This is a genomic window from Izhakiella australiensis, assembly GCF_002006995.1.
GTDB lineage: Bacteria > Pseudomonadota > Gammaproteobacteria > Enterobacterales > Enterobacteriaceae > Izhakiella > Izhakiella australiensis.
Map to the genome: position 1 here is coordinate 575,799 of NZ_MRUL01000001.1, position 114,858 is coordinate 690,656.

Below are 114,858 nucleotides of genomic sequence, written 5' to 3' on the forward strand. Positions count from 1 at the left end.
ATCGGCTTTAAGTGTTTTGTTGCAACCTGCGGCGATCGCGGCATCGACAATGATTTTCGCGAAGTCAATGACTGGCAGTTTTACGCCGGCGCCGAACAGCTGGCGGAGATGGGTCATACTTTACTGGTTCACTGCGAGAACGCGCTTATTTGCGATGGCCTGGGGGATAAAGCCCGCCAGCAAGGGCGGCTAACCGCCCATGATTACGTGGCGTCCCGGCCGGTATTTACCGAAGTTGAAGCCATCCGGCGGGTGATTTATCTGGCGAAAGTGGCGGGTTGCCGTTTGCATATCTGCCACGTCAGCAGCCCGGAAGGGGTTGATGAAGTGACTCGCGCCCGCCGTGAAGGCCAGGCGGTTACCTGCGAATCCTGCCCGCATTACTTCCTGATGGATACCGACCGCTTTGCTGAAATCGGGACTCTGGCGAAATGTTCGCCGCCGATCCGCGATGCGAAAAATCAGCAAGGCCTGTGGGATAAGCTGTTTAACGGTGAAATCGATTGTATCGTCTCTGACCACTCGCCCTGTCCACCGGAAATGAAAGAGGGTGACATCATGCAGGCGTGGGGAGGCATTGCCGGCCTGCAAAGCAGCATGGATATGATGTTCGACGCTGCGGTGCAAAAACGCGGTATGCCGCTGGCGCAGTTTGCCAGGCTGATGTCGACCAACGCGGCGGATATCTTCGGCTTAACCCATAAAGGGCGGATCGCGCCGGGGAAAGACGCCGACCTGGTGTTTATTCAGCCTGATAGCAGCTACGTGCTGCAGGCGGAGGATCTGGAGTATCGCCATAAAGTCAGCCCTTACGTTGGCTGGACCGTCGGCGCGCGCATTGCCAGAACCATTCTGCGTGGCGAAGTGATTTATGACCTTGAGCAAGGCTTTGCACCGGCGCCGACCGGCAGGTTTATTCTCAAGAATCAGCAGCAGTAATTCTCCCTTGCGCCCGTTAGCCAACGGGCGTTTTTTATTGTCTGAAGGTATAGCAAATTATGATTAAACAAGGCGCGACAATGAAAATCGTTATTGCCCCGGACTCCTTTAAAGAAAGCCTGAGCGCCGATAAGTGTGCCCGGACGATTAAAGCGGGATTCCTGTCGGTCTTTCCGCAGGCGGAATGCTTGTGCCTGCCGGTTGCCGACGGTGGGGAAGGCACCGTCGAGGCGCTGGTTGCCGCCACCGGTGGAACGCTAATTCATCAGCAGGTGATCGGGCCTTCAGGTAAGCCGGTAGCGGCATTTTACGGGCGCAGCGGCGATGGAAAGACTGCATTTATTGAAATGGCTGCCGCCAGCGGCTTGATGCTGGTGGCGGACGCTGAACGCAATCCGCTGCTTACCACCAGTTATGGCACGGGCGAGCTGATCGGCCATGCGCTTGATGCCGGTATCCGCCATATTATTTTGGGGATAGGCGGAAGCGCGACGGTTGACGGCGGCATGGGCATGGCGCAGGCCTTAGGCGCCCGCTTCGTCGATGATGAAGGTCGCAGCCTCGGCTTTGGCGGTGGCGGGTTGACGCGGCTGGCAAAAATCGATCTCTCCGGGCTGGATACGCGCCTTGCTGATTGCCTGATTGAGGTAGCCTGCGACGTCGATAACCCGCTGACCGGGCCGCGCGGCGCGGCGGCGGTTTTTGCGCCGCAGAAAGGTGCCGATGCAGAAATGGTCGGCGTGCTGGAGCAGGGGTTGCAAAACTACGCCCGGGTGGTGCATATGTGTACCGGACAGGATATTGACCAGCTGGCCGGCAGCGGCGCGGCAGGCGGCATGGGCGCAGCAGCGCGGATATTTCTCCATGCCACGCTGAAGCCGGGCATCGAAATTGTTATTACGGCATTGCGGCTGGAAGAGGCTTTGCAGGGAGCCGATCTGGTGATCACCGGCGAAGGCCGAATGGATGCGCAAACCAGCGGTGGCAAAGCGCCGTTAGGGGTTGCCCGCATGGCTAAAAAGCACCAGGTTGCGGTGATCGGCATTGCCGGCGTATTGGGGGATGGGGTTGAGGACCTGCATCAGCATGGCTTCGACGCGCTGTTCAGCATCCTGCCGGCGCTGGCTCCGCTACCTGAAGTGCTGGCCAGCGGCGAGCAAAATCTTTACCGCTGCGCGCGGAATATCGCCAGCACCATTAAGCTCAGCCAGGGTTCCGGCGTCTGAGGCAAATAAAAAAAAGCCACGGTTTTCACCGTGGCAAATCCAACATAGCTAAAGGATAACCCGGATTTCAGACGTTCCGGGTTTTCAAGGACACCGTTTAAAGTTCAACGTCGCGGTTGCAGTCTTTTGAATAGATATAGCTGAAGGCCTCGCCGCGACCGACTCCGTAACCTGCCTGCAGGGCATATGCGCCCATAAAAATATAATCGTCTTTTTTGACCGGTACCCAGTGATTATCCAGGTTATACATGCCCTGGCCGGAAAGAATGTAGGCGCCGTGTTCCTGCACGTGGGTTTCGACATACCCGTGGCTGGCGCCCGGTTCGAAGGTCAGGATGTGCATATTGAAATCAAACGCGGGATCTTTGGGCAGGAAGTCGACCAGGGTAACGTCGTCCATACCTTCATAATGAATGTGTTCAAGCTGCCTGGCATTGCCGCTGACGATATGCGGTGTCAGGTTTCCCGCCGGGCTATAGCGGCGTTTATAGAGAAAAACTTTGCTATCGGCGGGCTGGTTGTTCATAAACGTCATTGGCTCATCGGGCGTGGCATAAAGGTAGCCGCCCTGGGCGAGATGAAAGGATTTGCCCGCCGCCTGCGCCGTTACGTTACCTTCGATAACGTAGAGGAAGGTTTCAATACCGTCGCCGCCGAATCCCTGCAGGTTGCCGCCGTTCTGGCGTAGCGTGACCAGATAGTCGACGAAGGACGCACCGATTTTTGGCGTTGATAAGATGGTGACATCGCAGTTTTCAAAACCCGGAACGCTATTCCTGACCAGACCGTCAGGCGTTAAGATGGCGTAGTTGCCGTGGCGTACAATCGAACGGCTGGCCAGTAGATCATCGCGATAGCCAACGACGTTATTCAAATATCCCATTGCTCTTTCCTTATTCAGTCCAGGCGAGTTGATACAACATTAATGCGAGTGTTCTGACGCCCTGCGCCAGATCTTCGGGGTGGGTGCTTTCTGCCGGGTTGTGGCTGATGCCTTTGATGCTTGGTATAAAAATCATGCAGGTCGGCACGTGGGGAGCAAAAATCTGTGCATCGTGCCCGGCGCCGCTGGGCATGTGACGAAAGCTAAGCCCCTGCGTTTCACACAGAGAGGTAAGCTGTTTGACCAGCCGCTTATCCATTGGCGCCGGCGCTTCGTCCATCCACAGATCGATGGCGATGTCGATGTCTGACTCCTGACAGATGCGGCGCATATCGGCTTCCAGCACTTCGCTGAATGCATGCAGTTCAACGGCATCGGTATGGCGACAATCAATGGTGAAAACCGTTTTTCCGGGTACCACGTTGACGGTACCGGGGTGTGGCTCAACTTTGCCGAAGGTCAGCACCAGCGGATCGCCGTGAGCTTTCGCTTTCGCGATGGATTCGCAGCAAATACGGCTGAAGGCATAGAGAGTGTCACGGCGATAATTCATTGGCGTGGTGCCAGCGTGATTGGATTCCCCGTTCAGGGTAACGGTATACCGGCGCTGGCCAACGATAGCCTCAACAACGCCGATCGACTGCTGGTTGGTCTCCAGCACTTTACCCTGCTCAATATGCAGCTCAACGAAGGCTTTGATATCTTCACGCGCCGCCAGCGGCGCAGCTGGCAAGCTGAAACCGCAGGCGTTCATCGCCTCGACAAAACCAATGCCCTGAGCGTCACGAATGGTCGCTACGTCTGCCGGGTTGGCGATACCGACGATATTTTTACTTCCCCAGCAGGCATAGGGAAAGCGGCTGCCTTCTTCTTCGGCCATCGCGACCACTTCCAGCGAGCGCAGCGGCTGCCCGTAGGTCTGCTTTAACCAGCTGATGGCAAGCCAGGCCGCCAGCACGCCGAATTGACCATCGAGGTTGCCACCGTTGACGACGCTGTCGATATGCGAGCCGCTAAGAATAACCTGCTGCGGGAAGCGGCTGCCTTCCAGTCGGCCATAGAGATTACCTACCTGATCGAATCGGGTTTCCAGCCCACTCTGCTCCATGCGCAGTTTTAATGCCTGCTGTGCGGCCAGCCACTCGGTAGAATAAAGTAAACGCGTCAGACCGCCGGTGGGATCGGCGCCAAAAGAAGAAAGCCAGGGTAAGTTTTCTTCTATTGCGCGACGAAAATAATCAATCATCTGTAACTCCTGTTACTGAATTCATTAAGCTAAAGGGGTGGCTCACTTGCCGGTTTATCTGACCTTGCTGGCAACCAGGCAGTTATCACCATCGCCAGTAATGGTTGGCCGCTGTGCTGCGCCTGTACCGGTTATCAGCGTCAATCTGCCTGCAATCATCTCAGTACCCATTTCCCTTTGCCCGACGGTGCAGAAGCTGTAAGGGTTAAAATACTGTGAATATGCTGTGAAATTGTGATCTGTATCCGGAAAGAACCATAGTTAGAATTTATTGTACAATGCACGACTTTTTATTAAGCGTCGGGGGTTAAATAAAGTAAGATTGTTCCTGGTTAATTAACGCGCTGTCTTTATTGAATGGCGGTGAATATTTCAGTGTGATTCTTATCACGTCAAAGATATTAAAAATTTCTCTCTTTGTTGCCGGTTAATAATTAAAAAATGAGACGAGTAAAGTAATAACCTCGACAGCGCTCCCGGCAATGTCAGGCTGCCGGTTCATGCTGGCTGTACAGCGGATGGCGTTGGCTATAATTAAACTGAATGTGCATATTTCCCTCCGCCGCTCCGTTTACCGTAGCGTTGATATTCCATGTCGATTTGATGAGCGCCGGCGTCAGAACGCGCTCTGGCGATCCGCAAGCTTCTACTTTTCCGGTCTTGAGTATTACCAACTGCTGGCAAAAATTAGCGGCCAGGTTGAGGTCGTGCAGCGCGATTATCACCGTTACCGGCAGTTCGCTGATTAACTGCATCAGCTCTAACTGATACTGAATGTCCAGATGGTTTGTTGGTTCATCAAGCAGCAGAATTTCAGGTTTCTGTGCCAGCGCTCTGGCTATCTGGCAGCGCTGGCGTTCGCCGCCGGATAGCTGATGCCAGCTGCGGTCTGCCAGTGCCTGCAAATGGGTCTGCTCAATGGCCTCGTCAACGGCCATCTGGTCCTGCAGGCTCCAGAGGGAAAAGGAACCACGGTGCGGCGTGCGCCCCAGTCGGACGATATCCTCTACGCGCAGGTTGTCCTCGGTTTCCGCGTGCTGGCCGACAAATGCCAGCCGGCGAGCGCGGGCGCGCTGACCTATATTCATCAGCAGCGTATCGTTTAACATCACGCTCTGGCCGCCGCCGGGGAGCAAGCCTGCCAGGCACTTCAGCAGGGTGGATTTTCCCGAGCCGTTCGGACCGAGCAAACCGGTGGTTTGCCTGGCGTCGGATGCAAAGCAGATCTGGTGCAAAATTTGTCGTTTCTGAAGTGCCACGGACAGATTGTTAACCGAAATTTTCATCATTTTTTCCCGCGGGAACGATAAAGAATAAGGCAAAAAACGGGCGCGCCGACCAGTGCGGTGACCACGCCGATTGGTATCACCTGGTGCGTTATCAGCGTGCGCGACAGCAGATCGGCCAGCATCATGAAATGGGCGCCGATAATAAAACAGACCGGAATGGAAACCAGATGGCTGGGGCCGGAGAACATGCGCGTCACGTGGGGAATAACCAGCCCGACAAAGCCTACCGCGCCGATGATGCTGACGATAACCGCGGTTTGCAGCGCGGTCAGCAGCAGCAGGCCAATGCGCACAAACTGCACGCGGGTGCCAAGGGTTGCCGAAATGTCCTCGCCGAAGGTGAGGGTGTCCAGCGAGCGGGCGAAGCTAAGAGCGATCAGCAGGCCGCTTAGCGTAACCGCCAGTGCCAGCAGCGCGTCGGGCCAGCGCACGCCGCTCAGGCTGCCCAGCAGCCAGAACATGACGCTGCGCGACTGCTCGGCATTGGCTGAGATGCTGACAACGCAGGCGGTGAGGGCATTGAACAGCTGGGTACCGGCAATTCCGGCGAGGATGATGCGCGCGGCGCCGTCGCGCATTCCTCTGGCAAGTAGCATAATCAGTGCAAACGCGCCGCAGGCACCGATAAATGCGCCGGCACTGACGCTCAGAAGGCCACCGCCAATGCCCACTAACATCACCAGCACCGCACCGGTGGAGGCGCCGGCGGAGATACCCAGCAGGTAAGGTTCGGCCAGCGCATTGCGCAGCAGGGCCTGCAACACCAATCCGCACAGGGCAAGGCCGCCGCCGCTGCAGGCCGCCATCAGCGCGCGGCTCATGCGATATTGCCAGACGATGCCTTCCTCAACCGGCGGCAGGCGGTAATCTGCCAATCCAAGGCCGTTAGCCAGCGCCATCGCGGCGTGAGCAAAGGGCACCGGCATGTCGCCATTGGCGGCAGCAAGCACCATCATCAGCGGCAGGCCAAGCAGTCCGGGCAGGACGATCGGCCAGCCGTTTCCCGAGTGAGTCACTGCGCCCTTCATGATTTTTCTGCAAAGGCCGCTATCTGCTGGCTGATAAGCTCAATGGCATCGACGTTGCGTAATGACGGATTAAGCGACATGGCAGGCACTATCACAATATGGCCTTTTTTCACCGCCGGCATCTGGCTGGTTACCGGATCGCTGAGGAGAAAACGCTGTTTAGCCGCGACATCGTCCGCCGGGTACAGACGGCGATCCATAGCGGCAATAACGATGATGTCCGGCTGTGAGCGCACGATGTGCTCCCAACTGACCGCCGGCCATTCATCATGGGAGTTGATGATATTTTGCAGCCCCAGGGTTTGGCTTATCCAGCCCGGCGCGCCATCGCTTCCTGCGACCCAGGGATCGCCATTCAGCCGGCTGCTGGAAAACCAGAACATCACTTTAAGCGGCGCTGTATTTTGGTGTTTAACCCGCTTACGTGCGGTTGCAATGCGCCCGGCCAGCGCTTCATTCAGGGCTGCGCCGCGTGCTTCAACGTTAAATATGCGCGCCAGCTCGCTAATTTCCCGCTGAATATAATCGATTGAAAATGGCACCGTCCGGGCGCCATCCGCATTGGAGCTGTTGGCGACCGATTTGCCAATGCAGTCGGCGGGTGAAATCCAGGTTCTGATGCCAAGATCTTCAAACTGCTCTCTGGTGGCGACTTCGCCCTGCGGCCCCAGGTGCCAGCTATATTGCGCGAGAACCAGTTCGGGATTTTGCGCCGCCACCGCTTCAAAGCCCGGGGCGTTGTTGGCCAGCTTCTTCAGCCCTTTGCCGCGCGATTGCAGATCCGGCGGCAGACGGCCGAACCACACGGCGGTGCCAACGATGGTCTTTTCCAGACCTAGCGCCAGCAGCAGCTCGGTTTCGTGCTGGCCGAGGGTGACAACGCGGCGGGGCGGGTGATTGAAGGTTTCCTGATGGCCGCAGTTTTCGAGGGTCAGGGGGTAGTGCGGAGCGCCCTGGGCAGCGTTGATTAACATGGCAAAGCCAAACATTCCCGACAGCAAAGCCGGGCATAGCGATTTTTTGTTGACGGACATCTGGCGAATCTTTCCCTGTTGATATGTTATAACATAACAATATATCCACTAAACGGCGATACGCAAGTTGAGTAACGGGTCCGCGCCCGGCGTCAGTGGACTGTCGCTGTCTGACATTGAATTGCATCCTGCATTCAAGAATAAATCCGGCGGTGCTTTATCCGGTCGCACCGCGCATTATTTTCCGGCAATATTTTTATCCACCCACCTTATAGTCTTCGGGGCTGATAATCCAGCCTGTATTAATACAAGCAGGTAGCGATGGCGATTTCAGGTACGGTATCAATCAGATTAAAACCAAAGCCCGCGCTGGTACTGACTTCGCTGGTTGCCGGCAGCCACTGAAAGCTGACGGCGGGTGCCACCGAAATAATGATTCCGCGATGAGTAAATACCTTTGCCGTATGAGCATGGCCGCAGCCGATTAGCTTCACCGGATATTTGACGCATAGCGCCAGCAGCGCATCACCATTGGTCAGCCGGCACTCATCGACAATCGGCGTACCGACCGCCAGCGGATGGTGGTGCATAAACAACGCGATGTTGTCGTGTTGGCTGGCGGCCAGCTGAGCTTCGAGGCGGGCCAGATTCGTCGCGCTAATCAAGCCATAATCCTCCCCCTCAACGACGGTATCAACGGCGGTAATATACCAGTCGGCCTGCTGGTATTGCTGCGAAACAATCGGCCAGTCCGGGGGGATCTGGTCAAGCGCCGCCTGCAAGTTTTTCGGGATATCATGATTGCCGGCCAGCACCATACAGGGCAGGTTCAGCCCCTGCATACCACGCAGAAATTCACGGTAAATCGCCGTTTCGCCATCATGAGTAATATCACCTGAAACCACCACCAGATCGCAGCGGGTGCGTTGCTGCAGGCGCTTTATTTCGTCTAAGCAGCGATCGAAATGCTGCCACGTATCGTGACCCAGCAGCTTTTGTTGCCGGCCGCTGCTTAAATGGATATCCGTCAGGTGAATAATCCTCATTTCTTTTTGCTCCCTGTAAACAGCGGGTTGTAAGAAATATTCCAGTCGAAAACGTCGACAGACTCCAGCTTTTTCACCTTCTCTGCCAGTGCAATACCCACCGGCAACAGGATAACCGCCATGATCACCTTATATGACCAGGTGGTAATCAAAATCGTGATTAACTCATTAAAGCTATATTTTGATGACAGGCTGATAGGATAGGCCGAAAGCAGGAGCGCGGCCTGGGTCACCATTGAGGCGATAATGTAGCGAATGAAAAAGAACTTTCCAAGAAACACCTTCCCGATAGCCATATACTTCGGTTTGCACGGTGGATATCAGAAAGTAGAAAGAGAATAAAATACCGCTGCAGGTGATCTTCAGGTCATAAAAAGACAGGGTCTTATACACCAGCGTATCGCAGCTGATCATCAGCGTTACGGATAGCGCAAGGAATAGCGAATCGAATCGGTAGCGCTTATTTTCTGCAATATTGTTAATCATTTTATCACCTTCAGGTTTTGTCCTTTAGCTGTGCCGACTTGCTCTGATTTCTTTATCTGCTCAGAAATTTTTCGGCCGTCCTTTAAACCTGTCATATAGGCTATTTTCACCAGGCTCTGCGGGTCAATCTTTTTCACGATGTGATGGTCGGTAAGAAGCTCTTTTCCATCAATATGTCTTCTGGAGTAGCCGTTCTGGATGATAAAGCTGGCATCTCTTTTTTTTTCCGTGATAAGAAATTTTTGCTTCTCCTTTAGCTCCTTTTCTTCAAAACGCATGATATAGATGAGATCGTAAGGGTCGATATTGTAAATGAATTCCGTTTGCAGTATATCTTCGGTCGAGGCTTTTATGCAGGTATGCGAACCTACCTCTTTCAGTATGTATATGCCATCTTTCTTAATGGGTGGGAATTTTTGCAAACTATAGATGTAGCGGTGGTTAAACGCTTTTTTTATTAACTGAAATATCCTTTTCATAGCGGCCTTTTTGCTTATTTTAAGTCCCTGATAGTTTTAATCACAACGCCGGCTATTGCGTAGTTGTTACTTAGCGTCACGTTTCTTGCGCTATCAATGCCTAACAGCGTGAAGTAAATCTCTCTGTCGCCAAAAAAAATCTGTCTGAAAAAAAAGGGAGAGCGATTTAATTTAACTAGCACGATGTCGCTATCGCAATAGTTTGCGCTTCTGGAGACGATTGCCGTGGTGCTGCCATCAAACCACGGTGCTAGCAGGCCATTGCTGAAGGCAACGGCAAAAAGGCTCTCCTGCTGTTCATTTTCAATATTGAGCGTGAAGGTCTCTTTACATCTTATTGCGTCAGAAAGGTAGCCATCCAGCTCGTCGTAGCGCACCAGAGGAATCGCTGAGATGGTTTCCTCACATTCATCAGTTTTCGCAATATCGCCAGCGATAATATCGGTTACCTGAACGCCGAAAATATCAGCAATCGCAGAGAGTGTCGCAATGGTTGGATTACCCACGCCGCGCCGCAGGGTATTGATCGTTGCAATTCCCAGCCCGGTCAGTGCGCTTAGAGTTTGTGGGTCAAGTTTGTTTTTCTTTAACAGAAAATTGATGTTCTGTGCAATGCCAGCCAGTAGTGCATCCGCTTCTTGTGATTTTTTATTATTCACAGGTAGCATTTCATAATCTCGTTTGATATTATTTTGTCGAAAAATTTTGCTATATTTTTCATTGAGTTGAGTAGTCTATAACATAATTACAACATCAGGGGAATTTCATTGCATGTTTTGGTTGTGTTAACCAGATAATTATAAATAGGTTAACATTCGTGTAATGGCTAATAACTTTTAGCGCTTATTATGGTTTGAATATTGTCCTTCATCAGGAACCTTTATAACAATAAAACCCAGCTAATGATAAAAAATCTAACCGGCGTCCCGGCAGGGCGTCGGTTTTTTTATTGCTAACGCTTTCGAAAAATACACCCGGCGACTTGATGCACGAAGCGTAATGCAAGCTTTTCCATAACGTCAGCCTTTTCCGGAAAAATTTCATGGCATGATGACGCCAGTAAGCAACGGCAGCGTCCGCTTTATTTATTTTTCGCAACGGGATGGTAAGCATGTCGGCTAAAACGCTGTATGAAAAAATACTTGAGGCGCATACGGTGCGCGAACTGGACGATGACGGGCAGCTGCTGCTTTACATTGACCGCTCAATTCTCAATGAATATACCAGTCCGCAGGCTTTTAGCGGGCTGCGTGATAGCCAACGGCAGGTGCGTCACCCGCAAACCATTCTGCTAAACGTCGATCACGTCAATCCGACGCGCCCGCAGCGTGACGCTTTGATGACCGATAGCGGTGGCCAGTTGCAGGTCGACTATTTCCGTAAAAACGCCGCTGACTTCGGCATTGAACTGTTTGATGTGTTAGATCCGCGTCAGGGTATTGAACATGTGGTAGCACACGAGCAGGGATTGATCATGCCGGGGATGGTGATTGCCGCCGGAGACAGTCATACCACCACCTACGGTGCCTTTGGCGCATTGGGGTTTGGTATTGGCACTTCGGAAATAGAGCATCTGCTGGCGACGCAGACCCTGGTTTATCAGCGTCTGAAAACCCTGCGCGTTAACGTCAGCGGTGAACTGCCCTACGCCTGTAGCGCCAAAGATATCATTCTGGCGCTGCTTGAGCAGATTAGCGCCTCCGGTGCGACAGGCTATGCCATTGAGTTTACCGGCGAGACCATCGGCGCGCTGAGCATGGAAGGGCGGATGACGCTGTGCAATATGGCGGTGGAAGCGGGCGCACGTGGCGCGCTCATCGCCCCGGATGAAAAAGTGTATGACTATATTCGCGGCAAGCCGCAGATGCCGGACGGCGAACTGTGGCAGCTGGCCCTGCGCGACTGGGAAACGCTGCGCAGCGATCCGGACGCCCAGTTTGATAAGTCGCTGGAGATTGATTGCAGCGATCTGATGCCGAAGGTTAGCTGGGGTATCAGCCCCGATCAAACCTGCTCGATCGGTGGCTGCGTACCCGATCCGGCGGGCGAAGCCAACCTGATCAAACGCCAGGCAATAGAGAAAGCGCTGCGTTATATGGGACTCACACCCGGCACGCCGCTGCAACATATTCAGATTACCCATGCTTTTATTGGCTCCTGCACCAATGGCCGCATTGAAGATCTGCGCGCGGCGGCGGCGGTGGTTGCCGGGCGAAAAATCGCCAGCCACGTGCGCGGCATTATCGTACCTGGCTCCAGCCAGGTACGGCGGCAGGCTGAGCAGGAAGGACTGGCGCAAATCTTTGCCGACGCAGGCTTTGAATGGCGCCAGTCGGGCTGCTCAATGTGTCTGGCGATGAATGAGGACGTGCTGGCCCCCGGCGACCGTTGCGCCTCCGGTACTAATCGCAATTTTCCCGGCCGACAGGGCGCCGGCGCCAGAACCCATTTGATGAGCCCGGCGATGGTGGCGGCCGCTGCGGTTGCCGGACATTTGGTGGATGTGCGCAATTTTCTCAGCGTGGGGCAATAATATGGATGCGTTTAAGCAGGTCAGCGGCGTAATCGCGCCGATGCTGGAGGCGGATATCGATACCGATGTGATCATGCCCAAGCAGTTCCTCAAAGGTATCGATCGTCAGGGGCTGGATAAAGGGGTGTTTTTCGATCGCCGTTTCACCGCCGATGGCAAGCCGGATGCCGATTTTATTCTCAATCAGCCGGGCTGGCAGGGCGCGACCTTTTTGCTGGTCGGCGCGAACTTCGGCTGCGGGTCCAGCCGCGAACATGCGGTGTGGGGGTTAAAGCAGCTTGGCATTCGGGCGCTGTTTGGCACCAGCTTCGCGGGTATCTTTAACGATAACTGCCTGCGTAACGGCGTGTTGACGGTCTCGCTTGATGAGCAAACTTTTGCCGAATTAAGTCAGCTGGCAGGCGATCCTCAACGTAACGTGATCAGCGTCTCGCTGGAGAGCTGCGAAATTATTGCCGGCGAGCGGCGCTTGCCCTTTACCCTTAACGGGCTGAAACGGGAAATACTGTCCGGCGGCGAAGATGCGATTGGCTGGACGCTGCGTTATCTGCCAGCGATTGAGCACTTTGAAGCGCAGCATTTTTCCCGTCGGCCGTGGCTGAAACGGCCGCTGGCGGGCCGCTGAAATATCAAGGAGGCGTCTGTGGCAAATATTTCCGCGCTGGGAGACTCACCTTTTATTCCCGGCTTTGTCTTAAGCGATGTCAGGCTGGATAACGGTATCCGGCTGCGGGTTGCGACTGGCGGAGAAGGCCCGCCGCTGGTGCTGCTACACGGTCACCCGCAAAATCATATTACCTGGCGCAAAATCGCCCCGCAGCTGGCGCAATATTACCGGGTGATTCTGCCGGACCTGCGCGGGTACGGCGACAGCGACAAACCTGCTGGTGACGCCGGGCATCGCTGCTATTCCAAGCGCAGCATGGCGCAGGATGTGGCGCGCTTGCTGCAGGCGCTCGGCTATTCACGCTTCGCCTTCGTTGGTCACGATCGCGGCGCGCGCGTTGGCCACCGGCTGGCGCTGGATTATCCCGACAGGCTTTCTGCCTGCGTCTTTATTGATATCGCACCGACGGCCACCATGTATGCGCTGACGGATAAAACCTTTGCCACGCACTATTTCTGGTGGTTTTTTCTGATACAACCCGCGCCCTTGCCGGAAACCCTAATCGGGCATGATGCGGCGTTTTTTCTGCGTAAACATATCAGCGGGCAGTTGAAGACGCCGGGCGCCACGGAAGAGGCCGCGTTTAATGACTATCTGCGCTGCTATCGGCAGCCGCAGATGATCCACGCGGTCTGTGAAGACTACCGGGCGTCGGCGTCGGTTGATTTAGATGACGATGCCGCCGACGCCGATAAGCGTATTCAGTGTCCGCTGATGCTGCTGTGGGGGGAGAAGAGCACGGTCGGTCAGCTATATGACGTTCCGGAAACCTGGCGCGATAAGGCCCGTGATATTTGCGGTGAAGCGCTGCCCTGCGGCCATTCGCCGCAGGAAGAAATTCCCCAGCTGTTTGTGCAAAGGCTTCAGCACTTCTTACAAACAGTGCTATAAGTTTGCCTGTTATCCATCATCACGCTGACAGGCTATGAAATCCACAGACGCGAGCGGCCAGCCCTTTGAACGCTGGCCTTTGGTTGAAGACCTGTACGTATTTATTACCGTGGCGCGGCTGGCGGGGTTTAGCCGCGCCGCGCAGGAACTGGGGCTGTCGCCCTCCTATATCAGCAAACGCATTGCAGTGCTGGAAAAGCGGCTGGGCGTCAGTCTGTTTTCTCGCAATAGCCGGGCAATACGCCTGACGCCTGAAGGGGAGCACGCGCTGTCCGGCGCGATGCGGGTTGTTGATGAAATGGACGGCTTTGTCAGCCACCTCGAACGCCAGCAGGGCGCGCTGGCGGGCAATTTGACCATCAGCTGCTCGTTCGGCTTTGGTCATAAATATATGGCGCCGGCGCTATCTGAACTGATCCACCGCTATCCGGATATTAACCTAAAGCTGATGCTCAGCGATAAGCCGGTAAATCTGGTAGAAGAGGGGGTGGATATTGAGATTCACGTCGGCGATGACATTAACGAGCTGTATATCGCGCGCAAGCTGGCCGATAACCGACGCATTCTGTGCGCATCGCCGGACTATTTGCGCCGCGCCGGCGTGCCGCAGTCGCTTGACGATCTCAGCCATCATCAGTGCCTGATGATCCAGGAGCGCAACGCGGTATTTGGCCGCTGGCCGCTGACCGACGGGCAACAGCAGGTGGTCTGTCGCCTGAATAGCCGCCACCTTTCAAACAGCGGCAGCGTGGTGCTGGACTGGGCGCTGCGCGGCAACGGCATTGCGCTGCGCTCGGCCTGGGACGTGGCGAGCCATCTGGCCAGCGGCGAGCTGGTACAGCTGTTACCGCAGTGGTATCAGGAGGCCAATATCTGGGCGGTCTATACCCGCAGGCCTTCGGGATCGCCGCGTATCAAAGCCTGTATCGACCTGCTGGCAGACTATTTTTCCCGGCATATCAGCAGTTCCGCAGACGGATCCCCAGAGTAAACCGGCATCCCATTGCCTCGACCGAAGCCTTAATCCTCCGCGCCTGCGCTGTGGCGGATGATCGGATCGCCGCTTTTGCGGTATCTGGCAGGTGAACATCCCGCCCACTTGCTGAAGGCCTTACTGAAGGTCACTTCCGAACCGTAGCCAGTTTGCTGGGCGATGGTTGCGGTGCTGGAAGCGCTTTGCTGGAGTGATTGCGCTGCCTGCCGCATGCGCCAGTCGGTGACGTAGGCCATGGGGGACGTACCCATCAGCGTTTTAAAATGCGCCGCGAAGCGCGAACGGGACTGCCCGGCCTGCGCGGCCATATCGCTGAGCGACCAGCGCGCTGATGGCCGCTGATGTATCGCCTGCAAGACCCTGCCGATATTCGCGTCAGCCAGGCCGCGTAGCAGGCCCGGATGGCCGTTTTTAGCGCCGGTCTCCAGCCAGGCGCGCAGGGCGTAAATTAATATCACATCGCTTAAGCGACCGGCCACGGTCATCTGGCCTGGGCTGGTATTTTGCAGCTCAGCGTCAAGCAGGGCCACGGCGGCGCCCATTGTAGCCTGCGCGCCGCAGGACTGGTCTCCTTTAAATAGCATGACTTCCGGCAGTCCCTGTAGCAGCGGGTTATAGCGGCGTTCGCCAAAATAAAATATGCCGGATATCAGCACGGTTCTCTCAAGGGTGCCGTCGCCAATGTGCAAGGTTCGGGTTTGAAAGCGCATGCCTGGCCGCCAGGGGCTGGCGCCAAAAGAGGCCAGCACCGACTTAAACGGCAGCGCAGGAGCGTCGCGATCGTAAAGCAGGTTATGGGCATCACCGCCCGGAAAGATTGCCATGTCTCCCGGTCGCAGCCAGATGTGTTCTCCGCTGGCTTTCTTCTCAATCAGCGCCTGGCCCGCCATGACGATATGAAACGGTACGCCTGGCAAGGCATCTTTGGCGAATCCCCAACGGCCCGACAGCGTCATACGGCAAAAAACGGTGCTTTGCAGCTGCAGACAGGCTATGACTTCTTCAATTATGTCCATCGTCTTTGGGATGAATGGTAGGAAAAAATGGATTTCTGAGCATAGATAATCTCACTCCGACTGGCAAGATAAGGTTCCTTGCCATGATGGCGCGGAAACCATGCGGAGAGAGATTTATGACGTTTACCAACAGCACTATCCTGATAACCGGCGGTGGTACCGGCATTGGCCGCGGTCTGGCTGAAAAGCTAAGTGCCATGGGCAACCGGGTGATTATCGCTGGCAGAACGCTCGCCGCGCTCAGCGAGGTTAAAGCAGCGAATCCGTCAATTGAGGTGATGACGCTGGATCAAAGCGATGCCGCTGATATCACACGCTTTGCGGCTGAAATTATTCGCCGCTATCCCGAACTGAACGTGGTGATCAATAACGCCGGCATTCAGCGTTCAGAAAATCTGCAGCTGGGCGAGGTTGCGCTGGCTGAGGCGCAAATTACCAGCAACCTGTTGGGGCCAATCCGCCTTACCGCTGCGCTGCTGCCCTATTTACTGACACGCCCTGAGTCCACCTTAATTAACGTTACCTCAGCCCTGGGCTTTGTACCTTCGGCGATGATACCCACCTACAGCGCCACTAAGGCCGCACTGCATTCTTACACGCAGTCGCTGCGCTTTCAGCTGAGCGCTACTCGCGTTAAAGTGCTGGAGATCATCCCGCCCTGGGTGCAGACCGGATTACAAGGTGAAAAACGCGGCAACGACCCGCGCGCCATGCCGCTTGACGATTATATCGAACAGACTATAGCGCTGCTGTGGGCGCCGCCGGAAAATGGTGAAATCGTGGTAGAGGCGGCAAAAGCTTTACGCTTTGCCGAACAGCGCGGCAACTATCAGCAGCTATATACGGCTTCTAATCAGCAGCGCGCGCAGGAGTACGGCAACCCGCCAGCGGTTACCGGTTAATTAACGCCAGCCCCCGCTGGCTGGCAGCGCTAACCGGCCAGCCGATCTTTGATGGCATCAATATCAGGTTCAATGCCCAGCCCGGCGGCGTCTCCTAAGGCGACCACGCCCTGAACAGGGTGCGCCAGCGGCCCGCACAGCGCGTGGCGCAGCGGGTTAGGGTTTGCGTCCACTTCCAGCATGCCGTCGGGCATGTCGCTGGCCGCCAGCAGGTGCGCCGAAGCCAGCAGGCCGATGCCGCCGCCCAGATAGTGCGGGCAGTATTGGAGCTGGCGTCGTTTTATTTCTGGTAATAGCGCGAGGACGCCGCTGAGGCCGCCCCATTTGGCAATATCAGGCTGGATAACCCGCAGACCGAAGTTATCCATTGCCTGACAGAACGCATTATGTCCGGCGATATTTTCACCGGCCGCCAGCGGGATTGGGCTGCCTTCGGCCAGTTCGCGCCACGTCTGCGGCGTGCTGTCGGCGCGGAGCGGCTCTTCAATCCACAGTGGCGAGAATTCGGCAAGCCTGAGCACTGACGCCAGCGCATCCTGCGGCGACCAGCCCTGATTAGCATCAAGCATCAGCCGGCGATCGTGACCGATTATCTCCCGCAGCATACTTACTGAGTGGTAATCCTGCTCGCTGTCAAACCCGACCTTCATCTTAAAGGCGTTATAACCTTCCGCGATCTTTTGTCGTATAAGCTCTTCCGATCCCGTCGGATTAATGCCGCTGGCATAGCTGGTTACCGTATCCTGGCTGCCGCCAAGATAGCGCCACAGCGGCTGCCCGGCTTTACGGGCGCACATATCCCATACGGCAATATCAATGGCGGCAATCGCCTGCGCCATTGGCCCATGGTCGCCGGATTGCAAAGTAAGGACGGCGGTTTGCTGGCTGAGGCTGGCAAACAGTGCCTGGGGACTGGGGAAAATATGCTTACAGGCTAAGGGGGACAACACTTCTGTTATTAACGCCTGGCGATATTCGGCGGCGCAGGCGGGAAAGTTACACCAGGCTTCACCCCAGCCGCTGATGCCATCACGATCGGTAACCCTGACAAAAACCGCCGGGCGGGCGGGCATAACGCCAAAAGAGGTACGCACCGGCGTGGCAAGCGGAAAGCGTAAAATGAAAGTCTCAATGCTAGCCAGATGAATATTGTTCTGCTGTGTATGGCTGTAACTTTCTGATCTCATAATACTTTATGCTCCACGGTGTCAGTGCGTATTGAAAGACGTTAGCGAAAACTTCTTTTGTTGTAAAGTATGGTTTATAGTACTTTTAACTTACCCTGTAAACCGCTCTGGAGACTGTATGCAAACAATCCCTTACTGTTTCGGAAAGTACACCGCTAATGGATGGCAGGATGCTGCCGGCGAGACGTGGGAGACATTTAATCCTGCCTGTCCTGAAGAACAGACCGGGCGCTATACCTTCACCTCGCCGGCAGAGCTTGAGGCAGTTATTGCGGCGGCAAGCAGCGCGCAGCAGGCGTGGGGCGCGCTGCCGCAAATTGAACGGCTGGCTCATGTTAGCAACTTTGTGACGGCGATCGAGCAGCGCAAAGAAGAGATAGCCCGCGCCATCGTGCTTGAACAGGGCAAGCCGCTGAAAGAAGCGCTGGGCGAAGTCAGCAAATCCTGCGGCGAAGCGCGGATGATGATGGCGTTCGGCAGTCAGCCTCTGGGGATGATTATGCCCTCGGCGCGCGCCGGATGGACCAATTCAGTACGCTACCGGCCGCTCGGGGTTGTTGCCGCCATTACGCCCTGGAATTTCCCGGTATTAACACCGATGCGTAAGCTGGCGCCGGCGCTAATTTTTGGCAATGCTATTATTCTCAAACCGTCTGAGTTTACGCCAGCAGCGGCCTGTCTGATTGCCAGCTGTGCCGACGATACCCTGCCCGCAGGCGTTTTTCAGCTGATAACCGGCGACGCGGTGATTGGCGCCCAGTTGGTCAGCCACCCTCAGGTGGATGGCATTACCTTTACCGGATCGGTAGCGGTAGGCAAGAAAATCTATCAGCAGGCGGCGACGCATCTGGCGAAAGTTTCGCTGGAACTGGGCGGGAAAAATGCCGCCATCATCCATGATTACGCCGATCTTCAGGCCGTCATTGCCGCAGTTACCGGTGCGGCCTTAGCTTGCAGCGGCCAGCGTTGTACCAGTATCAGCCGGGTGCTGGTGCAGCGTAAACATCTCGCCGCGGTTGAAGCGGAGTTGGTCAAACAGTTATCGCAGCTGGTGGTGGGTAACGGTATGACGGCGGACGTCAGCGTTGGTCCGCTGATCCATCGCCCGCACCTGCAAAAAGTGGATGAGATGGTCAGGCGAGCCATTAGCGAAGGCGCCCGGCTGGCCTGCGGCGGCGAGAGTACAAAGCCTGGCGGTGCTGAGCAGGGCTTTTTCTATCTGCCAACGCTACTGTGCGATGTGAACAGCAGCATGGAAATTGCCCGGGAAGAGGTATTTGGCCCGGTTATTACGCTGCAAGCTTATGATGACTTTGACCAGGCGCTGGCGATTAATAATTCCGTTGAATACGGTCTGACCAGCGCATTGTTTACCCAGGATAACGGCCTGGTGGAACGCTTTATCCAGGGTTGCCAGAGTGGAATGATCCATATTAATCACGGTACGGTGCCGGATAATCACATGCCTTTTGGCGGCATTAAAGCCTCCGGCGTGGGGGAATATTCAGTCGGGCCGACCGCCTTTCGCTTCTATACCACCGAGCATGCGGTTTATAACCGCTACGCCTGAAAAAAAGCCGGTAAGCGATTGGCGCTTACCGGCCTGACGGGTTCTCCACTTGACGGGCTTCAGAAGCCTGAATCATCAGACTTTCAATTCCATTTCCAGGCTGATTGCATCACCGCGATACACGACTTCGGCGTAATAAATAATCTCATCGCTGTGGTTGGTAAACAGCCGCCTGACGTTCGCAATCGGTGAACTAATCGGAATGCGTAGCAGGTGGCTGGTTTCGGCGTCGCTGCCCGCCAGCGTCATGACCTGACGTACCGCTTTAATCTGATCGCGCAGGTTATCCAGCAAAATCGGGATCACCGTTTGCTGACGAAACTGGTCGGGATAAAGGCTGAAGATGCGCTCATCGAGGTAGATGGAGATAACGCAGTAGGGAATATTGGCCTGTCTGTGTAACCTTTTCATATAGATATAGTTTTTACACAGCTTGCCCTCTTTTTTATTCATTGCGGGCCGGCGGGCATACTCTTCCATAAGTAGCAGCTCGGGGGTGGTGCTGCGGTACATATCGCCCAGCTCATCGAGGGTTGCCACCATTTTTACCGGAATACGCAGCTGTGACAGGCCATTAACCAGGGTACCTTTACCGCGACGCGGCGCTAAGATGCCTTCGCTGGTTAACAGCTGAACGGCCTGGCGAACGGTGACTCTGGCGACGTTAAATTCCAGCGCCAGCTCTTCAAGCGTGGGAATACTGGAGCCGGCGGGCCATACGTCCAGCATAATGCGTTGCCGTATCGCATCTGCAATCTGCAAGTAAAGGGGGACAGGGCTGGAACGGCTTCCTTGGGCGCACATCGGCAGCGGTTACCTTATCGACAAATGGAGCGTCCATTTTACCTGAGTGGAGATATTTCTCCACTCAGGCGACGCCGGTGATTGCCGGCAGGTTGGTTGCGGGCAAGTTTATCAGCTGACGCTGGTTTTTGCCCCGCGCAGATCTTCCTGCGGCAGTCGGTCCGGATCCCAGCGGATGAACAGCGCGATAACAATACCCACCAGCGGCACCACGGCCACCCACATCAGCGTAGAAGCCATGCCGGAGGTGGCGACCAGCAGCGGGAACAGGAAGAAACCGACAATGCTGCCGCCGCGCGCCATGCCCTGGCCCCAGCCGGAGCCCAGCCCGCGCAGCTCGGTAGGGTAGGAAAGTGTAGCGAGCGTCATGCCCTGGCCGGGGCCGATTGAATGACCAAAAATCATCAGCGCCAGCAGTACGGCCATCAGCAGCGGCGTATGGCTCATGCTGAACAGCAGCAGGCTCAGGATGACGATGGCATAGCCAAAAATGGCCATTCTACGTACGCCAAACTTACCGGACAGCCAGGCACCGAGCGAGGCGCCGGCAATACCAAACAGGTTGAAGAATATCGCGCCGAGAATGGCGTTATCCATGGTATTGCCAAAAATAGATTGCGATATCGAGGGCAGATTAAAACCGACGGAGAAATATTCAATGGCTTGGGTAATACATATTGCTGATATCAGCAGGGTACGCAGCCGGTAGCGCGGTGAAAACAGGATGGCAAGCTTGCCGCTACTTTTTGCTTTTACCTGCTCATGGCCGGGAATCACCTCAACTTCGATGTTATAGGTTTTCGCCACAATCTGCGCGGCCTTCGACAGCGGCAGGTTATTCGCCGCCCAGCGCGGACTCTCATCGGCATAAAAATAGCGTAAAAGCAGAATGATAAATGCCGGTATAGCGCCAAAGCCAATTGCAAAACGCCATAAATGTTCGCCGAAAATACCGCTATCGAGCGGTAAAATGGCGAGGCCGCTGCACGAGGCGGCGACGTACCACATAACCTGCCAGCCGCCGACGCTGGCGTTTTCAGAACGCTTATTAACAATTTCCGCCACGTAGCTGAGCGCTACGGGGAAATCCAGGCCTACGCCGATACCCATCAGTAAGCGGAATATCAACAGCATTTCAAAATTTACCGAGAGAGCGGCGCCGATGGCGGAAATCACCAGAAGCGCCACGTTAATAATTAAGATTTTAAAGCGTCCCAGCCGGTCGATATAGCGGCCGCCGATCACGCCGCCGAGGCAGGCGCCTAATGCCATAATGGCGGTAATCAGGCCGACCTGAGCCGGTGACAGATGAAACGCCTGGCGTAGCTGTACGATGCCCACCCCAAGGCTGGCAAAGTCGTAGGCATCAACGAAAATTCCACCCAGCGCAACGAAGGTCAACAGCAACGTCCGTTTACCGGATGGATGCGCATCGACAAAGTTTTCAATATCCTTTGCGGTTCTTATTACCAGCTTTTCCATCCTTACCTCCTGATTAATAGCGAATAAGTTAACTGCGTCATTGCACCAGGCGCGCGGAAAGATAAAGAAAGCCGCGGCTTTACTTAAAACTGTGCGAATTATCACGTGGCGAACAACCGGACCGCGTAAGAGCCAAACAACCGTATTAAAGTAACAAAGTATGGCTTATAGTACTAATCAGGTTATTACTTAGGCAAGTCGTAATAACCGGCGGGTACGAGGCATACATCACGGATTTCGCAAGATGTTCTGTGAATCCAGAAATTAATGCGGCCGCCGCCGCTTACAGTATTAAGTCGTTAATGGGGGATGGGTGATGCAGCAGTTTGGCGTTTATGACTACATTATTGTCGGCGCGGGATCCGCCGGGTGCGTACTGGCTAATCGTCTCAGCGCAGACCCCAACTGTCGGGTTTTGCTGCTGGAGGCGGGCGGACGGGATAATCATTTTTGGCTGAAGCTGCCGGTTGGCTATTTTCGCAGTATCTATGACAAGCGCTTCTCGTGGCAGTTTGATCTGGAGCCGGAAGCGAACACCGCTATGCGCCCTATCGTCTGGCCGCGCGGCAGGGTGCTGGGCGGCTCCAGCGCGATAAACGGCTTACTTTATATTCGCGGCCAGCGGGCGGATTACGATGACTGGCAGGCCAAAGGCGCCGATGGATGGGCGTTTAACGACGTGCTGCCGTGGTTTAAACGCTCGGAGCGCTATGCCGGTGGTGAAACCGCCTGGCACGGCGCGTCCGGGGAATTAAGCGTGAGTAATCTGCGCAATAATCACGCCTATTGTGAAGCATGGTTGCAGGCTGGCAGCGAGGCGGGCTTCGCGCGCACCGATGATTTTAACGGTGAAAATGATGCGGGCCTCGGGCCTTATCAGCTGACGCTGCGCGGTCACTGGCGATGCAGTGCTGCAACCGCATTTCTGCACCCCGTTATGCAGCGGCCGAACCTAACGGTGGTGACCGGCGCCCAGGTGACGCAAATCCTTTTTGACAACGACAGTGCGAGCGGCGTGGCCTGGCTACAAAACGGGCGCGCATTCAGCGCCCGGGCGCAGCAGGAGACCATTCTCAGCGCCGGCGCGATTCAGTCGCCGCAGCTACTACAGCTTTCAGGCATTGGCGATGAGACGCAGCTGCGGGCGCTGGGGATCAAAACCCAGGTGCATGCCCCGGAGGTGGGATGTAACCTGCGCGATCATTATCAGGTGCGGGTGATCGTCAAACTTCGGCGGCCGATGTCGCTTAATGATGACGTGCGTAATCCGCTGAAGCTGGCGCAGATGGGGGCAGAGTGGCTGTTTGCCCAGCGCGGTCCCTTAACTGTCGGCGCCGGTCAGGTGGGCGGTCTGGTGGCGACGCAGCATGCGGAAAACGGCCGTCCCGACGTGTTATTCAACGTGATGCCGCTGTCGGTCGATAAGCCTGGCGATGCGCTTCATCGTTTTTCCGGCTTTTCCGCTTCGGCCACCCAGTGTCGCCCGCTGTCGAGCGGCACGGTCAGCCTTGCCAGCGCCGATCCGCTGGCGCCGCCGCGCATTTATGCCAACTATCTGGCCGACTCGCTGGATGCAAAAACCCTGGTGGCGGGGCTTAACATACTGCGTGATATTTATCATCAGCCCAGCTTTCGCTCGCTGATTACCGCCGATGAGTATCTGCCGGGCAGCCAGATTGCCAGCGCTACACAGCTGGAAGCGTTCGCCAGGCAGAAGGGCGGCACGGTGTTTCATCCGGTTGGCACCTGCCGTATGGGAAATGACGCTCAGGCGGTGGTGGACCCTCAGCTCAGGGTTAACGGCGTGCGGCGGCTGCGGGTGATCGACGCCTCGGTCATGCCGGAGATGATTTCAACTAACACCAACGCGGCGGCGATAATGATTGGCGAAAGGGGCGCGGATTTTATCCTGCGCGCAGCGCGTTAAGCCTGGCGGTGAAGGCGGGTGGCAATGCGCTGCCTGCCGTCTTTTAAACGCCATCGAGCCGCCCCGGCGAACGCCCGCCCATCCAGTCAACGGCGCCGATCGCAAGCCGATTGATTAACCTCATCATCAGATTTTCCCGGCTGCTGGCGACCAGCTAGCGCTTGCGCTTGCGACGCCATAAATCATCATCGCACTAACCCCTTACCGTAGTTTGCTTCACTATGTGAAGCAAAAAGCCATTTCAATCTTTGACTGACCTCACGCAACCCGCAGTGACGCTGGTAGCGGAGCCGGCGTTCTCTACACTCGACAAACAGATAACAACCGTGACAGACGGGAAACTCCTCTACCCTCCGGAGGCTACATGCAACAAACAGATAGCCAGTATGCAGTTGATTACCAGGCACAGCAGCAAAACAGGCCGCCAGGCAGCATTGTTAAAATTATGATGTCCGCTGGCATCGGCCATTTTATTGAATGGTTTGATTTCGGGCTGTACGGCACGCTGGCGGCGGTCATTGCCAGTAACTTTTTCGTCGGCAGCGATCCTGCCGTGGCGCTGCTGAAGTCCTTTGCCGTGTTTGGCTCTGGATTTCTGATGCGCCCACTCGGCGGGCTGTTTTTTGGCTCGATGGGCGATCGCCACGGCCGGCGTAAGGTGCTGGTGACGGTGATCGTGATTACGTCGGCATCGACTTTCGTCATGGGGATTCTCCCCGGCTGGCAGCAGGCCGGAATGCTCGCGCCAATATTGCTGGTGCTGACCCGGCTGGTGCAGGGCTTTGCCGCCGGTGGTGAAAGCTCCGGCGTCATCACCTATCTTGCGGAAAGCGCGGCGCCAAACCGGCGTGCGACCCTTACCTGCTGGAGCGAAAACTTCAGCTTTATGGCCTTCGTCGTCGGCTCCGGTCTGGTGCTGTTGCTGACTCACCTGCTGGGAGAGGCGGCGATGAATGACTGGGGCTGGCGCATACCTTTCCTGCTGGCGGCGCCCCTTGGCCTTGGCGGGCTTTATATGCGTCGCAATATGGAAGACTCGGCGGAATTTCACAAACTGCGCGACAGCGGTAAGCTGGAGAGTTCGCCGCTGCGCACCAGCCTGTCCACCGCGATGAGTGCGCTGCTGTTCTGCTGCGGTTTTGTGGTGGTGAAAGCGGTCAGCAGCTGGGTACTGCAATCCTTTATGCCCGGCTATTTATCCACTCATCTGCATTACAGCCGTACCGACTCGTATCTGATAACCACCCTTGGCCTGCTGAGCGTTGCCGTCTGTATGCCGATTTCCGGCTATCTTTCCGACCGCTTTGGTCGACGCCCGCTGATGCTGCTGGGCTGCGCCGGCTTCATACTGCTGACGTATCCGGCGATGCTGGTAATGAGCCAGGGTTCCGTCACTTCGTCGATCGTCGCCATGAGCATGCTGGGGATATTCGTTGCCATGTTTAACGGTGGCTGCGGCGCGGCGATGGTCGAACTTTTCCCGACCGCCATCCGCTACGGCAGCATTGCTATTGCCTATAACCTGACGGTGGCACTGTTTGGCGGCGTAACGCCGCTGGCGTCCGCCAGTCTGATCTCGCTCACCGGCGATCCGTTATCGCCCGCCTGGTATGTGATTATCACCGCAATTATTACCTTTATTACCGTGTGGTTCGCTAAAGAAACCGCCGGCAAGGTGCTGGATTAACCTCAACCGGAGTTGTTATGAAGATCAGTAACGTTGAATGTTTTCCGTTAAAGGTAACCCCGCAGCAGGCCTACTTAGGCGGCAGCGTCGAGGGGCACGACAGCGATTACTACTACCGTCCTGAATATCGCTGCGTTTATTCACGCAAGATGGAAACCTGCCTGGTGAAAATTACCACCGACGACGGGCATATCGGCTGGGGTGAGGCGCTGTCACCGGTGGTGCCGCAGGTCGTGGCGCAGCTGATAAATCATCTGTTTGCGCCGCTGCTGATCGGCCAGTCGCCATTTGCCAGCGCGGTACACAACTCGCGCATGTACGACTCGATGCGCGATCGCGGCAACATTACTGGCTATCACGTGGACGCCATTGCGGCGGTGGATATCGCGCTTTGGGATCTGAAAGGCAACATTCTGGGTCAGCCGGTTTATCAGCTGTTGGGCGGCGCCTATCGCCAGAGCGTGCCCTGCTATGTCTCCGGCCTGCCCGAAGCGGAGCTGGCGCAGCGCTGTGAGCTGGCAAAGCGCTGGCAACAGCAGGGGTTTAACGCCGTGAAGCTGGCGCTGGGCTACGGTGTGCAGCAGGACATTGCTAACGTACGCGCTATTCGCGCCGCTATCGGCGAGGAGGCGCAGCTATTTCTCGATGCTCACTGGAACTACAGCGTCGCGCAGGCCGCTGAGCTGGCTCAGGCATTACAGCCCCTCGGCGTCGGCTTTATCGAAGCCCCGCTGCTGCCGGAAGACATTGCCGGCCACCGCGAGCTGCGGGCGAAAAGTCCCATTGCGATTGCCCTGGGCGAGACCGAGCGCACCCGCTATCAGTTTAAGCCCTTTATCGAGCAGCGCGCCGTCGACATTCTGCAGCCCGACGTTGGGCGTACCGGTATCAGCGAGCTGATGCATATCGCCTCGCTGGCCGAAACCTGGAATCTACAGGTAGCGCCGCATCTGAGCGTTGGCCTCGGTCCCTGCATTGCCGCCTCAATCCACGTGGCGGCGGCGATCCCCAACTTATTTATGCTGGAATATCAGCCGCCGGTGTTTGCGATTGCCAACCAGCTACTGAAGGAACCGCTGACCTGCACCCAGGGCCATTATCAGCTGCCGCAGGGCAACGGTCTGGGAATTGAAATTGATGAACAGCGGGTCAGGGAATCCGTGATGGAGGGAACATGTTAAAAGGTAACGTGCCAATTCTGGCAACGGCATTTGACCAACAGGGGGCGCTGGATCTGGCCTCGATTGAAAAACTGGTGAAGTTCCTGCTGCGGCAGGGCATTGATGGTCTGGCGCTGTTTGGCAATGCCTCGGAGGGTTACGCGCTGACCCTTGATGAGAAAGCCGAGCTGTTTGCCTGCGTTAAACGCTTATGCGGCGCGCTCCCGCTGGTCGCAGCGGCGGGCGGCGCCTCGGCGACGGTAGCGATTGAAGATATTTTGCGCGTTCAGAGTTGGGGAGCGCAGGTGGCGATGGTCAATCCGCCGTCGGTAGTGAAACCCGGCCCTGATGAAACTTATCGCTTCTGGCGCGATATCTGCGCCCGCTGCGATATCGACATTATGATCCAGGACGCGCCGCTGATGACCGGCGTCACGATGTCGGTGCCGACGCTGGTCAGCATTTGTCAGGATTTTCCCCAGGTAAAATATATCAAGGTGGAACAGCCGCCCACTACGCTGAAAATTAGCGCCCTGAAGCAGACACTGGGCGATAGCGTCGGGCTGTTCGGCGGCCTCAACGCCGGTTTCCTCTATGAGGAGCTGCGCCGCGGCATCATTGGTACCATGCCAGCCTGCGAGTTTCCCGATGTGATTAATGCCATTCTGCGCGCCTGGGCGCAGGACCGCCGCGAGGCGCAGCGGCTGTTTTACCGTTATCTGCCGTTTCTGCGCTACGGCGTGCAGCCGGGAATTGGCGTGGCGATCCACAAAACGGTACTACAGCGGGCGGGCTTGTTTGCCAGCGATACGGTGCGCGAACCGGCGAAGGGTATCGATGACACCACGCGTCAGGAGCTGCAAGATCTCACTGATGCTCTGCCGCTGGCCGTGCTGGAGCCGCAGCCATGAACTATATCGCCGTTGACTGGGGCACCGCCCATTTTCGCGCGCTGAGCGTGCGCGACGGCAAGGTGGCTGCCAGCGTGGAGGATCATTGCGGTGTCGGACGCTGCGAACGCGCGGCGCTGCCGGCGATCCTGCGCCAGCAATTGCAGCGGCTGGAGCATGGCTGGGACCCGCAGCTGCCGGTGATGCTGTGCGGCATGGTGGGCAGCAATATCGGCATTGCCGATGCCGGCTACCTGGCGCTGCCGCTCGATTTTAGCGAGTTGCTGACCCGGGGGCAGGCGCTGCCGGGGATACTGAGCAATCCGCTGACGCTGCGGCCGGGAATTTGCGATCGGCGAGTGAATGAAATCTGTCGCGGTGAAGAGATGCAGCTGGCGGGCGGCCTGACGCTGAGCGACGCGCAGGTCTTCGCGGTTGTGGGTAATCACAGTAAATGGATGCGTGTTGATCGCCCGCGCCAGCGGGTAGCAAGTCTTACCACCCTGATGACCGGCGAGCTTTATCAGCTGGCGCTAAATCATTCGGTGGTGGGAAAAGGATTGCCGCCGCAAACGGCCTCGCCGGCAGCGTTCCTTGCCGGCGTGGAAGTTGCGCAGGATGTTTACCGGGGAAGCACTACCCTGATTAGCGAGCTGTTCCGCTGTCGCGGTCGCTATGTTCTCGGCGTTCTCGACCCGGCTTCGGCATCGTCCTGGCTGTCCGGCCTGCTGATGGGACACGAAGTGCTGAGCGGACATCCGCAAACGGAAAGCGTGTGCTTCAGCGGTAGCGCTACGCTGCTGCCGCTTTATCGCCAGGTATGTGAGGCGCTGGATCTCCCCTGTACCACCCTTGAGGCCGAGAGCGCGCTGCTTGCCGGGCTGAACGCGGTGTTTGCCGAACAGGTTTAATGCGTGCGGCGGGGCGGTTAAATCGTCGGAAAAGATTCGCCGCTGATTCTTTTGGCCGCAGAAATGAGAAAGCGGCGCAGGCTGTCGATGTCCAGCCGGTCGCCGCTGATATTGGACAGCGCAATGGCGGCCTGCATACCCGGAATATTGCAGGCCAGACGATAATCCGTCGCGCTCCAGGCTTTGCCAAATACCTGGTGACGGCGCGCTTCTTCAATATCCTTCTGCAACAGGCGGTAATCGTGAATGCCGATGCGGGCGACGATCTCTTCATCGCTCATGGCGGAAAGCAGCTTGATGCCGATAACCGAATCGTGAATGGGAAACGATTCATAATTGCCAATGGCGCGGGCGATGCTTTTCCCGCCGCGCGTATGGATTAAATACACCACGTTGCTGCCGCTTAGCACGCCAATCACGATCGATATCGAATGGCTGCCGGTCTCTTCCAGCATATCGATAATGGCATTGTAAAACGCTGAGTTATGGATAGCGCTGGCTGACAGACGATGCAGGCCGATGCCAAGGCGGTATTTACGCTTAGCATCCTGCTGTACCATCTCCAGCGCCAGCAGGGTTTGCATCAGTCGGGTCACTTTGGCCGAATCGAGCCCCAGCTCGCGGCCCATCTCACGAATGCCGTAAGGACGATCGCCGTTAGCCAGCAGGTTGAGACAGCGAAAGGCGTCGTACAGCGTTTTATTCATGGCGCAATGGGGACCTCGCCAATGTGCTGCAGCGCGTCGGTTACCATGCGCCAGAAATAGTCCTTGTCCAGCTCAACCGCCACCCGGGTGTGGCAGTCCGGCGGCGCCGGGCGGCGAAAGTCTGTCACGGTCATGCCGGTGGTCAGCGTGCCGCGCAGCTCGATGTCGACCGGAACGGTTTTTACCGTCATGACGGCCGGGTCGATGACCCAGGCAACGGCGCAGGGATCGTGAACCGGCGGAAAGTCAAAGCCCTGCGCCTGCTTATAGGTTTTGCCAAAAAATGCCAGCAGATCCAGCACGAAGCGCGCCGGTCCGGTGCCGATAGCGCTGATTTTTTCGATAACCTCCGGGGTGGCCAACGCCTGGTGCGTCAGATCGAGGCCGACCATCAGCAGCGGCCAGCGCTCGTTAAACACGATATGCGCCGCTTCCGGATCGATAATAATGTTGAACTCGGCCACTGCGCTCCAGTTGCCGGTGTGATAGCCGCCGCCCATCAGCACCACCTCTTTCACCCGCTCAACGATACGCGGCTCCCGGCGCGCCGCCATGGCAATGTTAGTCAGGCCAGCGGTGGGCACCAGGGTGATGGTGTGCGGTGGATGCGACATAATGAGTTCGATAATCAGATCAACGGCGTGACGCGGGTCCAGTTCGATGTTTGGCTCCGGCAGCGTCGGGCCGTCCAGCCCCGAATCGCCGTGTATCTCCGGCGCCACCTCAATTTTTCTCACCAGCGGCCGGTCACAGCCGGCGGCAAAGGGGACGCCGGTAATGTTGGCGATGCGCGCGACTGCCAGCGCGTTGCGGGTAACCTTTTCCAGCGTCTGATTGCCGACGACGGTGGTGACCGCCAGCAGCTCAATCTGCGGGTTACCGTGAGCCAGTAGCAGGGCGATCGCGTCATCGTGACCCGGATCGCAGTCCAAAATAATTTTCTTGCTCATGCAGTCGCTCTCCCTGAGTTTGCGTTGGCACAGCCGCTAGTGTAATCAGCTGCCGGTGAAAAAAATAGCGCTGCGGCCACGCTATTGAGCGGCCTGACTCAGATAAGGTTTTCCGGGATTAGCCCGATCCCTGCCCGCAGCCCGGCGGCATCTTTTTTCGGCGACTTACCATAAAGACGGGCATATTCGCGGCTGAACTGAGAAGGGCTCTCATAGCCGACGGCGAACGCCGCCTGAATCGCATCCTGGTTATTGAGTAACAGGCGTCTGGCGGCCTGCAGACGCAGCGTTTTCTGATATTGCAGCGGGCTGGTGCCGGTCGCAAGACGAAAGTGGCGGTTAAACGATGGTAGGCTCATACCGGCGATATTGGCCAGCTCCTGTGCCGCGATCCGTTGGTCGAAGTGGATGCGCAGCCAGTGCAGCGCGCTGCCGATCTGCATCAGACGACCTTCACGCGCGGCGATTTGGCGTAGTAAAGGACCGTGGGGGCTTTGAATCAGGCGATAGACCAGTTCGCGTTCGCGCAGCGCCGCCAGAAAGGGGATATCGTCGGGCGTATCCAGCAGCGCCAGCAGGCTATTCCATGAATGCAGCAGCGGCTCTGAAACGGCGGCCAGGTGGTAGCCCGGATTGATCCTGGCGGCGCGTTGAGCAGGCAACTCTGCCAGTACCGAGGTAAACAGAGCGTGGTCGAATTTCAGGCTGGTGGCAATATAGGGCCCGCTGCTTTTATTTTCATATTGGATGCGCGTGGTCGGTAAATCAATCAGCGAAACAAAACAGCTGCCGGCGCGGTAATCCAGCAGCTGGTTGCCGACCAGCATCTGCTTACTGCCCTGTAGCACCAGGCAGGCGCCGGAACCGCAGCCGGTCATCACCGGCGCTTTTTCCGCTCTGATCACCCCGATGCCCAGCCGGGGAATTGCCGTCTCCTTGCGACCGTCAGCGGCATGTCGTATTACCCGCTGCGCCATTTCATCAATCAGCTGCTGCAACCTTCACCTCCAACGGCTAAGTCATCACAGTTAATTATAAATGATTGCTTCAGGCAATAAATAAAGGGTTAAGGGCCAGAATCAAGCCGGGGTGCTGTTTATATTAGGCAATGAAAATCTCTTCCGACAGCAAAGGTTTACTATGAGCAAAACATTTAGCAGCACTTCAACCGCCGATGAGGTTCTGGAAAATCTTGACCTGCGCGGCAAGCGTTACCTGATAACCGGCGTCTCTTCCGGTATGGGCATTGAAACCGCGCGCGCGCTGGTGGCTCGCGGCGCGCAGGTGATTGGTACGGCGCGCGATATTAATAAAGCGGAGCAAGCCTGCGCCGGGGTACGCGCCGCCGTCGGGGAAAATGGCGGCGGCTTGCAGATTATTACGCTCGACCTGGCCGATCTCGCCAGCGTGCGCCATGCGGCGGATGCGCTGATTGCCAGGGCGATGACCTTTGATGCCATCATCGCTAATGCCGGCGTGATGGCGCTGCCCTTCAGCCAGACTAAAGACGGTTTTGAAACCCAGTTCGCCACCAATCATCTCGGCCACTTTCTGCTGGTGAACCGCCTGGCCTCACAGCTACGCGATAAGGGCAGGCTGGTAACGGTATCCTCTAACGGGCACCGCTGGGCGGATGTGAATATTGACGATCCCAACTTCGCCAACCGTCCTTACGATCCCTGGATTAGCTATGGCGGCGCCAAAACCGCAGTTATCTTGTTTGCCGTTGAATTTGACCGACGTCACCGGGCGCGCGGCATTCGGGCAACCTCGCTGATGCCCGGCGTTGCCAATACCGGCCTTGCCAGTCACCTGTCGCCGGATGAGCTTAGCGCTCTTGGCAAGCGTATCGCCGCCGAGCTTGGCAGCGCCGGTCAGAGCTTTGCCTTTAAAACGCTTGCTCAGGTGGCGGCCACCACGGTGTGGGCGACCGCAGTGGCCGCCGACGATGAGATTGGCGGAAGATACTGCCAGGATTGCCAGCAGGCGCCGGTCGATAACGCGCCAGGCATTCGCTTTGGCGTGATGTCGCACGCGCTTGATCCCGCGCGCGCGCGTCAGCTGTGGGCGAAAAGCGAAGCGCTGGTGGGGGAGTCGTTCTGAATTCCAGGCGATTTCACGCCAGCGCTGCTAAGCGCGTTCGCGATGCGGCGCGCTAATGATGATTATCGGCCTGCGGGTCAAAGGCGCCGAGGCTTTCGCGCTGCTTGCCGCTGGCGAAGAAGGCGACCGCCAGCGCCCCGAGCAGCGCGACGGCGCCTGAAATCAGGAAGGCGCTCTGGAAAGTGCCGGTAGCTTTGACCAGAAAGCCGGTAAGCGAGGGGGCGATAATACCGGCGGTATTCGCCACCAGGTGCATGAAGCCCCCGACGCCGCCCAGGCGTCCCGGCTCGACGGTTTCAGAAATAATGCCCCAGTAGGTGCTGAGCGTCAGATTGGTAAAAAACGCCGCGCCCGACATCAGCGCAATCGCCATGGCGATGCTATAAGCCTGCCCGGCCAGCGCTACGCAACAGGCGGAAATGAGCATACTGGCAATAATGACGATCTTATGGGCCAGGATGCCCCGCTTTAATTTGCGGTACAACGCATCGCACGCAATGCCGCCCAGCATGACGCCCGCCGCGCCAAATACCCAGGGGACGATATTGGCCCAGCTCATATTCGCCAGGCTCATATGTCTTTCCATCATCAGATAGCTTGGGAACCATGACAGAAAGAAGTAGAGGATGTAGGCGTAAGCAAAAAAGGCAAAGGAGGTGGCCAACACCGTTGGCCGACGCAGGTAGTGGCCGAGCGAATAGCCGGCCGGAACGGGCGTATTTGGCTCGGCCGCCAGATTCTCCTCCGGCGGCTGATGGGCTAACAAAGGGTGCTGCCGCGGCGAGTCCGCGGCGCTGAAGTGCCAGACTATCAGCCATACAAGACCGAGTGCGCCGATAATGATAAACGGTACGCGCCAGCCCCAGGCCACGGCAATCAATCCGACCAGCGGCCCGGCAATCGCCCCGCCGACCTGCTGACCAGCATTAGCCAAGCCGATCGCCGACGTGCGCTTCTGAGGGGTAAACCATGCAAAGATAATTTTATTGGTACAGGTGGCGTACGGGCCTTCTCCCATACCGAACACCACGCGCACCACTAACAGCGAAAGGATGCCCGCCACGCCAGCGGTCAGGGTACAGAACAGCGACCAGACCAGCATCGCCGCCAGCAGGACTTTTTTCGGCCCGAAGCGGTCCGACATCTGGCCGCCAACGAAGCAAAACAGCGAATAGCCGACGAAAAAGCTGCTGAAAACGATGCCCAGCTCCGCCGGATCGAGATGTAAGTCTTTGGTCAGTAAGGGCGCCGCAACTGACAGCGCCGCCCGGTCCAGATAGCTGATGACTCCAGCCATAAACAGCATAAAAACCATGGTCCAACGTAAACGTTTGAGCATGACGTTACCCTCTGGCCTGTGGCCATGTTTTTGTGGTTAACCGCCGGTGGGCAACAGCTGCCGCGGCGGTCGCTAGCGGTAAGATGAAGAGGTCCGGACAATGTGCGGCGCTATGGGATAAACAGCGCCGGGTCCATTAATGGCAACGGTTGCAGAATATGCGCCGGCGGAAACGCCATTAAATCGAGTACCGCGCGCTCGGTGATAATCAGCGCGCTTTGCTGGCGGGCGACGCCTTCGCTAACCCGATAGGTAATACTTTGGGCCTGATGGACAAACTTACAGACTTTGCCCTCCTGTTCGATCTGCATTTGCCCATCGTGATAAGACACCTGCAGGCCGGCGGTGGTGAAGGTGCCGGTAAAAACCAGCCGTCGGGCGTTGGCGGCAATATCCGTAAAGCCGCCGGCACCGGGATTGGCCCGGCCAAACTTGCTGACGTTAACGTGGCCGGCGGCATCATATTCGGCGAACGCCAGCGCGGCGAAGCGGCACAGACCACCGTCAATAACGTCGAACTGCATCAGGCCGTCGATTAGCGCATCGGGATGGCGATTAGCAGAAAACTGCCAGCCGTTCATCACGATGCCGCCATATGAACCGTGTTCGGTGGTAAACCAGTAATCATCATAGGCATTATCGGGGGTGATGGTGCCCTGTTCGACCATCACCAGCGGGATGTCGGCTGCAGCGCCAAAACCGAAGATAGACAGCTCTTGCCGCCGTACCTCGCAGGCGGCGCGACGGGCGATCACCTTATCCGGTCCGAACGGAATGTCAGGCAGCCGGGTGAACTGCTCCGCAGGCTGCAGGTAAGCGGGATCGCTACTGACGTCGCTTCCCATCAGCATCTCTTCATCCACCACCAACTGGTCGACAAAAATGCCGGGGAATCGCACTGCCGTGGCTGCGCGTTCGCCGCGTTTTACCAGCCGTTTTACCTGGGCGATAACCCTGCCGCCGCAGGCTTTGGCCGCTAACGCCAGCGCCATGCCGGAAGAGAGCAGCGGTTCCTCTTCAAAAGAGAGGTTGCCGAACTCATCGGCGCTGGTGGCGCGAATGATCGCCACATCGATATTCCAGGTGGGATAGTAAAGCAGCTCTTCGCCGTCCAGCCGGATTTTCTTAATCAGATCCTGCTCGCAAATAGCGGTGAACTTCCCGCCGCCCAGATCGGGGTCAACATAGGTTCCAAGGCCGACGCGGGAAATGTAGCCCGGTGATTTACGCGCCACTTCGCGCAACCACTGCATGGAGGCGCCGATCGGCCATGAATAGGCTTCAACCTTATTTTGCTGAATCAGCTGCATCAGAGCTGGGCGCTGCCCGGTGGTCGGGTCGACCGGATTAATGTAGGAGCCGGACACGATGCGTTTCATCAGCCCCTCCTGCGCAACGTGGTCCATGCCCTTGATGCCGACGGCGTCGCCGGTACCGCAGGGGAAATAAAACGTCAGTCCGCGCGGCGACCCGCTATCCCGGAAGCGCTGGCCGAGAGCCTGCAGAGTTTTATCCGGCACGATCCAGCCGATAACGCCCGACGCGGCGACCGTCTGACCATCTTCAATGGTGGCTGCCGCCTGTTCTGCTGTAACTATTTTATTCATTTTGCTGCTCCAAACCGGGCCAGTACCGACCGGGCCTGCTCTCCCCGACAGTCTTCGGCAAAATAGCGCGATGCCAGGCGGTCAAGGTATTCGGCGTCGGCGTTGAGAAAAGGCGCAAAGAAACGTTTGCAGGAGGCGACAGACTCCGCGGGTAGGGCGGCGAACTTCTCCGCCAGCGCCATGGCGTGTTCTGCGGCCTTGCCCGGCGGGCAGGTTACGTCCGCGAGGCCGAGACTGGCTGCCCGCTCGCCGTCAATCGGCTCAAGACCCCAGCACAGCCAGCGGGCGCGCTGGGCGCCGAGGCGCCCGATCAGTACCCGCAGTCCCCAGGGCGGCAGCCAGCCGTTGGCGACTTCGGGCAGATGCCAGCGAGCGTCACCGGCGCTGACCACCAGATCGCAGGCGGCGGCCAGCACCAGGCCGCCGCCGAGTGCGTAGCCTTCAACGGCGGCGATAATCGGCTTATCAATGCTGGCAAAGCGACGAGCCACCGTCGCCGTGTCGGCTTCGTGGCGGCACATCTCTTCGATGGACAGGCCGCCCAGCTCTTTGAGATCGCTGCCAGCGCAGAATGCCGGCGGTGCGGCGGCCAGCACGATGGCGCGCACCGCGGCATCCCGTTCGGCGTCATCGAGCGCGGCCAGCAGCAATGCCATGGTTTCGCTGCCGAGCGCGTTGCGGCGCTGTGGGCGATCCAGCGTCAGCTGGCGTACGGCGCCGTGCGTTTCGCTAATTAACATAATGTGACTCCTGATTACTCCAGATGGGCGCCGTCACGGCGTAAAAACTGGCGGATTTCTGCCGGATCTACCTCTGCGGGCGACAGCTTGTTGTTCACGGCTATCGCCGCAGCGTGGCCGATCGCATGGCCATAGGCGAAGCACTGCGCGGTCACCCTGGCCGACGCGACGGCTTCATGTTCAGCGGACAGGCAGCGTCCTGCGACCAGCAGTCCCTGCCCGCGACGCGGGACAAAGCAGTGATAAGGAATTTCATAAAAATCATCGAGCAGCCATTCCACCCGCGGCCTGTCGCCGGCATGTAGCTCAATGGGCCAGGCGGAGCGGGCGATAGCCGAGGGGGATTTAGCGCCGCTGACGACGTCAGCGTTGCTGAGGCGCGTGCGGCCCTCCAGCTGGCGAGTCTGACGAATGCCTACCTGCGGAGCGGTATCGCTAAGCCATGCCTGCTCGCAGCCGGTAAGATTGTCGCGAAAGAAACGCGCGTACTCGACCGCCTGGCGGCGACCGTTGATTTCGGCCTCGGTGAAGTCACGGTAGTAAAGCGCATTCAGTTCGCGGCCATCGCTGCCGCTGATGCGCGTGCAGTTGCACAGCAACTCGCCGGGCTGGGTGGTCGGGAATAGCCAGATTTTGCTACGTGGCAGGCGGTATTCACCGCTGCGGTTTTTGTCGGCAATCAGCGCCGATACCGCATTATCCATGATGGTATCGGCGCCGTGGCGGGCCAGAAAGCGCGGCATGTCCACCCCCTGCAGGTGGAAAATCATGGTGGGATTTTGTACGTTGCCCCGATCGCCGATGACGTCAGGCAGTCCGGCCATCGCGACAATATCGGCGTCGCCGCTGGCATCAATGGTCACCCCGGTGTTAATACGCAGACGGCCTTGCTTGGTCCAGGCGATAACGCCTTCAACCTTTTCACCGCCTTCCGTCAGTACGCCGATTGCCACGGCGTGATAGATAACGTTGACGCCCGCCTGCAGCAGCATATCATCGGCCAGCATGCGCCACTTCAGCGGGTCATGAACCCGGGTCCAGTTTTTGCCATAGCGCAGGGGATCGCTAAGGCCGCCGCGACCGGCCAGCTGCTGGCAAAACTCTTCGCAAAAGCCGAATACGATTTGCTGCGGCCCGGATGCCTGGCTTTCGCCAGCCAGGTACAGACCGCATACCGTGCCGGAAAGCCCGGCAACGGCGCCGCCGCCGCAGTATCCGTAACGCTCCAGTAAAACCACCTTCAGGCCGCGTCGCGCGGCGGTTACCGCGCAGGCCAGACCCGCCGCGCCGCCGCCTGTCACCAGCACGTCGCAGTCGATATGCTGGTACTCCCGACGGTCCTCACTATTAGTATTCATATTGTCGACCTCTGATATGTCAGATGTCGACACGTATAATGGGTATACTAATTTTCGTCAAGAGAACCACACAGGATATGTCGATGAGTTCAACAAAATGGCCCCCCCAGGCCGAAGGCGCTTCAGATCCCGACCTGCGTCTGGCTGATATTGCCTTCGAAAAGCTGGAAGAGATGATCGTGATGCGCCGGCTACCGCCGAATACCATGGTGTCGGAACAGCAGCTGGCGGCAGAGCTGAACATGGGGCGCACGCCAATCAGAGAGGCACTACAGCGCCTGCGTCAGATTGGTTTTGTTGAAATGCAGCCGAGGCGCGGCACCATGGTGTGTGGTACCGATATTCATCAGCAGCTTGAGCTGCTGGAAGTGCGCAAGCCGCTGGAAGAGCTGATGGTTAGCTGCGCGGCGGTGAGAGCCACCGATGAAGAGCGTGCGGCGCTGGCGGAGCTCAGCCGCGCGATTCTGATTGCGGCTGACGAAGGCGATACCATCCGCTATCTGAAATGCAACCGGCAGATTCACGAAGGTGAGGTTAGCGCCGCGCATAACAGTATGCTCAGTCAGATCATGGCCGCCAACCATGCGCAGTCCCGGCGTTTCTGGTACCAGCATATTCAGCAAAACCGGGCGTTTAAGCAAGGCGCGCACTGCCACAGTGAAGTGCTGAATAAAATTATTGCTGGCGACGTGGCCGGGGCGCGGCTGGCGGTGGATAATCTAATGAGCTTCCTCGAAGGGCTGACCTGTTCGACCCTGGGTAAGTTCGTCACCCTTAAATAGCCGTGCAGCTGGCCCCGCGCGGCGCGGTTTCAGCCTGCGGCGGCTGCCAGCCGGGAACAGGTTGCCACCCGGCGGTCGGCTCAAAGCGTAATCGCGATCACAGTATGAACATTTACCCGCATTTTTTTAACTTTTACGGGTAAAAGCTATCGCCGACCCGCTTGCAGTAATCTCTTTTATTATTAACGAGATATTTTTTATTTCCGTCTCCCTTGGGCATTAACTTTTATTGGTAAAAGTTAATGCCCGATGTCGGTCAGCATTTTTCTCCTTTGCTCACAAACTTGATGATTCATTCACTCCAGCCCCTGCCATTGACCGGTTTCTGCCATCACCTACACTGCTGAACATTCTCCCCACTGGTTATATAAGCGCGGTAAACAATGACCAAATATCGCAGTCAGTCTTGGCTCGGGCGTAAAGATAAATCCGGATTTATTGCCCGAAGCTGGTTAAAAAATCAGGGGCTGCCGAATGATGTTTTTGACGGGCGCCCGGTAATCGGTATCTGTAATACCTGGTCTGAATTAACCCCCTGCAACGCACACCTGCGTGATTTGGCTGAACAGGTCAAAATGGGGGTGCTGGAGGCCGGCGGTGTGGCATTTGAATTTCCGGTGATGTCGTTAGGCGAGGCGTTAATGAAGCCGACGACGATGCTGTTTCGCAACCTTGCCAGCATGGATGTCGAAGAGTCGATTCGTGGCAACCCGATTGACGGCGTAGTTTTGCTGACCAACTGCGATAAAACCACCCCGTCTTGCCTGATGGGCGCAGCCAGCGTTGACTTGCCCACGCTGGTCGTCAGCGGCGGACCAATGCTCAACGGCAAATATCAGGGTAAGGATATCGGTTCCGGCACCGACCTGTGGAAATTCAGCGAAGACTTACGCGCCGGTGTGATAACCCAGACGGCGTTTGACGAGGTGGAAAACAGCATGTCGCGCAGCCCCGGTGCCTGCAACACCATGGGCACCGCCTCTACGCTGGCCTGTATGGTGGAAGCGCTGGGGCTGTCGCTCCCCGGCTCGGCTGCGATTCCGGCGGTGGATGCGGCGCGCCGCCGTAACGCGCGTTTATCCGGACGACGGATTGTGGAAATGGTGGAGGAGAACCTTTGCCTGTCGCATATCCTGACGCGCCAGGCGTTTGAAAATGCCATCAAGGTAAACGCGGCAATCGGCGGTTCAACCAATTTTATCCTGCATCTGCTGGCCATAGCCGGTCGTATTGAAGTGCCTTTAACGCTGGAAGATTTCGATCATCTTAGCCAGCACATTCCGCTGTTGGCGAACCTCAAACCCTCCGGTGCGTTCCTGATGGAGGACTTTTACTATGCTGGCGGCGTGCCGGCGGTTATCGGCCAGCTGCTGGACAGACTGCACGGTGCGGCGCGGCAATGTAACGGCAAAACGCTGACTGAAAACTATCAGCATGCGCCGATTCTGAATCCTCAGGTGATTGCGAGCCATGAGCAGGCGTTTGGCGAAGATGCCGGCACCATCGTGCTGAAAGGCAATCTGTGCGTCGACGGCGCGGTAATTAAACCTTCGGCGGCCACGCCCCAACTGCTGAACCACCGCGCCAGAGCGGTGGTATTTGAGGATATTGAAGACTACAACCGCCGCATCAACGATCCTGACCTTGATGTGCGGCCGGAAGATATTCTGGTGCTTAAAGGCGCTGGCCCGCAGGGCTATCCGGGGATGCCGGAGGTGGGAAACTTTGGCTTGCCGCTGAAAATGTTGCAGCAGGGCATCCGCGATATGGTGCGCATTTCCGACGGACGCATGTCCGGCACCGCCTTTGGCACCATCGTACTGCATGTCAGTCCTGAATCGACCGTCGGCGGTACGCTGGCGCTGGTGCGCAATGGCGATCTGATTGAGCTGAACTGCCGCGAACGGCGGTTGACATTACACGTCAGCGATGAAGAGCTGGCGCGGCGTAAAGCGCAGTGGCAGCCGGTGCTTCCCGATTATCCGCGCGGCTATGCCAACCTGTATATCCGCACGGTACAGCAAGCCCATACCGGCGCTGACTTAAATTTTCTACCGGGTAAATCCGGCAGCGATATTAAACGTGAACCTCATCCTGAATAATAGTTAACGGAGATATTATGAGTCAGTTCTGGTCTAACGATGACGAGTTATTTCGTCTTGCTAAAGAAAAGCTATTTGTCGCGCTGGTTGGTGATGTTCTGGATTCAATGGGGTTAATTCATCAATTTCTCTCACCGCAATTAAAACCCATCGATCCGGAGATGGTTATTATTGGCCGCGCCATGCCGGTGCTTGAGGCTGATTATTTTCAGCAGAGTTCGGCCGGAAATTCCGAACTTAGCGAAAAACCTTTTGGTCTGATGTTTCATGCACTGGACGATTTACAAAAAAATGAAATTTATATTTGTGCCGGCGGCTCGCTGCGCTACGCCCAGTGGGGCGGTTTAATGTCTACCCGCGCAATCCAGTGCGGCGCGGCGGGGGCGGTTATTCACGGCTATCATCGCGACAGTAATGAGATCCTGCGGCTGAATTTTCCGGTAGCCTCTTTTGGCAGCTATGCCCAGGATCAGGGGCCGCGCGGCAAGGTTGTCGACTGGCGCGTGCCGATCGAACTGGACGGCGTGCGCGTCATGCCCGGTGATGTGATCTTTGGCGATCGTGATGGCGTATTAGTTATTCCGGCTCAGGCCGTAGACGATGCCTTTCACGGCGCGTTCGAAAAAGCGAAAGATGAAAATAAAGTCTTAGATGCATTAAAAAAAGGGATGTCTACCGTCGAAGCGTACGAAAAATTCGGCATTATGTAATTGTCACTTACTCTGGCAAATAAGGAGCAGATAATGTCTTCTGCTGATAATCATATTGAAAGAAACGCCATTCATAAAATAACGATAAAAGTATTGCCCATCATGGTAATGCTGTACGTAATTGCTTATATCGATCGCCAGAATATTGGCTTTGCCAAACTCCACATGGTGGAAAGTTTGTCATTAAGTGAAACGGCTTACGGGCTGGGCGCCTCGCTGTTTTTTATCGGCTACTTATTATTTGAGGTGCCGAGTAATGTCATGCTGCATCGCGTGGGAGCCCGCCTGTGGTTCACACGCATTATGCTGACCTGGGGACTGATTACGATTTTAATGGCCTTTACCTCCAGCGCCGCGATGTTTTATCTGCTGCGCTTTCTGTTGGGCGCGGCGGAAGCCGGGCTTTATCCGGGCTTACTCTATTACATGACCCGCTGGTTTCCGCTGGAGTACCGGCCGCGCGTCGTCGGCTATCTGATCATGGCGAGTTTGATTGCCAACATGGTCGGCGCGCCGCTTAACGGTGCCTTGCTCAGCATACACGGTGCATTGCAGCTGGAGGGCTGGCAGTGGGTATTTATCGGTACCGGCGTGCCGGCGCTGGTATTTATTATTCCGGTGCTGATATGGCTGCCGGATACGCCGGAAAAAGCAGCCTTCCTCAGCGCTGAAGAGAAAGCCTGGCTGGCGGCGACGTTGCAGCGCGAGCAGCGGCGCGACCAGGATAACCATATCCGAGGAACGCTCAGGACGCTGAAGGACCCGCGCGTGCTGCTGCTGGCGCTGGTGCTGGGCTTTATCTCCTTTGGCGCTTACGGCCTCAGCTACTGGATGCCAACTATCGTTAAAGAGTTTGGCGTTTCCGATATGGCTAATGGCCTTATCAATATGCTGCCGTGGCTGATGGCGATTGCGTTGCTGTGGTGGATGACGCGCGATGCGCGGCGCACTGCCGATCCGGTGAAAAATATCGCGCTACCGATGTTTGTCGCGGCAGTGTTTCTTGCCGGCAGCGCGCTGTTTATCACCACGCCATGGCTGAGCTTTTTATGTATCACGCTGGTGATTATGGCTATATTCTCCATTCAGCCGTGCTTCTGGACGCTGACTCGCTTTCTGAGCGGATCGGCGGCGGCGGCGGGGCTGGCCGCGATCAACTCGCTGGCGAACCTGGGCGGATTCTTTGCGCAAAACACCGTGCCGGCGGTGCGGGATCTGACCGCCAGCGCCAGCGCGCCAATGTATTACCTTGGCGGCTGTATGGCGATTGGCGGCGTAGTGACTCTGCTGACGATCCGCTACTTACATATGCGCCAGCAAAGGCCGGAGGTGAGGCCGCCCCGGCCTGATGGGCAGCATAAAGGAGTACTATGACCGACTATCGTGCCCCGGCTCTCAGCCGGGGTTTAAGTGTACTTGAATACATGTCACAAGCCGGCGTGCCAATGACCATGAGCGAGCTGGTCGCCGCGCTCCATCTCTCCTTTAATCAGCTGTTTCGCATTATGCAGTGTCTGGAGGAGGAGGGGTATCTCAAGCAAGACGCCAGCCGCTATTACCGCCTGACCGGCAAACTGATGTTCAGCAGCCAGCCGCGCTTTGTTGAGCAGCTGGCGCGCTCTGATAGCTGCCAGCAGCTGATGAAAGATTTCACCTGGCGCACCAACCAGCCTTGCCATCTGGCGGCGCTGCAGGACGATCAGGTGCGGGTGATCGCTCATCGTCATCCGGACTTTACCCCGTCGATTAGCGCCAGAGAGGGCTCGCTGCTGAATACGGTGAAATCCAGTTCTTCGCTGGTTTTGCTGGCGCTGGCCAGCGACCAGGACAGCTGGCGGCTGATTCGTCATTACGGGCTGGATAACCGCTTACGCGGCGTCATGGTCGAACAGCTTTCGCAAATTAAGGCGCAGGGCTACGCTGAAATCCCGCATGACCGTATCGTCGGCCTGACCTCGGTTTCCTGGCCGGTGATCGGGCCGGATAACCATGCCCATGCGGTGATTACCTGCCCGTGGTTTGATCAGCTGCCGGGAGAGTACGAGGACGCTAAACAGGCTTTATGTCAGGTTGCCAGCCAGCTCAGTGAGACGCTGCGCGCGCTGATGTTTAAGCACGACTGATATTCAGCTAGCCTCATGACCATTGCTTGTAACCGCGATGCGCCGCGCCTCAGGCAAAGGTCGTTTTAAGAAAATCCAGCGAACGGCTGATATATTCATCCATCTGCTGTGGGGAAGCATTGTCGCTCAGATCGCGCCAGACGCGTATGGCATCGCCCACTGCGCCGCCGCTGAGGATAAAGGGTTCCATTACTACGCCTTTGTTATAACCAATCTCATGCAGCGCTGCCGCAACGGCGGGCCAGTCGATGCTATTATTCATGCCCGGCAGCTTGCGGTTATTTTCCCCGACGTGGAAGTGGCCCAGCCACGGACCGGCATAGCGGATCGCTGCCGGAATATCATCTTCCTCGATGTTCATATGATAGGTGTCGAGCAACACCTTGACCGCGCTGCTGTTCACTTTCTTGCAGTAGGCTACCGCCTCTTCGCAGTTGGTCATAATGTAGGTTTCATTGCGGTTAAGCACTTCCAGCGCGATGCTAATTCCGCGCTGCGCAGCGGCTTCGCCAATGATATGCAGGCACTGCGCGCTGCGTTCCCAGGCGGCGGCTTTATCGGTGGTGACGAAATCGCAGGGCCAGTAAGAATAAATCGCGCCGATCAGCGTATCGGCTTGCAGAATCGGCATCTTTTCCAGAATATGGGTGAAATAATCCATTCCCTGCTGACGAATAGCCTCATCGGCCGATGCCAGATCGTACTGTTTAGCCGGGCCGCTATTAAGTGTAAAAATAAGGCCGTGGCTTTTACGAATTTCATTTAGCTTTTCCAGTTCACTGACCGACATGTGATAAACGTGGTCTGCGCTTATTTCCAGAATGTCGAATCCGATTTCTGACGCTTTCTTTACCAACGCAACATAACCATCAAAATTGCAGGCCCAGTCGGTACTCCAGTAAGAATACAGGGTTCCAAATTTCATTTTTCACTCCAGAAGAATAATGTTAACAGTTAGCGGAAAATATAATTTCCTTTATCAGGTTTTTTTCTTTCGCTTCTCGGTGCCGATATAAATGGCAATAAGAATAATCAGACCCTTGATGACATTCTGAATATAAGGAGAAACGCCCATCAGATTTAAACCATTATTAAGAACGCCAAGCAGCATTGCGCCAATCAGCGTACCGATAATGGCGCCTTTGCCGCCATTCATTGCTGCGCCGCCCAGTACCACGGCGGCGATGGCATCCAGCTCGAAACCTTCGCCGGCATTTGGCTGACCGCTCATCAGGCGTGAGGTGAGGATCAGGCCAGCAATGGCGGCGGTCAGGCCACTAATGGTGTAGACGATGAGCGTTACCTTATTCACTTTGATTCCGCTCAGGCGCGCCGCTTCACTGTTGCCGCCGATAGCGTATACATGACGACCAAACGGGGTGTGATTCAGCAGGATGTAGGCGAGGATATAGACGCCGATCATAATCAGAATGGGCGTCTGAATACCCAGCAGATTACCGCGACCGAATAGCGAAAAATCCATTGGCACGCCAGCAATGGGATAGCCGCCGGTATAGATCAATGCCAGCCCGCGCGCGATACCCAGCATGGCGAGCGTGACGATAAAAGAGGGCATTCTGGCCCAGGCGATCAGCACGCCGTTGAACGCGCCGAGTAGTGCGCCAAGTCCCAGCCCGGCTGCGATGGCAAGATAAGGAGGCAGCCCCCAGGCGGCCATAAGTCCGGCCATAATGGTACCGGTTAATGCCATCACCGAGCCAACGGAGAGATCAATACCGCCGGTGAGAATAGCGCAGGTCATGCCAACGGCGATAATGGCGTTAATCGAAACCTGGCGGGCGATATTTGTCAGATTATTTTCCGTAAGAAAATTATCGCTGACTAATACCATGATAATAAATACCGCAATGAAGCCAATTAGCGGGAAGAAAACGGGATTCTCCGCCCAGCCTTTTAATTTATGAATAAAGGTGCCGTTACCGTTTTCCTGGCGAGGGTTCGATTTAATATTTGTCAGTAAGCTCATTTTGCGTTTCCGGTGGCGTGTAACATGATGAGATTGGAATCGATCTGGCTCTCGGATAGTTCTGCGACAATGCGATTTTCACGAAAAACGTTCACCCGGTCGCAGATGCCGATTATTTCCGGTAGCTCTGAAGAGATCATGATAATTGCCACGCCTTTAGCGGTGAGGGCGCGCATCAGGTTATATATTTCCGCCTTTGCTCCAACATCAATGCCCCGCGTTGGTTCGTCAAAGATCAAAACTCTGCAATCATTATTTAACCAGCGGGCAATAACTACTTTCTGCTGATTTCCGCCGCTCAGATCCCCAACCCGCGTATTGACATCGGGCGTCTTGACCCTGACTTTTTCTACCAGATCACGCGCTTTGCCGGACTCTTTTCTCCGGTTAATAAAGAAGCGCCATTGCTTTTCATCCGCGTGGTTATTCAGCACGATATTGTGCTTGACCGAAAAATCGAGCAGCAGCCCCTGAGACTTTCGGTCTTCAGGCACAATGCCGATGCCTAATTGCAGCGCCGTGGCTGGTGAGGCGATTCTGACCTTTTTGTTCTGATAGGTGATTTCAATACTTTCTGGCTTATCAGCGCCGATCAGCGCCCGTACCGCTTCCGTGCGCCCGGATCCAACCAGCCCGGCAAAACCCAGGATCTCACCGGGATAAAGCCTGAAGCTCGTTGGCTGACTGCGCCGGTTAAGCTTGAGGTTGTCCACCTGTAAAACCGGCTGCTGGCGCACGACGGTGCTGTTTTTATCTGGAAAGGTATTTTCAAGCTTCCGTCCGACCATCATCTCGACTAAGGCATCCGGCGTGCTTTGCCGGACCGAAAGCGAGCCGATGTAGCTGCCATCACGCAGTACCGATATGCGATCGCAAATCTCATAGATTTCTTCAAGATGGTGCGAAATAAAAAACATACCAACGCCGAGGGATCTGAGGTCGCGCATCACACCAAACAGGTGCTCAGCTTCTTTGGGCGTCAGCGTGGCCGTTGGCTCATCGAGTACCAGAATTTTTGCATCCAGCGAGAGCGCTTTGGCTATCTCAACAAACTGTTGATCGGCAATGCTTAATTGCTCCACTGGCTTATTAAGATTAATTTTTACTTCCAGGCTTTTAAAAATCAGCTGTGCCCTGGAGCGCATCGCTTTACGATTCAGCAGGCCAAACGAATTTTTCATCTCCCGATTAAGGAAAATATTTTCAACGGCATTCAGATGCGGAATTAACGATAACTCCTGAAAAATAATGCCAATGCCGCAGTCAATGGCGTCACGATAGCTGGCGAAGTTTTTTTCAACGCCTTCCACGAGAATTTTGCCGTGGTCGGACTGGTAAATACCGCAGATGATTTTCATCAGCGTGGATTTTCCGGCGCCGTTTTCTCCCATCAGAGCATGAATCTCTCCCTTTTTCAGGGAGAGGTTGACATTATTAAGTGCCTTCACGCCGGGGAATGATTTACTAATATTTTCAAGCTCCAGTAAATTTTCCATCTTTCACTCCGGGTAGCGTCAGGTTTTGCCGTGGCAGCGGGATGCCGGTTTACCAGTGAAAATCTTTGGCATTTTCTTTGGTAACCAGCTTCACATCGACGGGGATGGTGGCCGGAATGTGCGCACCCCAGTGTTTAGCCAGCGCGATGCCCAGTGCGATGCGCAGCTGGTCACGTGGGAACTGCCCGGAGGTAGCGATAAAGTGCGGGTTGCCTTTGGCGATAATATCGACTGCTTCGGGGTAGCCATCGACAGAAACCATCTTCACGTCTTTGCCCGAGGCATCAATTGCCGCAATAGCCCCCAGCGCGCCGCTGTCATTCACGCTGAATAACCCTTTCAGCGTTGGCGCCGATTGCAGAATATTTTCGGTTACATTGAGCGCCGTAGCGCGGTCCTGATGGCCGTTTTGACGGGTGACAATTTTCATGCCCGGGTTTTCTTTGATTGCCGCTTCAAAACCCTTAACGCGTTCGAGGATCGGTACTACCGCAATGCCATCAAGGATCGCCACATCGCCTTTACCGCCTAGTTTTTCGGCCAGGTATTTTCCGGCAATGTAACCGGCATCGTAGTTTTTCGAACCAACGTAGGAATCAACGGGACCGCTGGCCTGTGCATCAACGGCAACCACCGTAACGCCTTTTTCTTTGGCATCCATCACCGCAGACTGAACGCCAACGGAATCGGTTGGGTTAATCAGCAGGATATCGATATTTTCCTGCAACATATCTTCAATATCGTTCACCTGCTTGGAGACGTTATTGCGCGCGTCTGTTACCAACACCTGAGCGCCAATTTCCGTCGCCGCCTCTTCCAGCGATTTTTTCATTAACACTAAATATGAGTTATTTAGCGTTTGAAAAGAGATGCCTATTTTTAACTTATGCGCCGCCTTGTCTTCCGCGTGTCCTGCAAAAGAAACGGACAGCATGGAGAACAGAAAAAACACGCAGGCCGCGACCTTTTTTACATTTTTCATTTTATTCACCGGGTTTTGGTTTGAGGTAAGAGTCCAACGATTACAGCTTTCCTGCACAGCCACAGATATCGATCACCTTTGCCACCACGTCAGCCATAGCAGCCTTTGCCGGTGGCATATAGTTGCGGGGATCGTTGGCTTGCGGATGATGCTGAAAAAAGCTCTTCAGCCCATCCGAAAACGCAATTTTGAGTTCGGTGCCAACGTTTACTTTGCAAATGCCAAGGCTGATGGCCTGACGAATAGCACTGGCGGGTAGTCCGGAGGCGCCGTGAAGAACCAGCGGGAGACTCACCCGATTGCGGACTTCTTCAAGTCGGGAAAAGTCGAGTTTTGGCTCACGTTTATACATGCCGTGGGCGGTGCCAATGGCTATTGCCAGCGAGTCGATGCCGGTGGCATCAACGAAGTATCTGGCTTCTTCCGGGTTGGTATAGAGTGCGTCTCGCTCGTCCACCACCAGGTCATCCTCAATGCCGGAAAGTCGCCCCAATTCCGCTTCCACGCTGGCACCAAAGCGATGGCTGGTTTGCACTACTTCCTTCACCCGCCGGATGTTTTCCTCCAGCGGATAATGCGAGGCATCGATCATCACCGAACGAACGCCGCGTTCAACTTTGTCAGCGATGTCGTCATAGGTTTCATGATGGTCAAGATGCACGGGTAAATCGCGCTGGTACTGCTGCGCCAGACTGGCGGCAATGGCGACAATGTTGTCCGTTCCGGCATAGCTGAAGGTGCCAATGGTTCCGGCCATAATCACCGGCGCCTGCAGTTTATCGGCGATTTCGGCCACAACCTGCATGGTTTCCAGGTTGTGGATATTAAAAGCCGGTACGGCATAGCCGCCGCGCTGAGCGTTAAGCAAAAGATCCCTGGTATTAGCTAACGTTTGCATCACAACCTCTGATGGTTATCGTAATTTGCAATGATATTGTTGTGACTTGCACCAAAATACAATCTTCAAAATTGCCGGATTAGAAGGAAATGGGATTAAGGTCACAATAAATTGGACGAATGTAATGATTTTGTGATAAATATCGCATAAATGGTGTAAAAACTGAGCAATTAACGCACTGAGTAGGTTAGATAATATTGTTGCAACTAGATACAAACAGGTGTTAAGTATGCGGTATAAGCTGCATAAATGGGGTTTCAGGAAGGTAATCAGGCGAGAATTAAGCTATTTTGTTGTTACGAAAATCAGAATTGGCTACAGACCAGGACGCCATGCTGCTGCTGGTAACGCTGGTAAATAAGTAAGGGACTTTAGTGACAGATTTTAGTTTGATTTCCAATACGCCCCGACGCGCCAGGCAGGGTAACGAACTGGTCGCGCTAAGAGCGCTGAGACGTTTCGGCGCCCTGAGCCGGGCAGATTTAGCGCGTAAGATGGGATTAAACCGCTCATCGTCCGGCCATATTATCGCCGAGCTGATTAGCAGCGGGTTGGTACGGGAAGTCAGCACGGCCAGCAAGCAGAATCATCCCGGTGCCGCGCGGGGACGCCCCGGCATCCTGCTGGAGCTGGTGCCAGAGGCCGCCTATTTTCTCGGTATTGAAATTGGCGTGGAGCATATCACCACGGCGTTAATTGACCTGACCGCCGCGGTGGTTGATCTGCGCCAGCAGCCATTTGAAGGCGGCTCGACCAGCGTTGAGGACGCTATCGCTCAATCAGTGGCGCTGGCGCTGTCAATGTGCAGCGCTGAGATGAAGGCAAAACTGGAAGGGGTTGGCTTTTCCGTCCCGGCGCAGATGAACAATGAAGGTTTTATCTTTCATGCGCCGCTGTTGCGCTGGCATGAGATCCGTTTTTTAGAACTGGCTAAAACGGCGCTGCCGGCTGATATTCCAATTGCCGTTGAAAACGACGCCAACGCCTTTGCGATTGGCGAGCTGTATCAGTCCGGCACCACCCAGGGGGTGATTTTATTTCTGGTGATTGAAAGCGGCGTCGGCGGTGGCCTGCTGATTGACGGCAAGCTATTTCGCGGCGGTAACGGCCTGGCGGGGGAAATCGGCCATCTGGTGATCCGTGATGGCGACGACGGCGAGAGGACGCTGGAGTCGGTAATAGGGCTGGAAAAGCTGCTTTCGCGCTATCGCGTTCAGTCCGGAAAAAAAGACATTTCCGTTGCGTCATTTATCAAAGACGTATGTGAACGTGAACCGGTGGCGGTGACGCTGGCCGACGAATGGGCGAAATATCTCGGTTTCGCGCTGGTGCAGGCGGGGAGAATTATCGACCCTAACCGCATTGTATTAGGTGGCTCAATGGCGGCGTTGTATGACCTGGTGTCTGTAAGGGTACATGCTTACGTTGAGAAATATCAGGATACGCCTTTTCCATTACCGGAAATCGTGCTGGATAAAAGTGCGGAATCAGGTTCGGCTTTTGGTGCCGCCTGTATATTGCATCAAAAATTTCTGTCACTGGCTTAATACTGTATTGCAATGCTGACTGTTTATTACGGTCAGCGTATTAAATAATAAATTAATTAAAAATCTCTTTTATCTGAACGTATCCATTTTAACGTGGAGTGTACTCTATGTACGTTAATCTTACGCTGGCACCAGATGAACTCGGGCCAACAATAACCATCGGTGAAATTCTGGTGGAAATAATGGCAAAGAAACAAGGTGAAGGATTCTCCGAGCCGTTAGATCTTACTGGCCCTTATCCGAGTGGCGCCCCGGCTATATTTATTGATCAATGTGCAAAAATTAGCGGCAATGCCGGTATGATTGGCTCCGTAGGGGATGATGACTTCGGCAGAGTTAATATTGAACGTTTAAAAAAGGATGGTGTTGATACCTCCGCTATTACTATTGATCCGCTATTGCCGACAGGAAGCGCCTTTGTGCGCTATCGCAATGATGGTGCGAGAGACTTTGTTTTTAATATTTCTACCTCAGCGGCGGGGAATATTATAAAAAACAGAGAAAGTGAATCCCTGATTGCTAGCGCAGGCCATATTCATATTATGGGTACGGTACTTTCTATTCCCGGCGCCTGGCCGCTGATTGAATATGCAGTGGAAAAGATAAAACGACGTGGCGGCACACTCTCTCTTGACCCGAATGTTCGTAAAGAGATTAAGTCGGACTCGGTATTCTCGCAGCGACTTTCATATTTATTGAGTAAAACCGATCTGCTTTTACCCTCGGATGAGGAAATACTCATCGTGGCGGATACTGACGATTTTGACGCGGCTCTGAAATATGTCTTTTCCGCCGGGGTAAAAGAAGTGGTCCTGAAGCAAGGTCGCGATGGCGCTACCTGCTATCACCATAGCGGCAGTGTAAATCATTGCAGTGCTTTTGAGGTTACGGAAATTGACCCGACGGGAGCCGGTGATTGCTTTGGCGGCGCCTATGTTGGCTGCCTGCGCCTGGGCATGTCGACGCCGCAAGCGCTGGTCCGCGCCAACGCCGCAGGTGCCAGAAACGTTCAGTTTATCGGCCCGATGGAAGGCAGCGCCAGCCTGCAAGAGCTGGAAATGTTCATTACTGATACCCCGAGGAGAACAGGATGCAAGTGACGCTTGAAGAGTTGAAAACCTACAGAATAAATGGCTCCCCTAAAGGGATAACCTCGGTCTGTTCGGCACATCCTCTGGTTCTGCGCGCCGCTTTGCGTCTTGGCCGCGACAGCAATAGCAGCGTATTGATTGAAGCAACCTGTAATCAGGTCAATCATCAGGGCGGCTACACTGGGATGCAGCCGCGCGATTTTGCGGCGTTGGTTTACACGCTCGCGGATGAAGAGGGTTGTCCGAGGCAGCTGATTATTCTGGGCGGCGATCATCTCGGCCCTAACCCCTGGAAACATCTGCTGGCGGAAGAGGCGCTGCTGGAAGCAGAAAAAATGGTCAGCGCTTATATTGAGGCCGGATTTAGCAAAATCCATATCGATACCTCAATGGGATGCGAAGGCGAGCCGACGGCGCTGGCTGATGAGCTGGTCTCACAGCGTGCCACGCGATTGATTAAGGTCGCTGAAGCGGCAGCGGCACGTAGCGGTCAGTCGCTGCCGCTTTACATTATCGGCACCGAAGTGCCCCCTCCCGGCGGCGCTGACCACCTGATATCAACGCTTGAACCAACCGATCCGCATGCCGCTCGTCGTACCCTGGCGGTCCACCGTAACGCGCTGCGCGATGCAGGGCTGGCCGCGGTTGCCGACCGGATTTTGGGGCTGGTAGTGCAGCCGGGCGTGGAATTTGGTAATAGCAACGTTATTCATTATCAGCGTGAAAAAGCACGCGGGCTGTCGGCGGTTCTCGATATTGAACCCGGTCTGGTATTTGAAGCTCACTCAACTGATTATCAGGGCCAGCAGCCACTGTCTCAGCTGGTGGAGGATGGCTACGCTATTCTCAAAGTCGGGCCGGAACTGACCTTCGCCGTCAGGGAGGCATTGTTCGCACTCGATCTGATTGCCAGTGAAATGTTTGCGGAATATCCCGAGCGGAATCTGCATCGGTTGGTTGAAAAACTGATGCTGGACAAACCCAACGGCTGGCAAAGCCATTACCACGGCGATGAACATCAGCGCTATTTATTGCGGCATTACTCACTGTCAGACCGCATTCGCTACTACTGGACGGAACCTGAAGCCCGTACCGGCGTTGACACCTTGCTTAATCAAATGCGTGGCGTCACGGTACCGTTGCCGCTGATCATGCAATATCTCCCCGGCGCGGAACAGTTTGCTGAATGTCGATTCGAGCCGGAAGAAGCCATTATCTGGCGCGTGCTGAAAGTACTTAATTATTATCATCGCGCTTGCCGCGTTAATTAAACCTGTAAAAAAGGTAGATAACATGACCGACGCTCTACAAAACAAAATTGCCGTTGTCACCGGCGCCGCTTCCGGCATCGGACTTGCCTGCACCCAGGCATTGATTGCCTGCGGCGCAACGGTAGTCATGGTTGATCGCGACATCCAGGCACTGCAACGCATTGCTGAGCAGTATCAGGATAAGGTTATTCCTTTCGTTACCGACCTGCTTGATGCGCAAAGCTGTGCGCAAATGATCCCCGGTATCCTGGAGAAAACCGGACGGATTGATATTTTGCACGCCAATGCAGGTTGCTACATCGGCGGGGATTTAGTCGATGCCGATCCGCAGGCTATCGACCGGCTGATTAATCTCAACGTCTCGACGGTGATAAAAAACGTCCGCGACGTGCTGCCGCATATGATTGAACGCGGAGAGGGCGATATTGTGGTAACCAGCTCCGTCGCTGGCCATTTTCCGGTTCACTGGGAGCCGGTGTACTCCGCGTCAAAATGGGCGATGACCTCCTTTGTGCAGACCACGCGTCGGCAAATTAATAAGCACGGCATCCGCATCGGTTCGGTGTCGCCAGGTCCGGTTATCAGTGCGCTGCTTGCCGACTGGCCGGAGGAAAACCTGCGCAAAGCAAAAGAAACCGGTAGCCTGATGGAGCCATCAGAAGTAGCCGAGGCGATTATTTTTATGCTGAGTCGTCCGCGCACCGTGACTATCCGGGATATTGTGATTCTGCCTTCCGCGCAGGATCTGTAGTCGGAGGTGGGATGGGGTGTTATTTGTCATGGCTCCCATTCCCCCGGACTGGTTTTTTTCACCGCCGGTGGGGCTGTGGTTACGTGGATTATTTCACCTGTGGTGGATTGTTTTATTCACCTCTGGTGGGTTATTCCGTTCGCCTGTTCGGCCAGTGCCGTAGTTGCCCGCCGCTGCGGATGAATGGTAAGAGGCCATCATTCGTCATGGCCTCCCCGGACGTTTTATTCACCGACGGTGGGTTATTCCGTTCGCCTGTTCGGCCAGTGTCGTAGTTGCCCGCCGCTGCGGGCGACCGGCAAGGGGCCGCCATGCGTCGCGGCCCCTTGACCCCGGACTTTTCGGCTGCTTCTGCGTGGCTGCGCCATTCCCTCACTCATTCAGCCTGCCTGACGGGCCGTTCGCGATGCGTTCCCGACGCAGCGCTTACTTTCGCCGCCTCCCTGCGGCTCACCCTGGCGGGCTTCATTCGTTCGGCGCAGAAAAGCCTGAGTGGAGCAGGTTTGTGGCGATGATGCTGGTGTTTTGATTTTAAAAGCAAAGGCGATAATCCGGCTCTTATCGGCTTTTGTTTTTTTACCCGAAGCGATGATGAAGTTTACGGGGGAGGAGAAGGCCCGGCTGATTTCAGCAGACTCGCGGCCAGGGATGGCCGCGCGTCAGGCCACACGGACGTGCTTGTGCCGGTGCAGAAAGCAGCCGGGCCTTCTGTGACCTGTGCGCAGAGCTTACAGCGATGATTGCCTGCCGTTTGCTACCTGCTCAAACGGACGTGCTTGTGCCAGCGCGAAAAGCTGCCGGGCCTTCTGTGACCGTCGTGCCGGGCTTGCAGCATGCGCGACAATATCGGCAGGCACGGCAGCGTTTTCGCGAGTTTTATCTGATGTTGCAGACGGCGTTCAGCGACAGGTTAAAGATGCCGCCGCCTGGTGGACAGGGCGGCGGTGATGGTTATGAACGGGAAGAGGATAGGAATTTACGCGTGCGCTCATGCCGGGGCTGATTAAATACCTGTTCCGGCGTTCCGTCCTCGACCACTGCGCCGTCTGCCATAAAAATTATCCGATCCGCGACATCGCGGGCGAATGACATTTCATGGGTGACCAGCAGCAGAGTTGTTTGATGATCGACGATAGAGCGAATAACCTGCAATACCTCTCCGACCAGCTCCGGGTCGAGTGCCGACGTCGGCTCATCAAACAAAATCACCTTTGGTTTCACCGCCAGCGCACGGGCGATAGCAACACGCTGCTGCTGTCCGCCGGACAGCACCGCCGGATAGCTGTGGGCTTTTTCCCGCAGCCCGACGCGATCAAGCAGCTGCAGGCCGGTTTCATTGGCCTGCGCTTTGGCGATTTTTTTGCCGACGATCAGCGCTTCGGTGATGTTCTCCAGCGCGGTTTTATTTTTAAACAGGTTATAATGCTGGAATACCATGCCGGTATGGGCGCGCAGCGCGGTTTCCTGCTGGCGGGTAAGGGTCGCCGCCTGTACCTCGGTATCGGCGATTTGCAGGCTGCCGCTATCGGGTTTTTCCAGCAGGTTAATGCAGCGCAGCAGCGTCGACTTTCCCGAACCGGAAGGACCGATAATCGCCACCACCTGGCCCTGCGCCACCTCCAGAGAAATATCCCTGAGCACCGCATTATCGCCGAAAGATTTATGCAAATGACTGATTTTCAGCATGTCGGAGATCCTTAACGATAAGGGCGGTTGAGCCGGTGTTCAATGCGCTTTTGCAGCAGGGTCAACAAAATAGTGACCGCCCAGTAAATCAACGCCACGGCCAGGTAGCTTTCCAGAAAGCGGAAGGAATTGCTGGCGATAATTTTGGTTTGCGAGAACAGCTCGGTGACGCCAACGGTAAATGCCAGTGATGATTCCTTAATCAGCATGATCAGATAATTGCTCATGCCCGGTACCGCCACGCGAATCGTCTGCGGCAGGACGATGCGGCGAAACCCCTGCCAGCGCGACAGGCCGACGGACAGACAGGCCTCCATCTGGCCTTTATCCACCGAATTCATCGCTCCGCGAAACTCCTCCGCCAGATTGGCTGCATTCTTAAAGCTCAGTGCGATGATGGTCGCTGAAATAGCGTTCATCATGCTGATGCCGGGAAACAGCTGCGGAATACCGAAATAGAAAATAAACAGGGTAACCAACGTTGGCACTGAGCGGAAAAAGGAGATATAAATCTCTGCCAGCGGCGCCAGAATAAGCAGACGGTTATGGATGACAAGCGCCAGTACCATACCCATGGCCGAGGCGATAACCATTGAAGTTATCGCCAGAAACAGCGTCATCGGCAGGTAACTGAGCAGCGTTGGAAAAGCTTCCAGCATGAAGCTCAGGTCGAAATTCATTGCTTATTGTTCCTTGCTAACGTCCTGCTTGAGATATTGCTCAGAGAGTTTACTGAGGGTGCCGTCCGCTTTCAGCGCCGTCAGCGCTTCATCAAAGCGTTTACGTAGCGCCTCGCCCTTATCGTTTTTAACGAACGGGAACGCTTCCTGATAGCGATAAACCGGCGTGCCGGATATTTTCAGCGGCAGGCGGGAGTTATCGATCAGCAGCTGCGCGCCGGCGCGGTCCATGATGTAGGCATCAATACGTCCCAGCGCAACGTCCTGCACAATTGCGCTCGGTTCATCGTAAGTATGAATATCTATCCCGGCATTGGGATAATTCTGGCGAAGAAAGTTTTCTTTACTACTTCCTACATCGACGCCCAGGCGTTTACCCTTAAGATTCTCAATGCTATTAATTGAGTTATCATTATTTCTGGTAACTAGTTGCGCACCGGAATAAATATAAGTCTGACTGAAAAGATACTTTTCGCGTCGCTTGTCATTGGCTTCAACCTGATTTGCGATGGTGTCAATTTTGCCCGCGTCAAGCATGCCAAACAGGCCGGTCATATCGGCGGTAGTCAGTTCAACTTTGTCGTAACCGAGCTTTTTAGCAACGGCATTAACGGTCGCAATATCATAGCCTTCGTAATCTTTGCCGTTCTGCTTGTAAGAGAAGCCGATGCTGACTCCGAAGGTGCCGACGTGCAGGACTTTACTCTCATCTGACTGCTTTTTACCGTCATCGCAGCCTGAAATAAGGAGTACGCTCATTAGCGTAGTTGCTAATATCCCTGTTTTTAAACTGGTCATTATTTTTCTCTGGTGATATTGGTGAAAGTTCATGGTGTTGTAACATGTAAAATTAATTGCACCATTGTAAGATATGTCTGGCGCATGGTCTTATTCGGCTTGAGAATAAGTTATAAAAAATAATTTTTCAGTTGTTCTGCTACCAGAAATAGCATTTTAGCTGGTGAGCAGGCAAGTATTCAGAGTTAAACCAGAGGAATGAAATGAGAATTATCGCCTGCGGTGATCTGTTATTTTCCAGTCGTAATCTGTCTCAGCGTTTGGATGCCAGCATAATTGAGCTGTTGCAAGGCGCTGATGCAGTATTTGCTAACGCCGAATTTAGCTGCCCAAAGCCAGACCTGCCACCCGCCGCCGGACGCGGTTATATCACCGCCGTGAGTCAGGGCATTCTGGATGAGTTTGTCGATCTCAATATTCGTCTGGTGGGGTTTGCCAATAATCACACCGGAGATTTTGGCTGGGAAGGGGTGGTGCAGACCATCGAAGCGGCGCAGGTGCGTAAGCTGATACCCTGCGGCCTTGGGCGTAATCTTGATGACGCGCGCCTACCGCGCTTTCTTGATACCGCCAAAGGGCGGGTTGGCGTGGTGGCGCTGGGGTCCACTCGCTCGGAGGTCTTTCTTGCCGCCAACGGCGGCGCCAGCGCCGTTGCGCGCCCGGGACTGAATCCGCTGCGTTGGGGCCGCGCTTATGTGTTGCCCGACGAGCAGTTTGAACAACTGCGCGGCATCAGTCGTACCCTGGGTATTGATGACAGCGTGCGCGAGGGGATGCGGGTCGAAGTGATGGCTGATAAGGGCGACGATCAGTTTATTTTCGGCTCTTTATTTGAAAGCGCGTTGCAGATTGAACGCGGCGAAACGGCGCAGGTGCGCACCTGGTTTAATGAGCAGGATTGTCAGGCCAACGAGCGCAGCATTCGTGACGCCGCCAACCGCAGTGATTTTACCCTGATCAGCCTGCATACTCACGAAGGTGATAAAGACAGCTGGTATTCACCTGATGCGCCGGAGTTTATCGAGCGTTTCGCACACCGTGCGATCGACGCCGGTGGCGATGCGGTGGTTTGCCACGGTGCGCACTTTATGCGCGGCGTTGAAATCTATAATGGCAAGCCGATTTTTTATAACATCGGCAGCCTGCTGATGGAGTTCGAAGCCGGTGAGTCGATTATCGGCCCGGAAATGTATCAGGCCTATGGGCATGCCGTTGATGCTCGTCCTTCCGAACTGCATCGGGCGCGGGCAAAAAATGCTGCCGGCGAGTTTATCGGCTTTAACGCTGAAGCGCGTTTCTCTCAGAATGCGTTGGCTATTTTTGATGTTACTGCTGACGGCATCGCCTGCGACATTTTGCCGCTCGATTTGGGCATGAACCGCGAGCGTGCGCTATCACGCGGTCTGCCGCAGCGTGTCAGCCAGCAGCAGGGCGAAGACATTGCCGTGCTGCTGACAACGTTAAGCCAGCGCTACGGCACCCGCTTCAATTATGACGCCGACAGCGGGCTGATTAAATTTAGCGGTTAAACCTGCACCCCAACGCCGTTATCGATTAAAAACGGATGCCGTTTCCCACAAACCTGCGCCCAGCAGGCTTTTCTGCGCCGAACGAATGAAGCCCGCCTGGGTGAGCCGCAGGGAGGCGGCGACAGTAAGCGCTGCGTCGGACGCATCGCGAACGGCATCTCCTCATTGCTGCATGCCCGGCACCCAGGTCACAGAAGGCCCGGCTGCTTTCCGCACCGGCACAAGCACATCCGTGTGGCCTGGCGCACGGCCATCCCTGGCCGCGAGCCTGCTGAAATCAGCCGTGCCTTCTCCTCCCCCGTTAGCTTCTTCATCGCTTTAAGTGAAAAATAAAGCCCGATCTGCGCCAGACTGAATGCCGGCAACCTTACCGTAGCTTTTAAGCGGAAGATAACCACTGTCGCCACAAACCCGCACCCAACGCCTTCATCAATTAAAAACGGATGCCGTTTCCCACAAACCTGCATAAACAGGCTTTTCTGCGCCGAACGAATGAAGCCCGCCAGGGTGAGCCGCAGGGAGGCGGCGAAAGTAAGCGCTGCGTCGGGAACGCATCGCGAACGGCCCGTACGGCGGGCTACATGCGTGAGGGAAGGACGCAGCCACGCAGAAACTGCCGGAAGTCCGGGGTCAAGGGGCTATGACGTCTGATAGCCTCTTGCCGGTCGCCCGCAGCGGCGGGCAACGATGGCACCTGCCGTGCAGGCGAACGGAACAACCCACCAGAGGTGAATAAATCAGCCACCAGCTCGATAGCAGCGTTGAGATGCCAGCAAATCTGCACCCCAACGCCGTTATCGATTAAAAACGGATGCCGTTTCCCGCAAACCTGTACCAGCAGGCTTTTCTGCGTCGAGCGAATGAAGCCCGCCAGGGTGAGCCGCAGGGAGGCGGCGACAGTAAGCGCTGCGTCGGACGCATCGCGAACGGCATCTCCTCATTGCTGCATGCCCGGCACCAGGTCACAGAAGGCCCGGCTGCTTTCCGCACCGGCACAAGCACATCCGTGTGGCCTGGCGCACGGCCATCCCTGGCCGCGAGCCTGCTGAAATCAGCCGGGCCTTCTCCTCCCCCGTAAGCTTCTTCATCGCTTTAAGTGAAAAATAAAGCCCGATCTGCGCCAGACTGAATGCCGGCAACCTCACCGTAGCTTTTAAGCGGAAGATAACCACTGTCGCCACAAACCCGCACCCAACGCCTTCATCAATTAAAAACGGATGCCGTTTCCCACAAACCTGCGCCCAGCAGGCTTTTCTGCGCCGAACGAATGAAGCCCGCCAGGGTGAGCCGCAGGGAGGCGGCGAAAGTAAGCGCTGCGTCGGGAACGCATCGCGAACGGCCCGTACGGCGGGCTGAAGCAGTGAGGGTAGGGCGCAGCCACGCAGAAACTGCCGGAAGTCCGGGGTCAAGGGGCTATGACGTTTGATGGCCCCTTGCCGGTCGCCCGCAGCGGCGGGCAAATAAGTCACCTGCCTGGCAGGCGAACGGAACAACCCACCGCGGGTGAAATAAACAGCCCTCCGTACAAGCGAACGGAATATTCCACCGCAGGCGAACGGAACAACCCACCTGAGATGAAGAAATCAGCCAGCCGCCGTTCTGGCGAACGGAACAGCCCACCGTAGGTGAAACAAATCGGGCAGGCAGGGAGGGATTTACAGATCCGGGCTCAAGGGGCCGCGACGCATGGCGGCCCCTTAAAAACTCCCCCTTACGTTAGTGACTTTTCATGTCAGCGGCGGTCATCAACAGGCGGAATAATCCGGCGACCGTTGCCAGCGCCATAATGCTTAACAGATATATCGCCATCAGCCAGAGCAGGCGTTTGCTGCGTATAAAACGCGATTTAGTACTCTGCGGTTTGAGATCGGTATGCATTTAATGATATCCCTCGTCGGCGGAAATTTTGCCGCGAAACACATAGTAGCTCCAGAAGGTGTACCCCAGAATTACCGGAATAATCAGCAGGCTGCCTACTAGCATAAACGCCTGGCTTTGCGGCGGTGCCGCAGCGTCCCATAATGAAACGGCTGGTGGGATGATATGCGGCCAGATGCTGATGCCAAGACCGGAAAAGCCGAGAAAGATGAGCGCCAGCGTTAATAAAAAAGGCCGGTAGTGGGCGTTGCGGCGTACGCTGCGCAGGATAGCCCAGCCGCAGCCGAGCACCAGCAGCGGTACCGGTATCAGCCAGTAGAATGCCGGCAGGCTAAACCAGCGGCGGGCGATATCGGCATGAGCCAGCGGCGTCCACAGGCTGATAATGGCAATCACCCCCAGCAGCGTCAGCACCAGCGGCGTGGCGAGTGTCGCCATTTTACGCTGTAGCGCATGTTCGGTTTTCATAATAAGCCAGGTACAGCCCAGCAAGGCATAAGCAATGGTGAGGCCCAGCCCGCAAAACAGCGGGAAGGGCGCCAGCCAGCCCATCGCCGGGCCGCTGTATGCGCGCCCGCTGACCGGCAGGCCGTTAATCAGCGCGCCCAGAGCGACTCCCTGACTAAAGGTGGCCAGCACTGAACCGCTGATAAAGGCTTTATCCCAGAATGGTCGATGGCTTTCGGTTGCTTTAAAGCGGAATTCAAACGCGACGCCGCGAAAGATTAACCCCAGCAGCATGGCCGTCAGCGGAATAGTCAGCGCGTCGGTAATCACCGCATAGGCGAGGGGGAAGGCGCCGAACAGTCCGGCGCCACCCAGTACCAGCCAGGTTTCGTTGCCGTCCCAGACCGGCGCGACGGTATTCACCATGATGTCGCGCTCCTGCGGGTCGGTATTGAAGGGGAAAAGTATGCCAATTCCCAAATCAAAGCCGTCCATGACGATATACATCAGCGTGGCGAAAATAATGATGGCAAACCATATCAGCGACAAATCTATCATTTTAGCGCTCCTCATTCCGCTGGCTGACCGCCGAAAGTGGACGGGCCGGCGTGTTAGCGCGTCCCGGTCCTCCCGGTTCAGGACGTCGGTTGTCGCTGCTCAGCGGGCCGATTTTTATCAGCCGCATCATATAGAGGTAACCGACGCCGAACACCGAACCGTAAACCAGAATAAACGCCAGCAGGCTGATGCTCATGTGCAGATCGCCGTGAGCGGAGACCGCATCGGCAGTGCGCTGAACGCCATATACCACCCACGGCTGGCGACCTACTTCAGTGGTAAACCAGCCGGCCAGAATCGCGATTAATCCCGACGGCCCCATCAGCAGCGTGAAGCGCAGGAAAGGGCGTGAGGTATACAGCCGACGCTTATAGCGCAGCCAGAGGCTGATTATGCCCACGCTGATCATTAGCAAACCCAGGCCGACCATCAGGCGGAAGGACCAGAAAACCAGCGGCGAATAGGGCCGATCCTGTGGCGGAAAGTCTTTTAAGGCCGGTACCTGGCGCGTCAGGCTGTGGGTCAGAATCAGGCTGCCGAGATGCGGGATTTCCAGCGCATATTTGGTGCGTTCAGCGTGCATATCCGGCATGCCGAACAGAATAAGCGGCGTGGCCTCGCCGGGTTTGTTTTCCCAGTGCCCCTCAATGGCGGCGATTTTGGCTGGCTGATGCTCAAGGGTGTTCAGACCGTGCATATCGCCGATGACGGCTTGCAACGGCGCGACCGTCAGTGCCATCCATAGCGCCATGGAGAACATTTTTCGTACCGCCGGGCTGTCATTGCCGCGCAGCAGGTGCCATGCCGCCGAGGCACCGACAAAAAAGGCGCTGGCGAGGAAAGCGGCGGTGGACATATGCAGCAAGCGCCAGGGGAATGAGGGGTTAAAAATGATCTGTAGCCAGTCCTCCGGAACGACCACGCCATGCTCAATTCGGTAACCTTGCGGCGTCTGCATCCAGCTGTTCGAAGCCAGGATCCAGAAGGTGGAGATAATGGTGCCGAGCGCCACCATGCAGGTGGCGAAAAAATGCAGTCTTTCGCCGACGCGCTGCCAGCCAAACAGCATCACGCCAAGAAAGCCGGCCTCAAGAAAAAAAGCGGTGAGCACTTCATAGGTAAGCAGCGGTCCGGTAATGCTGCCGGCAAATTGCGAAAATCCGCTCCAGTTGGTACCAAACTGGTAGGCCATAACCAGGCCGGACACCACCCCCATCCCGAAATTAACCGCGAAAATTTTGCTCCAGAAATGATAAAGGTCGCGCCAGGCGGCAAGGCGACTCTTGAGCCAGAGTCCTTCCAGCACCGCGAGGTAACTTGCGAGGCCAATAGTGATAGCCGGGAAGATAATATGGAAGGAGACAGTAAAGGCAAACTGGGCTCTTGCCAGATGAAACGCATCTAATCCAAACATTGTTTCGCCTCCTTTGCAGGCAGGCGACGACCGGTGACCGGTTGCAGCATACGACGACTCCATTACAGCGATTACGCTAACAGCGAAGTCATGCTATACCTCGTACAGTTTTCAGCAATAGACACTATATTGATAAAAATCTATAACAGTTTGCTCGGTGAAGAGCCGATACTCATTTTTTATCCTGCGCCATCTGCTGCACAATCCACTCTCGTAGCTGGCGGACGTCAGCCCGCTGTGCAACATCCTCCAGCGTCAGAAATAAATAGCACCCGCCGGCAAGCGGCGCCGCAAAGGGCACCTCCAGCACGCCGCGCCGCACCAAATCGCCGGCTAATAGCTCGCTGGCAATCACCACCCCCTGACCGGCAACGGCGGCCTGCAGAGCGTGGGTCTCATCGCTGAATCTGAGCCCCTTATCAGTATCGAGATCGGACGGGCCGTAACGCTTTTTCCAGTTCTCCCAGCTGGGAGAGTGCGCCGGCACCAGACGGTTTTCCACGTGAAACAGCGCAACGCTGAGCAAATCCTCAGGGCGTTGCAGGTTCAACGTCGGGCTGGCAAAGACCTGGAAGCGGTCAACAAACAGCTCGGTATTATGCAGGCCCGGTTCCTGAGCTTCCCGGTAGCGGATGGCGATATTTACCGTTCTCTGGGTTAAATCGACCCGCTCGACGCTGGTATGCAGCCTTAAATCAATATCAGGAAATAGCTGTTTAAAGTCGGCCATCCTTGGGATTAGCCAGTTGGTTAAGAAGTTGGACGTGGTGGTTATGGTTAATGCCGGCGGCTGCCGGTCGTGGTCGATTTTAGCCATCGCATGCTCAAGGACGCCGAATGCCTGGCGACTAGCCTCGTACAAAACGCGGCCGGTGTCCGTCAGGCTCACGCCGCGGGCGCTGCGCTCAAATACCCGACAGTCGAGGGTGCTTTCCAGCTGGCGTATCTGATGGCTGACTGCGGTGGCGCTAACGTTCAGCTGTTCGGCTGCCAGTTTAAAACTTTGCCATTCGGCAACCAGATGAAAGGCCCGCAACGTGCCCAGCGGCGGTAAACGTGTTTTATGCATGATGAGTTATTTTCACCTGTGGCTGAAAACTATGATTTTGATTGATCATATTTCACCGGAATAAGATTAGTTCATCCCATAGGAATGGATGAATTTAACTAATCTTAAGGCATTTAATGCCGGGAGCAAATGATGAGCAATCTTTCTTTAACACGACGCTCTCAGCCCGACGAGCCGGCGGGAGGAATTATTACCGCCTTTATCGCCAGCGTGCTGGCGGCAGAGACGGGGCTATTAATTGTTTTCAGCATTCAACGCGGCGGGCTTTTTACCCTGAGCCTCTGCGGGCTGCTTTTATTGGCTTTGGCAGTGGGTTTCATCATCGCCCGCCAGCCGCTGTTTCATCGGGTGAAAACGCTGAGAAAAATTTACTGGGGATTTTTTACCTGCGCGCTGGGGATCCTGCTGATTATCCCGGCGCTACAGGGGAGATTAGCTGGAGAAGTGCTGGCGGTCGCGGTGGTGATTTCCGGTTTCGGCGCTGGAATTATCTGTACAGCATTAGCGCAAGATCTGACGGATGGCCGCAATCATCCTCTACGGCGGCGACTGGCTCTCATCGTTTATGTCGCAATGCTGGCGGCAGCGCTATGCAGTGGCTATGGGATTGATAATACTCACGACTATTCGCTGGCCTTTGCTATCGTTGCCGACCTGGCGCTGCTCGGGGCGGTATACAGCAAAATTATTTACCATGACCGTGCGCAGTGATTAAAGATAATTGGGCATTTCCACAGAAGTAATAAGCATTACCGGCGATTAAGCGGAGAAGAAATAGCCTGATGAGAATAATTAATACCCGTCAGGAAATATCTTCAGGGGAAAAATCTTAAATCGATAAATAGCTCACCTAACGTACTGAGAAAACTTGCTTTTAATTTTATGCGGCGGTACAACGTTTTTACTGTCAGCATGCGGCTTGTTTGTCTGGCAGGTGAAAAATGTGGAGCGCCGTCAAATAATGTGGCCTTCGCAAAATAAAAACAGGATGATATTTACCGATGGGAAGATTAACATGTTGAAAAATAAGCTGGTAATCGTTCTGCCTCTGCTGCTGGCAGGTTGTACTATGAGCAATTCCCAATTAAAACGCGCCTATGCCAATCATTATTATCAGGACCCTGCTTATGTAGCAGCCTATAAGCAAAAGACCGAAACCATGAGCGTCAATCAGCTGGCAGATTACGGCGCTGAGTTTGATAAGCAGAAAATGCGCGGGCAGAAAAGAATGCAGCTCGACAAGTTTATTTATATAGAAAATATTCACTCCGAAGACAATAAAGTAATTTATAACTACTCGCTCACCGATGCGTGGAATGCCCTTTCCGCCAGCGATCGCCTTGAGAAGCAAACAAATATGCAAAAAGATTTAACTTACCGTACTTGCTCGCTGAAGACGGTACAGCTGGCGCAGAAAAAAGGGCTGGAAGAAGTACATAATTACTACACCGCTTACCCGGACAAAATCGCCTTTACGTTGAGAAGCAATCTGCAGATGTGTCGCCAGGCTGGCTTTACTGACTGAGGTTAAGTGGGGGTATTTCACCTTCGGTGGGGGTTTATTTCACCTGAGGTGGTTGCTCCGTTTGCCTTGGCAGCGGCTGGCTGATTTCTCCACCTTAGGTGGGTTGTTTATTTCACCTGCGGTGGATTATTCCGTTCGCCAGCGCGATGGGTGTTTATTTCACCTTTGGTGGGTTGTTCCGTTCGCCTGTGCGGCCAGTGGCATAGTTGCCCGCCGCTGCGGGCGACCGGCAAGGGGCCATCAAACGTCATGGCCCCTTGACCCCGGACTTCCGGCAGTTTCTGCGTGGCTGCGTCCTACCTTCACGCATGTAGCCCGCCGTACGGGCCGTTCGCGATGCGTTCCCGACGCAGCGCTTACTTTCGCCGCCTCCCTGCGGCTCACCCTGGCGGTCTTCATTCGTTCGGCGCAGAAAAGCCTGTTGATACAGGTTTGTGGGAAACGGCATCCGTTTTTTATTAAAAAGCAAAAGACAGGTTACCGGTATTCAGTCCGGCGCAGACTTGGTTTTTTTTACTAAAGCGATGAGGAAGTTTACGGGGGAGGAGAAGGCCCGGCTGGTTTCAGCAGGCTCGCGGCCAGGGATGGCCGTGCGCCAGGCCACACGGACGTGCTTGCGCCGGTGCGGAAAGCAGCCGGGCCTTCTGTGACCTGGGTGCCGGGCTTACAGCAATGAAGGATGGCCGTGCGCCAGTCCACACAGATGTGCTTGTGCCGGTGCGGAAAGCAGCCGGGCCTTCTGCGACCGGGGTACCGGGCTTACAGCAATGAGGGATGCCGTTTGCGTAGTTTCGCCACACGGATGTGCTTGCGCCGGTGCGCAAAGCAGCCGGGCCTTCTGCGACCGGTGTACCGGACTTGCAGCAATGAGGGGATGCCGTTTGCGTATTTTCGCCACACGGATGTGCTTGTGCCGGTGCGCAAAGCAGCCGGGCATTCTGCGACCGGGATGCCGGGCTTGCAGCAATGAGGGTCTGCCGTTTGCCTGGTCTCGCCACACGGATGTGCTTGTGCCGGTGCGGAAAGCAAACGGGCCTGCTGCGGGGGCTGAGAGTATCAGTTGATGCTTAATGCTGGCCGGCGAATCTCAGCGCGCATCGGGCCAGGGTGTCAGCAAATCATAACCGCTATCGGTCACTGCAACGGTGTGTTCCCATTGCGCCGACAGCGAACGATCGCGGGTGATAACCGTCCAGCCATCGGATAACAGCGAAGTCGCCGCTTTGCCGGCGTTGAGCATTGGCTCGATGGTAAAAATCATCCCGGCTTTAAGTGCAATCCCGGCTCCCGGCTGACCGTAATGCAGTATCTGCGGATCGGCGTGATACTCCTCGCCAATACCGTGGCCGCAATATTCCCTGACCACGCTAAACCCCGCCTGCTGCGCCACCTGCTGAATGGCGGCGCCGATATCGCCAAGGGTTGCGCCAGGGCGCACGCTGCGCATCCCGGCTTCCAGCGCCTGCAGGGTGACCTCAACCAGCCGACGCGCTCTGATGCCCGGCTCACCGACCAGAAACATGCGGCTGGTGTCGCCGAACCAGCCGTCCTTGATTACCGCAACATCAACGTTAACGATATCGCCTTTTTTCAAAAGCTTATCCGATGGAACCCCGTGGCAGACGACGTGGTTTACCGAGGTCAAAATCGTGTGCTGATAGCCGTTATAGCCAATATTAGCTGGCGTAATCTTCAGCTCGTTAACGATGTACTGGTGACAGATTTTATCCAGTTCGCCGGTGGTGATGCCGGGGCGGATGTGTTGTTTAATCATCGCCAGCACGCTCGCGGCGGCATGGCCTGCCGCTCTGGCCATGTCAATTTGCTGCGGGGTATGAAGTTTGATTGATACCACGATGGTTATTCCTCTGCCGCCGCCGCCAGCTCTTGCCCAAGCAGCTTAGTGATATCGCAGCCGTCGCTAAGCTGCGCTGTGACCAGCAAGCGGCTTAGCTGCTGGTGGCTCAGATGCGGGTAGAGCTCAGCGAGCATGCCGATCTTTAGCCAATGCTCCGCCTGGGAATTAATGGAACGGTCCAGCGCGCCGCTGGCCAGCCGCAGATTCTCATGCATCAGATCAGAGATTTTTACAATGCCCATAAATCACCTTTATATATTTTGTATGCGAAGCATATAAAGGCAATGATGAAATGTCCATAACAGGAGAACGTCTAAACAAATACCCCTGGCCGGGGTGATGGAAACTGTCGGCGTATAACATTTTTCCGGCATAGCTAAGTTATTTATATGCTTTGCCTTTTAGCCTGCTTTCTCACATCGTTTGTGCATTATGGCAACCAGATAAGCGGTGTTTGCATTAATGGCGCAAGGCTCTTCCAGCTTTTTACATCAGCAGCAGCGTGATGTGATACGGCAGCTCTCCCAATCCTGGCTCTGGCGCAGCGAACTGCCGACCTGGGGTCTGATCGTGATTATTTACAGCGGCTGGTTTATCAGCCTGACCTGCTGGCAGACAATCGGCCTGCTGCCCGCCACGTTACTATTAATCTGGTTCACCAGCTGGTATATGTCCTTACAGCATGAACTGATACACGGTCATCCCACGCGCCACGCCGGGTTTAATCAGCTACTGGGCCTGCTGCCGCTGGCTATCTGGTATCCCTATGGCCTGTATCGCGACTCTCACCTGGCGCATCACCGTAACCAGCAACTGACGCTGCCGGATGATGATCCGGAGTCTTACTATTTTTCTGCCGCCAGCTGGCAGCGTTTTGCCCCCTGGCAGCGGCAGGTTATCCGGATCAGGAATACCTTTCCCGGCCGTCTGCTGCTGGGGCCGCTGCTGGATATTTTGCAGACATTACGCGCGCTGCTGGTGGCTTTTTATCGCCGGCAATATCGGGCGATGGCGATGTGGCTGGTGCATGGCGTGCTGCTCGCTGGTCTGTTTACCCTGATGACCCACCTTGATTTTTCACCGGGTTACTTTCTGCTGTTTATCAGCTATCCGGCGCTGTCGCTGACCAAAGTTCGCTCCTTCCTTGAACATCGTGCAGCGGACGATCCGCTGGCGCGCTCGGTGATAAACGAAGCGGCGTTGCCCTGGCGGGTGCTGTTTCTTAACCTCAATTATCATTCGGTTCATCATGACCTGCCGGGTGTTCCCTGGTATGGCTTAGGTAAAATTTATCTGCGCTATCAGGAAACTTACCAGCAGCGCAATCATGGGTTTGTGGTGCGCGGCTACGGCGAGTGGTTGCGGCGTTTTCTGTTGACAGCAGTAGAGGTTAATGAGCATCCTGGTTGCAAACCGGATAACAAAACCACTAAGCGCCATGAGTAATCTGATTTCCCTGCCGATGTACGATCTCTGTCGTTCCGATAGTGAAGCGCTGTGCTCTGCGCTGCGGTCACTGCTGATTAAACGCGGGATGCCAGCCGCAAGCCTGACTGTCGCCCGGCCGCAGGCTGAGCTGTTATCCCACTGGCGTCGTGAGGATCTGCTGCTTAGCCAGACCTGTGGTTATCCGCTGGTAACGCAGCTAGCGGAAGTTCAGCTTGTTGGCTGTTTTCATTACGATGCACCGGGCTGTGACGGCGCGCGCTACCGTAGTTTTCTGGTTTCGCGTCAGGAGGATGCGGGGAAAGCGCTGGCGGATTTTGTCGGTCGCCGGGCGGTATGCAACGGGCTGGATTCGCAGTCGGGCTATAACGCGTTGCGTAAAATGGTGGCGCCGCTGGCGCGGGACGGTAAATTTTTTGGCGCCGTCAGCTTTAGCGGCAGCCACCGACAGTCTTTGCTTGCGCTGAATAAAAATACGGCGGATATCGCCGCCATTGACTGCGTTACCTTTGCCCTGCTGCAACGTCATCAGCCGACGCTGTTGCATAACCTCGCCATCATAGGGCAAAGTCCATCGGCACCGGGCTTGCCGCTAATTACCTCAGGTGCGACCTCGGCGCTCACGCTTGGGATGTTGCAGGATGCGCTGTATCAGCTGGTTAGCGACGCGGCTTACCAGCAGCTCTGTCGCGCGCTGTTTATCACCGGCTTCAGCGTCGTAACGCGCGAGCCTTATTCGCTGCTGCTGGACTGGCTGCGTGAGGCCGAAGCGCGGGGGGTGAGTGCGCTCTGATTAACCCGGCGATGATGGGCGCATCGGGCCGGTGGTCACGCGGTTTGTTATGCGCAGACCACCGGCCCGCCTGGGACGCTATCAATCAGCGCGACAGGGACTCTACTTTCTCAAACGCTGCCCGCAGGATATCAGGCGAGAGCGCGACCGGCAGGTAGTGAATCGACTCCACCGGACGCAGGGTATGGGCGATGACCTTATCCAGCTCCGGGCGATTATTGATGTCGATTGCCAGCGCGTGCAGCGTGGTGGGTAGCGTAAAGCGTTGCCAGGCATTTATGAGTTGGGTTAATACCTCATCCTGACCGAGCAGCGCGCTCTGCACCAGAATACCGTAGGCCACCTTGGCGCCGTGCAGGAACCGCTCGGTTTGCGGCAGCACCGTCAGGCCGTTGTGTACCGCATGCGCCGCCGCCACGCGCGTATAACGATCCCCCAGTCCGCCTACCATGCCGCCGCCAGCCACGATGGCTTCCACTACATCAAGAAACTTTTGTGTCAGTTCGCCGCGCTGCTGATCTGCCAGCGCCTGTTCGCTGCTTTCTAACAGAATATCGCGGATCGCCAGCGCGGCGTTGACGCCAAGGCGTACGGTAAGCGGCAGCGTTTCCGGCTGCGGCGTCAGTACCACCGCCTCGTACCATTTTGCCAGAGTATCGCCGATGCCCGCGCGCAGATAGTCTGCCGGCGCGGCAAAGATAATGCGTGGCTCGACCAGCACCAGATAGTTAGCGTCGTTGAATACTTCAAATTGCAGTGCCTGGCCGGCATCGTTATACCAGACGGAAAGCGGGGTCCAGGCCGCGCAGGTTGCCGCGATGGTCGGAATGGTTACCACCGGTAGCTTAAGACGACGCGCTGCCGCTTTGGCGCTATCCAGCAGGGCGCCGCCGCCGATGCCGATCACCACCGCGCGATCGCCGCCGGCCTGCTGAGCCAGACGCGTGACGTCGGTTTCGCTGCAGTGGCCTTTAAACAGAATCTGTTTTGCGCCCGGCGCGTTGAATTCTTCCGGTAGATAAGGGCGGGCGCCTTCAATGGCGCGTTCACCGTAAATCCACACCGCACGCTCAAGCTGCTGCGGGCTGAAGAACTCGCGCAGGCGCGCCAGGCTGCCCTGGTGAGAAAAATAGTTTGCCGGGCCGGGCACGACGCGAATATCGCTATTACTCATGATCAAAGGTCCTTTATTGCGTGTTCGATAGTCTGATGTTAACCTGGTTGTTGATTTTGGACATCCAGATGGCTAATATTCTTTTGCTTTAACTTATGCCTTTTCATTGGTTGCCTGCCGGGCAAGGTTATGAAAAATTTAGCTAAATAAACCAATCACCTCAGGGATCTACGCGGCATGAGCAGTAACCAGCTTGAAATGCGGGCGATTAGCCTGGCTTTTGCCGGCTTTAATGCCTTGTCGCAGGTGGATTTCAGCCTGAGCGGCGGTTCGGTCCACGCCCTTACCGGGGCCAACGGCGCCGGTAAGTCGACGCTGATGGCGGTGCTCTGCGGCACCCACGGCGGCTATGATGGCGAGATACTGATTAATCATCAGGCGGTGTCGATTCGCCGCCCGCGCGACGCAAAGCGGCTGGGCATTCATCTGGTTCAGCAGGAAGTGGATGTCGCGCTGGTGCCGGGCCTGAGCATTGCCGAAAATATTATGCTGGATAAGCTGGCGGAGAGTGGTCATTGCTACCGCTGGGGCGAGATCCGTCGTCAGGCGCGCGCCGCGCTGGCGCAGCTTGATACGTCGATGAATATCAGCCGCCCAATCGGCAGCTGCACGCTGGCCGAAAAGCAGCAGATTTTGCTGGCGCGGGCGCTGTCTCATCACTGCCGTTTTCTGATCCTCGATGAGCCAACTGCGCCGCTTGACCGCCATGAAAGCGAGCGCCTGTTTACCGTGGTTCGCCGCTTGCAGCAGCAGGGGATCGGCGTGGTTTTTATCTCCCACCGTATTCATGAGCTGAAGGCCATCTGCGATACCTTAACGGTGCTGCGCGACGGCAGGCTGATCGAGTCTGGCCCGTTGCAGGATCTCAGCGGCGAACAGATAGTGGAAAAAATGCTTGGTCATGAGCTGAGCGATATCTATCCCCCCGCGCGTCCGGCGCAGGCGCAGGAACTGCTGCTGAGCGTTGAGGAATTACATGATGACGCGCTGCTAAAAAATATTTCTCTGCGCCTGCATAAGGGTGAAATTCTCGGCATTGCCGGGCTGGCCGGCGCCGGAAAGACCGAGCTTTGTAAGGCGCTGTTTGGCGCCAGCAAAAGTCGTATTGCACGCGGCGAACTGAATCACCGGCCGTGGCGACCGCGCAATCCTGCCGATTCGGTGGCGCGCGGGCTGGCGCTGGTGCCGGAAGAGCGACGTAAAGAGGGCATTTTTATTGACGAATCCGTCAGCATGAACTTAGCGGTCAGCGCCGATAACAGCTTTGCGCGCTGGGGAGTGTTTGGCCGCCGCCAGTCATGGCGCTGGGCGCAGCAGGTCATTACCCGCCTCGGCATCCGCGCCAGCGGTCCGGGGCAACGCCTGCGTCGCCTGTCGGGAGGGAATCAGCAAAAGGTGGCGATTGGCAAGTGGCTGCGCGCTGATGCCAGCGTGCTGATTTTTGATGAGCCGACGAAAGGCGTCGATATCAAAGCAAAAACCGATCTGTTTTCACTTATTGATGAGCTGGCCCGCCAGGGCAAGGGGGTGATTTATGCCTCCGGCGAGTTCGCCGAGCTGGTGGGGCTGTGTGACCGCATCTGCGTGTTATGGGATGGCCGTATTGTCGCGGAAGTGACGCGCGAAGAAGCCCGTGAAGAGACCTTACTTTATTATTCCACCGGAGGAACAACGCCTTGAACAAGGCCCTTTCAGCCAGTAGCGCGTCGGCGCCGCGTCAGCAGATTTTCAGCTTCCTCTCCAAATGGGGGATGGTACTGACCGTTATCGCCATGATTGCGATTTTCGGCATCGCCTCGGAAAATTTCCTCGATCCGTTCAACATCATCAATATCTTGCGTTCGATTGCCATCGTCACGGTTATCGCCATCGGCGTATCGGTTTCACTGACCGTGGGCGGCTTCGATCTCTCGGTTGGTTCCACCGCCTCGTTGGCCAATGCGCTAGTCATCTCGCTGTTTGTCTGGCATGGCTTTGGCACTACCGCCGCGATTTTGCTGACCCTGGGCCTGTGCATGCTGGTCGGATTGTTTAATGCCCTGCTGATCGTGGTGCTGCGTATTCCTGACATGCTGGCGACCCTTGGCAGCCTGTTTGTCATTCAGGGCGTGGCGATGACTTACAGCTACGGCGGCTCGATTACCGAAAACATGGTACTGCCGAGCGGCGATATGGCTGAAGGGACCATCCCTGCGGCCTTCGGCGCGCTGGGTCAGGTGCCGACAATTGTGTTCATCATGCTGGGGGTGACCCTTGTCGCCCAGCTTGGATTATCGCTGACCACCCACGGGCGGCGTATGTATGCCATCGGCGGCAACCCGGAGGCAGCGCGCCTGTCGGGGATTCGCACCCGGCGCTATAAGGTTGCGGCCTATCTTATTGCTTCATTGCTGGCGGGGCTGGGCGGCATCCTGCTGGCATCGCGCATCGGCTCTTCTCAGGTTAACGCCGGTGGCTCTTACCTGATGGATGCGGTGGCGGCGGCCTGGATTGGCTTTTCGCTGGCGGGATCGGGTAAGCCCAATGCGCTGGGAACGCTGGTCGGCGCGGTGATACTCGGCGTGTTGCAGAACGGGTTGGTGATGCTGTCGGTGCCTTACTACGCGATGGACATTATTAAAGGGTTGGTGCTGGCTGGTGCGCTGGCGGTGACCTATTTTCAGTGGCGTTAATTAATCAGGGTAAAGCAGATATGAAAAAAATAGCATTCTCATTGCTGGCGCTGGGGTTACTCAACGCGCTGGCGCTGCCTGCGGTAATGGCAGCGCCGGTGCCGGTACCGTCGGCGATTGCCAATCACCAGGGGCCGGTGCGCATTGCGCTTATCCGTAATCTTGGCTCGGATGATAATACCAGCCAGTTTATTGCCGGCGCTATTCAGCAGGGTAAAAAGCTGGGCTTTAAAGTCACGCCTTTTTTAAGCAACGGCGATGACGCTAAATTCCAGGATTTCGTTAATCAGGCGATCAGCCAGAAATATGACGGCATTATTCTCTCCCAGGGACGCGATCCCTATTCCAGCGCGCTGATTAAAAAGGCGGTGGCGGCCGGGATTAAAGTGTCGGTATTTGATACCGCCGTTCGCGGCGAGATCCCCGGCGTGACCGTTACGCAGCAGGATGATGCTTCGCTGACAAAGCTCTCCTTTGGTGAGCTGGTAAAGGATTTCAACGGTAACGCGCGCATCATCAAACTGTGGGTTGCGGGCTTCCCGCCGATGGATCGCCGTCAGGCGGCCTATGCGGAAATGCTGAAGGCTAATCCGGGGATTAAAGAACTGGAGTCCATCGGCGCGGTCTCTTCCGACGTGCAGGGCGATACCGCCAACAAGGTGGGGGCGGTGCTGGCTAAGTATCCTAAAGGCCAGATTGATGCAATCTGGGGCACCTGGGATGCCTTTAGTCAGGGAGCCTATAAGGCGCTGAAAGAGAACGGCCGCACTGAGATCAAGCTTTACAGTATCGATGTGTCGAATCAGGATCTGCAGCTGATGCGCGAGGCGAACAGCCCGTGGAAAGTCAGCGTGGCGGTGGATCCGAAGCTGATTGGCGCCACCAATGTTCGCCTGATCGCCAACAAGATTGCCGGTGAAGCGACGCCGGCCAGCTACGAATTCAAAGCGGCGGCTATCCCGCAGGCGCTGCTGGCAGCCCAGCCAGGCGCGGTGAACGTGGCATCGCTGAGCAAGGTGATCCCAGGCTGGGGACAAACGCAGGACTTTATCGCACCGTGGTTTGCCACTCTGGAAGCGAAAAATAAATAAGCCCGCGGACGGTTCGCTATAACGATAAACCTGATGCCCCATCGCCAGCGGCGGGGCATGTGAATAAGGTGGGTAATAATGGCAACTGAACTGCCGCGTCCGGAATACCAGCGCAACATGCGGCTGATTGGTCACAGCGACCAGGGCGGCCGGCCTGATGGCGTGCAGCTGATGGTGCATCGTGGCTATGCCTATATCGGGCATATGGTGTCGCAAGGGTTTTCCATCGTTGACGTGCGCGATGCGAAAAAGCCGAAGTCGGCAGGCTACGTTGCCGCCCCGCCGGGTACCTGGAACGTCCATTTGCAGGCTCACGACGATCTTTTGCTGGTTATCAACGCGCGTGACCTGTTTGCCGACGCCCGCTTTGCTGATGAAAAGGTCTATTACACCAAAGCGGTGGGTGACACGCTCGGCGATATCAGCCAGCAGGCCTGGAGCGCCGGGTTACGCATTTTCGATATTTCGCAGCCTGACGCGCCGCGTGAAATCAGCTTTCTGCCGCTTAATGGCGTCGGTATCCATCGTATCTGGTATGTTGGCGGCCGTTGGGCTTATGTCTCGGCGCTGCTTGAAGGCTTCAGCGATTATATCTTCCTGACCATCGATCTGGCCGATCCGCGTAAACCGCAGGTTGCCGGCCGCTGGTGGCTGGATGGCATGAACCTGGCGGCAGGGGAGAAACCGGACTGGCCTGCGGGCAAACGCTATGCGCTGCATCATGCGATTATCGCCGGCGATACCGCTTATGGCAGCTGGCGCGACGGCGGCCTGACGCTGCTGGATATTAAAGATCGCAGCCAGCCGACGCTTATCAGCCACCGTAACTGGAGCCCGCCATTTGGCGGCGGCACGCATACTGCACTGCCGCTGCCGGAGCGCGATCTACTGGTGGTGCTGGATGAAGCGGTGCTCGACAATCAGCAGGATGGTGAGAAGCTTATCTGGCTGTTCGATATCCGCGAACCGTCAAATCCGGTGAGCATTGCCACCTTCCCGCCGCCGCAGGAAGCTGATTACGTGGCAAAAGGCGCCCATTTTGGTCCGCATAATCTGCATGAAAACCGGCCGGGGAGCTTTGTCAGCTCGACGCTGATTTTCGCCACCTACCAGAACGCCGGGGTGCGCGCTTACGATATTTCCAATCCTTACCGCCCGGTCGAAACCGGCGCGCTGGTGCCGGCGGCGCCGGCGAAAATGATGGATACCCGCCCCGATCGGCCGCAGGTTATCCAGTCATGTGACGTATTTGTCGATGCGCAGGGCATTATCTACAGCACCGACTATAACGGCGGGCTGTCGATCATTGAGTATTTAGGCTAAGCACGGCGCAGAAGGTCGGCGGCGCTGGCTTGTGGCCGCTACGGGCTGATATCGGGCATCGCGTCGACCAGCCGCGCAATGTGCTGTGGCCCCGGCGTTTCAGCGGAAAATAACAGGCGATAAACCAGCGGTGCGACGAGGCGATCGAGCACCGTATCGGCCGATGGCACTTTTTCGCCGCGCGCCAGCGCGCGGCTGCGCAGCATCTCAATTTGCTGCAGGGTATAAGTTGCGCACTGTACGTTGTTTTGTGTTTTATCGGCGCAGAGTACGGTACGCAGCATGTTACGCCCCGGCACCGATGAGATTTCTTCAATATATTGTTCAATCCAGGCGCTTAAATCGGCCCTGAAACAGCCCAGATCTTCAGGCGCTTTGTCCGGACGTAAATTCTCGACCATCACATCGGATAGCAGCTCGGGCAGCGTTCCCCAGCGGCGATAGAGCGTTGACGGCGTAACGCCTGCTCTGACGGCGATCGCCGGGAACGTCAGCTGCGCCTCATCACCTTCTGCCTGTATCTCACGCACGGCGCGATGCACCGCCGCCTGCACCAGCGCGCTTCGTCCACCCGGACGCGGTCCCGGCCGGCTTTTTTTATCTTGCATTTTTGCTTCTCAGAAAATGGGGTAAAAGTCACTATTGCAAATATTTTGCTTTAGTGGGATAGTCAGCCATCGATCACAATCGCAAAAAAATTGCTTTTATCAGAGGGCACCTTGTTATGTCCAGCACTTTCCCGCAGAAAAGCCGCGCGCTTATCGCTTTGCATGCCCAGACGCTTATCGTTACGCTGGCGGCCTCAAGCGCTTCGACGCCGCTGTACAGCCTTTATCGCGCGCAGTGGCATTTTTCTCCTTTCTTTCTGACGGTGGCGTTTGCCGCTTATGCCATTACTCTGCTGTTGACGCTGCTGGTTGCCGGTCGTCTATCCGACCATACCGGGCGTCGTCCGGTGATCCTGGCGGCGCTGCTGCTCGCTGCCCTGAGTATGGCGCTGTTTCTCTGCGCTGGCAGCATTGGCTGGCTGATTGCGGCACGGCTGGTGCTTGGCATCGCCAGCGGGCTGGCGGCTTCCACGCTGAGTGCGGCGATCATTGATATCTCAGCCCGGCGCGGTGCGTTGATCAACAGCGTGGCGCCGCTGTTCGGCATGGGGGTTGGCGCTCTCGGCGGTGGGTTACTGGCCCAGTACGCCCCTGTGCCGCTGCGGTTGGTATACGCATTATTACTGGCACTGTTTGTTCTCCAGTTTATCCGCACCTGGTTTAGTGCTGAAACCGCGCCGCCGCAGCAGGTGACCCGCTGGAAACTCGCTTTGCATATTGGCATCCCTGCTGCGGCCCGCAGTACGTTTTTGCTGATCAGTCCGGTCAACATTGCGGTATGGGGCTTGTGCGGTTTCTACCTGTCGCTGATGCCTTCGCTGGTGCTGCGGATCACCGGTATTACTTCGCTGGTATTCGGTGGCCTGATTGTCGCTTTGCTGTCGTTCAGCGGCGTGCTGGCAATCCTGATTGCCCGACGACAAAGCGCTCATGCGGCGCTGACAACCGGCGTTATGGCGATGATCCCCGGCATGGCGCTGATCCTTACGGGAATACTCTGGGGATCGGTGGTTGCCCTGCTGGCCGGATCGGCCTTTGCCGGCTTTGGTCTGGGCGCCGGTTTCCTTGGGGCGATCAATAGCATGGTGCCGCTGGCCGCTCCCCAGCAGCGGGCAGGGCTGATGGCGACGTTTTATATAGAATGCTATCTGTCCAATGCCTTGCCTGCGATGGCTGCCGGGCTACTGGTACAAATGATTGGTTTAATCAGAACGGCAGAGGTAATGAGCATTTTCGTCATCGTGCTGGTGCTGCTCGCCGCCGTAGCGATGGTGCGGGCAAACCGTCGCTTAAGCGTTTCGCTATAAGCCCGGACTTTATCCATGATGCAGCGCGGTGTTACATGCGCATAAAATCGATCAGGGCGCGTAGTTTGGGCGCCAGATTTTTGCGGCTGGGGAAATAGAGATAAAAGCCGTCAAATTCAGGTAGCCAGTCGTCAAGCAGAGTGACCAGCTCGCCGCGCGCTATTTGCTGGCAGAAGGTCTCCGCCATGCCGTAGCTGATGCCGCCTCCCGCACAGGCGGTACGCAGCATCACGCCCATATCGTTGGTGGTCAGCGCCGGATTCACCGCCAGATCAAACTCCTTGTTATTTTCGGCAAACTCCCAGCGCCATGAAGGCTCCTCCGGCGATTTTCGCCAGCCGATGCAGCGATGGTTCAGTAAATCGCGCGGATGCCGGGGGACGCCGTGGCGCGCAAGATAGTCGGGGGAGGCGACTACCACCTGGCGCTGACGGGCGGAAACCGGAACGGCAATCATATCCAGGGCGATGATTTCTCCCAGCGGCACGCCAGCATCAAAACCTGCGGCCACGATGTCGAATTCGGCGTCAGTTATAGTGATATCCAGCTCGATTTGTGGATAGCGAGTGATAAAGCCGGCCAGCAGTTCACCGGAGATAAAGCGCTCGGCGATCGACGACACCGCCAGCCGCAGCCTGCCGCGCGGCGGGTTGGTCATGCCGGTAATATTATCAATAGCCTGGTTCAGTTCACTGATAGCCGGGGCCACCTCAGCATAAAACCGTTCACCCGCCTCGGTCAGCCGCAGGCTGCGGGTGGTGCGCTGTATTAGCGAAATACCCAGCCGATCCTCAAGCCGCCGCAGCGTCTGGCTGACGGCCGGCCGGGTAACCCCCAGCCGCTCGGCGGCAAGGCGGAAATTGCGCGTCTGCGCCAGCGTAACGAACACCTGTAATGCGTTGTTATCCAGCATCATTGGTTAGCTCTGGTTACCAGTACGGTAAGTAATGGGGGAATTCTCTTTATAAACCAGCCTGCTTAGGATAACCAGCAACATAACGGGCACAAGGAACCAACCATGAGTAATAACAAAGTTGTATTAATCACCGGCGCTTCGAGCGGCATTGGCGCGGGTATCGCGCTGGAGCTGGCCGCCGCCGGCATGACGCTGCTGCTGGGCGCCCGGCGCGAGGATCGACTGGCAGCGCTGGCGCAGCAGTGCCGCCAGCTGGGGGCTGAGACGGCGATTCAGGCGCTGGACGTTACCCAACAGGCGTCGGTACAGGCGTTTGCCGACGCGGCGCTGGCGCAATGGGGCCGCATTGACGTGATGGTCAACAATGCGGGCGTGATGCCGCTGTCACCGCTGGCTTCCTTAAAGGTCGATGAGTGGGATCGCATGGTCGACGTTAATATTAAAGGGGTGCTGTACGGCATCGCGGCGGTGCTGCCAGCGATGCTGGCCTGTGAAAAAGGGCACATGATTAATATCGCCTCGGTCGGTGCGCTCAGCGTCTCGCCGACCGCTGCGGTGTATTGCGCCACTAAGTATGCGGTGCGGGCTATTTCTGACGGGCTGCGCCAGGAAAATCAGCAGCTGCGGGTAACCTGCGTGCATCCAGGTGTGGTCGAGAGCGAACTGGCTGACACCATAACCGATGCCAGCGCGGCCGCTCTGATGCGCGACTACCGCGCGATCGCGCTACAGCCGGATGCCATCGGGCGTGCGGTGCGCTACGCCATTGAGCAGCCCGATGATGTGGACGTGAGTGAAATTGTCATCAGACCTACGCGCAGCCCCTGGTAAATTCTCTGTTATTCATTCCCCCAAATAACGTGCCGCGCTGCTGATGCCAGACTTTGCCAGTTGGTTATCAGACAGCGCGGGCAGCTTTTCATCAATGATTTTCCTGCCAGCGCGACTGTTTGCAATATAACAGCCGGGCAGGGAGTCATATTCTATAAAATTCCTTAATGTTTACTCTGCTATCAGATATCTGCTTTTGCGTCCGCTAAACCCTGATATCACGGTGGTTTATCTACTGATGAATAATAACCTTCGCAGTCAGAGGTGATTAAATGTGAAACGAATCACAAAAGTAAAAACTGTATTTCTGTCAAAAATAACCCGCCCGGCGTGCTTTTCTTTTTTTGTGAAAAAATAGATACAAAACAATTGGTTAAATAATTTTCTTTAGCAATTGTTAAATAATTAGTGTGATTAATATCACATTAATTGGTGTTTTTTATCAGTGTCAAGGGTCAATGTTAACCTGTGGTATTAAATAAATGTGACATCTGTCAAAAAAATGATTCAACCCATTATCAATAATCAAATCGCATTCACGGTGAAGTTCTAAAACTGAGACCAGCCAATGAAAATAGGATTAGTAATTAGCGGTGGCGATGTTAGTGGTATAAACAATTTTATTTTTCAGGTCAGTCGGATGACTGATTCTGAAATTGTTATTTTTGATGGCGGTATCAATGGCCTGATTGAAAACCGCTTTAAAGAAATTTCATGGCGCGATCTGGTTGATTTTGCTATATCGCCAGTTCCGTTGATTTCTTCAGGCAGGAAGGAGAATAAATGCAAGAAGTCAGACTATGAAAAAATAGCAAAAAATATACGGCTGAGAAAAATTGATTCTTTAATCATGGCCGGTGGCGATGGCTCTTTTCAGTTTTTAAAAGTGCTGAGTGGCTATGGCGTGAGCTGTTACGGCGTCGGCATGACCATTGATAATGATATTACCGGAAGTAGCTACACTATCGGTTTTTCCACCGCCTGCGAGCAGGTAATCAGCGAGGTGGGTAAGTTAAGAAATACCGGCCGGGGCCTGCCGGGACGCGTATTTATGATTGAACTGCTTGGCGGCTACTGCGGTGAGCTTACCCTGCAGGCTGCGTTAAAGAGTAATGCGGATATTGCGCTAATCCCTGAGTCGCCCTGGGAGATTGATATTCTGGCAGAAAATATTAAAAACAAGATAAAAGTTCAGAATAGCGTCGTCATATTATGCTCTGAAGGGTATACCAAAGAATATACGCCTGGATTTCAGGGTGCTATCGATACGATGATAGGTAAGATAGAGCACAAAATTGGTATCAGGATAAGAAAAACCATCCTGGGATACGGACTAAGGAACGGTATTCCCACCGGCGAAGAGATTATACAAGGCGCGATTGTTGCCGAAGAAGTTGTGCGTTGTATAAACAGTGGACTGATTAATAAAATCATTGTTGTAAACAATAATAATAAAGCTATACCGATAGATCTGGAAGGCTCTGATAAACGTTTAGTTGATAAAGACAGTAATATCTACAAGCTTGCTAAAATAAATAAGATTATATGAGGTAATAGGTATGCTCAAAGTACTCTGCGTATGTGGCTGTGGGCTTGGCTCAAGCTTTGCTATTGAGATGAGCGCAAAGTCTGTATTACAAAAATTAGGAATAGAAGCTGATATTAATCATACAACGGTTTCCGAAGCTTCGTCCTTTAAATACGACATTATTCTCACGCAAAAAATGTTTGCCGATATTCTTAACTCCGATGCGAGTGAAGAGCAAATGAAAAAGGTGATCATTCTAAATAAGCTCACCGACAAGCGTGAAATAGAAGAAAAAATTCTCGCTTATATGAAATCAAACTGAAAGATGAGGTGAGAAAGTGAACGGGATCATCAATTTTCTGGTGAAAGACTTGTTGGGTCAGGCCTCAATACTGATCGCATTGATTGCGATGATCGGCCTGATTCTGCAAAAAAAATCGGTTGGTAAAACCTTAGAGGGTACTTTTAAAACGCTGCTCGGCTTTCTGATCATGATGGCCGGTATAAACATCATCGTTGATGCGCTGACCTTCCTTAATAACATCTTCACCAGTGGTTTTGGCATGAAGGGGTACATTACGGATGTTGCCGCCATCGCCGGCGTGGCAAACCGTGAACTGGGTTCTCAGGTTGCGCTGACGCTGCTGGTTATCTTCGCGGTGAATATCATTATCGCCAGGCTGACACCTTTTAAATATATCTTTCTCACCGGGCAGGCGCTGCTGTGGATGGCGACCATCGGTACGGTTATCGGCTATAAGGCCGGACTCACCGGTGCCACTCTGATTCTGACCGGGGGGATCTTCGGCGGCATTATGGCGGTGCTGATGCCGGCTCTGGCCCAGCCGATTGTGCGCAAAATTACGGATTCTGACGACGTGGCACTGGGGCACTTCTGCACCATTGGCTATCTGGTTCAGGCCGTGGTGGCGCGTGCGGTAGGGAAAAACTCCAAATCGACGGAAGATCTTGAGCTGCCGGATAACTTTAAGTTTCTGCAGGATACTTATGTTTCGATGGCAGTGATTATGATCCCGATGTATCTCATTCCTGCGGTGTTTGCCGGGCCGGCCTATATTGCCCAGTATGCCAAAGGAACGAACTACCTGATGTTTTCATTCATGCAATCGATGCAGTTTGTTGCCGGGGTATTCGTGCTGTATAGCGGCGTGCGGCTGCTGCTTAATGAGCTGGTGCCGGCTTTTCGTGGCATCGCCATGCGTCTGGTTCCTAATGCCAAACCGGCGCTGGATTGTCCGGTATTATTCCCCTATGCGCCTAATGCGGTGATTGTTGGTTTTCTGGCAACGACTGTCGGTTCTATTCTCGGCATGATTATTTTCCCGATGTTTGGTCTTGCCATGATTCTGCCTGGTTTGCTGACCAACTTCTTTGCCGGCGGCGCAGCCGGGGTATTTGGTAATGCGATGGGCGGCAGAAAGGGCGCGATAATCGGCGGCGTTGTTCACGGGCTGTTTATTACCTTGTTACCGGCAATTCTGGTTCCGCTGCTTGAATCTTTCGGCTTTGTCGGCGTGACCTTCAGCGACTCGGATGTTATCAGTACCGGTCTGGTTCTCGGCCATGCTTTCCAGCATGAATGGCTGTTCGTTATCGGCTTTATCGTCTTTGTTGCCGTTATCGCCTGGCTGGCAAACAGGAAACTAGCGAAATAAGAAGCAACATTATTATCTGAAACTACCTGACAAGAATGACAAATCACATTCAAAAATGTGAGGAGGAATTATGTTCGCAAAATTGAAAAAACTCTTCAATTCAAATGAGGCAGAGGGAGTAGATGAAAATAATCAAGCGGCAGAAGTTATAGAGAAAGAACTGATTGAACTGGAGCAGAGTTTGATGCAAAACCCCGCAGACAACGCTACCCAGAAACAGTTGATGATTAAATACAATCAGGCTGTTCATATATTTTCTTCCAGTAAATCATACAGGAAAAAAGTTGATGACGTTTTTGTCAAGATCGATGAATTAAGGAACACCATCCGAAAAAACATATGAGGATTTATGAGTATCCGAAAGTTTCTTTCAGAAAATAAATATATTCAGCCAGGCGTAGCTGCCGATTCATGGCAAAACCTTATTCATCAGGCAGCCAGACCACTAATTTATAATGGTTTTGTTACGCGGGAATATCCACAGGCCGTTATTAAGAATACCCTGGAGTATGGCGCCTATTATGTTTTTGATGAGGGCATTGCGATCCCGCATGCAAGGCCTGAATGCGGGGTGCTGAAAAACTGTTTTAGCATGATGACGCTGCGCGAACCGCTAGCGATTAATGACAGCGAACCGGTGGATATTATCATCATGTTTGGCGGTGTCGATGGCGACTCACATATAACGGAGGGTATTGCATCAATTGTGGGCCTGCTGGAAAAGGAAGAAACGCTATTGCAAATCAGACGCGCCACAACTATTGATGAAATTCTTGGGTTATTATGAAAAAACTGATTTTAGTAAATGGCATTCCGGCTTCCGGAAAGAGTTCCGTCGCGAAAGTTATTTCGCAATATTTCAATATCCCCATATTGAGTATTGATGAAATTAAAGAGCCATTTATGCTCCAGTTCGCTGATGTCATCGACCGAACGCTTAACAGAAAGTTGGGTTATGCCGCGTATGAATCAATGTTTAATATTGTCAGGGATTCTCCGGAGGATTCGGTTTTTATTCTTGATGCATGGTTTGGCTTTCGTGATAAATCCGTTTTGCTTGATTATCTGCAACAGTCGGGAGTCGAACGGGTAATTGAAGTATGGAATGAAATATCTCCGACGCTGGTGGCAGAACGTTATCAGTCCCGGTGCAGTAAAAGAATTAAGGGACATCCCGGTGAAGAATATATTTCTGAGCTAATGGTTCTGGCCGAAAAAGCATGCCCGATGGAAGTCGGTGACTTATATACCCTGAACCAAAACCAGCAAGCCAATAATGACGCGCTTATTTCATGGATCAAGATCCGCCTGATTTAAACGGGTGCTGAATATTATTTATTACATGAGGAGTGAACTGATGAACACAATGACAACTGCGGAACGTCGTGGTTACCAGATGATTTGCGATGCCCAGGGATCAATGATGGTTGTTGCCTGCGACCAGCGTGGCGGCATGAGAACCCTACTGGCGGAGAGCGCCGAAGAGCAGGCAAAGATCAGTAATGAGACGCTGGGTAAGACCAAATACGACATTACCCGTTACCTGGCGGCGGAAGCGGGCTGCGTGCTGCTCGATCCGCTGTGTGCGGTGCCTGGCATTATTGATGAGCGCATTTTACCGCGTAATACCGGGCTGCTGGTTGGTCTGGATGCTTCAGGTTGGGAAACCTCGGCCGAAGGCTATCGTATTTCAACCATGGTTGAAGGCGTCAATGCCCGCAAAGTGCGTGAGCTGGGCGCCACCGGCGGGAAAATCATGATCTATCTGCGTAGCGATAAGCCAGAAGCCAATAGCGCCAACCTGGCGACGCTGCGTAAGGTGATCGAAGATTTCGCCCGGGAGGACGTTTTCCTGGTGGTTGAATTCCTTACCTACAGGCTGGAAAACGAAACGAAGGAAGCCTACGAGAGTAAAATTCCTCAGCTGATCGAGGACGGCTGCCGGGCCTGTATTGAGTGCGGTTCCAAAGTGCTGAAAATTCCCTATCCGGGTACGGAAGCGGCCTGCGCGAAAGTGACTGAAATATGCGGCGATATCCCTTGGGCGGTGTTATCAGCGGGGGTGGACCATAGCACGTTCCTCAAGCAGGTCGATATCTCTTTGCGCAACGGGGCATCAGGCGTTATCGCCGGGCGCTCGCTGTGGAAAGATTGCATCTCTCTTGATCGCAATATTTCAAAAGAAAAGCTGTCTTCAATTGCCGTTTCACGGCTGCGGGATATTCAGCAACTGCTGGCTAAGTACCGTAAATAAGCGCGCGTAGTCGTGACGACCGGCCGCTGGCTTAATGCCCGGCCGGCATTAAGCTCTTGCCATATGCTGACGCATCGCACGCATATCTTTATCCAACTGAATACGTAGCGTTCGCATAAATTCGCGGGCGTTTTCCGACAGCGGTTTGCCGGGGCGAAAAATCATCAGGCCGGCGAAGTTAACCACGCTGCTAAACGGGCGAATAACCAAATCAGTGTGCATAAAGTCCCAGGCGACGATCGGATTGACCAGGCCGACGCCGGAACCCAGACGCGCCATTTCGCAAATGGTCAATGAATAGGGCGTTTCGACCCGTACCGGGAGGCTCAGGCCAAGATGCTCCATCAGACGATTAAGCTGCTGCTGACTGCTGTCTTCGGGACTGAGCGCCAGAAAGTCAGTACGGGCTAAATCGGCCGGATGAATGATTTTCCGCTGCGCCAGCGGATGATTTTTTGCCATAACCACCACGCCCTCCGCTTTCAGAAAAGGCGAGTGTTCCAGCCCGCCGGGCGGAATTTCATCGGCCATCAGTCCGAAATCAACCTGACCTGCCATCACCTGCTGATAGACCTCGCGCGAGCTGAGTACTTTGAGCGAAATTTGAATATTGCGCTGTTCAAGGTCAAAGCTGGCAATCGCCCGTGGCAGAAACAAATTTCCCAGCGCCGGATAGGCCGCAATGGTCAGTCTGCCGAGGCCCAGTTCGCTGAGCGAGCGCAGGCGATGTGCTATCGCTTCCATTCCAATAAAGTGTTGATCGACATCTACCATCAGGGCAGTGGCTTCCTGGGTTGGCAATAGCCGGCCGCGTACGCGGGCAAACAGTTTTAGTCCGGCATTTTCTTCCAGTTTGCGTATCGCCTGGCTGACCGCCGGCTGCGAAATATCTAGCTTTTCTGCCGCGCGGCTGGTGCTTCCCGTCAGCATGACGGCGCGAAAAATCTCAATTTCACGGTACATGAAAAGTTATAACCTCTGCTTATAGGGTAAATAATTTCACGTATTGCTGGATGCATAACTATCACTGAAAATCGGCATTAGCAAATCCCTTTGGAATCTAAAAAATGCAATATATCGATCCTGCTAAGCAAAAGTTTGCCAGCCTCTCTCCCGCCGTATGGCGTGCATCGACGGTGGTGTTTGATACTTTTGAAGAGTTTGCCGAGCGTAAGCAGCGCCAGCCCGATGGCTACAGTTATGGCATCACCGGCACGCCTACCGCGCGTGAACTTGAGCGGCGCGTGGCCGCGCTGGAAAATGGTCGTCACTGCGTGGTTGTGCCCTCCGGACAGGCGGCGCTGATGGTGTCAGTGATGGCGTTTGTGCGCGGTGGCGATCATCTGTTGATCTCTGATTCCTGCTACGGCGCGCTTAAAACCTTTGCCCGCAGCTGGCTGAGTCAGATGGGCGTTGACGTTGAGTTTTATCCCCCGACGATTGATGGCGCGATTGAAACGCTGATCCGCCCGAACACCCGCATGATTTGTATGGAAGCGCCTGGCACCGTGACGATGGAGATGCAGGACGTGGCTGCGGTAACGGCGGTGGCCAAAAAATATGGCGTTAAAACCATGCTGGATAATACCTGGGCCAGCCCGCTCTATTTTCGCCCGCTGGATCACGGCGTTGACCTGTCAATTGAGGCGGCGACTAAGATGTTTGGTGGCCATTCAGACCTGCTGATGGGCACCATCAGTTTGAATAATGCCGATGACTACGCCGTGCTGCGTGAAACCCAAAGCATTATGGGGCTGAACACCAGTCCGGAAGATTGCTTTCTGGTACTGCGCGGGCTGGAAACCTTCTCTTTACGTATGCAGCATCAGAGCGCGTCTACGCGTAAAGTTGCGGACTGGCTGGCAGCGCAGCCACAGATTGACAGCGTGTTGTTTCCGGTGCTGGAAAGCGATCCGGGGCATGAGATCTGGAAAAAACAGTTTAGCGGCAATGGCTGCCTGTTCTCTTTTATCTTCCGTCCGGCGAAAGAACAGGCCATTAGCGCCTTTTTCAATGCGCTCAACCATTTTCCCATCGGCGCGAGCTGGGGCGGTACTCATAGCCTGATTGCTTACTATCCGGCCAGCCAGCAGCAGGCAAGAGCTTTTACGCCAACCCAGCAGGCGATTATTCGAATTTCCATCGGGCTTGAAGACCCGGAACTGCTTATTGCGGATCTGAAGCAGGCGCTTAGCGCCTGGCAACAGGCTGCCGGTTAGTTTTCTCACACAAAACGACAAGGGTATAACAATGAAAACGCAACTCCGTTTTATGGCCCTCACGCTGAGTGCGGTGCTTTCCCTGAGCAGTGTCGCCTTCGCCGCTGATAATTCGCTGGCCGACATACGGGCCAAAGGTGAAATCCGTATTGCTAACACCCAGGCAAGCCCGCCGTGGAGCTTTATTAACGATCGGGACCAGCCGGACGGTTATGACGTCGCGATGGCAAAGGAAGTTGCAAAACGTATTGGTATTGCGCGCGTTACCTTTATTGCCGACACCTTTAAAAATTTTGTCGAAGGGCTGAAAACTGACAAGTATGACCTGGTGATGAACGATCTGACGCCGACTCCTGAGCGTGAGAAACAGGTGGACTTTTCTGAGCCCTATGGCGTAGAGGAGTTTCGCATCTACGTCCTCAACAGCAACGAGGATATCCATCAGCAGTCCGACCTCGACGGCAAGAAAGTGGGTGCCACGGCGGGGACCACCAATGAATCCTGGTCAAGGGAACACCTGACTAAATCCGATATTCTGGCCTATGACAATGGCGGGCTGGTGTTCAACGACCTGGCGAATGGGCGGATTGATGTGGTGATCTCTTCTTACTTCGGCGGGGAGCGCTACAAAAAAGCCAATAATCTGCCGATTAAAGCCGTGGGGCAGCCATTGACCTATCAGCTGTCTGCCGCCGCGTTGCCAAAAGGCCATGACAGCCTGAAAGCCGCCATCGATCAGGCCATCCAGGCGATGATTGCCGATGGTACGGTCAGCAAACTGTCGCAAAAATATATCGGCCCGGACTATCAGATGGTCGCTGACATTGTGAAAGCCAAAGCCGAGGTTAAGTAATGTATGAACTTTTTCTGCGTGCGCTGCCGCTGCTGCAGCAGGCGGTAATAATGACGCTGGGGCTGGGCCTCAGCGCATTTGTGCTGGGCAGCGTGTTGGGGATGGCTATCGCGCTGATGCGTAATTCAACCCTCCGCCTGCTGCGCATTGTGGCGTTCAGCTATGTCTCCATTTTTCGCGGTACGCCACTGCTGGTACAAATTCTGCTGATCTATTTTGGCCTGCCGAGGCTCGGTATTACCCTCAACCCGGTTCCGTCAGCGCTGACGGCGCTGACGTTGTTTTCCGCCTCCTACCTGAGCGAAAACTTTCGCTCAGGTATCAACAGCGTCGATAAGGGACAGTGGGAAGCATGCATGTCGATGGGCATGGGCTACTGGACCTGCCTGCGGCGTATTATTCTGCCGCAGGCATTTCGCATTGCGCTGCCGCCGCTGGGAAGCCGGCTGATCGCGCTGATGAAAGATACCTCGCTGGCGTCCACCGTGACGGTAATGGAACTGACGCGCGTTGCCGAACAGGTGGGAGCCACAACGTTTCGCTATATGGAAATGTTTCTGATGGTCGGATTCATTTACTGGATAATTAACCAGATTCTGACCCTTCTTCAAACCTGGCTGGAAGGCCATCTGACGAGGTATATGCGATGAGTCAAGACAGCCCAAAAGTCGCCGTCACCTCGCTGGTCAAATCCTTTGACAAACTGCCGGTACTGCGCGATGTCAATCTTGAGGTTTACGCCGGTGAGGTGGTGGTCATTCTTGGCCCCTCCGGTTCAGGGAAAACCACGCTGCTGCGTTCGTTAAACTTCCTTGAGCAGCCTGATAGCGGCACGATCCGGGTGTGCGGGCATGGTATCAGCATTGCCCGTGGCCAGCCGCTGTCGCGTGAAGATAAGCAGCAGATAACCCAGCTGCGTCAGAAAACGGCGATGGTATTTCAGGCGTTCAACCTTTTCCCGCATAAGACCGCGTTGGAAAACGTCACTGAAGGACTTATCAGCGTGCGTAAAATGGAGAAATCTCAGGCCATCGCACGCGGCAGGGCGCTGCTTAAACAGGTGGGGCTGGCGGAGAAGGCCGATAGCTACCCGGCTAAGCTTTCCGGTGGTCAGAAGCAGCGTGTCGCCATCGCCCGGGGTCTGGCGATGGAGCCTGAGGTGATTTTTTTTGATGAACCGACGTCGGCGCTGGACCCGGAACTGCGCGATGAGGTGCTGAGCGTGATGCGCCAGCTGGCCGGAGCCGGCATGACGATGATTGTCGTTACCCATGAGTTACGCTTTGCCCGCGAGGTGGCCGACCGGGTGATCTTTATGGAAGGTGGGGCGATCGTCGCCAATGAAAAGCCGGCGGTTTTCTTTGATGACGGTGCCAGCCCGCGCATCAAACAGTTTTTGAACCGTTATTAGCTTTTTCGCCTGAGTGTGCTGCGTCATCGGGCCGGAGTCGATGGCGCGGCAGCGGTCTGCTATTTGTTCACGCTATTATTTACGTTTGCTACTCTGTTTCAGCCTTCAGCATTTTCTCTCCGCATCGCTATCAGTGTTTATCCGATAAGTAATAAATTTTATTTTAATGCTGCCGGATTGAATTTATGTGCCAGTTTGAGATCGTGGTCACATATATTTAACCGAAAAGTGTGATCTGAATTATCAATTCCAGCTATTTACTCTTCCTGTGTTGTTTTTGTCCTGATGGACGGACAAAATTTAGTATTGTTATTCACTCCTTGCCTTCCTATATTTATCCTCAGTTATTTTTACCTGGCTCGCATGGTATAGCGAACTTAATTAATATTAATCTGGTATGTAATAAGGGTAAATAATGCAAGTGATTACCTCGCGACAGAGCAGATTATTGAAGTTCCTCTTATCGAAAAAGGAATATGTTACGCTATTGAAAATTTCAGAACATCTGAACGTTTCAGCGAAAACTATTCAACGTGATTTACGCTTTCTTGAACAATGGTTGTCAGAATGGAAAATAGGGCTTGATAAGCGCTCAGGGTCCGGTGTTATGCTGATAACCAATAATTTCACTGACCTTTTGCAATTAGAACATTTTCTTAGCGGTGAAGTTGATGAAATAGATGTAATGATGAATAACTCCAGACGGGTCAAAATTGCTTCGCAGTTATTAAGCGAAACGCCGAAAGAAACCTCGATAAATAAACTTTCTGAACGTTATTTCATCAGCAGCGCCTCAATTGTTAATGATTTAAAAGTTATTGAATCCTGGATAGCACCGCTGGATTTAACGCTTATTCGCAGCCAGAGCGGCACCCATATTGAAGGCAGTGAAACCAGCGTGCGTCAGGCGATGGCTTCGTTGATTAATGGCATTATTAATCATAATGAGCCAGGCGCTATTATTCACTCGCGACTGGATTCTGGCAGTTATAAAGCGTTAATAAACTATTTTGGCGAGGAGGACGTTCTATTTGTCCAGTCATTACTTCAGGAAATGGAGCGTAAACTAAGCTGGTCGCTGGGAGAACCTTATTACGTCAATATCTTTACCCATATTTTGATTATGATGTATCGCATAACGCGCGGTAACGCTTTGCCGCGCCTTGAGCAGGGGCATCAGCTATTTGATGAATCTATTTTTAGTGTTGCTAAAAATATGCTGCAAAAGATTGAAGCGCGTATCGCGCATCCTCTGCCGGAAGATGAAAGCTGGTTTATTTATCAGTACATCATCTCCTCGGGCGTGGTGGTTGAAGAGCGTAATGATGTCAGCATGATGCGCTACATGCATTCCAGCGATGAAGCCCGACAGATTACCACCCGACTGATTGCCGTCTTTTCGGTCATGATCGATATCGATCTAACCGGCGACAGCGCGCTATATGAGGGGCTGCTTATTCATATTAAGCCGCTGATTAACCGCCTTAATTATCGTATCTATATTCGTAATCCGCTGCTGGAAGAAATTAAAGACGAATTAACCGACGTCTGGCCGCTTACCCAGCGAGCGGTAAATCAGGTTTTCAGCAGTTGGGGAAAGCAGGCAGTTTCTGATGATGAAATTGGTTATCTCACCGTCCATTTTCAGGCGGCGCTGGAAAGACAGGTTGTCAAAAAGCGTGTTCTGCTGGTGTGTTCAACCGGTATTGGCACGTCACATCTGCTGAAAAGTCGGGTGCTGAGAGCCTTTCCGGACTGGACTATCGTTGGCGTGATGCCGGCAGCCAGCCTGAATGCTCTCCAGCCGCAGGACAATATTGAACTGGTGATCTCAACGATTAATCTGCCGGATTTCGCTTTGCCGGTGGTGTATGTCAGCGCGTTTTTTAATGATGCAGACATTAGACGAGTTACCGAGAAGGTTATCACTGAGAAATTACACCATGCGGCAATGTCTGCCGCTGGCAATAAAATTTTATATCCATGAGGTGAGGAATATGGACATAAGCAAGATTTTAAACACCAAACGCGTCCTGCTCGATATGAACGCCACCAATAAAGCTGAAGCTATCGAAGAGCTTACTGACTTATTACATAAAGATGGTGCGATCAGCTGCCGGGAAACGTTTATTCAGGATGTCTGGCAGCGCGAGTCCGAAGGATCAACCGGCTTTGAAAATCATATTGCAATCCCGCATGGAAAATCGTCTGCCGTGGTGAATACTACCCTGGCAATCGGCCGCACCCGACAGGATATTGCCTGGGAAACGTTGGATGGCAGTCACGTACGCTGCATTATTTTGTTTGCCGTCCGTCTGGAAGATCAAAACACTACCCATATTCGCCTGCTCTCCCAGGTCGCCGGAGCGCTGGCTGATGATGACGTAATTGAACAGCTACTCAAAGAAACCAGTCCGCAAAAGATTATTGATTTATTCAGTCAATATGCTGAGTCGGATGTTTGCTAACAATAACACTGGAGTCTGAGATGAATATTGTCTGTGTTGCCGCCTGTACCGCGGGTATTGCTCATACCTATATCGCACGAGAGAAGTTAATTAAAGGCGCGAAAGCGCTGGGCCACAATATCAAAGTTGAAACTCAGGGAACTATTGGTACTGAGAATGAGCTTGCTGCTGAAGACATTGCCGCTGCGGATGTCGTTATTCTTGCTGTTGATGTGAAAATTAAGGGTGAAGAGCGATTTAAAAATAAACGGATCGTCAGAGTAAAAACCGAAGTGGTTATTAAGTCGCCGATTCAGTTTATCGAAAAGGTCGAGAAATCATTGGCCAATGCCTGATCCTTATTCTGGAGGGATCTACCATGAGTGAGAATAAAACCCCCATCACGCAGGAAATTAAAAAGCATTTGTTAACTGGTATTTCATGGATGATACCGCTGATTGTCGCCGCCGGGATCTGTATCGCTCTCGGCCAGGTGTTTGGTGGCACCAACGTGGCAGAAAAAGTCGGCACCATCCCCTGGATGCTCAACCAAATCGGCGGTTGGGGAATGGGGCTGATTGTGCCGCTGATCTGCGCCGCCATCGCCTACTCGATTGCTGATCGTCCGGGTTTTGCGCCGGGGCTGATCGTGGGGTTTGTCTGCGGACAGAGCCACACCGGCTTTATCGGCGGCATGTTAGGCGGCTTTCTGGTGGGCTATACGGTACTGCTGCTTAAGCACTATATCCGCCTGCCGAAATCGATGCAGGGGCTGATGCCGGTTATGATATTGCCGGTATTAAGCACCGTTATTAGCGGTCTGCTGATGATGACCCTGATAGGTAAGCCGATTGCCATGCTGCAGGAAGCGCTGATCCATATGCTGCAGTCAATTCAGGGCGGTTCGCGTTTCCTGCTGGGCGCTATTCTCGGCGCGATGGCAACCTTCGATTTCGGTGGCCCGGTGAATAAAACCATGTCGCTGTTTGCCGACGGACTGCTGGTAAGCGGCGTCTACGGGCCGGAGGCGGTGAAGTTTGCCGGCTCAATGATCCCGCCATTTGGCATAACCCTGTCATTCCTGCTAACCCGGCATAAATATACCCGCGCCGAAACCGAGGCACTAAAGGCCGCATTCCCCATGGGGATCTGCATGATAACCGAAGGCGTGATCCCGATTGCCGCCCGCGATCTGCTGCGAGTAGTGGGCTCCTGCGTCGTCGCTTCGGCGGTGGCCGGCGGGCTAATCATGACCTGGGAAGTCGGCAGCCCGGTGCCGCATGGTGGGATGTTTGTGGTACCGCTGTTTATCCATCCGCTGGTTTTTTGCCTGGCGCTGGCGATTGGCACGGTGATCTGCGGCGTGATGCTGTCGCTGTGGAAAAAACCGGTAACCGAGCGTGATGAGGAGTTTGACGAGCTGAATGATCAGAAAGTTAACGACGACGAAATCACCTTTACTCTCGAATAAACGGAGGCTCTATGTTTGCCGATATGAAAACGATGCTGGCCAAAGCCTGGAAGGAACGTTATGCCCTGTTAGCGATTAACTGCATGAACCTGGAAAGCGCGCGTGCAGCGGTACGGGCGGCGGAAAAATACCGTGCGCCGATTATTCTCAATCTCTATCAGGGGCATCTGGCGCACTTTCCGCCGGCAACCGCAGCGGCGGTGGTCAGAGCGCTGGCCGATGAGGCGAGCATCCCCGTGACGCTTAGCCTCGATCACGGTAAAGATCCGATCAAAATTCGTCAGGCTTTTCGCGCCGGATTCAGCGGGCTGATGATCGATGCCTCGGCGTTTCCACTGGCGGAAAATATTCGCCAGACGCGTGAGGTGACGCAGCTGGTCTCCGGCGTTGGGCCGCTGTGCGTTGAAGGCGAGCTGGGACACCTGGCGGATGCGCCGGTCTACGACCATGCGACCAATGCCGATCTGATGACGCAGCCGGCGGACGTCGCTCCCTTTATTGAGCAGACCGATATTGACCTGCTGGCGGTCTCCGTTGGTACGGCGCACGGCGTTTACGCGCCTGGAGTGAAGCCGCAAATCGATTTTGACCGTCTGGCGGAGATCCAGCGCGCTTCCAGCGTGCCGCTGGCGTTACACGGCGGTAGTGGTACACCGTTTGAACAGCTGGAGCGCTGTCCGGCGTTCGGCGTGGCGAAAATCAACGTTGGCGCCGCCTCATTTGAAGCCGGGAAGGGCGCTCTGCTGCATACCCTGTGCCACGACAGTTCGATTGAGCTGACCGATGCGCTCGCGGCGATGGAACAGGCCAGCGCCGAAGCTCTCGCCCCCTATTTGCAGGCGTCCGGCTCAATATATAAAGCCTGATTATATTTCACGATACCTTCCGTGCCAGCGCATTCGCGCCCTGGCAAGGCCTGCTACACCCTGAAACTGGAGAATAACGATGTTAGTTTCAATGAAAGAACTGCTTAAACCGACCCGCGAACATGGGTTTGCCATCGGCGCTTTTAACGTGGCGGATAGCTGTTTTATTCGCGCCGTCGTGGAGGAAGCTGAAGCAACCAACACGCCGGCGATTATTTCGATTCACCCCAGCGAACACGACTTTGTCGGCGATGCTTTTTTTGGCTACGTTCGCGAAATTACCCTGCGCAGCCGCGTGCCTTTTACTCTACATCTCGATCATGGCGCCTCGATTGAGCACGTGCAGCGTGCCATCCAGTGCGGTTTCACTTCGGTGATGATTGATGGCTCCTTGCTGCCTTACGAAGAAAACGTGGCGCTTACCTGCGAGGCGGTGCGGCTGGCGCACGCGGTTGGCGTCTCCGTTGAAGGGGAGCTTGGCACGATCGGCCAGACGGGGACTTCCGTTGAGGGGGGCGTATCGAAGGTGACCTATACCGACCCGGCGCAGGCGGAAGATTTTGTCACCCGTACCGGCGTGGATACCCTGGCGGTCGCGATCGGCACTGCGCACGGCATCTATCCGAAAGGAATGCAGCCGGAACTGCAGATGAACATTTTGCGCGATATTGCCGGACGCGTATCGATTCCGCTGGTGCTGCACGGCGGTTCGGCCAACCCGGATGCTGAGATCGCCGAGTCGGTAACCCTTGGCGTCGGAAAAATCAATATTTCAAGTGACATGAAGTATGCCTATTTCCAGAAAGCACGTGAAATTCTCGCCAGGGAGAGCTGGTGGGACCCGAATGTGATTTATCCGGAACCGATCAATGCCGCACGCGAGGTTATCCGTCACAAAATGAAGCTGTTTGGCTCAACCGGCAAGGCCAGCCTCTATTAAGGCTGCGCTAAGGCGGGGTAACCCGCCTGCTGGCATCAGGGGGCAGCGATGCAATATCTCGGTCTGGACGTTGGCGGCAGTAAGATCGCCGCCGTGGTTATGGATGAGCACGGCCGCGAGTTCGGTCGTTTTCGTTGCGCAACGCAAAAGCGTACCCGTCAGCAGTTTGTGGCGACAATCGTCGATTTTATTGCTGATATTCGCGCGCGGATTGGACAGCCGCTGACAACGGGCATCGCGCTGCCTGGTAGCATTTCGCCGCATACCGGCACCATCAGAAATGCCAACATTCAGGTCATTAACGTCTACCGGTTGCAGGATGCATTGCAGCAGCGTCTCGGCCAGCGGGTGGTGCTGGCTAATGATGGCAACTGTTTCGCTTTATCCGAGGCGTGCGATGGCGCCGGTGCCGGCTATGGGCTGGTGTTTACTGATTCTTTCACTACCCCGATTATTTCTGCGTGCCATGGCGATAGCAGCGGTATGCGTGGCGCTGCCTGGCTGGCCGTGCGCAGCGGAGGTTAAAAATGAAACGTTCACAGATAAATTATGCCATTGATAAGGCGCACGCCGTTGCTGAAACTTTTCGCGTTTGTCTGCCGGAGTTCGCCTGGTTTACCGCCGATATCTGGCCGCAAAAACTGGCTGAAGGTTGGCAGGAAGTTCATGATTTACAGCTGGGCTGGGATATCACTGATTTTGGCAGCGGCTGTTTTAATGAAACCGGCCTGACGCTACTGACGCTACGTAACGGCGCGCTAAACGATGCGCGCTATCCCAAACCTTTCGCTGAAAAAATGCTGCAGATTCAGCAGGACCAGCAGACGCCGTGGCATTTTCACTATCAAAAAATGGAGGATATTATTAACCGCGGCGGCGGCGATCTTTGTATGCAACTGGCATGGGCGACAGAGGATGAGCGGCTGGATGACCAGCGCAGCGTCAGCGTGGCGGTAGATGGCAGGCAGCGCATGCTGAAGTTCGGCGATACTCTGGTCTTGAAACCGGGGCAGGGCGTCTGTTTACCGACGCGCTTATATCATCGCTTTTGGGCCGAAAAAGGCTTTGTGCTGGGCTGGGAAATTTCGCGGGTTAATGACGATCGCCAGGACAACTGTTTTCTGCAAGCCAGTGGCCGCTTTCCGGTTATTCAGGAAGATGAGCCGATAAAGTGGCTATTGTGCAGTGAATACGGGCGGCTGTAATGCGCTTAACGCGCCGGCGATAAAAGCGCCGGGCGCGTTGTTTTGCTGGCGTTCCGCACTTATTTTCGGCTAATAATTTCGGCCGGAACCGGTTCGCCGTGATATTTCTGGTAAATAGCGCTCAGCTTGCCGTTTTTGAGGTTGGTTTCAATCCACTGGTTGAGCTTTTCCTTTAACTCCGGCTCATTTTTTCTCAGGCCAATGGCTAAATCAAAAACCGTCAGCGTCATTTTAGGCTCAAAGGCCAGCTTAGGATTCTGTTTCTTTATCTGATTAACCAACGTGGCCGAAGTGGCGACGGCATAAGCCTGGCCGCTGACGGCGGCGGTGACCAGCGTGGCATCGTCATCATAGCGCTGGATGGTGTAGCCATTTTTCATCGCGTCTTTACTGAGCATGGAATCCTGAGTGGTGCCGCGGGTAACGGTGATCGCGTGACCTTTAAGGTCGCCCCAGTCGCTGACTTTAGTCGCAGCCGGCGCGGCGATCACTGAACGTAATCCGGCATAGGCGCGGGTAAAGTCGACGACCCTTGCGCGTTCAGGCGTAACGGATAGGGTGGAAATAACAATATCCGCCTTGTTGGTCTGTAAGTTGGGGATGCGCGTCGGGCCGGTAGTTTCGATAAACTTAAGCTTTAATCCCCAGTCTTTGGCCAGCAGCTCGGCGGTTTCAACGTCGGAACCGACGGGCTTCATCGACGCATCCAGCATGCCCGAAGGCGGCAGGGACATATCGGTAGCGACGCGTAGCTCTCCGCGCTGCTGGATATCTTGCAGCGCGTTTGCCGAAGCCGGCAGCGTGATAACGGCAGACAGTAAGGTAGCGAACAGGGCGATTTTCTTTGTAGGGTTCATTATTATTTTCCTTACGGTAGTTACGGGTGATGAATTAATGGTTCAAAGATCGTTTGATACAAATTCCTGTAGCTCAACGGTTTCCGGTGTTTTCAGAATGGCGACCGTACCGCTTTCATGCACTTTCCCCTGATGCATAAAAATCACCTTATCGGCGACTTTGCGCGCGAAGTTCATCTCATGCGTCACCATAATCATGGTCATGCCGCTGCCCGCCAGACGTTCAATAACGCGCAGCACCTCGCCGGTGAGCTTGGGATCTAATGCGGAAGTCACTTCATCAAACAGCATCACTTTGGGTTTCATTGCCAGCGAACGGGCGATGGCGGCGCGCTGCTGCTGACCGCCTGAAAGCTGTTCAGGATAGCTATCGGCCTTATCCGCCAGGCCAACCTGCTCAAGTACCGATAGCGCCAGGGTTCTGGCGTCGGACCGGGCCATTTTTTTTACCGATACCGGCCCGAGGGTAATGTTTTGCTCAATGGTCAGATGGGGAAACAGGTTGTAACTCTGAAATACGATGCCGACGTCCTGGCGCAGTTTGCGCAGATCGACGTGCGGATCTTCAACGTTATGACCGCATACTTCGATGCTGCCGCCGTTGATGGTTTCCAGTCGGTCAATGCAGCGCAGCGCGGTGCTTTTACCTGAGCCACTGGCGCCGATAAGCGCCACAACCTGGCCCTGATTAACCGAAAAGGAGACGTCTTTAAGCACCTGATTGTGACCGAAACTCTTTTGCACATTGCTCAGTGTAATAATCGACATGGTGGTTACCTTCAGTACTTAATTGATTTCCGGCGCGGCCGCTTGCAGACGCCTGGCTTGCTTTTCAGATGTACCCCGCTCAAGGCGGCGGCTGAGTACCGATACCGGAAAGCAGAGGCAGAAATAGATGCCTGCAACAATGAGATAGATGATGAATGGCTGGAAGATGGAGTTATTAATCAGCTGCCCGGCGCGCGCCAGTTCAACGAATCCCACCACCGAGGCCAGTGAGGTGTTTTTGATTATCTGTACCGAAAAGCCCACGGTTGGCGGCGTAGCCAGCCTGATCGCTTGCGGTAGTATCACCTTAAACATGCGCTGGGTGCGCGACAGCGCCAGACACTCCGCCGCCTCCCACTGCGCCTTCGGCACGGACTGAATACAGCCGCGCCAGATTTCACCGAGATAGGCGCTGGCATAGATAGTCAGTGAGACGCCTGCCGCCAGCAGCGGGGAGATGGAGAAGCCCAGCTGCGGCAGACCGAAGTAGACCATAAACATAATGATCAGCAGCGGCGTTCCCTGTATCAGCTGCACCCAGGCGCTAACCAGCAGGCGCAGCGGCCGCAGGGGCGCGATGCGTCCCATGGCGATGACAAAACCCAGTAAGCCGCCGCCGCCGAACGCCATCAGCGACAGAATGGCGGTCCACAGCGTACCCTGCAGTAAAAACTGGATGTGGGCGAAATTAAGGGGAATATTCATTTTTATGCCTTCTTAGATCGGGGTGCCAAGACGGCGACGGCGTGGAAAAATCACCAGTCCGAAAAGCCAGAACCCAAGGCGCATCAGCAGCGAAAGCGCAATATAAATAGCGGCCACGATGATGAACGTCTCAAACGGTAAATAGGTTTCCGACTGAATGAAGTTAGCGGTGGCCGTTAACTCTTCAGCAGAAATTTGCGAGGTGACCGAGGAGGCGAGCATCAGCAGAATAAACTGGCTGGTCAGCGAGGGATAAACCCGCTCTATCGCCGGGCGCAGGGCAACATGCCAGTATTGCTGCCATTTGCTCAGCCCCAGCGTTTCAGCCGCTTCCCATTGCCCTTTATGAACCGATTCAAATCCGGCGCGCATGATTTCGGCGGTGTAAGCCCCCACGTTAATCGTTAAGGCAATGACGGAGACGGTGAAAGCGGTAAAGGAGAACCCCAGGCTGGAGAGACCGAAGTAAACCAGGAAGATCTGCACCAGAAAGGGCGTATTGCGGATCGACTCCACGTAGACCGCTGCGATCCTGGTAAACAGCGCTGACTGTGAGCGACGGGCGACGGCGCAGAGCGTACCGATGAGAAAACCCGTTACTGTTGTAATCAACGCCAGTTTTGCCGTCAGCAGCGCGCCGTCCAGCAGCAGCTGCCATTGCAAAAGTATTGTCGTGAAATCAAGCGTCATTACCTGTACTCCGGTTAATTGGTCGCTGCGGTTTGCTGGCCGGTAAGACGGTCATAAACTTTAAACAGTGCCTGATTACCGTTTGCGCCTTCGCCGTACGCCTGCGCGTTTTGATATTGCGTCGCCACCAGGGCAGTGGCCGGCAGGGGAACCGGATGTTTCTGCGCTGCTTCCAGTACCAGCCGCAGATCTTTCATCATCAGGTCGATACGGAACCCAGCGGAAGCGTCACCTTCGATCATGGCGACACCGAGTTTGTCCAGCATCCAGGACGCGGCTGAACCACCCAGCAGCACTTCGCGCATTTGCGCCAGGTCAATGCCCCAGGCGCGGGCCAGCGCCAGCGCTTCGCAAATTGCCTGAATATTGATGCCGCAGATAAGCTGATTACACAGTTTCACCGTCTGGCCGGCGCCGGATGCGCCGACGTGATTGAGGGTGGTACCCATCGCGCGCAGAAAGGGGTTTGCCCGGGCAAATCCATCGGCTTCGCCGCCGACCATTATCGTCAGGGTGGCGTTTTTCGCGCCGACCGGGCCGCCGGAGACCGGCGCATCGAGCATGGTAACGCCGACGGCGGCCAGCTGCTGACTTAGCCTGCGCGTCGCTTCAGGCGCGATGGTACTCATATCGACATACAGTTTTCCTCGCGGCGGATTGGCCAGCAACCCATCCGGACCCTGTACGATGTCATCAACCTGCGGCGTATCCGGCAGCATGGAGATAACGATATCGGCATCGCTTACCGCGGCAGGGATATCATCGACGATCTCCACGCCGAACGGGCGCAGAGCGTCGCCGGCGCCAGGCACGATGTCAAATGCGCGAACGGTAAAGCCTGCCTGAGCAAGGTTGCGCGCCATCTCGCGCCCCATGACGCCGAGACCAAGAAAGCCGACCACGGCGGAAGTCTGGTTATTCATTGTTATTCCCCTGGTATAATTAATTACGTTGCTCAAGCTGGGACAGTTTTTCCACGCGACGAATGAAATCATCCTCTTCAACAAACTCCGCCTGCAGGAACGCTTCGATTAGATCGCGCGCCAGCCAGGGACCCACGATCTGGGCGCCTATACACATCACGTTAACGTCATCATGCTCAACGGCCTGATGGGCGGAATGTACGTCATGGCAGACGGCGGCGCGGATGCCTTTCACCTTGTTAGAGGCGATAACCGCCCCGACGCCGGTACCGCAGACCAGGATGCCGCGTAGCCCGTCAGTAGCGCGAACTTTTTCGCACAGGGCCCAGGCGATATCCGGAAAATCCACCGGTGCCGGATCGTGGCTGCCAACGTCCTCAACCTGATAGCCGGACTGCTGTAGAAAGCTTGATAATTCCTGCTTGAGATGAAATCCGGCGTGGTCGCTACCAATGACTATCTGCATCTGTTTTTCCTTATGAAGGGTTGTTGTTAGCTAAAGGCGATGCGCCAAGCATGCGGATGGTGGCGCGACGACGAAAATCAGCGCCAATTTCAAAATGGCGTCCCAGCAGTTCGTCCGCTCGCTCTTCGTCGCGTTCGACGATAGCGGCAAAGATGGCGCGGTGATGATCGATGAGAAATTCTTCAATACCTTCCACCTGAATGATTTGCTCGCGCCTGTCGAGATGGGAGCGACGCATCAGCACGCTGATCGATTGGTAAATATTGATCAGCGTTGGCGAGCCTGAGGCGTTAACCATAGTTTCATGGAAGCGGAAGTCGGCGATGCCGCCGGATTCGGGGGTATGAATGGTGTCAACAATATCGCTGATGCAGGCAGCGAGACGATCGTAATCGCTCTGCGTCGCTCGCTGACAGGCAAGGCGCACCGCCTGACGTTCAATGGCGATACGCGCTTGCATCACGTCATCAACCACGTTTGGCTGGTGGGCCAGTACGAAGGTAAAGAACTCGCCGAGCATCGAAACGTCGGGTTTGGTGACCACCGTGCCGACGCCGTGGCGGATCTCTACGGCGCCGATCATCGCCAGCGCCCGCAGGGCTTCGCGTAGTACCGGTCGGCTAACCCCGAGCCTGGCTGACAGTTCGCGCTCCGGCAGCAGGCTGTCGCCGGCTTTTAACTCACCGTTAAGCAACTGCTCCCGCAAAAATTTCACAATCCGGTCATAGCCGCTGCTGCTTTCCGCTTTTTCTCGCCTGATATCCATGGTTTTTCGTTAGTGGTCTTGAGTGGTAATACCAATGGTAGATATGTTGCGAAAACATTAATGTGATGTTGATCGTTTTTTGATCTAAATATTTTTCGCCTTGGGAGAAGGGCGGGGTTCAACGCGTTAGCGGGGTAAATAGCGATGGCTGGCGCATGATCAAAATCACAAAACAACTAAAAACAACATAAAACAATATTTGGTTGTTTTTTGATATAAATATTATGCAATTGATATTTTATTGGTTTTTTATTTTTGTTTTAGTTATTTGGTTGGAATTAAAATCTAAATTATTGTGCGTTGATTAATTTTAAAATAAATATTTTTTGTTGATTTTATTTGTTTTGGTTGTGATTATCTCCAAAACACAAAACAAGCAGTATCAGAACAACATCTTATCTGTGAGGTTTTTATGAAAAAAATAGCCATTATTGGTAGCAGTGGAGGAAATCTTTATAACCTCGGCGGCGCCGACCCGGAGAAGCTACTGGGCGAAATCTATGCTCAGTGTGAGTCAGCGGGGTTTGAAGTGAGCGCCGTTCAGTTCATTGCCGCTGACGCTTCTATGGATAATGCCAGGCCGACTACCGCTGCGGGTGTTTATACCCTGTCGGAAGGGCGTGGAACGAAAGCCAAAAGAACTTACCACGGCAAATTAGCTGATGTTAATGGAGCGGTTAAGGATACGGACGCCAAAATTGCAGAAGATATCCGCAATGGCAACATTGATGGGTTGATTGTGATGAGCGCCGACCCAGGGCGCGCAAATATTGAGGTGTTCAGAGCGGCGGCTGAAACGAAAGTACCGATCGTAGGCACTGGCGGCACCTCAATGGCAATGATTGCGGCATCAGGCGCAAAAGTTGTTGCGACGTCGGGAACCACCGGCACCACCAGCCGCACCCGTGCGGTGTCTTTTGTTGCCTCACTGGCCAAACACTGGGGTATGAAATATCGCCCTGATTTAGGCGGCGCAAGCGCGGCCGGTTCAGGTTCAGGTTCAGGTTCAGGTAAAAGCTTATTTAAGCGCATTAATATCCGCAGCATCATGATCCCGGCATTACCGGGCTTTATCGCGATGGCGATTGTGCTGGCTGCCAGCCATATTCCGGGCCTCGAAAAGCTTAACGACATTTTTGAAATCTTACTGAAAGGGCTCCCCGTTCTGGTCGCTGTGCTGGCGGCAAAGCAGGTTTCAGAACTGGATGAAGTTTCAATCGTATCCGGTATTGTCGCCGGGGTTCTCTCCGTTGAAGGGGGCTTGATCGGCGGCATAATCGGTGGCTTGCTCGCCGGTATCTTTGTTCGCTATCTGTTCGAACTTTGCCTGAACTGGCGATTCCCGATGACCACCGTCAACATTGTAGCCGGCGGAATTTCCGGACTTGCTGCGGGCCTGATTATGCATTACCTGCTCAGCCCGCTGGCGCTGATGGCCGGTGATTACATCAAGCTTGGCATTTCAGCGACGCTTGCTTACAGCCCTATTCTGGCGGGTCTGCTCGCCGGTTTGGTTATCTGGCCTGCAATCCTTGCCGGGGTTTATCACGCGGTTATTCTTCCGCTGGTGCTGCTTGAGATGGAAAAGTCAGGCTTCAGTTTCCTGGGGGCCGTAGATATGGTTGGTCTGGTCATGGTCGCTGCGGGTATCAATCTTGCCAATATTATTGCGCCGCGTGAAAGAAGCGAAGCTGCCGTCGCCACCCCAGGCCTGCTGATTAATCTTGGGTTTGGCACCTTTGTCGAATCGGCTTATCCCTTTATGTTTGCTAATAAAGTTGTCTTCATCTCGGCAATTATATTTTCAGGCTTAGGCGGCATGTTACTGGGTTATTTTAACGTAATGGGCGTGGCCTATGTACCTGCCTTTGTCTCGCCGTTTATGTCAAATAATGCATTAAAGATGGGCATTGTAATGGCAATAGTCATGGTTCTCACCTGTATCGCTACCGTTATTGCAAATCGTTTCAAAGCCATCGTTAAAAATCAGCCGTCACCACAGGTCACTCAGTCAATTAAATAACTCACCAGCCATAAAGAGGTAAATTATGTTTAAAGGTGATATGAATAAAAAGCGCGCCGCAGCCATTTTGAAAGTTAAAGACGCCATTGCGTTACATGGCGGTCAGACAATTTTAAGTACCGGCATTACTGGCGATGATGCGCGTCTTGCAAAAGCGGTTTGTGACGCGGGCGTGAAGCTGCTGGAACCCAACCACCCCGCGTTGGCACTGGCGCGCGGTCACCGTGGCGTAACTAACATGCACGCCGCAGAGCAGATCCGCCATGAGATTTCGAATAGCCAAATGGCAGAAGCCTGCAAGGGTGTGCGTAATGTTGTTGCCGACGATGTATTCATCACCGTTGGTATCTCCGGCGGCTTTACTGAGACGCTGCCAGTTCCGCTGTCTGATGAACACATTCTGGAAATCGCCCGTTCCGGCGCTGACGGCCTGCATACGCATAAGTCTGATTGGGACGATCTGAAGGCATTGGTTGAGCTGGCCCATAAATATGGTCTGACCGTGGATGCCTATATTGGTCATCCTGATGATCTTCACACTTTCGGCCTGCCGGCGCGGACGCCGGAAGAGGTCGCCCAGGTGGCAAAACGTATGCAGGACATTGGCGTAGACATGATCGGTCTGATGACGGGGATGAGTTACGAAGGCGTCGCGGCAGGCGACATTCCGCAGATTATCAAAGATCGCCTGCATGCGCTGGTTAACGCCGTTGAGGTGCCTACGCTGGCTGAAGGCGGCATTAATCTGCGCAATGCTCAGGCATTTCGTGATACCGGCGTCAATATTCTGGTGGTGGGTACGGCTATCGATAACATGGTTCAGGCTGCGGCTAAAGACGCCGTTCTCCCCTTCATTCAGCACTAGCCCTGCGGTCCGGGGGCCGCGGCCCCCTTGGGAGATCAATCATTATGAAGTTGATTGCAATTGATATGGACGGAACATTACTGAATTCCGCTGGCCATATTTCTGCTGAGAATCGGCAGGGACTGGAGGATTTTGTCAGGACATTTAACGGCGTCATTGCGGTTTGCTCAGCCCGTCCTTTAGTGACGCTGTTCAGACTGCTGGCTGACCAGCAGGTACTTCACCTTGTGCGTTACATCGCCGGTTTCAATGGTTGTCAACTTTTTGATAATGAAGAAAATAAGATTGTTTTTGAACGTCTGATGACCTCTGTAGAAGTTTGCGATGTAAATTCAGGGGTCAATTTGAATCACTATGCACACCATTTTTTTACCCGTAATGAAATTAAGCATTCAAACCTCAGCGGAATATCCACGTATTCCCACTACGAAGCCAACGCTTTTGACTTACCGTTGAATTGTTATCCGCTTGCAGAAATTTATAGCTCTTCGGATATCTACAAAATCACCGTGTGCGGTGATGCATCCAGCATTCCACTTTTCCAGCAAATTATTTCGCGTCAATTACCCGATGGGCTTAGCTGTATGGCAACAGGAGAGAACTATATCGATATCCAGCCTTCAGCAATTGATAAAGGGAGCGCCATTGAACGTATTAAAGCCAACCTTAAATTAGCGACAGATGATGTTGTTGCTATTGGCGATCAGCAAAATGATCTGCCCATGTTTAAAGCGGCAGGAACCACCATCGCAATGGATAATGCCGTTCAGATGCTCAAAGATCGGGCTGATATGATAACCTTGCACCACGATCGGCACGGCGTTGCGCACGCTATTCAGCGGTTGCTTTCAAGGTAGCAAAATTGTATCGTCTGAGCGTTGCAACCCGACGAGAGAAGCCCTCTGAATGAATCCAGTTTTAAGGAAAAATTACATACTTGATGCCCTGAAAAAATCAGGGGAAGTCACTGTGATTCGGCTTTCTGAAGAGCTCAATGTCACTTCAGAAACCATCCGACGCGATCTCTCGCAGCTTTCAGATGAAGGGTTGCTAACGAAAATACACGGCGGGGCGCTGAGAAAACAAATTTTTCGTGAGGATAACTTCTCCGAAAGAATGAAATTAATGCGTCCGGCTAAAGAGGTAATTGGTCAGGCTGCTATATCATTAATTTCTGCAAACGATATTATATTTATTGATTCCTGCTCTACTACGCTGATATTTTCTGCGCTTATTCCAGCGCTCCCGCTGACCGTGTTTACTAATTCATCGTTGATTGCTGAAGCAATCAAACAAAATAATCCCTACGCCAGGGTTTACGTTCTTGGCGGTGAATATAATCTTGAGTTCCGGGCAAACTTAGGTGCCGCAGTCATTGAAAAAATAACGGGGATTCGGGCTGATATTTGCTTCCTGGGCGCCGGTGGGATTAGCGAAGCAGGGGGGATACAAGTAAAAAATATTGATGAGGCTTACGTATCGAGAGCGATGATTCGCATGAGTAAGAAGAAAGTCATACTCGCAGATCATACCAAGTTTGGCCAGGAAGGCGTCATGAGCATCGCAGCGATAGAGCAGGTTGATCACATTATCACCGATCCGCATCTCGATACCCAGATATATCGTCCCCACGACTTTCAGAATAAATTCATTATTGCCTGATTTCAGGCGCAGTGTTATTCCCTGATTAACGCCCCTGAACGGAGTGGCCGCCGTTAGCGGCCGTAATCTGCTTATTTCTATGCTGAAAAGATTGCGGGATTATAACTGTCCCGACTTCATTGCCTCCAGAAGTGCGGTAATATATCCATAGCAATAGCCGAAGGCGACACCGACCGGATCGCGGCCAGCGATCGTTGGCACATGATCGGGCATAATCATCCACTTATAGCCTACCTCGCGGTAGACTTTTAATGACTGCACCATATCCATATCTCCTTCGTCAGGGAAACTTTCCATAAAGGAGAGTTTTCCGCCGCGAATATTGCGGAAATGCACGTTGAATATTTTTTCCCGGCGGCCAAACCAGCGAATAATATCATCGATTTCTTCGCGGGGATTATCCAGCATTTCGGCAATCGATCCCTGGCAGAAATTCAGTCCGTGATAGGGGTTTTCACGCATCGTGACAAACTTCTTTAGCCCCTCGACCGTGCCCAGAACGCGCGTCACGCCTTTATAGCCCGGAGGTGTGTATGGATCGTGAGGGTGACAGGCCAGGCGCACGCCGCTGCTTTGCGCGACCGGGATCACCCGTTCGAGAAAATAGTCGATGCGTTCCCAGTTCTCATCCTCAGAAAGCTGACCGGCAAGTCCCGGGGTGGCGTTGTGGTCGGCCTTTTCCCAACGCCAGGCTTCATTAAGTGAACCGCCGCGCCCGCGCTCCATTCCGGTGCGAGGGATGCCGATCAGATTGAGATTATATTTTGCTGCCGGGATACCTGCTTTGCCTATATTTTCAATCATCTGGCAGACTTTATCGATCTGCCGGTCGCGATTGGCGCCAGCCAGTAAAATGTCAGGATAGGGGGCATCTTCAATCGGACGTGAAGACATCGGCAGCTGTATCATGTCCAGAACCAGGCCGAAGCCTTCTACTTTTTCCCGATGGCGCAAGATATCATCCAGCGACCAGCTGGCCGGGTCTCCTTTAGGGTCGGCACAAATATGTTTGATCCCAAGCTGCGCCCATACGCGAAAATCGTCGTCGTCACGGGCTTCAACCTGTGTGCCAATATACATTTTGCCAGTCTCCTTGTGATTTATTGAGCGAATACGCCAGCTTAAGCCGGTGAACCTGCCAGCACCGGCGCTGGCTTTAAGTACGTGCAGAGCCGCGTAAACATCCAGTCATGTGTCGTTGTAACCGTCGTCTGATTGGCTGTCCGCTTTGCTTTTCATACGTGGCGCTTAGCGTTGGTTCTCTCGGGGGCTGAATACTCCGGCTGACCAGGTGTACGGGTTGTTTTGGTAAAAAACAGCGTAATAGCGGCTAAAACCGAAATGGCGCTGAGTATATACAGGCCTGCCGTTGTGCTGCCGGTGGTCTGCTGCAGCACGCCAAAAACCGTCGGCGCAAAGAAGCCACCCAGATTGCCCAATGAGTTAATCAGCGCAATGCCCGGCGCGACGATAGATGTCGGCAGCTGACTTTGCGGTATTGGCCAGAACAGCACGGCGCTGGATTTTGTACCGATACAGACAATGCACAGGGACACTAAACCAAACCACGGATTGTCGATGGTACACAGACAGGTGCCTAGCGCAGCAACAATCAGCGCCAGCGCCAAAATGGTTTCACGATTACCGCGAAAACGATCGCTGACGCGCCCAAGGATATTGATAGAGATGATGGCGCAAATCCAGGGGACTGAATTCAGCAGGCCGATTTGAAATGGCGATAGGCCCTGAATCCGACCGATAATTTCCGGTTGCCAGAACACCAGGGTGTAACCGGTCATGCACATAACAAAGAACAGGAAGCAAAGGTAAGCCATTTTGCCGTCGGTGATCAGCTTCCAACGCGATTTTTCGCCGCTATGCAGATCGCGCGAACTGGCTTCCTCCTGCAATGCCAAACTTAGCGCCTGCTTTTCTTCTGTGCTCAGCCATTTGGCTTCCTCGGGCCTGGATACCAGTATGAAAGCCGCGACAATGCCAACCAGTATCGATAGCGCCCCTTCAATAAACAGTACCCACTGCCAGCCTGGTAATCCCATGAAGTCATGAAGTTCCAGCAGGCCGCCGGTTACCGGCCCCGAGAGCAGATAGGCGGCTGCCGACCCCGTAAGGATCAGCGCGGTAGCGCGTCCGCGGTAAACATTGGGTACCCATTTCCGAAAATAGAACAGGATCCCCGGAAAGAATCCGGCTTCGGCAACGCCGAGTAAAAACCGCAGGATGTAGAATTGCATCGGGGTGGTGACAAAGCCCATGGCTAAAACCACCGCGCCCCAGGTGATCATAATGCGTGTTAACCAGACGCGCGCACCGTATTTATCCATCAACATATTGCTGGGGACTTCAAACAGCGCGTAGCCAATGAAAAACAGCCCTGCGCCGAAGCCAAATGCGGCAGTGCTGATTCCCACGTCTGTTTCAAGACTGTGTTTGATAAATCCGATATTCGTGCGGTCAATTTGGTTAATAATCAACATCAGCACCAGCATCGGAATAGTGCGGGCAAAGAATTTGCGATTAGCACTCCTTACCGCTTTATTTTCATGACCGTTCATAGCGATCCCTTTGTGTTGAAGTTAGGTACCACAGCGCTCCTAAAGTTAAGGTTGAAGCGGAAACTTGTCATTGTGCAGCTGCCTAATTATTGGTCGTTATCAGATCTGGGTTCCAAATTATTTCATTTATTATCAATTAGATAGTTGGTGTGCATATGCATAATTCGGTAAGGCGCAATTATCGAGGTTGTGACAAGTTTGGAGGGTGTCTCACAGTTTACTTTCTGTTGAATTGATTGTTATCCGCTAATCAGATTGAAAATCTGAACAGCTGGCATCAGGGGATATTTATGGAGGGAAATCTGTCACGTGGTGCGGATATCTATGACTGCAATAAATCAGACGCGATAAGATTTTATGTTATCGCGTCCGGGTATCATTAAATATTAGCGCGTGGCTCAGGCATCGTTTCTTTTTCTCAGCCCGGTTTTTGCAGCAAATACCAGCATGGTTAACAGACTGATGGAGAGCATGATGATGTTCACAACTAATCCGGTACCAAAATCACCGGTCAGGTCTTTGACATAGCCCATTGCCGTAGGGCCAAAAAAGCCGCCCAGATTTCCAATGGAGTTGATAACGGCAATACCGCCGGCCGCTGCCGGTCCCACCATAAACAGCGGCGGCACTGACCAGAAGACGGGTAAAACCGCAAACAATCCCGCAGATGCCATCGTTAACCCGACGATGTTCAATAATGCCCCTTTGCTGAAAGCGGTGAGCGTCACTCCCGCAATCGCCAGAATCAGCGGCGCGATAGTATGGAAGACACGTTCATTGTGGCGATCGGAGCGTTTTCCCCACCATAATAGTGCTATCACCGCTGCAATATAAGGGATCACAGAAAGAAAACCGGTGGCAATAAACGAGAATCCGGCGCTTTTAATCAACTGCGGCAGCCAGAAATTGACCGTGGCGTTGGTCATTGAAATTCCCAGAAAGATCAGCGCCAGGCTTAATACGATGGGATGGAAAAAGATGCGCGATACCTGAACGCGGGAGTGGTTTTCACGCTGCTTCAGGTCGACATTAAGCGCATCACGTGCCGCCTGTTTTTCCTGCGAGGTTAGCCACTTCACGTCCTCTATTTTTTCCGGCAGACGGAAGAGCACGAGGATGCCCAGAACAACAGCCGGTAGCGCCTCAATAACAAATAACCATTGCCATCCTTCAAGCCCATGATGGGCGCCTCCGGTAAGAATCAGCCCGGAAACCGGCCCGCCAATTATTGTCGCCAGCGGATTGGATAACAGCAGCAAGCCAATTATTTGTGCCCGGCGTTTATTAGGAAACCATTGGGTTAAATAATAGAGAATTCCCGGATAAAACCCGGCTTCTGCTGCGCCTAAAAGAAAGCGCAGCGCCAGAAACGAATTGGCATCCCAGACAAAAGCCGTACAGGCGGAAAGTATTCCCCAGGTTATCATAATGCGTGCAATCCAGCGGCGGGCGCCAACGCGCGCTAAGATAAGATTGCTTGGTACTTCAAAAATAAAATAACTAATAAAGAAAATACCGCTACCCAGCCCAAAGGCGGTTGCCGATAAGCCGATATCTTCGCGCATGGTCAACGCCGCAAAGCCGACGTTAACCCGGTCAAGAAACGCGGCGAAATAACACAACACTAAAAACGGCAATAACCTTAAAGCAATTTTGTTGAATGTTTTCTTCGTTACTTCGTTTTCGGGTTGTGCATTGGTCGATGATCTGTTCTCAGAGGCCAACGAGGTTTCATGTGACATGATGTTCTACCTTTTTTATTTTAGCCGAAGCCAACGACCTGTCCGGGATCGGACGATGTTGCCAGTGGTGGAAAATGAATGCCGCGCTGACCAGAAAGGCCCCGATTAACCGGCGTGGTCAGTTCAGGTGCTTCACACCCTACGAATGTCCCGTTGTTGATCCATTCCAGATCGCTGCCATAGAGTTCCTGCATAAGCAGTTGTTTAAGCCGACTGAGCACCTCCTGAAAGTCTTGATGGGTATTGAGATTTTTCATTTCGCCAGGATCGCTTTGTAAATCAAAGAGCTGGAAGTGATTTCCTGCGGGGTACCAGATAAGCTTAAAGCGTCCGTCGGTCAGCATTCTTGAGGCCTGAACGCCTTCTAAACTTTCCCCGTACAGCGCATTTCGCCGCTGTTCACCGACCATTGAAATACCGTCACAACTTTCAGGGACCGCGATATCGCACATCGTCAGCAGCGTCGGCATAATGTCCTGCAAACCGACCAGCCGCTGATCTGTGCTGCCGGGCTGGAGGCGTTTTGAACGCGCATAATCCACCAGGATCAGCGGAATTTGCGCAGAGCCCTGATAAAAGTAGCGTTTGGCATACATGCCGTGATCGCCAAGCATATCGCCATGATCGCTGGTAAAGACGATGATGGTGTCATCAAGGACACCTTCTTCGCGCAATGAGCCAATCAGCAGGCGGATCTGATGATCGATATGGGTACATTGGGCATAAAAGGCCCGTCGCATATCGTCATATTGTTCCGGCGGTAACGGCTGTTTTAATCGCTGGTTAAGTGCCAGAGCGTAAGGGAGATCCTCAGCGTTGGACCACTCGCTTTCCAGCGGTTTTCCCACCGTGCGCGTGCGATAGCGTTCAAAATAGCTGGTCAGCGGGACAATTGGAGGATGCGGCTGAGTATAAGATACGTACCAGAAAGAGGGCCGCGTGGGGTCCCGGCGCCGGATGTTTTTTGCGGCGGTTTGCGTTATCCAGTTTGTTACATGCAGATTTTCTGGCAGATGCCAGGTGCGCCAGCTGTATTCGTTATTGCTCATCCCATGCATAAACTGCTGACCAGCCTGTCCTTTTTCCGCCAGGTATATTTCATAATCATCCACCCCGCCTAAATGGCTGCGTCCCTCTTCTGCGATGAATGTCTCTTCGAAGCCAATACGGTCACGCGTAGGATAAACATGAAGTTTTCCTGTTGCCGAGGTTTGATAACCCGCTTTAACAAAGGTACTGGCCAGGGTTGGCATATCCGGCGGCATCGGTAGCGAAGGTTGAAATATGCGATCCCCGTGGGTTTTTGGTGCCGTGCCGGTCATCAGCGTTCTGCGCGCCGGGATACATATCGGGCACTCTGAATAGGCATTAGGAAAATGGACGCCAGAGTGGGCCAGGTTATCAATCGTCGGTGTCTCAATGCTTTGGTTGCCGGCAAAGCCAAACAGGTGGCCAGGCCATTGATCGACGCAGATGAACAGCACATGAGGGCGAAAAGCGCGTTCGCTGGCAGATTTTTCAGTGTTATCACTCATTTTTTTACCTTTAAAATTAAATGGTTGTGAATTTTATTGCCTGCGAAGGTGGTTAATCCCGGAAAAATCTTGTTAATAAACATCATATGTAATAAAAATGATTCTAAAAATTAATGTTACTTATTATTGCTGCTTTAATAACAACCAGGTCACATTTATGGATCAAAAAAGTTTAACGTCATTTGTCGTGCTGGCAGAGGAGCTGCAATTCAGTCGTGCAGCGAAGCGTCTGAACCTGACGCAGTCCGCCCTGAGTCAGCAAATTGCCAGGCTGGAGAAGGAACTGGGGATTGCGCTTTTTGAACGCACCAAGCGCAGTGTGCGCTTATCGGAATGTGGGCATGTGTTCTTACCTGATGCCCAAAAGGTCATTGATGATATTAAACAGGCTTCAGAAACGGCACGGCGCGCCGCCAAAGGGCAGTTGGGTAAAATTGCCGTTGCCTATGTTGATGCCGCCCCATTTAGCCTTCTTTCACCGATAGTTATGCATTTTCGTAAGCTATTTCCTGACGTTGAGCTGGTATTACACGAGATGACATCTGATGAGCAATACAGCGCATTGCTCAATGATCAAATCGATATCGGCCTGCTGCGGCCTCTGTACAAGGCTGAATGGTTGCACACCGCCACGCTGCTCAGGGAGCCTTATGTGGTGGCAATGCATAAAGATCATGAGCTGGCCGGGCAGGACGAGGTTCATATTCGGGCATTAATCCAGCAGAAGTTTCTTTTTACCTCGAAAGCCAAAGCAAAATATATATTTAGCAACTGGAATGAAATATTTTCCCGTCATGGCATGTCACCGAAAGTGGTTCAGGAAGTCAATCAATTACATGCCATGCTCAGCCTGATTGGTGCAGGGATGGGGCTGTCGCTTCTGCCGCTGTCGGTATCGCAAAATAATAACCATGGTGTGGTTTACCGCAACGTAACCGGCATTGATACGCCTTACGCAGAGCTGAATATTTCATGGAAAGAGGGCAGAAACAGTACGCTCGTCAATCATTTTGTCCAGACGGCCAAAAAGGTAAGCGCAAGATTAAGAAAAGAAAATGCGCGAGCCGGATCGGTGGATTAGCGCCAGTTGCCGCACAAATGGCCGGTTTCCAGCGCAATATTGCATCGCAAATTGATAGCGATGCTGGCGATACAACCAGAATCCTCATGCTGGACTATCAATGTCACTCGGGACGTATAATGCACCTGAAGCCAATGTGCGTTGTCGCACTATCGGTTGTCTGCGCATGCCTTGCCGCTGGCCGGTAGCGCTGACAATAATTCGGCGCACATAAGTGCGATCCGCCTTTGAGAACCTTTTGCTGTATATGCCCGGCGCTGACCGGCTTTTTTGCCATACAACAGCTACGTTTCTGAACGGAATGATCGGGTTGCCATTCATCACAGGTCCATTCCCAGACATTCCCTATCATATCGAAAAGTCCATATCCATTAGCCGGGAAACTGCCCACCGCTGAAGTACCATAGTGATGGTTCGCGCCAGCGGCGCCTTTGAATGGAAAATTACCCTGCCAGGTATTCGCCAGTATTTTGCCGCCGGGCTGGAATTCGTCTCCCCAGGCAAATGGCAACCCCTCCAATCCGCCTCTGGCGGCGAATTCCCACTCCGCCTCCGTGGGGAGCGTTTTACCTGCCCAACGGGCATAGGCCATCGCATCATCCCAACAAATCTGGACGACAGGTTTATTATCATCAGCGGGTGTGAGGACGTTTTCGCCGTCCGGGCGGCGCCAGAAAGCACCGGGAACATAAAACCACCAGTCAGAAAAATGCCGTGGGCTGGAGCCTGGCTCCGGGCTTCTGAAAACCAGCGATCCGGGAACAAGTAGTGCCGGATCGGCATCAGGAAACTCCTCTGCCGTCGGTTGCTTCTCAGCGGTAGTGATGTAACCCGTATCCGCCACGAAGTGAGCGAACTGTTTATTGGTGACCGGGGCGATATCAATCCAGAAGCCGCCAACCTTTTCCAGTCTGACCGGGCGCTCTTCCGGATAATGCGAGCTGGACCCCATATGAAATTCACCCGGATTTATCCAGCACATATTGTCGTAGGGATGGGAAACTGCCTTTTTCATAAGTGAATCCTGCGGCTAATAAGCAAAAAAAATTTTTTGCTAAGGTGAGAGGCACCAACGTTCTGTCAGATAACACAGACCTGATAATACGGTTGAGGTACTGAATGACAATAACAAAAAATACCTCAATGGATAATGCTGCCCGGTTTCGCCATCGCGCTTCGGATCGAAACTGGACCTCACCGCCGTTGGAAGGGCGCGCCTCAGGGATGAAACGAGTAATCAAACATTGTTCGCAGGCGCGTTCCGTTCGTCAGAAAGCAGAAGCTTAGCCATAAGGCCTGATGCCGGTCGATTAAGCCCGAAATAGTCGGGTGGACGATCCAGTGGCTGTGCAAGCATTCGTCATCTCTCAGGAGTTACGTTTTTTTTATGCTACCCAGGCAAGCTCTGGATGCCATTCATCCATTCCCGGCGAAAGCGTTTCTGTTTTTCCTGACGTCTGTCTCGTTACTCCCTGTATACATTAGAGGCAATAGGGGATGAATGGAGCATATTAATTTAAGGATTGAATTTTCGTTATTTTAGGGAATGAAAATATAAAATTAGAGCACTTCATATAATAGTTATAGCACTGGCTTGATGATTGAAAGTTAATTATTTAAAGAAAATAAAGCGTATGAATGCCGTTATTCAAACAGGCAAAAGACGACATTCATAAGTGACCAAATTAGAAGGTATAGCCAACGCCAACGGCGGCAATTGAGCCTTCACGCTTTCTTACAATCGGGCCCTTTGAAACGCGACCGCTGAGCCAGCTGTAATTGTAAGTCAAGTTGGTAGACCAGTTACTATTCAATTGATGCGACCAGGTAAGACCCAGGTCTGTTCCATAGAATCCTGCGGAGGTATTATATCGCCGCTTGCCGGAATTGGCGCTTTGTTTTTCACTGACGCCATACCAGGTATTTAGATAGCGGGAATCACCAAAGAGCGCGCTCGCCTGAATAGATATCCAGTCAGATTCACTCTGATAGGGTGTTAATGTTACAGAGGTATTGTAGTTTATTCCCTGGCTATCAGTTAATGGCGCAGAAGCGGCAGCTTCAACAGATGCCCAGTCCGTAATTTCCCATCCCAAAATTAAATTAGTATTTAACGTGGGATTAATTTTTCCCATGCCTTTTAGCTTATCTGAACCGCTGCGATATTTTTTATCATTGTCGTAACGCCCACCATTATAACCCAGGCTGCTAATAAGATATAATCCGCTGTCACTCTCCAGATTGATACCAAGGCCATGTACACTATTAAGGAAAAACTGGTCATAACGTCCGCTGAAATAAGGTGCAACACCCCAGCGTTGTTCATCAGAACCACTGTACTTTGGCGCGGTAACTGCAGCCATTCCGATTGTGAAGCTACGCGCCATACTGTTGTTAATATCTTTGGCGTAGATTGATAATGTCGGAAGCATCAGTAAAGGAAAGGTTGACACTCTAAATGTATTTTTCATGCTGTTACTCCGTTGAGTTTTCAGTGAATTAATTTCAGACTTAATGCACTATGAGTATGCATAAAATATATTGAGGCAGTATCAACGCACTATGGAGATTATGTTGAGAGGGTAATTAATCATAAAAATGATCTGGAGTTTTTTAGCTGGTTCGGGAGTCGGTGATTATTGGGATGTTGTGATTGTAAAATAAACATGCACGTCAGGACATTGCTGTCCTGAATCTGCACAAAGATTAAAATTTAAACGTATATTACTTTGTTGGTAGTTCTATTCTGAAACCAGCGCCACCAAGTTCGCTTTTAAAATAGGCCACGTTACCGCCATGCGCTCTGAGTATGGCGTTAACAACAGCGAGTCCTAAGCCGGAGCCACCATATTCCCGTGAACGTGAATCCTCTGCGCGCCTGAAGGGCTCAAACAGCGTTTGCTGCAATTCCCCTTCAACACCTTTTCCTTCATCTTCAACTGTTATTATGACGCAATCATTTTTCTCA

General features: G+C 54.3%; 109 protein-coding genes and 1 pseudogene (2 of these 110 running past the window's edge). 58 read left to right on the forward strand and 52 right to left on the reverse strand.

Annotated features, from left to right (window positions below; genetic code table 11):
- Together allB and glxK are read left to right on the forward strand one after the other, a co-directional pair.
- Positions 1-939 carry the 3' portion of an allantoinase AllB gene (gene allB, locus BTJ39_RS02565; RefSeq protein ID WP_078001085.1) on the forward strand. 426 nt of this gene lie to the left of the window's left edge, so 939 of the gene's 1,365 nt are visible here — the last part of the coding sequence; its start codon lies off the left edge, out of view; it ends in the stop codon at positions 937-939.
- Between the two features lie 80 nt (positions 940-1,019).
- Positions 1,020-2,165, forward strand: coding sequence for a glycerate 3-kinase (glxK, locus tag BTJ39_RS02570; RefSeq protein ID WP_078001250.1), 1,146 nt, complete (start codon positions 1,020-1,022; stop codon positions 2,163-2,165).
- A 97-nt stretch (positions 2,166-2,262) separates the two neighbouring features.
- Here glxK and allE read toward each other — a convergent pair whose 3' ends face one another.
- The 9 genes from allE to BTJ39_RS02615 all read right to left on the reverse strand — a co-directional run bounded on the left by allE (position 2,263) and on the right by BTJ39_RS02615 (position 10,255).
- A complete protein-coding gene (gene allE / locus BTJ39_RS02575; RefSeq protein WP_078001086.1) occupies positions 2,263-3,048 on the reverse strand; it encodes a (S)-ureidoglycine aminohydrolase in 786 nt (261 codons plus the stop codon).
- Positions 3,049-3,058: 10 nt separating this feature from the next.
- On the reverse strand, positions 3,059-4,294 hold the full coding sequence (gene allC, locus BTJ39_RS02580; RefSeq protein WP_078001087.1) for an allantoate deiminase: 1,236 nt from the start codon (positions 4,292-4,294) through the stop codon (positions 3,059-3,061).
- Between the two features lie 485 nt (positions 4,295-4,779).
- Positions 4,780-5,583: an ABC transporter ATP-binding protein gene (locus BTJ39_RS02585; RefSeq protein WP_241825852.1), complete on the reverse strand. Its 804-nt coding sequence runs from the start codon at positions 5,581-5,583 to the stop codon at positions 4,780-4,782.
- Positions 5,580-6,611 carry a FecCD family ABC transporter permease gene (locus BTJ39_RS02590; RefSeq protein WP_078001089.1) on the reverse strand — a complete coding sequence of 344 codons (1,032 nt, stop codon included), beginning with the start codon at positions 6,609-6,611 and terminating at the stop codon, positions 5,580-5,582. The genes BTJ39_RS02585 and BTJ39_RS02590 overlap by 4 nt, the downstream gene beginning before the upstream one ends.
- Positions 6,608-7,645 carry an ABC transporter substrate-binding protein gene (locus BTJ39_RS02595; protein ID WP_078001090.1) on the reverse strand — a complete coding sequence of 346 codons (1,038 nt, stop codon included), beginning with the start codon at positions 7,643-7,645 and terminating at the stop codon, positions 6,608-6,610. Before BTJ39_RS02595 ends, BTJ39_RS02590 begins: the two co-directional genes overlap by 4 nt.
- A 242-nt stretch (positions 7,646-7,887) precedes the next feature.
- Complete coding sequence (locus BTJ39_RS02600) at positions 7,888-8,631, reverse strand: metallophosphoesterase (RefSeq protein WP_078001091.1); 744 nt, start codon at positions 8,629-8,631, stop codon at positions 7,888-7,890.
- Positions 8,628-8,927, reverse strand: a complete 300-nt coding sequence (locus BTJ39_RS24485; RefSeq protein ID WP_139356297.1) for a 7-cyano-7-deazaguanine/7-aminomethyl-7-deazaguanine transporter — start codon at positions 8,925-8,927, stop codon at positions 8,628-8,630. Before BTJ39_RS24485 ends, BTJ39_RS02600 begins: the two co-directional genes overlap by 4 nt.
- A gap of 186 nt (positions 8,928-9,113) precedes the next feature.
- The gene (locus BTJ39_RS02610) at positions 9,114-9,596 is read right to left on the reverse strand and encodes a hypothetical protein (RefSeq protein WP_078001093.1); all 483 of its coding nucleotides are present in this window, start codon (positions 9,594-9,596) and stop codon (positions 9,114-9,116) included.
- A 14-nt stretch (positions 9,597-9,610) separates the two neighbouring features.
- Positions 9,611-10,255, reverse strand: coding sequence for a helix-turn-helix domain-containing protein (locus tag BTJ39_RS02615; RefSeq protein ID WP_241825853.1), 645 nt, complete (start codon positions 10,253-10,255; stop codon positions 9,611-9,613).
- Positions 10,256-10,707: 452 nt separating this feature from the next.
- On the opposite strand from BTJ39_RS02615, the gene leuC reads away from it, so the two are divergent.
- Genes leuC through BTJ39_RS02640 form a run of 4 tightly spaced genes read left to right on the forward strand, consistent with a single transcriptional unit; the run spans position 10,708 to position 14,678 of the window.
- Positions 10,708-12,129, forward strand: coding sequence for a 3-isopropylmalate dehydratase large subunit (gene leuC, locus BTJ39_RS02625; RefSeq protein WP_078001096.1), 1,422 nt, complete (start codon positions 10,708-10,710; stop codon positions 12,127-12,129).
- Between the two features lies 1 nt (position 12,130).
- The gene (gene leuD, locus BTJ39_RS02630; RefSeq protein ID WP_078001097.1) at positions 12,131-12,754 is read left to right on the forward strand and encodes a 3-isopropylmalate dehydratase small subunit; all 624 of its coding nucleotides are present in this window, start codon (positions 12,131-12,133) and stop codon (positions 12,752-12,754) included.
- Positions 12,755-12,772: 18 nt separating this feature from the next.
- A complete protein-coding gene (locus BTJ39_RS02635; protein WP_078001098.1) occupies positions 12,773-13,687 on the forward strand; it encodes an alpha/beta fold hydrolase in 915 nt (304 codons plus the stop codon).
- Between the two features lie 34 nt (positions 13,688-13,721).
- A complete protein-coding gene (locus tag BTJ39_RS02640; protein WP_078001099.1) occupies positions 13,722-14,678 on the forward strand; it encodes a LysR family transcriptional regulator in 957 nt (318 codons plus the stop codon).
- A 29-nt stretch (positions 14,679-14,707) separates the two neighbouring features.
- Here the strand turns inward: BTJ39_RS02640 and BTJ39_RS02645 are convergent, their stop codons facing one another.
- Positions 14,708-15,697 carry an AraC family transcriptional regulator gene (locus BTJ39_RS02645; protein ID WP_078001100.1) on the reverse strand — a complete coding sequence of 330 codons (990 nt, stop codon included), beginning with the start codon at positions 15,695-15,697 and terminating at the stop codon, positions 14,708-14,710.
- A gap of 116 nt (positions 15,698-15,813) precedes the next feature.
- Between BTJ39_RS02645 and BTJ39_RS02650 the strand changes: the two genes are divergently transcribed.
- On the forward strand, positions 15,814-16,599 hold the full coding sequence (locus BTJ39_RS02650) for an SDR family oxidoreductase (protein WP_078001101.1): 786 nt from the start codon (positions 15,814-15,816) through the stop codon (positions 16,597-16,599).
- 29 nt (positions 16,600-16,628) lie between these two features.
- On the opposite strand, the gene BTJ39_RS02655 is transcribed toward BTJ39_RS02650, so the two are convergent.
- Positions 16,629-17,786 (reverse strand): mandelate racemase/muconate lactonizing enzyme family protein, encoded by a 1,158-nt coding sequence (locus tag BTJ39_RS02655; protein WP_078001102.1) that lies wholly within the window; start codon positions 17,784-17,786, stop codon positions 16,629-16,631.
- A 118-nt stretch (positions 17,787-17,904) separates the two neighbouring features.
- Here BTJ39_RS02655 and BTJ39_RS02660 point away from each other — a divergent pair, with 118 nt between their 5' ends.
- Positions 17,905-19,356: an aldehyde dehydrogenase family protein gene (locus tag BTJ39_RS02660; RefSeq protein WP_078001103.1), complete on the forward strand. Its 1,452-nt coding sequence runs from the start codon at positions 17,905-17,907 to the stop codon at positions 19,354-19,356.
- A 75-nt stretch (positions 19,357-19,431) separates the two neighbouring features.
- Here the strand turns inward: BTJ39_RS02660 and BTJ39_RS02665 are convergent, their stop codons facing one another.
- Positions 19,432-20,160: a GntR family transcriptional regulator gene (locus BTJ39_RS02665; protein WP_078001104.1), complete on the reverse strand. Its 729-nt coding sequence runs from the start codon at positions 20,158-20,160 to the stop codon at positions 19,432-19,434.
- A 111-nt stretch (positions 20,161-20,271) separates the two neighbouring features.
- On the reverse strand, positions 20,272-21,642 hold the full coding sequence (locus BTJ39_RS02670; protein WP_078001105.1) for an MFS transporter: 1,371 nt from the start codon (positions 21,640-21,642) through the stop codon (positions 20,272-20,274).
- 316 nt (positions 21,643-21,958) lie between these two features.
- Between BTJ39_RS02670 and BTJ39_RS02675 the strand changes: the two genes are divergently transcribed.
- From BTJ39_RS02675 to BTJ39_RS02695, 5 genes are all read left to right on the forward strand, one after another.
- Positions 21,959-23,569, forward strand: coding sequence for a GMC family oxidoreductase (locus BTJ39_RS02675; protein WP_078001106.1), 1,611 nt, complete (start codon positions 21,959-21,961; stop codon positions 23,567-23,569).
- Between the two features lie 364 nt (positions 23,570-23,933).
- Positions 23,934-25,256 carry an MFS transporter gene (locus BTJ39_RS02680; protein WP_078001107.1) on the forward strand — a complete coding sequence of 441 codons (1,323 nt, stop codon included), beginning with the start codon at positions 23,934-23,936 and terminating at the stop codon, positions 25,254-25,256.
- A gap of 17 nt (positions 25,257-25,273) precedes the next feature.
- Positions 25,274-26,437, forward strand: coding sequence for a mandelate racemase/muconate lactonizing enzyme family protein (locus tag BTJ39_RS02685; RefSeq protein ID WP_078001108.1), 1,164 nt, complete (start codon positions 25,274-25,276; stop codon positions 26,435-26,437).
- The gene (locus tag BTJ39_RS02690) at positions 26,431-27,327 is read left to right on the forward strand and encodes a dihydrodipicolinate synthase family protein (protein WP_078001109.1); all 897 of its coding nucleotides are present in this window, start codon (positions 26,431-26,433) and stop codon (positions 27,325-27,327) included. Before BTJ39_RS02685 ends, BTJ39_RS02690 begins: the two co-directional genes overlap by 7 nt.
- Positions 27,324-28,217, forward strand: coding sequence for a 2-dehydro-3-deoxygalactonokinase (locus BTJ39_RS02695; protein ID WP_078001110.1), 894 nt, complete (start codon positions 27,324-27,326; stop codon positions 28,215-28,217). The genes BTJ39_RS02690 and BTJ39_RS02695 overlap by 4 nt, the downstream gene beginning before the upstream one ends.
- A gap of 17 nt (positions 28,218-28,234) precedes the next feature.
- Here BTJ39_RS02695 and BTJ39_RS02700 read toward each other — a convergent pair whose 3' ends face one another.
- From BTJ39_RS02700 to BTJ39_RS02710, 3 genes are all read right to left on the reverse strand, one after another.
- On the reverse strand, positions 28,235-28,924 hold the full coding sequence (locus BTJ39_RS02700; protein ID WP_078001111.1) for a helix-turn-helix domain-containing protein: 690 nt from the start codon (positions 28,922-28,924) through the stop codon (positions 28,235-28,237).
- Positions 28,921-29,874, reverse strand: coding sequence for a uridine-preferring nucleoside hydrolase UriH (uriH, locus tag BTJ39_RS02705; protein WP_078001112.1), 954 nt, complete (start codon positions 29,872-29,874; stop codon positions 28,921-28,923). Before uriH ends, BTJ39_RS02700 begins: the two co-directional genes overlap by 4 nt.
- 98 nt (positions 29,875-29,972) lie before the next feature.
- Positions 29,973-30,872, reverse strand: coding sequence for an AraC family transcriptional regulator (locus tag BTJ39_RS02710; RefSeq protein WP_078001113.1), 900 nt, complete (start codon positions 30,870-30,872; stop codon positions 29,973-29,975).
- 142 nt (positions 30,873-31,014) lie between these two features.
- On the opposite strand from BTJ39_RS02710, the gene BTJ39_RS02715 reads away from it, so the two are divergent.
- On the forward strand, positions 31,015-31,977 hold the full coding sequence (locus tag BTJ39_RS02715) for an SDR family NAD(P)-dependent oxidoreductase (protein WP_078001114.1): 963 nt from the start codon (positions 31,015-31,017) through the stop codon (positions 31,975-31,977).
- Between the two features lie 52 nt (positions 31,978-32,029).
- Here the strand turns inward: BTJ39_RS02715 and BTJ39_RS02720 are convergent, their stop codons facing one another.
- The 4 genes from BTJ39_RS02720 to BTJ39_RS02735 form a co-directional block, all read right to left on the reverse strand.
- The gene (locus BTJ39_RS02720; protein WP_078001115.1) at positions 32,030-33,316 is read right to left on the reverse strand and encodes an MFS transporter; all 1,287 of its coding nucleotides are present in this window, start codon (positions 33,314-33,316) and stop codon (positions 32,030-32,032) included.
- A 110-nt stretch (positions 33,317-33,426) separates the two neighbouring features.
- Positions 33,427-34,923, reverse strand: a complete 1,497-nt coding sequence (locus BTJ39_RS02725; protein WP_078001116.1) for a CoA-transferase — start codon at positions 34,921-34,923, stop codon at positions 33,427-33,429.
- Complete coding sequence (locus BTJ39_RS02730; RefSeq protein ID WP_078001117.1) at positions 34,920-35,663, reverse strand: enoyl-CoA hydratase/isomerase family protein; 744 nt, start codon at positions 35,661-35,663, stop codon at positions 34,920-34,922. Before BTJ39_RS02730 ends, BTJ39_RS02725 begins: the two co-directional genes overlap by 4 nt.
- Before the next feature lie 14 nt (positions 35,664-35,677).
- Positions 35,678-37,021: an FAD-dependent oxidoreductase gene (locus BTJ39_RS02735; RefSeq protein ID WP_078001118.1), complete on the reverse strand. Its 1,344-nt coding sequence runs from the start codon at positions 37,019-37,021 to the stop codon at positions 35,678-35,680.
- A gap of 83 nt (positions 37,022-37,104) precedes the next feature.
- Between BTJ39_RS02735 and BTJ39_RS02740 the strand changes: the two genes are divergently transcribed.
- The 5 genes from BTJ39_RS02740 (at position 37,105) to BTJ39_RS02760 (ending at position 42,738) form a co-directional block, all read left to right on the forward strand.
- Positions 37,105-37,803, forward strand: coding sequence for a GntR family transcriptional regulator (locus tag BTJ39_RS02740; protein WP_176110179.1), 699 nt, complete (start codon positions 37,105-37,107; stop codon positions 37,801-37,803).
- 383 nt (positions 37,804-38,186) lie between these two features.
- Entirely contained in the window at positions 38,187-39,905 is a 1,719-nt protein-coding gene (locus BTJ39_RS02745) for an IlvD/Edd family dehydratase (RefSeq protein ID WP_078001120.1), read from the forward strand.
- 17 nt (positions 39,906-39,922) lie between these two features.
- Complete coding sequence (locus tag BTJ39_RS02750; protein ID WP_078001121.1) at positions 39,923-40,615, forward strand: RraA family protein; 693 nt, start codon at positions 39,923-39,925, stop codon at positions 40,613-40,615.
- A 33-nt stretch (positions 40,616-40,648) separates the two neighbouring features.
- Positions 40,649-41,989: an MFS transporter gene (locus BTJ39_RS02755; RefSeq protein WP_078001122.1), complete on the forward strand. Its 1,341-nt coding sequence runs from the start codon at positions 40,649-40,651 to the stop codon at positions 41,987-41,989.
- On the forward strand, positions 41,986-42,738 hold the full coding sequence (locus BTJ39_RS02760; protein ID WP_078001123.1) for an IclR family transcriptional regulator: 753 nt from the start codon (positions 41,986-41,988) through the stop codon (positions 42,736-42,738). Before BTJ39_RS02755 ends, BTJ39_RS02760 begins: the two co-directional genes overlap by 4 nt.
- A gap of 49 nt (positions 42,739-42,787) precedes the next feature.
- Here BTJ39_RS02760 and BTJ39_RS02765 read toward each other — a convergent pair whose 3' ends face one another.
- The 5 genes from BTJ39_RS02765 to BTJ39_RS02785 form a co-directional block, all read right to left on the reverse strand.
- Positions 42,788-43,663: a D-psicose 3-epimerase gene (locus BTJ39_RS02765; protein ID WP_078001124.1), complete on the reverse strand. Its 876-nt coding sequence runs from the start codon at positions 43,661-43,663 to the stop codon at positions 42,788-42,790.
- 54 nt (positions 43,664-43,717) lie between these two features.
- Positions 43,718-44,725 carry an ABC transporter permease gene (locus BTJ39_RS02770; RefSeq protein WP_078001125.1) on the reverse strand — a complete coding sequence of 336 codons (1,008 nt, stop codon included), beginning with the start codon at positions 44,723-44,725 and terminating at the stop codon, positions 43,718-43,720.
- Positions 44,722-46,221 (reverse strand): sugar ABC transporter ATP-binding protein, encoded by a 1,500-nt coding sequence (locus tag BTJ39_RS02775; RefSeq protein ID WP_078001126.1) that lies wholly within the window; start codon positions 46,219-46,221, stop codon positions 44,722-44,724. The genes BTJ39_RS02770 and BTJ39_RS02775 overlap by 4 nt, the downstream gene beginning before the upstream one ends.
- Before the next feature lie 49 nt (positions 46,222-46,270).
- Complete coding sequence (locus BTJ39_RS02780; protein ID WP_422386000.1) at positions 46,271-47,173, reverse strand: substrate-binding domain-containing protein; 903 nt, start codon at positions 47,171-47,173, stop codon at positions 46,271-46,273.
- Between the two features lie 70 nt (positions 47,174-47,243).
- A complete protein-coding gene (locus BTJ39_RS02785; RefSeq protein ID WP_078001128.1) occupies positions 47,244-48,101 on the reverse strand; it encodes a tagatose bisphosphate family class II aldolase in 858 nt (285 codons plus the stop codon).
- A gap of 374 nt (positions 48,102-48,475) precedes the next feature.
- On the opposite strand from BTJ39_RS02785, the gene BTJ39_RS02790 reads away from it, so the two are divergent.
- The 4 genes from BTJ39_RS02790 to BTJ39_RS02805 all read left to right on the forward strand — a co-directional run bounded on the left by BTJ39_RS02790 (position 48,476) and on the right by BTJ39_RS02805 (position 52,761).
- On the forward strand, positions 48,476-49,648 hold the full coding sequence (locus tag BTJ39_RS02790) for an ROK family transcriptional regulator (RefSeq protein WP_078001129.1): 1,173 nt from the start codon (positions 48,476-48,478) through the stop codon (positions 49,646-49,648).
- Between the two features lie 107 nt (positions 49,649-49,755).
- A complete protein-coding gene (locus tag BTJ39_RS02795) occupies positions 49,756-50,748 on the forward strand; it encodes a tagatose kinase (protein ID WP_078001130.1) in 993 nt (330 codons plus the stop codon).
- A complete protein-coding gene (locus BTJ39_RS02800; RefSeq protein WP_078001131.1) occupies positions 50,739-52,010 on the forward strand; it encodes a D-tagatose-bisphosphate aldolase, class II, non-catalytic subunit in 1,272 nt (423 codons plus the stop codon). Before BTJ39_RS02795 ends, BTJ39_RS02800 begins: the two co-directional genes overlap by 10 nt.
- Positions 52,011-52,032: 22 nt before the next feature.
- On the forward strand, positions 52,033-52,761 hold the full coding sequence (locus BTJ39_RS02805; RefSeq protein ID WP_078001132.1) for an SDR family oxidoreductase: 729 nt from the start codon (positions 52,033-52,035) through the stop codon (positions 52,759-52,761).
- A gap of 951 nt (positions 52,762-53,712) precedes the next feature.
- Here the strand turns inward: BTJ39_RS02805 and BTJ39_RS02815 are convergent.
- Genes BTJ39_RS02815 through BTJ39_RS02825 form a run of 3 tightly spaced genes read right to left on the reverse strand, consistent with a single transcriptional unit; the run spans position 53,713 to position 55,886 of the window.
- Positions 53,713-54,447, reverse strand: coding sequence for an amino acid ABC transporter ATP-binding protein (locus BTJ39_RS02815; protein ID WP_078001134.1), 735 nt, complete (start codon positions 54,445-54,447; stop codon positions 53,713-53,715).
- An 11-nt stretch (positions 54,448-54,458) separates the two neighbouring features.
- Positions 54,459-55,127: an amino acid ABC transporter permease gene (locus BTJ39_RS02820; protein ID WP_078001135.1), complete on the reverse strand. Its 669-nt coding sequence runs from the start codon at positions 55,125-55,127 to the stop codon at positions 54,459-54,461.
- Between the two features lie 3 nt (positions 55,128-55,130).
- Complete coding sequence (locus BTJ39_RS02825) at positions 55,131-55,886, reverse strand: transporter substrate-binding domain-containing protein (RefSeq protein ID WP_176110181.1); 756 nt, start codon at positions 55,884-55,886, stop codon at positions 55,131-55,133.
- Positions 55,887-56,128: 242 nt separating this feature from the next.
- Here BTJ39_RS02825 and BTJ39_RS02830 point away from each other — a divergent pair, with 242 nt between their 5' ends.
- The gene (locus BTJ39_RS02830) at positions 56,129-57,454 is read left to right on the forward strand and encodes a CapA family protein (protein WP_078001137.1); all 1,326 of its coding nucleotides are present in this window, start codon (positions 56,129-56,131) and stop codon (positions 57,452-57,454) included.
- A gap of 1,716 nt (positions 57,455-59,170) precedes the next feature.
- Here the strand turns inward: BTJ39_RS02830 and BTJ39_RS02845 are convergent.
- The 4 genes from BTJ39_RS02845 to BTJ39_RS02860 form a co-directional block, all read right to left on the reverse strand.
- Entirely contained in the window at positions 59,171-59,332 is a 162-nt protein-coding gene (locus BTJ39_RS02845) for a DUF2474 domain-containing protein (protein ID WP_078001140.1), read from the reverse strand.
- Positions 59,333-60,337: a cytochrome d ubiquinol oxidase subunit II gene (gene cydB, locus BTJ39_RS02850; RefSeq protein ID WP_078001141.1), complete on the reverse strand. Its 1,005-nt coding sequence runs from the start codon at positions 60,335-60,337 to the stop codon at positions 59,333-59,335.
- 1 nt (position 60,338) lies between these two features.
- Positions 60,339-61,751: a cytochrome ubiquinol oxidase subunit I gene (locus BTJ39_RS02855; protein ID WP_078001142.1), complete on the reverse strand. Its 1,413-nt coding sequence runs from the start codon at positions 61,749-61,751 to the stop codon at positions 60,339-60,341.
- A gap of 172 nt (positions 61,752-61,923) precedes the next feature.
- The gene (locus BTJ39_RS02860) at positions 61,924-62,820 is read right to left on the reverse strand and encodes a LysR substrate-binding domain-containing protein (RefSeq protein WP_078001143.1); all 897 of its coding nucleotides are present in this window, start codon (positions 62,818-62,820) and stop codon (positions 61,924-61,926) included.
- Between the two features lie 132 nt (positions 62,821-62,952).
- On the opposite strand from BTJ39_RS02860, the gene BTJ39_RS02865 reads away from it, so the two are divergent.
- Positions 62,953-63,531: a hypothetical protein gene (locus BTJ39_RS02865; protein ID WP_078001144.1), complete on the forward strand. Its 579-nt coding sequence runs from the start codon at positions 62,953-62,955 to the stop codon at positions 63,529-63,531.
- A 358-nt stretch (positions 63,532-63,889) separates the two neighbouring features.
- Complete coding sequence (locus BTJ39_RS02870) at positions 63,890-64,345, forward strand: hypothetical protein (protein WP_241825854.1); 456 nt, start codon at positions 63,890-63,892, stop codon at positions 64,343-64,345.
- Between the two features lie 1,087 nt (positions 64,346-65,432).
- Here the strand turns inward: BTJ39_RS02870 and map are convergent.
- Both map and BTJ39_RS02880 read right to left on the reverse strand, forming a co-directional pair.
- Entirely contained in the window at positions 65,433-66,200 is a 768-nt protein-coding gene (map, locus tag BTJ39_RS02875; RefSeq protein WP_078001145.1) for a type I methionyl aminopeptidase, read from the reverse strand.
- A 5-nt stretch (positions 66,201-66,205) separates the two neighbouring features.
- Positions 66,206-66,445 carry a ParD-like family protein gene (locus tag BTJ39_RS02880; RefSeq protein WP_078001146.1) on the reverse strand — a complete coding sequence of 80 codons (240 nt, stop codon included), beginning with the start codon at positions 66,443-66,445 and terminating at the stop codon, positions 66,206-66,208.
- Between the two features lie 220 nt (positions 66,446-66,665).
- Here BTJ39_RS02880 and BTJ39_RS02885 point away from each other — a divergent pair, with 220 nt between their 5' ends.
- A complete protein-coding gene (locus BTJ39_RS02885; protein WP_078001147.1) occupies positions 66,666-67,649 on the forward strand; it encodes a fatty acid desaturase in 984 nt (327 codons plus the stop codon).
- Positions 67,642-68,442, forward strand: coding sequence for a phosphate/phosphite/phosphonate ABC transporter substrate-binding protein (locus BTJ39_RS02890; protein ID WP_078001148.1), 801 nt, complete (start codon positions 67,642-67,644; stop codon positions 68,440-68,442). Before BTJ39_RS02885 ends, BTJ39_RS02890 begins: the two co-directional genes overlap by 8 nt.
- Positions 68,443-68,527: 85 nt before the next feature.
- On the opposite strand, the gene BTJ39_RS02895 is transcribed toward BTJ39_RS02890, so the two are convergent.
- On the reverse strand, positions 68,528-69,616 hold the full coding sequence (locus BTJ39_RS02895) for an oxidoreductase (RefSeq protein ID WP_078001149.1): 1,089 nt from the start codon (positions 69,614-69,616) through the stop codon (positions 68,528-68,530).
- Positions 69,617-69,793: 177 nt separating this feature from the next.
- On the opposite strand from BTJ39_RS02895, the gene BTJ39_RS02900 reads away from it, so the two are divergent.
- The 4 genes from BTJ39_RS02900 to BTJ39_RS02915 all read left to right on the forward strand — a co-directional run bounded on the left by BTJ39_RS02900 (position 69,794) and on the right by BTJ39_RS02915 (position 74,702).
- Complete coding sequence (locus tag BTJ39_RS02900; RefSeq protein WP_078001150.1) at positions 69,794-71,296, forward strand: sugar ABC transporter ATP-binding protein; 1,503 nt, start codon at positions 69,794-69,796, stop codon at positions 71,294-71,296.
- The gene (locus BTJ39_RS02905) at positions 71,293-72,288 is read left to right on the forward strand and encodes an ABC transporter permease (protein ID WP_078001151.1); all 996 of its coding nucleotides are present in this window, start codon (positions 71,293-71,295) and stop codon (positions 72,286-72,288) included. Before BTJ39_RS02900 ends, BTJ39_RS02905 begins: the two co-directional genes overlap by 4 nt.
- 20 nt (positions 72,289-72,308) lie before the next feature.
- Positions 72,309-73,379: a sugar ABC transporter substrate-binding protein gene (locus BTJ39_RS02910; protein WP_078001252.1), complete on the forward strand. Its 1,071-nt coding sequence runs from the start codon at positions 72,309-72,311 to the stop codon at positions 73,377-73,379.
- A 78-nt stretch (positions 73,380-73,457) separates the two neighbouring features.
- Positions 73,458-74,702 carry an LVIVD repeat-containing protein gene (locus BTJ39_RS02915; RefSeq protein ID WP_078001152.1) on the forward strand — a complete coding sequence of 415 codons (1,245 nt, stop codon included), beginning with the start codon at positions 73,458-73,460 and terminating at the stop codon, positions 74,700-74,702.
- Positions 74,703-74,740: 38 nt separating this feature from the next.
- On the opposite strand, the gene BTJ39_RS02920 is transcribed toward BTJ39_RS02915, so the two are convergent.
- Positions 74,741-75,310, reverse strand: a complete 570-nt coding sequence (locus tag BTJ39_RS02920; RefSeq protein ID WP_078001153.1) for a TetR/AcrR family transcriptional regulator — start codon at positions 75,308-75,310, stop codon at positions 74,741-74,743.
- A gap of 116 nt (positions 75,311-75,426) precedes the next feature.
- On the opposite strand from BTJ39_RS02920, the gene BTJ39_RS02925 reads away from it, so the two are divergent.
- Complete coding sequence (locus BTJ39_RS02925) at positions 75,427-76,617, forward strand: MFS transporter (protein WP_078001154.1); 1,191 nt, start codon at positions 75,427-75,429, stop codon at positions 76,615-76,617.
- A 31-nt stretch (positions 76,618-76,648) separates the two neighbouring features.
- On the opposite strand, the gene BTJ39_RS02930 is transcribed toward BTJ39_RS02925, so the two are convergent.
- Positions 76,649-77,533, reverse strand: coding sequence for a LysR family transcriptional regulator (locus tag BTJ39_RS02930; protein ID WP_078001155.1), 885 nt, complete (start codon positions 77,531-77,533; stop codon positions 76,649-76,651).
- A gap of 102 nt (positions 77,534-77,635) precedes the next feature.
- Between BTJ39_RS02930 and BTJ39_RS02935 the strand changes: the two genes are divergently transcribed.
- The 8 genes from BTJ39_RS02935 (at position 77,636) to BTJ39_RS02970 (ending at position 83,822) form a co-directional block, all read left to right on the forward strand.
- Entirely contained in the window at positions 77,636-78,364 is a 729-nt protein-coding gene (locus tag BTJ39_RS02935; protein WP_078001156.1) for an SDR family oxidoreductase, read from the forward strand.
- Between the two features lie 568 nt (positions 78,365-78,932).
- A complete protein-coding gene (locus BTJ39_RS02940; protein WP_078001157.1) occupies positions 78,933-79,913 on the forward strand; it encodes a 6-phosphofructokinase in 981 nt (326 codons plus the stop codon).
- A 10-nt stretch (positions 79,914-79,923) separates the two neighbouring features.
- The gene (locus BTJ39_RS02945; RefSeq protein WP_078001158.1) at positions 79,924-80,214 is read left to right on the forward strand and encodes a PTS sugar transporter subunit IIB; all 291 of its coding nucleotides are present in this window, start codon (positions 79,924-79,926) and stop codon (positions 80,212-80,214) included.
- Positions 80,215-80,230: 16 nt separating this feature from the next.
- Positions 80,231-81,568, forward strand: a complete 1,338-nt coding sequence (locus BTJ39_RS02950; RefSeq protein ID WP_078001159.1) for a PTS sugar transporter subunit IIC — start codon at positions 80,231-80,233, stop codon at positions 81,566-81,568.
- Between the two features lie 70 nt (positions 81,569-81,638).
- On the forward strand, positions 81,639-81,911 hold the full coding sequence (locus BTJ39_RS02955) for a hypothetical protein (RefSeq protein ID WP_078001160.1): 273 nt from the start codon (positions 81,639-81,641) through the stop codon (positions 81,909-81,911).
- 6 nt (positions 81,912-81,917) lie between these two features.
- On the forward strand, positions 81,918-82,355 hold the full coding sequence (locus BTJ39_RS02960; protein ID WP_078001161.1) for a PTS sugar transporter subunit IIA: 438 nt from the start codon (positions 81,918-81,920) through the stop codon (positions 82,353-82,355).
- Positions 82,352-82,885, forward strand: coding sequence for a P-loop nucleotide/nucleoside kinase family protein (locus BTJ39_RS02965; RefSeq protein WP_078001162.1), 534 nt, complete (start codon positions 82,352-82,354; stop codon positions 82,883-82,885). Before BTJ39_RS02960 ends, BTJ39_RS02965 begins: the two co-directional genes overlap by 4 nt.
- A 40-nt stretch (positions 82,886-82,925) precedes the next feature.
- Positions 82,926-83,822 carry a beta/alpha barrel domain-containing protein gene (locus BTJ39_RS02970; RefSeq protein ID WP_078001163.1) on the forward strand — a complete coding sequence of 299 codons (897 nt, stop codon included), beginning with the start codon at positions 82,926-82,928 and terminating at the stop codon, positions 83,820-83,822.
- A 48-nt stretch (positions 83,823-83,870) separates the two neighbouring features.
- Here BTJ39_RS02970 and BTJ39_RS02975 read toward each other — a convergent pair whose 3' ends face one another.
- On the reverse strand, positions 83,871-84,785 hold the full coding sequence (locus tag BTJ39_RS02975) for a LysR substrate-binding domain-containing protein (protein WP_078001164.1): 915 nt from the start codon (positions 84,783-84,785) through the stop codon (positions 83,871-83,873).
- A gap of 104 nt (positions 84,786-84,889) precedes the next feature.
- Between BTJ39_RS02975 and metC the strand changes: the two genes are divergently transcribed.
- The 12 genes and pseudogenes from metC to BTJ39_RS03035 all read left to right on the forward strand — a co-directional run bounded on the left by metC (position 84,890) and on the right by BTJ39_RS03035 (position 95,234).
- Positions 84,890-86,041 (forward strand): cystathionine beta-lyase, encoded by a 1,152-nt coding sequence (gene metC / locus BTJ39_RS02980; RefSeq protein ID WP_078001165.1) that lies wholly within the window; start codon positions 84,890-84,892, stop codon positions 86,039-86,041.
- Positions 86,042-86,072: 31 nt separating this feature from the next.
- Positions 86,073-86,894 (forward strand): transporter substrate-binding domain-containing protein, encoded by an 822-nt coding sequence (locus BTJ39_RS02985; RefSeq protein WP_078001166.1) that lies wholly within the window; start codon positions 86,073-86,075, stop codon positions 86,892-86,894.
- A complete protein-coding gene (locus tag BTJ39_RS02990; protein WP_078001167.1) occupies positions 86,894-87,544 on the forward strand; it encodes an amino acid ABC transporter permease in 651 nt (216 codons plus the stop codon). The genes BTJ39_RS02985 and BTJ39_RS02990 overlap by 1 nt, the downstream gene beginning before the upstream one ends.
- Positions 87,541-88,305 (forward strand): amino acid ABC transporter ATP-binding protein, encoded by a 765-nt coding sequence (locus BTJ39_RS02995; protein ID WP_078001168.1) that lies wholly within the window; start codon positions 87,541-87,543, stop codon positions 88,303-88,305. Before BTJ39_RS02990 ends, BTJ39_RS02995 begins: the two co-directional genes overlap by 4 nt.
- 415 nt (positions 88,306-88,720) lie before the next feature.
- Positions 88,721-90,292, forward strand: a complete 1,572-nt coding sequence (locus BTJ39_RS03000; protein ID WP_078001169.1) for a BglG family transcription antiterminator — start codon at positions 88,721-88,723, stop codon at positions 90,290-90,292.
- Positions 90,293-90,302: 10 nt separating this feature from the next.
- Positions 90,303-90,773: a PTS sugar transporter subunit IIA gene (locus BTJ39_RS03005; protein WP_078001170.1), complete on the forward strand. Its 471-nt coding sequence runs from the start codon at positions 90,303-90,305 to the stop codon at positions 90,771-90,773.
- Positions 90,774-90,793: 20 nt separating this feature from the next.
- The gene (locus BTJ39_RS03010) at positions 90,794-91,108 is read left to right on the forward strand and encodes a PTS fructose transporter subunit IIB (RefSeq protein WP_078001171.1); all 315 of its coding nucleotides are present in this window, start codon (positions 90,794-90,796) and stop codon (positions 91,106-91,108) included.
- Between the two features lie 23 nt (positions 91,109-91,131).
- Positions 91,132-92,223, forward strand: coding sequence for a PTS fructose transporter subunit IIC (locus BTJ39_RS03015; RefSeq protein WP_078001172.1), 1,092 nt, complete (start codon positions 91,132-91,134; stop codon positions 92,221-92,223).
- An 11-nt stretch (positions 92,224-92,234) separates the two neighbouring features.
- Positions 92,235-93,089 carry a class II fructose-bisphosphate aldolase gene (locus BTJ39_RS03020; RefSeq protein WP_078001173.1) on the forward strand — a complete coding sequence of 285 codons (855 nt, stop codon included), beginning with the start codon at positions 92,235-92,237 and terminating at the stop codon, positions 93,087-93,089.
- Between the two features lie 79 nt (positions 93,090-93,168).
- Positions 93,169-94,029 carry a ketose-bisphosphate aldolase gene (locus tag BTJ39_RS03025; protein ID WP_078001174.1) on the forward strand — a complete coding sequence of 287 codons (861 nt, stop codon included), beginning with the start codon at positions 93,169-93,171 and terminating at the stop codon, positions 94,027-94,029.
- Between the two features lie 48 nt (positions 94,030-94,077).
- Positions 94,078-94,458, forward strand: a pseudogene (locus BTJ39_RS03030) (ROK family protein); the annotation flags it as partial.
- Positions 94,459-94,556: 98 nt separating this feature from the next.
- A complete protein-coding gene (locus BTJ39_RS03035) occupies positions 94,557-95,234 on the forward strand; it encodes a D-lyxose/D-mannose family sugar isomerase (protein WP_078001175.1) in 678 nt (225 codons plus the stop codon).
- Between the two features lie 59 nt (positions 95,235-95,293).
- Here BTJ39_RS03035 and BTJ39_RS03040 read toward each other — a convergent pair whose 3' ends face one another.
- From BTJ39_RS03040 to BTJ39_RS03070, 7 genes are read right to left on the reverse strand one after another with little or no spacing between them, the layout of a single operon-like run.
- The gene (locus BTJ39_RS03040; RefSeq protein ID WP_078001176.1) at positions 95,294-96,091 is read right to left on the reverse strand and encodes a transporter substrate-binding domain-containing protein; all 798 of its coding nucleotides are present in this window, start codon (positions 96,089-96,091) and stop codon (positions 95,294-95,296) included.
- Positions 96,092-96,133: 42 nt separating this feature from the next.
- Positions 96,134-96,859, reverse strand: a complete 726-nt coding sequence (locus BTJ39_RS03045; protein ID WP_078001177.1) for an amino acid ABC transporter ATP-binding protein — start codon at positions 96,857-96,859, stop codon at positions 96,134-96,136.
- 18 nt (positions 96,860-96,877) lie between these two features.
- Positions 96,878-97,564 carry an amino acid ABC transporter permease gene (locus tag BTJ39_RS03050; RefSeq protein WP_078001178.1) on the reverse strand — a complete coding sequence of 229 codons (687 nt, stop codon included), beginning with the start codon at positions 97,562-97,564 and terminating at the stop codon, positions 96,878-96,880.
- Between the two features lie 12 nt (positions 97,565-97,576).
- Positions 97,577-98,254, reverse strand: a complete 678-nt coding sequence (locus BTJ39_RS03055) for an amino acid ABC transporter permease (RefSeq protein WP_078001179.1) — start codon at positions 98,252-98,254, stop codon at positions 97,577-97,579.
- 14 nt (positions 98,255-98,268) lie between these two features.
- On the reverse strand, positions 98,269-99,177 hold the full coding sequence (locus tag BTJ39_RS03060) for an NAD(P)-dependent oxidoreductase (protein WP_078001180.1): 909 nt from the start codon (positions 99,175-99,177) through the stop codon (positions 98,269-98,271).
- A gap of 19 nt (positions 99,178-99,196) precedes the next feature.
- Positions 99,197-99,643: a ribose 5-phosphate isomerase B gene (gene rpiB, locus BTJ39_RS03065; protein ID WP_078001181.1), complete on the reverse strand. Its 447-nt coding sequence runs from the start codon at positions 99,641-99,643 to the stop codon at positions 99,197-99,199.
- 10 nt (positions 99,644-99,653) lie between these two features.
- Positions 99,654-100,409 carry a FadR/GntR family transcriptional regulator gene (locus BTJ39_RS03070; RefSeq protein ID WP_078001182.1) on the reverse strand — a complete coding sequence of 252 codons (756 nt, stop codon included), beginning with the start codon at positions 100,407-100,409 and terminating at the stop codon, positions 99,654-99,656.
- 412 nt (positions 100,410-100,821) lie between these two features.
- Between BTJ39_RS03070 and BTJ39_RS03075 the strand changes: the two genes are divergently transcribed.
- Genes BTJ39_RS03075 through BTJ39_RS03090 form a run of 4 tightly spaced genes read left to right on the forward strand, consistent with a single transcriptional unit; the run spans position 100,822 to position 104,959 of the window.
- Positions 100,822-102,432, forward strand: a complete 1,611-nt coding sequence (locus BTJ39_RS03075) for a PTS sugar transporter (RefSeq protein ID WP_078001183.1) — start codon at positions 100,822-100,824, stop codon at positions 102,430-102,432.
- 25 nt (positions 102,433-102,457) lie between these two features.
- Positions 102,458-103,297 carry a beta/alpha barrel domain-containing protein gene (locus BTJ39_RS03080; protein ID WP_078001184.1) on the forward strand — a complete coding sequence of 280 codons (840 nt, stop codon included), beginning with the start codon at positions 102,458-102,460 and terminating at the stop codon, positions 103,295-103,297.
- Positions 103,298-103,341: 44 nt separating this feature from the next.
- Positions 103,342-104,154 carry a Cof-type HAD-IIB family hydrolase gene (locus BTJ39_RS03085; RefSeq protein WP_078001185.1) on the forward strand — a complete coding sequence of 271 codons (813 nt, stop codon included), beginning with the start codon at positions 103,342-103,344 and terminating at the stop codon, positions 104,152-104,154.
- A 49-nt stretch (positions 104,155-104,203) separates the two neighbouring features.
- Positions 104,204-104,959, forward strand: coding sequence for a DeoR/GlpR family DNA-binding transcription regulator (locus tag BTJ39_RS03090; RefSeq protein ID WP_078001186.1), 756 nt, complete (start codon positions 104,204-104,206; stop codon positions 104,957-104,959).
- Positions 104,960-105,058: 99 nt separating this feature from the next.
- Here BTJ39_RS03090 and BTJ39_RS03095 read toward each other — a convergent pair whose 3' ends face one another.
- The 4 genes from BTJ39_RS03095 to BTJ39_RS03110 form a co-directional block, all read right to left on the reverse strand.
- Positions 105,059-106,039 (reverse strand): mannonate dehydratase, encoded by a 981-nt coding sequence (locus BTJ39_RS03095; RefSeq protein ID WP_078001187.1) that lies wholly within the window; start codon positions 106,037-106,039, stop codon positions 105,059-105,061.
- Between the two features lie 155 nt (positions 106,040-106,194).
- Complete coding sequence (locus BTJ39_RS03100) at positions 106,195-107,532, reverse strand: MFS transporter (RefSeq protein ID WP_078001188.1); 1,338 nt, start codon at positions 107,530-107,532, stop codon at positions 106,195-106,197.
- A 398-nt stretch (positions 107,533-107,930) separates the two neighbouring features.
- Entirely contained in the window at positions 107,931-109,274 is a 1,344-nt protein-coding gene (locus tag BTJ39_RS03105) for an MFS transporter (RefSeq protein WP_078001189.1), read from the reverse strand.
- Positions 109,275-109,294: 20 nt separating this feature from the next.
- The gene (locus BTJ39_RS03110) at positions 109,295-110,809 is read right to left on the reverse strand and encodes a sulfatase-like hydrolase/transferase (protein ID WP_078001190.1); all 1,515 of its coding nucleotides are present in this window, start codon (positions 110,807-110,809) and stop codon (positions 109,295-109,297) included.
- Between the two features lie 157 nt (positions 110,810-110,966).
- On the opposite strand from BTJ39_RS03110, the gene BTJ39_RS03115 reads away from it, so the two are divergent.
- The gene (locus tag BTJ39_RS03115; RefSeq protein WP_176110183.1) at positions 110,967-111,890 is read left to right on the forward strand and encodes a LysR family transcriptional regulator; all 924 of its coding nucleotides are present in this window, start codon (positions 110,967-110,969) and stop codon (positions 111,888-111,890) included.
- A 103-nt stretch (positions 111,891-111,993) separates the two neighbouring features.
- On the opposite strand, the gene BTJ39_RS03120 is transcribed toward BTJ39_RS03115, so the two are convergent.
- From BTJ39_RS03120 to BTJ39_RS03130, 3 genes are all read right to left on the reverse strand, one after another.
- Positions 111,994-112,905 carry a formylglycine-generating enzyme family protein gene (locus BTJ39_RS03120; protein ID WP_198412931.1) on the reverse strand — a complete coding sequence of 304 codons (912 nt, stop codon included), beginning with the start codon at positions 112,903-112,905 and terminating at the stop codon, positions 111,994-111,996.
- Between the two features lie 670 nt (positions 112,906-113,575).
- A complete protein-coding gene (locus BTJ39_RS03125; RefSeq protein WP_078001192.1) occupies positions 113,576-114,361 on the reverse strand; it encodes a MipA/OmpV family protein in 786 nt (261 codons plus the stop codon).
- A 253-nt stretch (positions 114,362-114,614) separates the two neighbouring features.
- Positions 114,615-114,858, reverse strand: the final stretch of a protein-coding gene (locus BTJ39_RS03130; RefSeq protein WP_078001193.1) for an ATP-binding protein. The gene runs 815 nt beyond the window's last position; only the last 244 of its 1,059 coding nucleotides appear in the window; the start codon falls outside the window, past its right edge — the gene reads right to left on this strand; its stop codon occupies positions 114,615-114,617.

Coding starts and splice junctions, on each gene's coding strand:
- glxK (WP_078001250.1), top strand. CDS start 1,020: ATGAAAATCGTTATTGCCCCGGACTCCTTTAAAGAAAGCCTGAGCGCC.
- allE (WP_078001086.1), bottom strand. CDS start 3,048: ATGGGATATTTGAATAACGTCGTTGGCTATCGCGATGATCTACTGGCC.
- allC (WP_078001087.1), bottom strand. CDS start 4,294: ATGATTGATTATTTTCGTCGCGCAATAGAAGAAAACTTACCCTGGCTT.
- BTJ39_RS02585 (WP_241825852.1), bottom strand. CDS start 5,583: ATGATGAAAATTTCGGTTAACAATCTGTCCGTGGCACTTCAGAAACGA.
- BTJ39_RS02590 (WP_078001089.1), bottom strand. CDS start 6,611: ATGAAGGGCGCAGTGACTCACTCGGGAAACGGCTGGCCGATCGTCCTG.
- BTJ39_RS02595 (WP_078001090.1), bottom strand. CDS start 7,645: ATGTCCGTCAACAAAAAATCGCTATGCCCGGCTTTGCTGTCGGGAATG.
- BTJ39_RS02600 (WP_078001091.1), bottom strand. CDS start 8,631: ATGAGGATTATTCACCTGACGGATATCCATTTAAGCAGCGGCCGGCAA.
- BTJ39_RS24485 (WP_139356297.1), bottom strand. CDS start 8,927: ATGGCTATCGGGAAGGTGTTTCTTGGAAAGTTCTTTTTCATTCGCTAC.
- BTJ39_RS02610 (WP_078001093.1), bottom strand. CDS start 9,596: ATGAAAAGGATATTTCAGTTAATAAAAAAAGCGTTTAACCACCGCTAC.
- leuC (WP_078001096.1), top strand. CDS start 10,708: ATGTCGGCTAAAACGCTGTATGAAAAAATACTTGAGGCGCATACGGTG.
- leuD (WP_078001097.1), top strand. CDS start 12,131: ATGGATGCGTTTAAGCAGGTCAGCGGCGTAATCGCGCCGATGCTGGAG.
- BTJ39_RS02640 (WP_078001099.1), top strand. CDS start 13,722: ATGAAATCCACAGACGCGAGCGGCCAGCCCTTTGAACGCTGGCCTTTG.
- BTJ39_RS02645 (WP_078001100.1), bottom strand. CDS start 15,697: ATGGACATAATTGAAGAAGTCATAGCCTGTCTGCAGCTGCAAAGCACC.
- BTJ39_RS02650 (WP_078001101.1), top strand. CDS start 15,814: ATGACGTTTACCAACAGCACTATCCTGATAACCGGCGGTGGTACCGGC.
- BTJ39_RS02655 (WP_078001102.1), bottom strand. CDS start 17,786: ATGAGATCAGAAAGTTACAGCCATACACAGCAGAACAATATTCATCTG.
- BTJ39_RS02660 (WP_078001103.1), top strand. CDS start 17,905: ATGCAAACAATCCCTTACTGTTTCGGAAAGTACACCGCTAATGGATGG.
- BTJ39_RS02665 (WP_078001104.1), bottom strand. CDS start 20,160: ATGTGCGCCCAAGGAAGCCGTTCCAGCCCTGTCCCCCTTTACTTGCAG.
- BTJ39_RS02670 (WP_078001105.1), bottom strand. CDS start 21,642: ATGGAAAAGCTGGTAATAAGAACCGCAAAGGATATTGAAAACTTTGTC.
- BTJ39_RS02675 (WP_078001106.1), top strand. CDS start 21,959: ATGCAGCAGTTTGGCGTTTATGACTACATTATTGTCGGCGCGGGATCC.
- BTJ39_RS02680 (WP_078001107.1), top strand. CDS start 23,934: ATGCAACAAACAGATAGCCAGTATGCAGTTGATTACCAGGCACAGCAG.
- BTJ39_RS02685 (WP_078001108.1), top strand. CDS start 25,274: ATGAAGATCAGTAACGTTGAATGTTTTCCGTTAAAGGTAACCCCGCAG.
- BTJ39_RS02690 (WP_078001109.1), top strand. CDS start 26,431: ATGTTAAAAGGTAACGTGCCAATTCTGGCAACGGCATTTGACCAACAG.
- BTJ39_RS02695 (WP_078001110.1), top strand. CDS start 27,324: ATGAACTATATCGCCGTTGACTGGGGCACCGCCCATTTTCGCGCGCTG.
- BTJ39_RS02700 (WP_078001111.1), bottom strand. CDS start 28,924: ATGAATAAAACGCTGTACGACGCCTTTCGCTGTCTCAACCTGCTGGCT.
- uriH (WP_078001112.1), bottom strand. CDS start 29,874: ATGAGCAAGAAAATTATTTTGGACTGCGATCCGGGTCACGATGACGCG.
- BTJ39_RS02715 (WP_078001114.1), top strand. CDS start 31,015: ATGAGCAAAACATTTAGCAGCACTTCAACCGCCGATGAGGTTCTGGAA.
- BTJ39_RS02720 (WP_078001115.1), bottom strand. CDS start 33,316: ATGCTCAAACGTTTACGTTGGACCATGGTTTTTATGCTGTTTATGGCT.
- BTJ39_RS02725 (WP_078001116.1), bottom strand. CDS start 34,923: ATGAATAAAATAGTTACAGCAGAACAGGCGGCAGCCACCATTGAAGAT.
- BTJ39_RS02730 (WP_078001117.1), bottom strand. CDS start 35,663: ATGTTAATTAGCGAAACGCACGGCGCCGTACGCCAGCTGACGCTGGAT.
- BTJ39_RS02735 (WP_078001118.1), bottom strand. CDS start 37,021: ATGAATACTAATAGTGAGGACCGTCGGGAGTACCAGCATATCGACTGC.
- BTJ39_RS02740 (WP_176110179.1), top strand. CDS start 37,105: ATGAGTTCAACAAAATGGCCCCCCCAGGCCGAAGGCGCTTCAGATCCC.
- BTJ39_RS02745 (WP_078001120.1), top strand. CDS start 38,187: ATGACCAAATATCGCAGTCAGTCTTGGCTCGGGCGTAAAGATAAATCC.
- BTJ39_RS02750 (WP_078001121.1), top strand. CDS start 39,923: ATGAGTCAGTTCTGGTCTAACGATGACGAGTTATTTCGTCTTGCTAAA.
- BTJ39_RS02755 (WP_078001122.1), top strand. CDS start 40,649: ATGTCTTCTGCTGATAATCATATTGAAAGAAACGCCATTCATAAAATA.
- BTJ39_RS02760 (WP_078001123.1), top strand. CDS start 41,986: ATGACCGACTATCGTGCCCCGGCTCTCAGCCGGGGTTTAAGTGTACTT.
- BTJ39_RS02765 (WP_078001124.1), bottom strand. CDS start 43,663: ATGAAATTTGGAACCCTGTATTCTTACTGGAGTACCGACTGGGCCTGC.
- BTJ39_RS02770 (WP_078001125.1), bottom strand. CDS start 44,725: ATGAGCTTACTGACAAATATTAAATCGAACCCTCGCCAGGAAAACGGT.
- BTJ39_RS02775 (WP_078001126.1), bottom strand. CDS start 46,221: ATGGAAAATTTACTGGAGCTTGAAAATATTAGTAAATCATTCCCCGGC.
- BTJ39_RS02785 (WP_078001128.1), bottom strand. CDS start 48,101: ATGCAAACGTTAGCTAATACCAGGGATCTTTTGCTTAACGCTCAGCGC.
- BTJ39_RS02795 (WP_078001130.1), top strand. CDS start 49,756: ATGTACGTTAATCTTACGCTGGCACCAGATGAACTCGGGCCAACAATA.
- BTJ39_RS02800 (WP_078001131.1), top strand. CDS start 50,739: ATGCAAGTGACGCTTGAAGAGTTGAAAACCTACAGAATAAATGGCTCC.
- BTJ39_RS02805 (WP_078001132.1), top strand. CDS start 52,033: ATGACCGACGCTCTACAAAACAAAATTGCCGTTGTCACCGGCGCCGCT.
- BTJ39_RS02815 (WP_078001134.1), bottom strand. CDS start 54,447: ATGCTGAAAATCAGTCATTTGCATAAATCTTTCGGCGATAATGCGGTG.
- BTJ39_RS02820 (WP_078001135.1), bottom strand. CDS start 55,127: ATGAATTTCGACCTGAGCTTCATGCTGGAAGCTTTTCCAACGCTGCTC.
- BTJ39_RS02825 (WP_176110181.1), bottom strand. CDS start 55,886: ATGAGCGTACTCCTTATTTCAGGCTGCGATGACGGTAAAAAGCAGTCA.
- BTJ39_RS02830 (WP_078001137.1), top strand. CDS start 56,129: ATGAGAATTATCGCCTGCGGTGATCTGTTATTTTCCAGTCGTAATCTG.
- BTJ39_RS02845 (WP_078001140.1), bottom strand. CDS start 59,332: ATGCATACCGATCTCAAACCGCAGAGTACTAAATCGCGTTTTATACGC.
- cydB (WP_078001141.1), bottom strand. CDS start 60,337: ATGATAGATTTGTCGCTGATATGGTTTGCCATCATTATTTTCGCCACG.
- BTJ39_RS02855 (WP_078001142.1), bottom strand. CDS start 61,751: ATGTTTGGATTAGATGCGTTTCATCTGGCAAGAGCCCAGTTTGCCTTT.
- BTJ39_RS02860 (WP_078001143.1), bottom strand. CDS start 62,820: ATGCATAAAACACGTTTACCGCCGCTGGGCACGTTGCGGGCCTTTCAT.
- BTJ39_RS02865 (WP_078001144.1), top strand. CDS start 62,953: ATGAGCAATCTTTCTTTAACACGACGCTCTCAGCCCGACGAGCCGGCG.
- BTJ39_RS02870 (WP_241825854.1), top strand. CDS start 63,890: ATGAGCAATTCCCAATTAAAACGCGCCTATGCCAATCATTATTATCAG.
- BTJ39_RS02880 (WP_078001146.1), bottom strand. CDS start 66,445: ATGGGCATTGTAAAAATCTCTGATCTGATGCATGAGAATCTGCGGCTG.
- BTJ39_RS02885 (WP_078001147.1), top strand. CDS start 66,666: ATGGCGCAAGGCTCTTCCAGCTTTTTACATCAGCAGCAGCGTGATGTG.
- BTJ39_RS02890 (WP_078001148.1), top strand. CDS start 67,642: ATGAGTAATCTGATTTCCCTGCCGATGTACGATCTCTGTCGTTCCGAT.
- BTJ39_RS02895 (WP_078001149.1), bottom strand. CDS start 69,616: ATGAGTAATAGCGATATTCGCGTCGTGCCCGGCCCGGCAAACTATTTT.
- BTJ39_RS02900 (WP_078001150.1), top strand. CDS start 69,794: ATGAGCAGTAACCAGCTTGAAATGCGGGCGATTAGCCTGGCTTTTGCC.
- BTJ39_RS02910 (WP_078001252.1), top strand. CDS start 72,309: ATGAAAAAAATAGCATTCTCATTGCTGGCGCTGGGGTTACTCAACGCG.
- BTJ39_RS02915 (WP_078001152.1), top strand. CDS start 73,458: ATGGCAACTGAACTGCCGCGTCCGGAATACCAGCGCAACATGCGGCTG.
- BTJ39_RS02920 (WP_078001153.1), bottom strand. CDS start 75,310: ATGCAAGATAAAAAAAGCCGGCCGGGACCGCGTCCGGGTGGACGAAGC.
- BTJ39_RS02925 (WP_078001154.1), top strand. CDS start 75,427: ATGTCCAGCACTTTCCCGCAGAAAAGCCGCGCGCTTATCGCTTTGCAT.
- BTJ39_RS02930 (WP_078001155.1), bottom strand. CDS start 77,533: ATGATGCTGGATAACAACGCATTACAGGTGTTCGTTACGCTGGCGCAG.
- BTJ39_RS02935 (WP_078001156.1), top strand. CDS start 77,636: ATGAGTAATAACAAAGTTGTATTAATCACCGGCGCTTCGAGCGGCATT.
- BTJ39_RS02940 (WP_078001157.1), top strand. CDS start 78,933: ATGAAAATAGGATTAGTAATTAGCGGTGGCGATGTTAGTGGTATAAAC.
- BTJ39_RS02945 (WP_078001158.1), top strand. CDS start 79,924: ATGCTCAAAGTACTCTGCGTATGTGGCTGTGGGCTTGGCTCAAGCTTT.
- BTJ39_RS02955 (WP_078001160.1), top strand. CDS start 81,639: ATGTTCGCAAAATTGAAAAAACTCTTCAATTCAAATGAGGCAGAGGGA.
- BTJ39_RS02960 (WP_078001161.1), top strand. CDS start 81,918: ATGAGTATCCGAAAGTTTCTTTCAGAAAATAAATATATTCAGCCAGGC.
- BTJ39_RS02965 (WP_078001162.1), top strand. CDS start 82,352: ATGAAAAAACTGATTTTAGTAAATGGCATTCCGGCTTCCGGAAAGAGT.
- BTJ39_RS02970 (WP_078001163.1), top strand. CDS start 82,926: ATGAACACAATGACAACTGCGGAACGTCGTGGTTACCAGATGATTTGC.
- BTJ39_RS02975 (WP_078001164.1), bottom strand. CDS start 84,785: ATGTACCGTGAAATTGAGATTTTTCGCGCCGTCATGCTGACGGGAAGC.
- metC (WP_078001165.1), top strand. CDS start 84,890: ATGCAATATATCGATCCTGCTAAGCAAAAGTTTGCCAGCCTCTCTCCC.
- BTJ39_RS02985 (WP_078001166.1), top strand. CDS start 86,073: ATGAAAACGCAACTCCGTTTTATGGCCCTCACGCTGAGTGCGGTGCTT.
- BTJ39_RS02990 (WP_078001167.1), top strand. CDS start 86,894: ATGTATGAACTTTTTCTGCGTGCGCTGCCGCTGCTGCAGCAGGCGGTA.
- BTJ39_RS02995 (WP_078001168.1), top strand. CDS start 87,541: ATGAGTCAAGACAGCCCAAAAGTCGCCGTCACCTCGCTGGTCAAATCC.
- BTJ39_RS03000 (WP_078001169.1), top strand. CDS start 88,721: ATGCAAGTGATTACCTCGCGACAGAGCAGATTATTGAAGTTCCTCTTA.
- BTJ39_RS03005 (WP_078001170.1), top strand. CDS start 90,303: ATGGACATAAGCAAGATTTTAAACACCAAACGCGTCCTGCTCGATATG.
- BTJ39_RS03010 (WP_078001171.1), top strand. CDS start 90,794: ATGAATATTGTCTGTGTTGCCGCCTGTACCGCGGGTATTGCTCATACC.
- BTJ39_RS03015 (WP_078001172.1), top strand. CDS start 91,132: ATGAGTGAGAATAAAACCCCCATCACGCAGGAAATTAAAAAGCATTTG.
- BTJ39_RS03020 (WP_078001173.1), top strand. CDS start 92,235: ATGTTTGCCGATATGAAAACGATGCTGGCCAAAGCCTGGAAGGAACGT.
- BTJ39_RS03025 (WP_078001174.1), top strand. CDS start 93,169: ATGTTAGTTTCAATGAAAGAACTGCTTAAACCGACCCGCGAACATGGG.
- BTJ39_RS03035 (WP_078001175.1), top strand. CDS start 94,557: ATGAAACGTTCACAGATAAATTATGCCATTGATAAGGCGCACGCCGTT.
- BTJ39_RS03040 (WP_078001176.1), bottom strand. CDS start 96,091: ATGAACCCTACAAAGAAAATCGCCCTGTTCGCTACCTTACTGTCTGCC.
- BTJ39_RS03045 (WP_078001177.1), bottom strand. CDS start 96,859: ATGTCGATTATTACACTGAGCAATGTGCAAAAGAGTTTCGGTCACAAT.
- BTJ39_RS03050 (WP_078001178.1), bottom strand. CDS start 97,564: ATGAATATTCCCCTTAATTTCGCCCACATCCAGTTTTTACTGCAGGGT.
- BTJ39_RS03055 (WP_078001179.1), bottom strand. CDS start 98,254: ATGACGCTTGATTTCACGACAATACTTTTGCAATGGCAGCTGCTGCTG.
- BTJ39_RS03060 (WP_078001180.1), bottom strand. CDS start 99,177: ATGAATAACCAGACTTCCGCCGTGGTCGGCTTTCTTGGTCTCGGCGTC.
- rpiB (WP_078001181.1), bottom strand. CDS start 99,643: ATGCAGATAGTCATTGGTAGCGACCACGCCGGATTTCATCTCAAGCAG.
- BTJ39_RS03070 (WP_078001182.1), bottom strand. CDS start 100,409: ATGGATATCAGGCGAGAAAAAGCGGAAAGCAGCAGCGGCTATGACCGG.
- BTJ39_RS03075 (WP_078001183.1), top strand. CDS start 100,822: ATGAAAAAAATAGCCATTATTGGTAGCAGTGGAGGAAATCTTTATAAC.
- BTJ39_RS03080 (WP_078001184.1), top strand. CDS start 102,458: ATGTTTAAAGGTGATATGAATAAAAAGCGCGCCGCAGCCATTTTGAAA.
- BTJ39_RS03085 (WP_078001185.1), top strand. CDS start 103,342: ATGAAGTTGATTGCAATTGATATGGACGGAACATTACTGAATTCCGCT.
- BTJ39_RS03090 (WP_078001186.1), top strand. CDS start 104,204: ATGAATCCAGTTTTAAGGAAAAATTACATACTTGATGCCCTGAAAAAA.
- BTJ39_RS03095 (WP_078001187.1), bottom strand. CDS start 106,039: ATGTATATTGGCACACAGGTTGAAGCCCGTGACGACGACGATTTTCGC.
- BTJ39_RS03100 (WP_078001188.1), bottom strand. CDS start 107,532: ATGAACGGTCATGAAAATAAAGCGGTAAGGAGTGCTAATCGCAAATTC.
- BTJ39_RS03105 (WP_078001189.1), bottom strand. CDS start 109,274: ATGTCACATGAAACCTCGTTGGCCTCTGAGAACAGATCATCGACCAAT.
- BTJ39_RS03110 (WP_078001190.1), bottom strand. CDS start 110,809: ATGAGTGATAACACTGAAAAATCTGCCAGCGAACGCGCTTTTCGCCCT.
- BTJ39_RS03115 (WP_176110183.1), top strand. CDS start 110,967: ATGGATCAAAAAAGTTTAACGTCATTTGTCGTGCTGGCAGAGGAGCTG.
- BTJ39_RS03120 (WP_198412931.1), bottom strand. CDS start 112,905: ATGAAAAAGGCAGTTTCCCATCCCTACGACAATATGTGCTGGATAAAT.
- BTJ39_RS03125 (WP_078001192.1), bottom strand. CDS start 114,361: ATGAAAAATACATTTAGAGTGTCAACCTTTCCTTTACTGATGCTTCCG.